This is a genomic window from Methylomonas koyamae (assembly GCF_006483455.1).
GTDB classification, from domain to species: Bacteria; Pseudomonadota; Gammaproteobacteria; order Methylococcales; family Methylomonadaceae; genus Methylomonas; species Methylomonas koyamae_B.
On the sequence record NZ_PPPU01000016.1, the window covers coordinates 171679 to 283206 of the forward strand.

General features: G+C 56.2%; 106 protein-coding genes, 2 tRNA genes and 3 pseudogenes. 52 read left to right on the forward strand and 59 right to left on the reverse strand.

What is annotated here, in order from left to right; translation table 11 throughout:
• Positions 1-72 precede the first annotated feature (72 nt).
• A complete protein-coding gene (locus tag C2U68_RS21180) occupies positions 73-228 on the reverse strand; it encodes a hypothetical protein (protein ID WP_186289564.1) in 156 nt (51 codons plus the stop codon).
• A 210-nt stretch (positions 229-438) separates the two neighbouring features.
• Between C2U68_RS21180 and C2U68_RS09850 the strand changes: the two genes are divergently transcribed.
• Both C2U68_RS09850 and C2U68_RS09855 read left to right on the forward strand, forming a co-directional pair.
• Positions 439-723, forward strand: coding sequence for a type II toxin-antitoxin system HicA family toxin (locus tag C2U68_RS09850; RefSeq protein ID WP_140912316.1), 285 nt, complete (start codon positions 439-441; stop codon positions 721-723).
• Positions 724-776: 53 nt separating this feature from the next.
• Complete coding sequence (locus C2U68_RS09855) at positions 777-2030, forward strand: hypothetical protein (protein ID WP_140912317.1); 1254 nt, start codon at positions 777-779, stop codon at positions 2028-2030.
• 92 nt (positions 2031-2122) lie between these two features.
• Here C2U68_RS09855 and leuB read toward each other — a convergent pair whose 3' ends face one another.
• Together leuB and C2U68_RS09865 are read right to left on the reverse strand one after the other, a co-directional pair.
• Entirely contained in the window at positions 2123-3229 is a 1107-nt protein-coding gene (gene leuB, locus C2U68_RS09860) for a 3-isopropylmalate dehydrogenase (RefSeq protein ID WP_140912318.1), read from the reverse strand.
• Positions 3230-3596: 367 nt separating this feature from the next.
• Positions 3597-6668, reverse strand: a complete 3072-nt coding sequence (locus C2U68_RS09865) for a cytochrome c peroxidase (RefSeq protein WP_140912319.1) — start codon at positions 6666-6668, stop codon at positions 3597-3599.
• Between the two features lie 536 nt (positions 6669-7204).
• Between C2U68_RS09865 and mscL the strand changes: the two genes are divergently transcribed.
• Positions 7205-7660 carry a large conductance mechanosensitive channel protein MscL gene (gene mscL / locus C2U68_RS09870; protein WP_222101894.1) on the forward strand — a complete coding sequence of 152 codons (456 nt, stop codon included), beginning with the start codon at positions 7205-7207 and terminating at the stop codon, positions 7658-7660.
• A gap of 283 nt (positions 7661-7943) precedes the next feature.
• Positions 7944-8540, forward strand: a complete 597-nt coding sequence (locus C2U68_RS09875; protein ID WP_140912321.1) for a Uma2 family endonuclease — start codon at positions 7944-7946, stop codon at positions 8538-8540.
• Positions 8541-8560: 20 nt separating this feature from the next.
• Here C2U68_RS09875 and C2U68_RS09880 read toward each other — a convergent pair whose 3' ends face one another.
• The 3 genes from C2U68_RS09880 to C2U68_RS09890 all read right to left on the reverse strand — a co-directional run bounded on the left by C2U68_RS09880 (position 8561) and on the right by C2U68_RS09890 (position 12502).
• Positions 8561-9283: a pseudouridine synthase gene (locus C2U68_RS09880; protein WP_140912322.1), complete on the reverse strand. Its 723-nt coding sequence runs from the start codon at positions 9281-9283 to the stop codon at positions 8561-8563.
• A gap of 32 nt (positions 9284-9315) precedes the next feature.
• The gene (locus tag C2U68_RS09885; protein WP_140912323.1) at positions 9316-10863 is read right to left on the reverse strand and encodes an alpha-isopropylmalate synthase regulatory domain-containing protein; all 1548 of its coding nucleotides are present in this window, start codon (positions 10861-10863) and stop codon (positions 9316-9318) included.
• A gap of 133 nt (positions 10864-10996) precedes the next feature.
• Positions 10997-12502, reverse strand: a complete 1506-nt coding sequence (locus C2U68_RS09890) for a phenylacetate--CoA ligase family protein (RefSeq protein ID WP_140912324.1) — start codon at positions 12500-12502, stop codon at positions 10997-10999.
• A gap of 105 nt (positions 12503-12607) precedes the next feature.
• On the opposite strand from C2U68_RS09890, the gene C2U68_RS09895 reads away from it, so the two are divergent.
• Entirely contained in the window at positions 12608-13567 is a 960-nt protein-coding gene (locus C2U68_RS09895) for an alcohol dehydrogenase catalytic domain-containing protein (RefSeq protein ID WP_140912325.1), read from the forward strand.
• On the opposite strand, the gene C2U68_RS09900 is transcribed toward C2U68_RS09895, so the two are convergent.
• The gene (locus tag C2U68_RS09900) at positions 13564-14154 is read right to left on the reverse strand and encodes a YgjV family protein (protein WP_260839287.1); all 591 of its coding nucleotides are present in this window, start codon (positions 14152-14154) and stop codon (positions 13564-13566) included. The genes C2U68_RS09895 and C2U68_RS09900 overlap by 4 nt on opposite strands.
• Positions 14155-14347: 193 nt before the next feature.
• Here C2U68_RS09900 and C2U68_RS21790 point away from each other — a divergent pair.
• The 6 genes and pseudogenes from C2U68_RS21790 to C2U68_RS09925 all read left to right on the forward strand — a co-directional run.
• Positions 14348-14626 (forward strand): annotated as a pseudogene (locus C2U68_RS21790) (transposase); the annotation flags it as partial.
• 59 nt (positions 14627-14685) lie between these two features.
• Positions 14686-14904 (forward strand): annotated as a pseudogene (locus tag C2U68_RS21795) (IS3 family transposase); the annotation flags it as partial.
• 104 nt (positions 14905-15008) lie between these two features.
• Positions 15009-15098, forward strand: a pseudogene (locus tag C2U68_RS21800) (hypothetical protein); the annotation flags it as partial.
• A gap of 38 nt (positions 15099-15136) precedes the next feature.
• Positions 15137-15508: an integrase core domain-containing protein gene (locus tag C2U68_RS21580; RefSeq protein ID WP_260839288.1), complete on the forward strand. Its 372-nt coding sequence runs from the start codon at positions 15137-15139 to the stop codon at positions 15506-15508.
• A 518-nt stretch (positions 15509-16026) separates the two neighbouring features.
• On the forward strand, positions 16027-16977 hold the full coding sequence (locus C2U68_RS09920) for a CFI-box-CTERM domain-containing protein (protein ID WP_140912328.1): 951 nt from the start codon (positions 16027-16029) through the stop codon (positions 16975-16977).
• 17 nt (positions 16978-16994) lie between these two features.
• The gene (locus C2U68_RS09925; protein WP_186289568.1) at positions 16995-19802 is read left to right on the forward strand and encodes a CHAT domain-containing protein; all 2808 of its coding nucleotides are present in this window, start codon (positions 16995-16997) and stop codon (positions 19800-19802) included.
• A 101-nt stretch (positions 19803-19903) separates the two neighbouring features.
• Here C2U68_RS09925 and C2U68_RS09930 read toward each other — a convergent pair whose 3' ends face one another.
• Complete coding sequence (locus tag C2U68_RS09930) at positions 19904-20371, reverse strand: single-stranded DNA-binding protein (protein WP_140912330.1); 468 nt, start codon at positions 20369-20371, stop codon at positions 19904-19906.
• 30 nt (positions 20372-20401) lie between these two features.
• Complete coding sequence (locus C2U68_RS09935) at positions 20402-21787, reverse strand: MFS transporter (protein WP_260839289.1); 1386 nt, start codon at positions 21785-21787, stop codon at positions 20402-20404.
• A 253-nt stretch (positions 21788-22040) separates the two neighbouring features.
• On the opposite strand from C2U68_RS09935, the gene C2U68_RS09940 reads away from it, so the two are divergent.
• The 6 genes from C2U68_RS09940 (at position 22041) to C2U68_RS09965 (ending at position 28946) form a co-directional block, all read left to right on the forward strand.
• On the forward strand, positions 22041-22481 hold the full coding sequence (locus C2U68_RS09940) for a putative lipoprotein (RefSeq protein ID WP_140912331.1): 441 nt from the start codon (positions 22041-22043) through the stop codon (positions 22479-22481).
• Between the two features lie 12 nt (positions 22482-22493).
• Positions 22494-24374, forward strand: a complete 1881-nt coding sequence (locus C2U68_RS09945; protein ID WP_140912332.1) for a hypothetical protein — start codon at positions 22494-22496, stop codon at positions 24372-24374.
• A 166-nt stretch (positions 24375-24540) separates the two neighbouring features.
• A complete protein-coding gene (gene uvrA, locus C2U68_RS09950; RefSeq protein ID WP_140912333.1) occupies positions 24541-27357 on the forward strand; it encodes an excinuclease ABC subunit UvrA in 2817 nt (938 codons plus the stop codon).
• A gap of 72 nt (positions 27358-27429) precedes the next feature.
• On the forward strand, positions 27430-28020 hold the full coding sequence (locus tag C2U68_RS09955; protein WP_140912334.1) for a Uma2 family endonuclease: 591 nt from the start codon (positions 27430-27432) through the stop codon (positions 28018-28020).
• Between the two features lie 130 nt (positions 28021-28150).
• Positions 28151-28351 (forward strand): hypothetical protein, encoded by a 201-nt coding sequence (locus C2U68_RS09960; protein ID WP_140912335.1) that lies wholly within the window; start codon positions 28151-28153, stop codon positions 28349-28351.
• Positions 28352-28457: 106 nt separating this feature from the next.
• Complete coding sequence (locus C2U68_RS09965) at positions 28458-28946, forward strand: hypothetical protein (protein WP_140912336.1); 489 nt, start codon at positions 28458-28460, stop codon at positions 28944-28946.
• A 407-nt stretch (positions 28947-29353) separates the two neighbouring features.
• Here the strand turns inward: C2U68_RS09965 and C2U68_RS21805 are convergent, their stop codons facing one another.
• Positions 29354-30043: a PEP-CTERM sorting domain-containing protein gene (locus C2U68_RS21805; RefSeq protein WP_140912337.1), complete on the reverse strand. Its 690-nt coding sequence runs from the start codon at positions 30041-30043 to the stop codon at positions 29354-29356.
• Between the two features lie 404 nt (positions 30044-30447).
• On the opposite strand from C2U68_RS21805, the gene C2U68_RS09975 reads away from it, so the two are divergent.
• Entirely contained in the window at positions 30448-30909 is a 462-nt protein-coding gene (locus tag C2U68_RS09975) for a metallophosphoesterase family protein (protein ID WP_140912338.1), read from the forward strand.
• A gap of 109 nt (positions 30910-31018) precedes the next feature.
• Positions 31019-31828: an arylamine N-acetyltransferase family protein gene (locus C2U68_RS09980; protein WP_140912339.1), complete on the forward strand. Its 810-nt coding sequence runs from the start codon at positions 31019-31021 to the stop codon at positions 31826-31828.
• Positions 31829-31969: 141 nt separating this feature from the next.
• On the opposite strand, the gene C2U68_RS09985 is transcribed toward C2U68_RS09980, so the two are convergent.
• Positions 31970-32045, reverse strand: a tRNA-Val gene (locus tag C2U68_RS09985).
• Between the two features lie 281 nt (positions 32046-32326).
• Here C2U68_RS09985 and C2U68_RS09990 point away from each other — a divergent pair.
• Positions 32327-33364, forward strand: a complete 1038-nt coding sequence (locus C2U68_RS09990; RefSeq protein WP_140912340.1) for a GGDEF domain-containing protein — start codon at positions 32327-32329, stop codon at positions 33362-33364.
• A gap of 22 nt (positions 33365-33386) precedes the next feature.
• Here the strand turns inward: C2U68_RS09990 and C2U68_RS09995 are convergent, their stop codons facing one another.
• Positions 33387-34616 (reverse strand): dicarboxylate/amino acid:cation symporter, encoded by a 1230-nt coding sequence (locus tag C2U68_RS09995; RefSeq protein ID WP_140912341.1) that lies wholly within the window; start codon positions 34614-34616, stop codon positions 33387-33389.
• 206 nt (positions 34617-34822) lie between these two features.
• Between C2U68_RS09995 and C2U68_RS10000 the strand changes: the two genes are divergently transcribed.
• Positions 34823-35152, forward strand: a complete 330-nt coding sequence (locus C2U68_RS10000) for a hypothetical protein (protein WP_140912342.1) — start codon at positions 34823-34825, stop codon at positions 35150-35152.
• A gap of 71 nt (positions 35153-35223) precedes the next feature.
• On the opposite strand, the gene C2U68_RS10005 is transcribed toward C2U68_RS10000, so the two are convergent.
• The gene (locus tag C2U68_RS10005) at positions 35224-35889 is read right to left on the reverse strand and encodes a hypothetical protein (protein WP_140912343.1); all 666 of its coding nucleotides are present in this window, start codon (positions 35887-35889) and stop codon (positions 35224-35226) included.
• A gap of 309 nt (positions 35890-36198) precedes the next feature.
• Here C2U68_RS10005 and C2U68_RS10010 point away from each other — a divergent pair, with 309 nt between their 5' ends.
• A complete protein-coding gene (locus C2U68_RS10010) occupies positions 36199-37155 on the forward strand; it encodes a matrixin family metalloprotease (RefSeq protein WP_260839290.1) in 957 nt (318 codons plus the stop codon).
• 27 nt (positions 37156-37182) lie between these two features.
• Here the strand turns inward: C2U68_RS10010 and C2U68_RS10015 are convergent, their stop codons facing one another.
• Together C2U68_RS10015 and xrtM are read right to left on the reverse strand one after the other, a co-directional pair.
• Positions 37183-37806, reverse strand: a complete 624-nt coding sequence (locus C2U68_RS10015; RefSeq protein WP_140912344.1) for a hypothetical protein — start codon at positions 37804-37806, stop codon at positions 37183-37185.
• Positions 37778-38338 (reverse strand): exosortase family protein XrtM, encoded by a 561-nt coding sequence (gene xrtM, locus C2U68_RS10020; RefSeq protein WP_140912345.1) that lies wholly within the window; start codon positions 38336-38338, stop codon positions 37778-37780. The genes C2U68_RS10015 and xrtM overlap by 29 nt, the downstream gene beginning before the upstream one ends.
• Here xrtM and C2U68_RS21810 point away from each other — a divergent pair.
• On the forward strand, positions 38337-38642 hold the full coding sequence (locus tag C2U68_RS21810) for a hypothetical protein (protein ID WP_222101899.1): 306 nt from the start codon (positions 38337-38339) through the stop codon (positions 38640-38642). The genes xrtM and C2U68_RS21810 overlap by 2 nt on opposite strands.
• A gap of 50 nt (positions 38643-38692) precedes the next feature.
• On the opposite strand, the gene C2U68_RS10030 is transcribed toward C2U68_RS21810, so the two are convergent.
• From C2U68_RS10030 to C2U68_RS10120, 19 genes are all read right to left on the reverse strand, one after another.
• Positions 38693-39367, reverse strand: a complete 675-nt coding sequence (locus tag C2U68_RS10030) for a hypothetical protein (RefSeq protein WP_140912346.1) — start codon at positions 39365-39367, stop codon at positions 38693-38695.
• 142 nt (positions 39368-39509) lie between these two features.
• Positions 39510-39911, reverse strand: coding sequence for a type II toxin-antitoxin system MqsA family antitoxin (locus tag C2U68_RS10035; protein ID WP_140912347.1), 402 nt, complete (start codon positions 39909-39911; stop codon positions 39510-39512).
• 41 nt (positions 39912-39952) lie between these two features.
• Positions 39953-40210: a type II toxin-antitoxin system RelE family toxin gene (locus C2U68_RS10040; protein WP_140912348.1), complete on the reverse strand. Its 258-nt coding sequence runs from the start codon at positions 40208-40210 to the stop codon at positions 39953-39955.
• Positions 40200-40397, reverse strand: a complete 198-nt coding sequence (locus C2U68_RS10045; RefSeq protein ID WP_140912349.1) for a hypothetical protein — start codon at positions 40395-40397, stop codon at positions 40200-40202. Before C2U68_RS10045 ends, C2U68_RS10040 begins: the two co-directional genes overlap by 11 nt.
• 236 nt (positions 40398-40633) lie before the next feature.
• Positions 40634-40709: transfer RNA gene (locus C2U68_RS10050), tRNA-Thr, on the reverse strand.
• Positions 40710-40770: 61 nt separating this feature from the next.
• Positions 40771-41616 (reverse strand): sulfite exporter TauE/SafE family protein, encoded by an 846-nt coding sequence (locus tag C2U68_RS10055; RefSeq protein ID WP_260839291.1) that lies wholly within the window; start codon positions 41614-41616, stop codon positions 40771-40773.
• Complete coding sequence (locus C2U68_RS10060) at positions 41617-44067, reverse strand: heavy metal translocating P-type ATPase (RefSeq protein WP_140912350.1); 2451 nt, start codon at positions 44065-44067, stop codon at positions 41617-41619. It lies immediately after the preceding gene.
• Between the two features lie 71 nt (positions 44068-44138).
• Entirely contained in the window at positions 44139-44750 is a 612-nt protein-coding gene (locus C2U68_RS10065; protein WP_140912351.1) for a hypothetical protein, read from the reverse strand.
• 97 nt (positions 44751-44847) lie between these two features.
• Entirely contained in the window at positions 44848-45144 is a 297-nt protein-coding gene (locus C2U68_RS21190; RefSeq protein ID WP_186289570.1) for a hypothetical protein, read from the reverse strand.
• Positions 45145-45161: 17 nt separating this feature from the next.
• Positions 45162-45383, reverse strand: a complete 222-nt coding sequence (locus tag C2U68_RS10075) for a heavy metal translocating P-type ATPase metal-binding domain-containing protein (RefSeq protein ID WP_260839292.1) — start codon at positions 45381-45383, stop codon at positions 45162-45164.
• A 153-nt stretch (positions 45384-45536) separates the two neighbouring features.
• Entirely contained in the window at positions 45537-45794 is a 258-nt protein-coding gene (locus tag C2U68_RS10080; protein ID WP_260839293.1) for a hypothetical protein, read from the reverse strand.
• Positions 45795-45978: 184 nt separating this feature from the next.
• A complete protein-coding gene (locus tag C2U68_RS10085) occupies positions 45979-47199 on the reverse strand; it encodes an aspartate kinase (protein WP_140912352.1) in 1221 nt (406 codons plus the stop codon).
• 67 nt (positions 47200-47266) lie between these two features.
• Complete coding sequence (alaS, locus tag C2U68_RS10090) at positions 47267-49867, reverse strand: alanine--tRNA ligase (protein WP_140912421.1); 2601 nt, start codon at positions 49865-49867, stop codon at positions 47267-47269.
• Positions 49868-49967: 100 nt separating this feature from the next.
• Positions 49968-50465: a regulatory protein RecX gene (locus C2U68_RS10095; protein ID WP_140912353.1), complete on the reverse strand. Its 498-nt coding sequence runs from the start codon at positions 50463-50465 to the stop codon at positions 49968-49970.
• The gene (recA, locus tag C2U68_RS10100) at positions 50428-51477 is read right to left on the reverse strand and encodes a recombinase RecA (RefSeq protein ID WP_140912354.1); all 1050 of its coding nucleotides are present in this window, start codon (positions 51475-51477) and stop codon (positions 50428-50430) included. Before recA ends, C2U68_RS10095 begins: the two co-directional genes overlap by 38 nt.
• Before the next feature lie 70 nt (positions 51478-51547).
• On the reverse strand, positions 51548-52861 hold the full coding sequence (locus tag C2U68_RS10105; protein ID WP_260839294.1) for a cobyrinate a,c-diamide synthase: 1314 nt from the start codon (positions 52859-52861) through the stop codon (positions 51548-51550).
• A 61-nt stretch (positions 52862-52922) separates the two neighbouring features.
• The gene (gene nadA / locus C2U68_RS10110) at positions 52923-54020 is read right to left on the reverse strand and encodes a quinolinate synthase NadA (RefSeq protein WP_140912355.1); all 1098 of its coding nucleotides are present in this window, start codon (positions 54018-54020) and stop codon (positions 52923-52925) included.
• 64 nt (positions 54021-54084) lie between these two features.
• Positions 54085-54483: a hypothetical protein gene (locus C2U68_RS10115; protein ID WP_140912356.1), complete on the reverse strand. Its 399-nt coding sequence runs from the start codon at positions 54481-54483 to the stop codon at positions 54085-54087.
• Between the two features lie 43 nt (positions 54484-54526).
• Positions 54527-55096, reverse strand: coding sequence for a DUF2780 domain-containing protein (locus tag C2U68_RS10120; protein WP_140912357.1), 570 nt, complete (start codon positions 55094-55096; stop codon positions 54527-54529).
• Positions 55097-55388: 292 nt separating this feature from the next.
• Between C2U68_RS10120 and C2U68_RS10125 the strand changes: the two genes are divergently transcribed.
• A complete protein-coding gene (locus C2U68_RS10125) occupies positions 55389-56318 on the forward strand; it encodes a ZIP family metal transporter (RefSeq protein WP_140912358.1) in 930 nt (309 codons plus the stop codon).
• Positions 56319-56399: 81 nt separating this feature from the next.
• Complete coding sequence (locus tag C2U68_RS10130; RefSeq protein ID WP_140912359.1) at positions 56400-57056, forward strand: TMEM165/GDT1 family protein; 657 nt, start codon at positions 56400-56402, stop codon at positions 57054-57056.
• A gap of 39 nt (positions 57057-57095) precedes the next feature.
• Here the strand turns inward: C2U68_RS10130 and rnd are convergent, their stop codons facing one another.
• Positions 57096-58244 carry a ribonuclease D gene (rnd, locus tag C2U68_RS10135; protein WP_140912360.1) on the reverse strand — a complete coding sequence of 383 codons (1149 nt, stop codon included), beginning with the start codon at positions 58242-58244 and terminating at the stop codon, positions 57096-57098.
• A gap of 195 nt (positions 58245-58439) precedes the next feature.
• On the opposite strand from rnd, the gene C2U68_RS10140 reads away from it, so the two are divergent.
• Positions 58440-60770 (forward strand): TonB-dependent receptor, encoded by a 2331-nt coding sequence (locus tag C2U68_RS10140; protein ID WP_140912361.1) that lies wholly within the window; start codon positions 58440-58442, stop codon positions 60768-60770.
• Positions 60771-60793: 23 nt separating this feature from the next.
• Here C2U68_RS10140 and C2U68_RS10145 read toward each other — a convergent pair whose 3' ends face one another.
• From C2U68_RS10145 to C2U68_RS10155, 3 genes are read right to left on the reverse strand one after another with little or no spacing between them, the layout of a single operon-like run.
• Positions 60794-61315, reverse strand: coding sequence for a DbpA RNA binding domain-containing protein (locus C2U68_RS10145; protein ID WP_140912362.1), 522 nt, complete (start codon positions 61313-61315; stop codon positions 60794-60796).
• Between the two features lie 6 nt (positions 61316-61321).
• Positions 61322-62608 carry a peptidylprolyl isomerase gene (locus C2U68_RS10150; protein WP_140912423.1) on the reverse strand — a complete coding sequence of 429 codons (1287 nt, stop codon included), beginning with the start codon at positions 62606-62608 and terminating at the stop codon, positions 61322-61324.
• A 7-nt stretch (positions 62609-62615) separates the two neighbouring features.
• Positions 62616-65309 carry an LPS-assembly protein LptD gene (locus C2U68_RS10155; protein WP_260839295.1) on the reverse strand — a complete coding sequence of 898 codons (2694 nt, stop codon included), beginning with the start codon at positions 65307-65309 and terminating at the stop codon, positions 62616-62618.
• A 287-nt stretch (positions 65310-65596) separates the two neighbouring features.
• Here C2U68_RS10155 and C2U68_RS10160 point away from each other — a divergent pair, with 287 nt between their 5' ends.
• Positions 65597-66601, forward strand: a complete 1005-nt coding sequence (locus C2U68_RS10160) for an aminoglycoside phosphotransferase family protein (RefSeq protein WP_140912364.1) — start codon at positions 65597-65599, stop codon at positions 66599-66601.
• On the forward strand, positions 66598-67284 hold the full coding sequence (murU, locus tag C2U68_RS10165) for an N-acetylmuramate alpha-1-phosphate uridylyltransferase MurU (protein WP_140912365.1): 687 nt from the start codon (positions 66598-66600) through the stop codon (positions 67282-67284). Before C2U68_RS10160 ends, murU begins: the two co-directional genes overlap by 4 nt.
• A 38-nt stretch (positions 67285-67322) precedes the next feature.
• On the opposite strand, the gene hemJ is transcribed toward murU, so the two are convergent.
• The 6 genes from hemJ to pyrC form a co-directional block, all read right to left on the reverse strand.
• Positions 67323-67748 carry a protoporphyrinogen oxidase HemJ gene (gene hemJ, locus C2U68_RS10170; RefSeq protein ID WP_140912366.1) on the reverse strand — a complete coding sequence of 142 codons (426 nt, stop codon included), beginning with the start codon at positions 67746-67748 and terminating at the stop codon, positions 67323-67325.
• Between the two features lie 15 nt (positions 67749-67763).
• Complete coding sequence (locus tag C2U68_RS10175) at positions 67764-68219, reverse strand: DUF4124 domain-containing protein (RefSeq protein WP_140912367.1); 456 nt, start codon at positions 68217-68219, stop codon at positions 67764-67766.
• Positions 68220-68325: 106 nt separating this feature from the next.
• On the reverse strand, positions 68326-68697 hold the full coding sequence (locus C2U68_RS10180) for a lipid-A-disaccharide synthase N-terminal domain-containing protein (protein ID WP_140912368.1): 372 nt from the start codon (positions 68695-68697) through the stop codon (positions 68326-68328).
• 42 nt (positions 68698-68739) lie between these two features.
• Positions 68740-69465 (reverse strand): glycosyltransferase family 2 protein, encoded by a 726-nt coding sequence (locus C2U68_RS10185; protein WP_140912369.1) that lies wholly within the window; start codon positions 69463-69465, stop codon positions 68740-68742.
• 71 nt (positions 69466-69536) lie between these two features.
• The gene (locus tag C2U68_RS10190) at positions 69537-71120 is read right to left on the reverse strand and encodes an ArnT family glycosyltransferase (protein WP_140912370.1); all 1584 of its coding nucleotides are present in this window, start codon (positions 71118-71120) and stop codon (positions 69537-69539) included.
• A gap of 186 nt (positions 71121-71306) precedes the next feature.
• Entirely contained in the window at positions 71307-72350 is a 1044-nt protein-coding gene (pyrC, locus tag C2U68_RS10195; RefSeq protein WP_140912371.1) for a dihydroorotase, read from the reverse strand.
• Positions 72351-72463: 113 nt separating this feature from the next.
• On the opposite strand from pyrC, the gene C2U68_RS10200 reads away from it, so the two are divergent.
• The 3 genes from C2U68_RS10200 (at position 72464) to C2U68_RS10210 (ending at position 75104) form a co-directional block, all read left to right on the forward strand.
• Positions 72464-72736: an FmdB family zinc ribbon protein gene (locus tag C2U68_RS10200; RefSeq protein WP_140912372.1), complete on the forward strand. Its 273-nt coding sequence runs from the start codon at positions 72464-72466 to the stop codon at positions 72734-72736.
• Between the two features lie 63 nt (positions 72737-72799).
• Positions 72800-74590, forward strand: coding sequence for an aspartate--tRNA ligase (gene aspS, locus C2U68_RS10205; protein ID WP_140912373.1), 1791 nt, complete (start codon positions 72800-72802; stop codon positions 74588-74590).
• Between the two features lie 247 nt (positions 74591-74837).
• On the forward strand, positions 74838-75104 hold the full coding sequence (locus tag C2U68_RS10210) for a hypothetical protein (protein ID WP_140912374.1): 267 nt from the start codon (positions 74838-74840) through the stop codon (positions 75102-75104).
• A 101-nt stretch (positions 75105-75205) separates the two neighbouring features.
• Here C2U68_RS10210 and epmA read toward each other — a convergent pair whose 3' ends face one another.
• Positions 75206-76186 carry an EF-P lysine aminoacylase EpmA gene (gene epmA / locus C2U68_RS10215; protein ID WP_140912375.1) on the reverse strand — a complete coding sequence of 327 codons (981 nt, stop codon included), beginning with the start codon at positions 76184-76186 and terminating at the stop codon, positions 75206-75208.
• Positions 76186-76755 (reverse strand): elongation factor P, encoded by a 570-nt coding sequence (gene efp / locus C2U68_RS10220; RefSeq protein WP_140912376.1) that lies wholly within the window; start codon positions 76753-76755, stop codon positions 76186-76188. Before efp ends, epmA begins: the two co-directional genes overlap by 1 nt.
• A gap of 73 nt (positions 76756-76828) precedes the next feature.
• Between efp and epmB the strand changes: the two genes are divergently transcribed.
• From epmB to C2U68_RS10245, 5 genes are all read left to right on the forward strand, one after another.
• On the forward strand, positions 76829-77815 hold the full coding sequence (gene epmB, locus C2U68_RS10225) for an EF-P beta-lysylation protein EpmB (protein WP_140912377.1): 987 nt from the start codon (positions 76829-76831) through the stop codon (positions 77813-77815).
• Between the two features lie 96 nt (positions 77816-77911).
• Positions 77912-81901, forward strand: a complete 3990-nt coding sequence (locus C2U68_RS10230; protein ID WP_140912378.1) for a PAS domain-containing protein — start codon at positions 77912-77914, stop codon at positions 81899-81901.
• Between the two features lie 4 nt (positions 81902-81905).
• Positions 81906-82829 carry a diguanylate cyclase domain-containing protein gene (locus tag C2U68_RS10235; protein ID WP_140912379.1) on the forward strand — a complete coding sequence of 308 codons (924 nt, stop codon included), beginning with the start codon at positions 81906-81908 and terminating at the stop codon, positions 82827-82829.
• Positions 82830-82921: 92 nt separating this feature from the next.
• Complete coding sequence (locus tag C2U68_RS10240; RefSeq protein WP_140912380.1) at positions 82922-83647, forward strand: sulfite exporter TauE/SafE family protein; 726 nt, start codon at positions 82922-82924, stop codon at positions 83645-83647.
• A 12-nt stretch (positions 83648-83659) separates the two neighbouring features.
• Positions 83660-84613 carry a sigma-54 interaction domain-containing protein gene (locus C2U68_RS10245; protein ID WP_140912381.1) on the forward strand — a complete coding sequence of 318 codons (954 nt, stop codon included), beginning with the start codon at positions 83660-83662 and terminating at the stop codon, positions 84611-84613.
• An 80-nt stretch (positions 84614-84693) separates the two neighbouring features.
• Here C2U68_RS10245 and C2U68_RS10250 read toward each other — a convergent pair whose 3' ends face one another.
• The 10 genes from C2U68_RS10250 to smc all read right to left on the reverse strand — a co-directional run bounded on the left by C2U68_RS10250 (position 84694) and on the right by smc (position 95836).
• Positions 84694-85434 carry a PP2C family protein-serine/threonine phosphatase gene (locus C2U68_RS10250; RefSeq protein WP_140912382.1) on the reverse strand — a complete coding sequence of 247 codons (741 nt, stop codon included), beginning with the start codon at positions 85432-85434 and terminating at the stop codon, positions 84694-84696.
• A gap of 4 nt (positions 85435-85438) precedes the next feature.
• Complete coding sequence (gene pdxJ, locus C2U68_RS10255; RefSeq protein ID WP_140912383.1) at positions 85439-86182, reverse strand: pyridoxine 5'-phosphate synthase; 744 nt, start codon at positions 86180-86182, stop codon at positions 85439-85441.
• A 42-nt stretch (positions 86183-86224) separates the two neighbouring features.
• Positions 86225-86926: a DNA repair protein RecO gene (gene recO, locus C2U68_RS10260; RefSeq protein ID WP_140912384.1), complete on the reverse strand. Its 702-nt coding sequence runs from the start codon at positions 86924-86926 to the stop codon at positions 86225-86227.
• Positions 86926-87816 carry a GTPase Era gene (gene era, locus C2U68_RS10265; protein WP_140912385.1) on the reverse strand — a complete coding sequence of 297 codons (891 nt, stop codon included), beginning with the start codon at positions 87814-87816 and terminating at the stop codon, positions 86926-86928. The genes recO and era overlap by 1 nt, the downstream gene beginning before the upstream one ends.
• Positions 87813-88496, reverse strand: a complete 684-nt coding sequence (gene rnc, locus C2U68_RS10270; RefSeq protein WP_140912386.1) for a ribonuclease III — start codon at positions 88494-88496, stop codon at positions 87813-87815. Before rnc ends, era begins: the two co-directional genes overlap by 4 nt.
• Positions 88493-88870: a DUF4845 domain-containing protein gene (locus C2U68_RS10275; RefSeq protein ID WP_140912387.1), complete on the reverse strand. Its 378-nt coding sequence runs from the start codon at positions 88868-88870 to the stop codon at positions 88493-88495. Before C2U68_RS10275 ends, rnc begins: the two co-directional genes overlap by 4 nt.
• A 78-nt stretch (positions 88871-88948) precedes the next feature.
• Entirely contained in the window at positions 88949-89725 is a 777-nt protein-coding gene (gene lepB, locus C2U68_RS10280; protein WP_140912388.1) for a signal peptidase I, read from the reverse strand.
• A gap of 12 nt (positions 89726-89737) precedes the next feature.
• Complete coding sequence (lepA, locus tag C2U68_RS10285) at positions 89738-91537, reverse strand: translation elongation factor 4 (protein ID WP_140912389.1); 1800 nt, start codon at positions 91535-91537, stop codon at positions 89738-89740.
• 67 nt (positions 91538-91604) lie between these two features.
• Complete coding sequence (locus tag C2U68_RS10290) at positions 91605-92336, reverse strand: cell division protein ZipA C-terminal FtsZ-binding domain-containing protein (protein ID WP_140912390.1); 732 nt, start codon at positions 92334-92336, stop codon at positions 91605-91607.
• Positions 92336-95836, reverse strand: coding sequence for a chromosome segregation protein SMC (gene smc, locus C2U68_RS10295; RefSeq protein ID WP_140912391.1), 3501 nt, complete (start codon positions 95834-95836; stop codon positions 92336-92338). The genes C2U68_RS10290 and smc overlap by 1 nt, the downstream gene beginning before the upstream one ends.
• 218 nt (positions 95837-96054) lie before the next feature.
• On the opposite strand from smc, the gene C2U68_RS10300 reads away from it, so the two are divergent.
• Complete coding sequence (locus C2U68_RS10300) at positions 96055-97239, forward strand: GGDEF domain-containing protein (protein WP_140912392.1); 1185 nt, start codon at positions 96055-96057, stop codon at positions 97237-97239.
• A gap of 95 nt (positions 97240-97334) precedes the next feature.
• On the opposite strand, the gene C2U68_RS10305 is transcribed toward C2U68_RS10300, so the two are convergent.
• A complete protein-coding gene (locus tag C2U68_RS10305; RefSeq protein ID WP_140912393.1) occupies positions 97335-97691 on the reverse strand; it encodes a hypothetical protein in 357 nt (118 codons plus the stop codon).
• A gap of 274 nt (positions 97692-97965) precedes the next feature.
• Here C2U68_RS10305 and queF point away from each other — a divergent pair, with 274 nt between their 5' ends.
• The 14 genes from queF to C2U68_RS10375 all read left to right on the forward strand — a co-directional run bounded on the left by queF (position 97966) and on the right by C2U68_RS10375 (position 110054).
• Entirely contained in the window at positions 97966-98355 is a 390-nt protein-coding gene (gene queF, locus C2U68_RS10310) for a preQ(1) synthase (RefSeq protein ID WP_140912394.1), read from the forward strand.
• A gap of 11 nt (positions 98356-98366) precedes the next feature.
• Positions 98367-98651: an EscU/YscU/HrcU family type III secretion system export apparatus switch protein gene (locus C2U68_RS10315; RefSeq protein ID WP_140912395.1), complete on the forward strand. Its 285-nt coding sequence runs from the start codon at positions 98367-98369 to the stop codon at positions 98649-98651.
• Positions 98648-99508: an archaetidylserine decarboxylase gene (asd, locus tag C2U68_RS10320; protein ID WP_140912396.1), complete on the forward strand. Its 861-nt coding sequence runs from the start codon at positions 98648-98650 to the stop codon at positions 99506-99508. Before C2U68_RS10315 ends, asd begins: the two co-directional genes overlap by 4 nt.
• Positions 99509-99623: 115 nt before the next feature.
• Entirely contained in the window at positions 99624-99968 is a 345-nt protein-coding gene (gene yajC / locus C2U68_RS10325) for a preprotein translocase subunit YajC (RefSeq protein ID WP_140912397.1), read from the forward strand.
• Between the two features lie 76 nt (positions 99969-100044).
• Positions 100045-101892, forward strand: coding sequence for a protein translocase subunit SecD (secD, locus tag C2U68_RS10330; protein ID WP_140912398.1), 1848 nt, complete (start codon positions 100045-100047; stop codon positions 101890-101892).
• A 135-nt stretch (positions 101893-102027) separates the two neighbouring features.
• Positions 102028-102459, forward strand: coding sequence for a nucleoside-diphosphate kinase (gene ndk / locus C2U68_RS10335; protein WP_140912399.1), 432 nt, complete (start codon positions 102028-102030; stop codon positions 102457-102459).
• Positions 102434-103546 (forward strand): 23S rRNA (adenine(2503)-C(2))-methyltransferase RlmN, encoded by a 1113-nt coding sequence (gene rlmN, locus C2U68_RS10340; protein ID WP_140912400.1) that lies wholly within the window; start codon positions 102434-102436, stop codon positions 103544-103546. The genes ndk and rlmN overlap by 26 nt, the downstream gene beginning before the upstream one ends.
• Positions 103536-104294, forward strand: a complete 759-nt coding sequence (gene pilW / locus C2U68_RS10345; RefSeq protein WP_140912401.1) for a type IV pilus biogenesis/stability protein PilW — start codon at positions 103536-103538, stop codon at positions 104292-104294. Before rlmN ends, pilW begins: the two co-directional genes overlap by 11 nt.
• Before the next feature lie 15 nt (positions 104295-104309).
• Entirely contained in the window at positions 104310-105605 is a 1296-nt protein-coding gene (gene hisS / locus C2U68_RS10350; protein ID WP_140912402.1) for a histidine--tRNA ligase, read from the forward strand.
• A 24-nt stretch (positions 105606-105629) separates the two neighbouring features.
• Positions 105630-106283 (forward strand): YfgM family protein, encoded by a 654-nt coding sequence (locus tag C2U68_RS10355; RefSeq protein WP_140912403.1) that lies wholly within the window; start codon positions 105630-105632, stop codon positions 106281-106283.
• 28 nt (positions 106284-106311) lie between these two features.
• Entirely contained in the window at positions 106312-107523 is a 1212-nt protein-coding gene (gene bamB, locus C2U68_RS10360) for an outer membrane protein assembly factor BamB (RefSeq protein WP_140912404.1), read from the forward strand.
• A gap of 4 nt (positions 107524-107527) precedes the next feature.
• Complete coding sequence (gene der, locus C2U68_RS10365) at positions 107528-108919, forward strand: ribosome biogenesis GTPase Der (RefSeq protein ID WP_140912405.1); 1392 nt, start codon at positions 107528-107530, stop codon at positions 108917-108919.
• 27 nt (positions 108920-108946) lie between these two features.
• On the forward strand, positions 108947-109444 hold the full coding sequence (gene tpx / locus C2U68_RS10370; protein WP_140912406.1) for a thiol peroxidase: 498 nt from the start codon (positions 108947-108949) through the stop codon (positions 109442-109444).
• 301 nt (positions 109445-109745) lie between these two features.
• Positions 109746-110054: a hypothetical protein gene (locus C2U68_RS10375; RefSeq protein ID WP_140912407.1), complete on the forward strand. Its 309-nt coding sequence runs from the start codon at positions 109746-109748 to the stop codon at positions 110052-110054.
• Between the two features lie 2 nt (positions 110055-110056).
• Here C2U68_RS10375 and C2U68_RS21590 read toward each other — a convergent pair whose 3' ends face one another.
• Together C2U68_RS21590 and C2U68_RS21595 are read right to left on the reverse strand one after the other, a co-directional pair.
• The gene (locus tag C2U68_RS21590; protein WP_260839297.1) at positions 110057-110395 is read right to left on the reverse strand and encodes a hypothetical protein; all 339 of its coding nucleotides are present in this window, start codon (positions 110393-110395) and stop codon (positions 110057-110059) included.
• Positions 110396-110439: 44 nt separating this feature from the next.
• On the reverse strand, positions 110440-110853 hold the full coding sequence (locus tag C2U68_RS21595; protein WP_260839298.1) for a thermonuclease family protein: 414 nt from the start codon (positions 110851-110853) through the stop codon (positions 110440-110442).
• A 42-nt stretch (positions 110854-110895) separates the two neighbouring features.
• Between C2U68_RS21595 and C2U68_RS10385 the strand changes: the two genes are divergently transcribed.
• Positions 110896-111456 carry a DUF1415 domain-containing protein gene (locus C2U68_RS10385; protein WP_140912408.1) on the forward strand — a complete coding sequence of 187 codons (561 nt, stop codon included), beginning with the start codon at positions 110896-110898 and terminating at the stop codon, positions 111454-111456.
• Positions 111457-111528: the final 72 nt, after the last annotated feature.

Sequence of the window (111528 nt, forward strand, 5' to 3'; positions counted from 1 at the left end):
ACCTTGCGGGAAGAGGCCACGTAAGATGCAGAGCATTTACAACGAGGAGGTACTACGAAAATCGGGAAACGCTTAAATCCGGACCGGTTTGGCAACGCTCAGGTTGCTGGCCAACGAGGCCGCGCCGAACAGCAATGTCGACAGCACGAACTCGCCCGACATGAAGCTGAAAATACCGGTGGTGAAAAACAGGCCGGTAACGATGTCTTTGAATTTTGACTGGTTCATTTTTCCGCCTTGACTGAATTAAGTCGAATCGTTGAAGTTGGGTTAACTATAAACCTTTAATTTTTATTTACAATAAGCCTGTTTATAGATGATTTGTTTCTTTATGAGAAACAAAAATCGACACCGACCCGCCCGCCACGACATCGGACGGAAAATGACTGAGCATTTTTCAGGCAATCCTTTAGCCACACTATTCAGGAGTACGCCGCCATGAGCCACCATCTAAACCTGCTCCGCGCGATATTTCAGGACCCGGTCAGCGGCAACTTGCACTGGCGCGACATCGAATCTTTGTTGCGCCACTTGGGCGCCAACGTCCAACCCAGCCACGGCGCGCGCTTTCATGTGGTGTTGAACAACGTCGAAGGTTTTCTGCACCACCCGCACCACAGCGGGGTTTGCAGTAAACAAGAGATTAAACACATCCGCGAATACCTCAGCCACGCCGGCATCAGCGTGGCGCAATACGAAGCGGACCGGCACAAATCCGGTTAAGCGTCGGTTGCCGCGTTCATTTCAAGGATGACTCCACTACCAGCGCGTAAGCGATGAGACTATTCGGAACGTTGTGCCGGCTGGCGTTCATGCTGACGCCGGTGTTAATCGCGCTGGCGATTTACGCTGGGCTGGACGCCAAACCTTTGTTGCAAACCCAGGCTGAATTGACCCCGGAGCAAATCGGCCGCGCCCGGCAATTGTTCCACCAAAACGACCCGCGCCGGCTGCGCTCCGGCACGACCGCCCGCCTCAGCCTGGAGCAAGCCGATCTGGACTTGGCTTTGAACTATTGGGCCAACCAGTTTGCCGGCGCCAGTGCCGCCTTGCAGCTGGAACAAAATCGGGCCCGGATCGACGCCACCTGGCCATTGCCGGCCAATCCGCTCGGCGGCTACTTGAATCTGCGGCTGCAACTGCGGCAGAAAATCGGCTTGCCGCAGATCGAATCGGCTCGCCTCGGCTCGCTACGGATACCCGGACCGCTCGCCGAACTGGCCGTCAAAGCCGCAGTCGCCGGCCTGCCGTTGCCGATCGACCTGAAACTCGTCGCCGGCGTCGTTCAACATGTGCAGTTCCTGCCGCAACGCGCCAGCGTGTATTACCGCTGGCAAGCCGATTTGCCGGGCAAATTGCGCCGCGCCTTGCTGGCCGACGCCGAAGCCCAAATCCTGGAGCCGTACCAACGCCGACTGGCCGAACTCAGCCGCAACACGCCGGACCGCGCCAGCCTGACAGCATTGACCCAGCCGCTGTTTCAACTGGCGCAACGTCAAAGCCGGACCGGCGACCCTATCGCCGAAAACCGCGCGGCGATTTTGGTGCTGACCCTGTATGTCAACGGCATTCCGTTAGCCAAAGCGGTACCTCAGGCAGCACTTTGGCCGCGCCCGGTCCGACACACGCTACTGCTGAACGGCCGCGACGATTTGACCAAGCATTATTTGGTGTCGGCGATGCTGGCGGCCTACTCCGGCACACCGTTGGCCGATGCGGTGGGGTTGTACAAAGAAATTCAGGACTCGCGCGGCGGCAGCGGTTTTTCGTTTCCCGACCTGGCCGCCGACCGCGCCGGCACCCGAATGGGCGAAACCGCCGTGGCCGATCGCAGCCAAGCCCTGCGCCTGCAGCAACGTCTAACCCAATCCGACGAAACCGAGCTGATGCCGGCCACCGCCGACTTGGTCGAATCGATGACCGAAGCCGAGTTCATCCAGCGCTTCGGCGGCTTCGACGGCGCCGCCTACCGGCAAACCCTGGCAACCATCGAACGCCGCATCGCCGAACTGGCGCTGTTCCGGGATTGAATCGGCGGAATTCAGGCAACAAAAAAGGCGGGCCCTTACGGCGCCCGCCTTTTGACTGAAAGCTTAAGCCGATTCGGCTTTGCCGCCCGGACTTAACCCCTAGGCATCGCCCGCAGTTTTTCGACGACTTTGTCGCCGAATTCCTGAGTGCTGATCATCGTTACGCCACTGCCCGGCTTGGACAGGTCGGCTGTCGAGTAACCGTCGCCGAACACGCCCTGCATCGCCGCCCAGACGTTTTTGGCTTCGTCTTCCATATCGAAGCTGTTTTCCAGCATCATCGCCACCGAACCGATCATCGAGTAAGGGTTGGCGATGTTCTTGCCGGCGATATCCGGCGCCGAACCGTGCGACGGCTCATAGTAAGCTTTGTCCGGACCGATACAGGCCGACGGCATCAAGCCCAATGAGCCTAAAATACCGCCGCCTTGGTCGCTCAAAATGTCGCCGAACATGTTTTCCATCACCATCACGTCGAACTGGGTCGGTTTCAGGCACAGCGCGGTGGCGGCGGCATCGACCAGGTAGTTGACGACCTGCACGTCCGGATAGTCCTTCGCCACTTCTTCCATCACCTCGTTCCACAACACGCTGGACATCAGCACGTTGCTTTTATGGATGTTGTGCAGCAATTTGCGGCGTTTTTGCGCCAGCTTGAACGCCTCGTGCATGATGCGGCGGATTTGCTCTTCGTCGTATTCCAGGGTTTCGCGGACATAGCGCTGGCCTTGCTCGTTGACTCCGCGTTCCTTGTTACCGAAATACAAGCCGCCGACCAGTTCGCGGACCATGATCAAATCGATGCCCTCGCCGATCACTTCCGGTTTCAACGGCGAGAAATGCGCCAGCGATTTGGGCAAGGACACCGGGCGGAAGTTGGCGTAAGTGTTGTAACGGCGGCGCATCGGCAGCAGCGCGCCACGTTCCGGTTGTTTTTCGACCGGGATTTTCTTGGATTCCTCGTGGCTCAAGCCGATCGGGCCTTTCAGGATGGCGTCGGCCTGATCGCAGATGTCGATGGTGGCTTGCGGGAAGGCGTCGCCGGTTGCGAAGTAAGCGCAGGCGCCGAACAAGGCCGGCAGCAATTCGAACTGGACGTCGTTGCGCTCTTCGATGACTTTCAAGACTTTGATGGCTTCCGCGGTGATTTCAGGGCCGATACCGTCGCCGGCCAGGACTGCGATTTTGTAGTTTTTCATGGGATGGTGCTGGTTGAATGGATAAATCGATAAATACGGACTGCGATCCGAGCAATAAAGCCCTCGATTTTACCAGATAGCGCAGGTCGTAACGCCCGGAAATAACGTTTGCACACACTGCCGCTGTATTGCCCTGCTTCCGCATTTGATAGGTCAAGCCAATCACCGCCACCGGGCTGCGGCGACAGGTCAATCCAGCTGCCAACCAAACGAATTGCATCCTGTCCGAACGCGACAGGGTCAAAAGCGGCAGGCCTGACTAATGCCAATGTCTAGGCGATGAGGCGGAAATAAGCGTAGGTCAAATCAGCGAATGAAGCCTCTCCACCGCGCGGCGAATGCGGGTGGAGAGAGCCGATGTAGCGGTTTATTTCAAACCGTTTTCAAAGGTGGGCAGGGGCGTTGATTTGCCATTGCGGCCAACGGCCGGCAACTGGCGAATCTCATCCACACCCAAAGCAGGGTCGAGGGCATTACCATTGGTGACCACAAAAGCGTCGCCGGCATGGCCGTTGGGAACGGCGAGCGACGGATGGTCGAAAGGTGCTCTTTCGTAACTGACACGGGCGTCGGTGAAGGTCTTCATGAACGCCACCAAATCCGCTTGCTCTTGCGGCGTCAAGCCCAACGGCTTGATGTCGGGATGCAATTCCGGATTGGCAAAGTTGCCGCCCTGGTTATAAAAGCTGACCACTTGCTCGAGGGTCGATAAACTGCCGTTGTGCATGTAAGGCCCGGTAAACTCGACGTTACGCAAGGTGGGCACCTTGAAACTGCCGTCAACCAGAGCGATGTTTTGCGCCCGCCGTGCCGGCGAGTTGTCCAGGCACAAGCCGTTATCCTGCTCGAATTTGCAAGGTTCGACGCCGAATTCGTCGACAAACCGACTTTGCACAAACTGACGAGTCAGTGAGAGCGTGTTGCCGAACGGGTCGAGTCCGCCTCCACCAATGTCGTAACGGGTTGGTACTACACCGATGTTGTAGAAGCCGGTATCGTAGATGGCGATCTGATTATTTTGCATCAGCATGCCTTCGATAACATTGTTGCTGGTTTGCAATCGCGTGGCATTCGACATGGTGGGGCCTTTATGGCAGGCGTTGCATGCGCCCTTACCGTTGAATACGGCTTCGCCGTTGCGCTCGGCAGTGGTAGGCGCAATCAGGCCACGTTTCCAGCGGTCGAAACGGCTGTCGTCGGACACCAAAGTCTCTTGATACAGTTGTAAGGCAATCCCGAAGTACATCGAGAAATTGGCTTCCATCTGGTTGTAAGGGCCGCTAGGCGTGACGCCAGGGTTAGGCGTACCGCACTGGTTGCCGCAGTCGCCGTTCCAATAGGCCGGTGCAAAAGCCTTTTGGATCAGGGTGCTGTAAGTACCGTTGGTGCCAAGCAAGGTAGGCAACGCCGACAATACGCTGTCGTCAGCAGCCACGGCTTGGAACTGTAACGGTTTTCTGTTCAACAACTTGCGTCCTACATCGGCAAACTTTCTGGCGCGGCAGGCCATTTCAAAGTCGCTACCTACCGGGCCAACCGCTTGTGACGCCATTGAGGCGTTTGTCAGTTTCAGCGGTCTCTTGACCAATTTCGCTGGCGGTGTGTAAGTCACTACCAGTTTCGGCCTTTGTGTTGTGTTCGCCGCCTGAGCGCTGGCGATGGTCCAGTTGTCGGCGTCGGAAGCCCCGGTGACAATCACCCAGCCATAGTTCGGCGAGCCGTTCGACCACGCTTGCAACGAAGAGGTCAAATTATCGAAACTCTGTGTACCGGAACCGCCGGCGGATAGCCTGAATAACGACGTGCTGCTGGCCTCCACATTGTTGGTCGACACGCCACTTACCAGCGAATTCCAGGTCGAGTTGTCATTCCAGGGAACCAACATCTGGTTAATGCTTACGTAGTCGAGAGCGTCGGTTTGCGTCACAAAGACCTTGAGCGAAGCACTTTCGATTTTCGAACCAGGCGGTATTTGACCTTCGCCGTTGCCAAACAAATTGTCGAAACGAATCAAGATGTTTTTTTGGTTGGGCGAACCGTCGTCAACCTGCAGTGAGGTGGCCGCCGCGTAGGAGGTTGATCGACTGAAGGCGTTGAGATAGGTGTCTACGGTGCCGTTGAAATTATTTTGACCTTGTTGAAAATCAGCGTTGCGGCGTTGGTTGTCGTTGATATACACCCCGGCTGCAACATCCCGTGGACCGAATGGCGATACACCGTTGAATTGGTTGTTGGCTCGGCCGTCCCAAAAATTGCGGTAGTTATAGGCCGCATTGATGACGGTTGGCGAGTTTCGCGGCTCGACATTGCGGGTACCGACGCCATTGACATGAAAGATCGGCGACACATCGCGGTCGCAATCCTCGTTATTGCTGTCGGCAATTGGTGCTCGAAACTGGCCGGAGAAAGTGCCCGACGAAGTGACAGTGTCGTCATTAGCCGGATCGAACGGGAAATCGGCTTTGGTCAGGGTGTAGTTAGGCCCGCCCAGTGCGCCGGAACGGGTCGGTTCGAATGTCGTGCCGCTCGCCGCAGCATGGTTCAGGCCGGGCGAAAGTTGGTTTTTCACCCGGTTGTCGCCGCCGGCATGGAAATGGCAACTGGCGCAGGCCATTTGATCGCTGCCGATCCCCTGTTCCCAAAACAAGGCTTTGCCCAGGGCAATTGCCGCTTGTTTGTCGACTACGACTGGCGTAACGATATCGGTTCGGATGCTGTCGCTGCTTACCAAGCCCGGTATGGCTGGCGGCAAAATGCCAGTCAAGGCTTCAGGGGCATTAGGATCGCCGACTATTGTCGTCTCCAGCGAAACATCATCTAACAGCGTACCAATGGCATTCGAAACACCGGTAGCCTCGAAACTTAAGGTGACATCACCCGTGGGGCCGCTGTAATTGAACGGGAATTCCCATGCCGTCCAGTCCAAGGTGTCGCCCACCGAAAAATAACCGCTGGTGTAGTTCGTGGATGTAATCGAGGCCCTTAAACCGCCACCAAATTGAAAGAGGTTTCTGGCTCGCGTATGAAAACGCAGTTTGTAGTTCTGGCCGTTGACCAACTTAACCTTGGTCGACATACTGGAATTGGTCCAGGTATCCAGCTCGACGAAATGCTTGCCACTGCGCGCGCTTACGCCATCAAAACCATTGGTCAAGACTTCCAGCTTATTCTCACCCGCAGTCCAAACCCGAGTTTTAGCGAAATATTGATAGGCATTGTTGGGCATTTGGTCCTGAATCAGGCCGCTGGGTGCACCGGCGCTGGGCTCCAGCGTCGTCCGCTCGAAATCATCGGAAAAGAACACCACGGCATGCGCTGCAGACATGCAGATCGTGCTCAAAGCCAAGGCGAATAGCAGCGAGGGCGCGTCTAGGGTGGCAGTTGATTTTGCCGGCCGCGGCTTGTCGGGCGGCAACTGCTTTAACGGGTTTTTGATCATCTCGTTCTCAAGTCAATTTAAACAATACAAGATGAGCAGCTCGTCGATTGTCTGCTCGACGAAAGTATCAGCAATCTATATGCCGGCTATAGATATTCGGTTATCAGTTAAAGACTTGGCAAGCCATTGGTAGACTTTATTTTTTTAGGGTTGTAAACGAAACCGACATGTCCTGTCGGCAGGATAACTTTCTAAGAATTGCCTATGGAGCCAGTTAGCACTCAATGAATACCCTGCGCCGCTTTGGACGGTTTCCGGACGGGCAAACACCGCCAACCAGTCCAAGACGGTGAAGGTTATGAAATGGGCTTTGTCGGCTTAGCTGGTAAGGTAGCGGCTTCTTCCCATGATTTACTTGTTGCATTGAATAAAGCACGCCTAGTCATCAAACCAATTTATCTGGTATGGTTGTCGGCGAAAGCCTACAAGCGCCCCAGTCAAATCGGTTAGCCGCAGCGCTTTCACATAACCATAACGTGGCGGCGACCATTGCACGCCACGAATCCAGAATCATCCGTCAAAAACCGAGGCTTATCGTGAAAACATTAGAAGAATTCAAAAAATTTATCTTGAAAGGCAACGTGGTTGATTTATCGACCGGTGTGATTATCGGTGCCGCATTTACCGGCATCGTGACGGCGTTTACCAAAGGTATCGTCGAGCCTATCCTGGCATTGGCCGGCGGCGGCCCGCAACCGAAATTGACGATTCCGATTATGGAAAAAATGGTGGAAGTGACCGAAAAAAATGCCGCCGGAGAAAGTGTCACCCATATGGTCAACAAATTGATCGAGTTGGATCTGGGCGGGATTATCGGCGCTGTTGTCAGTTTCCTGATCACCGCGGCGGTGGTATTTTTCGTGATCGTTAAACCGATGAACAAATTGGTGGAAATGTCCAATCGCAACGCACCCGCAGAACCGACTCCGGAACCGGTCATTCCCGAAGACGTTAAATTGCTGACCGAAATCCGCGATTTGCTGAAAAAATAAACCCGGCCCTACGGAAGGGGTTAACCACGCAACCCCTTCCCCTCTAAACCTTGTAGGTCGGGTTAGCCTAGCGTAATCCGACGACTCTCCGCACCCAGTCTGGTCGCGCCCGCCGACCATCAACTCAAGGCATACGGTTGCCTCGCCCCTCTGAACCGTTTCCGGGTTCAAACCGATCTTACCGACGATTTAACCGAACGAACCTTGGCGGAAAAGGATTGCGCAGTTCACATCGCGGCCGGGAGGAGTAGAATTAGGCCGCCCAGGAACGGAGGATAGAACTATGGCACTTGCCGAAAAGTTAAAGTTGAGCTGCGCCGAGTATCTGCAAGGCGAAGAGGCCGCGGCGGTAAAACACGAATATTTGGATGGCGAGGTCTGGGCCATGGTCGGCGCCAGCGATGCGCATGTTTCCATTGCTATGAACCTGGCCTTCCTATTGAAACAAGCGCTGAAACAGTCGCCTTGCCGGACTTATATTTCCGACATGAAAGTCAACGTCGCCGCGGCCAACGCCTTCTTTTACCCGGACGTACTGGTGAGTTGCAATCCCAAAGACCGGGACAACCGTTTGTTCAAACAACACCCGGTATTCATCGCCGAGGTATTGTCGCCCTCCACCGAAGCTTTCGACCGCGGCGCCAAGTTTGCCGCTTACCGCCAACTCGACAGCCTGCAGAGCTATTGGTTGATCGACAGCCGGACTCAGGCCATCGATTGCTTCAGGCGCACCGCAGACAACGCCTGGCTGTTGCACAGCCATACCGGACCTGGCGATAAACTGGCAATTCCAGAGCTGAATTTGGAACTGGATTTTGCCGAAATATACGCCGACGTCGCGCTGGATTCCGAGCCGCCGCTGACGGCAACCCTCGGTTAAGCCGCTAAGCCAAGCCCGCCCTACCCCGCAAACACCGACAACACCTGCAAAAAACTGTCCTCCAATTCCGCCTGCAAATGCAATCTCTCGCCGGTCGCCGGATGCGTAAAAACCATCTCGGTCGCGGCCAGCATCAAACGGCCCTGGCCGAAACGTTCCGCAAAATAACGGTTATGGCGGCCGCGGCCGTGATTGGCGTCGCCGATGATGGGGTGGCTGATGTGCTTCATGTGCCGGCGCAATTGATGTTTGCGGCCGGTTTCCGGGTAGAGCTCGACCAGGCTATAGCGGCTGGTGGCGTGGCCTTCGATGGCGACCGGAATTTCCGTTGTCGCCAGCCGCCGGTAACGGGTGCGGGCCTCGCGTTCCGCTTGCGGCTCGCCTTTCAGCCGGCGGTCTTCCGGTTCGTCGCGTAACGGATGGTCGATCAGGCCTTGTTCCGGCGTCCAGCCGCGGACCATGGCTTGGTAGGTTTTGCACACGTCGCCGGCCATCAGCGCTTTGCCCAGGCTACTGGCGGTTTGCGGGTCGCGGGCGAACACCAGCAGACCGGAAGTGGGTCGGTCCAGCCGGTGCACCGGGTAGACGTGTTCGCCGCCGTTCAAGGCCCGGGCGTATTGCAGGGCAAATTCGGTTTCGTGCTTGTCGATCGGGCTGCGGTGCACCAGCAAGCCGGCCGGCTTGTGCACCGCCAGCAACCACGCGTCGCGGTAAATTTCGATGAGAGGATTGTTTAACCGCACGGAACGAGCCGGCCGGATACGCGAAGCGAAGCCTACGCCTTTGGGCTGGCAGCCATCTCGTGCAATTGAATGTTGATCAATTTGATCGTCGCCAAAATGCCGGCAAACACTTGGTTGACGTGGACGCCGCGGGTCTTGCGCAACTCGCTGCCGCAATCCCAGGTGATTACGCACTCGGTCAGCGCGCTGGTATGGCCGCCTTTCGGGATGCGGATTTCGTAATCGGCCAGTGTCGGCAGCCGGTAATCGTACTTTTCCAGCACTTTGCCGATGGCATCGATAAAGGCGTCGAAGCCGCCGCTACCGGCGCCGGTAGCCTGATGTTTTTCGCCTTTGACGTCCACCCGCAAGCTGACGGTAGACGGCAAGTCCAAGCCGCTATTGATCGCGCAAGCCAGTAATTTGATGTGTTGGTAACTCTTGCTTTCCAGCACGTCGGCGATGATGAACGGTAGATCGTCAGTGGTGATGGTCTGCTTGGAATCGCCGATGCTGACGATGCGCGCCAGCACTTTTTTCTGGTCTTCTTCGGATAAATCCAGTTCGAGCTGTTCCAGATTTTTCTTCAACGAAGCCTTGCCGCTCATCTTGCCCAGCGCGTAACTGCGGATGCGGGAAAAGCGTTCCGGACCGAGTTTGGTTTTGTACAAACCGCCCTTCTGGTCGCCGTCGGCGTGGATGCCGGCGGTCTGGGTAAAAACGTCGGCGCCGACGATGGGTGCGTTCGCCGCGACCCGCTTGCCGGAAAAGTTTTCCACCATGTCGCTGATCCGCACCAGATGGCTTTCGTCGATAGCCAACTCCAGTCCCATCTTGTCGCGCAACACCACGGCCACTTCCGCCAGCGAAGCGTTACCGGCCCGTTCTCCCAGACAATTGACAGTGCAGTGCACCGCGCTGATCCCGGCCCGAACCGCCGCCATCACGTTGGCGGTCGCCAAGCCGTAATCGTTGTGCGGATGGAAATCGAATTGCACTTCCGGATAACGTTGGCACATGTCGCTGAAGCTGGCGTACACCTCGTCCGGCGCCATCACGCCCAAGGTGTCCGGCAACATGAAATGGCTGACCGGGCTTTGCCGCAGCCGATCCATCAAACCGTAGACGTAATCCGGGCTGTTCTTGTAACCGTTGGACCAATCCTCCAGATAGACGTTGACCTTCAAACCTTGCTCATGGGCATAGCCGATGGTTTGCAACACATCGGCGCTGTGCTGGTCCAGAGTCTTGCCGAGCTGCTCGCGGCAATGTTTCTCGCTGCCCTTCGCCAATAGATTGATGACTTGGCCGCCGGTGGATTTGATCCAATCCACGCTGCGGGTATGGTCGACAAAACCCAGCACTTCGACGCGCTCGGCAAAACCTTCCTGCCGCGCCCATTGGTTGATCAGCGTCACCGCTTCCTTCTCGCCTTCCGACACTCTGGCCGACGCCACCTCGATCCGGTCGACGCGCAGGTTTTGCAACAAGGCTTTGGCAATGCTGACTTTCTCCATCGGCGTGAAGGCCACGCCCTGGGTTTGCTCGCCGTCGCGCAGCGTCGTATCCATCAATTGAATGTGTCTGGCCGATGTAGACATGGTTTTCGTCGGTGTTGGTCGAGGTATTGCGCCGGGCGGCGAAACGCAATTGCGCGCCTATCGCCGCCGGGCTTGACCGGTTATTGTCCCTCAACCGGCACCCGCTTTGCAATTTGCGGCCTGCACCCGGCCGTCAACGCCGGGTATAACGATGCTTGACGCCGACCGGAAAATACTCGGCATCGCCGAAGCCGTGCAGCGTGATCTGTGGCAACTGGCGCTCGGCCGGCGTGTAATGGGCGAACTCGCTGTTCAAGCGCAGCAATTGAGCTTTGACCGATTCGGCGATGGCCGGCACCATCTCCGCCGCCGGCTCGACGCCGGGCAACAGTTCCACCGCAATCTGCAGTTCCCTGTCGCCGTCGGCGGTTTCACGGGTCTGCAACACGAACTTGCCGCTGGCCCAGGCCGCGATCTGCGGTTGCTCCAAACCAACCGTCACGTTCTCCGGATAAATATTGGCGCCGTAATACGACACCGTGAAATCGGCCCGGCCGAACACGAACACGAACGGCAACTCCCGCGGCCGAAAGTCGACCGGTAAGCCCAGATCGATATGCGATGTTACGCCGTATCGGCTTAAAAAATCCCGCATCTCCGCAAACGCGACCAAACCGCCCTTGTCGGCGATGTGGTAGCGCAGCAGCGGTACGCTGGATGCGCCGGATACCACCAGGGTACCGTCGTGCAATTCGAAAAAGCGGCTGGCCGGATCGTATTGCACCAGGGTCGGTAGGCGCGACTCGCCGAACAAGGCCCGCGCCGCATCCGGCCGGTCGGCCAGCCAACGCCGGATCGCAATGCTGTAAGGGGTTTCGTTACCCAGCACGCCGCCGTCGGCGGTGCCGTACAACGACGCACTGTCGGAGCAAATATCTGCAGAGCTGGTGCGCCGGGCCAGCAAGCTGCGCCATTCCTCGCTGAACACTTCGCCGGCGAATACCAGCTTGGGCCGGTACTTTGCCCAATCCATGCCTTCGGCAAGGCCGGCGTCGATCACGTCCTTGACGAACGGCGGATAGCCCAGCAACACGGTTTGTTCGAAGTGCGGCGCCAATTCGCGCACCACCCGCAGAATCTCAGCCTTGTTGTTGCCTGGCGTCGCCACCATCAGCGGATAGCCCTTGCGCGCCAGCTGCCAGCAGCAGGAGGTGGTAAAGATGCCGCCGACCCAATTGCCCAAGGCAAAACACACCACCGCCAAAGTGCTACGCCGATCAGCTTGAAAGCTGTCGGCAAACACTTGCTCGAAACGCAGCGCTACCTCCAATTCGTCGGCGGCGGCGCGCGGCCAGAAGGTCGGCTTGCCGGTGGAACCGGACGACACCGCCACCCGGTCCGCGCCGCGCAAGCTGCCGCCGAAGCAGCGTTGCGGCAACGGATAGGCCTGCATGTAATCGGCCTTGCCCATCAACGGCAGATTGTTGAACGCCGCATAATCGTTGATCTGTGCCGGATCGACTTGGCGTGCGGCCAGAAAATCACGGTAGGCCGGCACCTCGGCGGCGCAGCGTTTGAACAGCTGTAAATATTTGTGCCGGGCATCCAGCGCGGCGTTCTCGGCCAGCAAACGATCGAGCGGCGTATTGACGAATCGATCGAACGCTTCGGCGGCCGGCGGCAACGGAAAATCGGACATGGCAATCCCCACGGAAAAAGTCGAAGCCAGATTGTAGCGCCATCGCGACTCTCCCCGACCGGCATTTGCGCGATAATCGGCTTTTCCCCGTCCGGCGTAGCGATCATGCAAGCACTGGTTTTATCCGACACCTTAGCCTACCGTACCGACTTTGCCGAGCCGGTGCCGGCAACGGACGCCGCCTTGATCGAACTGCGTCTGGCCGGCATCTGCGCCACCGATCTGGAATTGGCGCAAGGTTATGCCGACTTCCGCGGCATTCCCGGCCACGAATTCGTCGGCCGCGTGGTGGCAGTCGGCAACCCGCAACACGACGCTTGGCTGCAACAGCGGGTGGTCGGCAGCATCAACATCGGTTGCCAGACCTGCCCGGAATGCCTGCAACACGGCCCGGAACATTGCCCGAACCGGCGCGTGCTGGGCATCCGCGGTCAACATGGCGCCTTCGCCGATTATCTGACCCTACCGATTCGCAACCTGCAACGCATTCCCGACGCGGTGCCGGATCGGGCGGCGGTATTTGTCGAACCGCTGGCGGCGGCCTTGCGCGTAGCCGAGCAGCTGGCGCAGCGGCCGGCCGGCGTAATCGCCGTGGTCGGTCCGGGCCGGCTCGGCCTGTTGATCGGCAAAGTGCTGGCCCTGGCCGGCCACGACGTCGTGATGCTGGGGCGAACGTCGACATCGCTGGCGTTAGCGGCGGATTGGGGCTTGCAGACCGGTCTGGCCGCCGAGTGCCCGGACAACCGTTTCGATTGCGTGGTCGATACCAGCGGCAACGCCGCCGGCTTTACGGCAGCGCTGCGCCTGACCCGACCGCGCGGCGCGCTGGTATTGAAAAGCACCTTCGCTGCCGGCGCGGCGCTGGATTTAAGCAAAATCGTCGTCGCCGAAATTGCGCTACTCGGCTCGCGCTGCGGACCGTTCGCTGAGGCGGTGGAATTATTAGCGAAAGGCGCCGTGCCGGTGGAGACCATGATAGACGGCGAATACCCGTTGCGCGACGGCGTCGTCGCGTTCGCCCATGCCGCCCAGCCCGGAGTCCGCAAAATCCTGCTGCGGCGCTAAACCGAGTCTTGCCGATATAAACCGATGATGGTCCTGATATTGACCAGCATCGCCACGCTCTCGGCCAGCAAGGCCGGCCAAGCCTGCCAATACAGGTCGTTACCGATCCAGGCCAGGCTGCAGGCTAGCAAGGCGATGCGCATGCGCCGGTTGTCCAGGTAAAACAACGCGACGGTGGTATTGATGGTGGCAAAGCCCGGCGCCAGCGATATCGGCCCCTGCCAGGAGAATGCAGTGAACGCGGCGAAAGCCAAGGTAAATCCGGCCGCCGTCCAATGTTTGCCGGCCCCGTGGGTGACGTAAGCGGACAACAAGGTGCGCAACGCGGTGCCGGCCATGTTCAAGCCGGCAGTCCAGGCGTTCAATAAAAAATACTGACCGGCCCAAAACAAGGCCCCAGTCGCCGACCAACGCCGAAACGCCCGGCCGCCCGGCAACCAGTAGGCGCGCCACTCCAGCACGATGCCGATACTGCCCACCGCATAGGCCAGGCTGTGCAAATCCAGGGTGTCGATCAATGCGGCCAAAGGTGGCGGATTCCTAAGTTGTAGATTAAATGCGACCGCCAGCGTGTCAACGGCCGGCACGCCCGTTGTTCGGACGGGTCCGTTACTGTCATACACGGCTACAGTCCGACAGCGATGATATACGCTAATCCGGATCGGGCATACCGTCGGCCCATGAAATGGTCTAATAACCCCGGACACTTCTAAAGGCAGAATTTATACTGTTAGTAGAGGTGATCATGAGTAACGAAAAAAACATAATCGGCCAAAATATAGCCTGGAATTCAAACAAGATGCCGCCAGACTGGTTCTTGAAAAAGGCTACAGCCAGCAGCAAGCGGCCGATCATTTGGGTATATCGCAAAGCGCCCTGGGACGCTGGGTACGAGCGGAACGCAAGCCTTCGGCCAACGAATCTACGCTAAAAAAATCTTGCCTGAATCTGGGGGATCATGACGAATTGATCCGATTGCGCCAGGAAAACGAACAACTGCGGATGGAGCGCGAGATATTAAAAAAGGCCGCCGTCTTCTTTGCGAAAGAAGCCGAATAAAATACGGATTTATTCAGGCGCAACAGAAGACGTATCCAGTGACCGTGCTCTGTCGAGTCATGCAGGTGAGTACCAGTGCCTATTATGCATGGCTCAAGGCTCCGCAAGATAACGACAACCAGCGACAAGACCAGAAACTTGCCGAAAAAGTGCGGCAGCTTTTTATCGACAACAAGCAGAGTTTTGGTTCGCGTCGTTTAGCGGATCGATTGCAGAAACAAGGTTTCGCCGTCGGCCGCTTCAAAACGCGGCGGATCATGCGAGATTTAAAATTGACGGTGCGTTACCCAAACGCTTTAAAGTCACCACGGACAGCAACCACAGCGAGGCCATATCCCCCAATCGACTGGATCGCCAATTCAAGGTCGCTCAGCCAAATCAAGTGTGGACCACAGATATTACCTATGTCTGGACGTTGCAGGGCTGGATGTATGTCGCGGTGGTGATCGATCTGTTCTCCCGCCAAGTGGTGGGATGGGCCATTGATGACCATATACCCACAGGGCACAAGTGCGGACCTCGCTCTGTGTCAACGCATTACAAATGGCCTTCTGGCGCCGCAAACCGCCGCCGGGTCTGCTGCATCATTCGGATCGTGGCAGCCAGTATGCCAGTCGGGAATATCGCCAGCATTTAGCAGTGATGAAGATGGAACAGAGCATGAGCCGAAAAGGCAATTGCTGGGATAATTCGCCGACAGAACGCTTTTTCCGTAGCTTGAAACATGAACAGCTAAACTACGAAAAATTCAAAACCCAGGAAGCGGCGAAACTGAGCGTGATCGACTATTTGGCTTTTTACAACGGTCGTCGATCGCACTCAACATTGGGCTATCAATCCCCGATCGAATTCGAGCGGGACTTTTCGAAAAACGCTGCCTAAGCAGGTGTCCGGTTTTTGTTGACCATTACACAGATTAGCCGATAGAGCCGATCCGGCTACGGCGCGGGAAGCGACCGTCTCTACCAAGTCGGTGCCGGCGAGCCAGGCGGCGGTCGGCGGTTGCTTATCCTTGCTGATGGCCTTATCAGACAAGCTCGGCTGGACCCGCGGGACGCCGATTTGATCCTGGCAAAGCGTTTACCGCTCCCCAAACAACTCTCGACGCCGAACGGTTTTAAACCCGCTGTTACCGAAAATCCCGGCTGCATTTGCAATGACGAGCAAAGCCAAATAAGCTGCAGTCGGACGAAGCCGAAACCCGCTTGGCACCGGCGTGCGGGCTCGTCACGATTCGGCCAGTTTAGCGGGCTCCGGCGATAACGCCGCAGAAAGCCCCGGTCGCACCTTTGTCGTGGCAGACCACGGCGAAGGTTTCGTAACGTTTTTCGCCCTAACCTTAACGAAAGCAGGCTACGGCATTGCGGTTTGGGTTTAACGGCATAGTGCAGGGGGTAGGTATGAACGGTCACCAACACGATCGGCGCGGGCCGATATTCTCGCTGCGGTTTAACGCAGTCATTTTTTTCCTGGTGGCTTGGCTTGGCTCGGGCTGGGCGGCGGCGGACGAGCCGACCCTGAGGCAACGGGCCTTAACCTACCCGGTATTGATTCCGCGGGTACAGCCCGCATCAAGCGAGGCTGAACAACCGGCCAGCACCCAGCCGGCCCAGCGGGTTGACGACAAGGTGACCGCGCCCGCGATTCAGCGCTTGCCGGACCGAATGACGGTCAAACCGCCACTGCTGTCGCAAGATCAGATCCGGCTAAAAAAAGAACTGCACGCGCTAAACCGGCAGAAAAAACAGTTGGAACAAGAGGCGGCGAATGCCAGGATTCAGCTGGATCAGAAACAGGCGCAGTTGAATCAAACCAGCCAACCCGTGTTAAAACAAAGACTGCAGTTGGAGATCAATCAGATCAACTCGCAACTGGGTAGTCTGCAACAGAGCCTGCAAAACGTAGACCAACAGCGGCAAACCTTGATGATGCACATCACCGATAGCAGCGATTATCAAGACGATACCGAGGAGTTGACGCCTGCCGGCCAGACCGGTTCCGAAGGCCCCGGCCGCTGGAACCCCGATGGCCGTCAGAATTATTGTTTTATCGCCACGGCTGCTTACGGCAGTCCGCTGGCGCAGGAAGTGGTGGCATTGAAACGCTTCAGGGACCGGCATTTGCTGCCATACTCGCTGGGCCGCGCCTTCGTCGATGTTTACTACCGATATTCGCCGCCGGTCGCCGACTATGTCGCCCGGCACCAAACTGCCCGGATTGCGACGCGGATGCTGCTCTGGCCGGTGGTGGCTGCACTGAAACACCCTGCCCTGTTTTGGTTAAGCCTGTTGTTCGGGCTGGGTATAGCCGTTAAGCGCCAGCGTAAACCGGTTACCGGCGTCAAATTGTAAAGGCCGAGATGGCGGCCATGAGCGGATTGCCCCCTTTGCGCCACGCCCTGTTGGCCGGCGTGCTGAGCTGGGTCGCTGCCGGCTGTAATTTGCTGCACAGCTCGGAGAATTTGGATTTTCCGGACGATGCCGAGTCTGGCGCCATCATGACCGGTAACTGGCCCAGCCAAGCGCAGCGCTTGCGGGAACTGGGTTTGAGCGAGTTTAAACAACAACGCTACGATCTGGCCTTAAGCCATTATCGGCAAGCCCTGGCATTGGCGCACAACACCGAGCCGCCTGAATTCCGCGGCGATTTATTTTACAAAATCGGCCGCAGCCATCTAAAACTCCAGCAATACGCACAGGCCACGACCGCCTTTGAAAACGGCCTGCAGCAATTCGACGCCGAGCACGAGAATGAGCTGGCGATATTGCACAACATGTTGGGCACCACCTATCGAAAATTGGGCGCGATCGACAAAGCCGGAGCGCATTTGGAGCAGGCTCTAAACTTGCGGCGTAAACTGGCCGACGGCTTGGGCGAAGCGAGGACGCTGGGCAATCTGGGATTGACTTATCTGGCGCAGGGCCGCTACGCCAAAGCGCTGGAGATCTACCATCAAGCCCAACAACGGTTCTCCGCATTGCCGGAGGCGTCAGTTCACGACAAAGGCACCATCCTCAGCAATATCAGCGCGGTTTATGCCGAAATGGGCCGATACGACACGGCCCTGGCCCAGCAACGCCAGGCGTTGGCCATTTTCGAGGCTGCCGAGGATATCGACGTCCAGGCCGATATCGCTTCGGCTTACCACAATCTCGGTTATATCTACGCCGAACAAAAAGATCACCAGGCCGCAACCAAAGCCTTCGAGCACGCCATTGCGATTCGCGAGCAGCTCAACGACCGGTTCGGCGTCGCGGAAACCCAAAATAATCTCGGGCTGACGCTAAGCGAGCAACAGCAGCACACGCCAGCGCTGGCCGTGTTATCGAGCGCACTCGACGTATTGCAACAGCTCGGCACCCGTAAGCCGACCGCGGCCACTTACGACAGCATCGGCAGCGTTTACGCCCGCCTCGGCCAACTCGAACCGGCATTTAGCGCCTATTTGCAAGCGTTGGCGATCTGGCGCGACATTGGAGACCGCGACAATGCCCGAATCACCCTGGGGAACATCGGCGCCCTGTTCGAGCGGCAAGGTCAACAGACCTTGGCTATCGCCTTCTACAAGCAGTCCGTCAACCTCAGCGAACGGATACGCAAGGACTTGAAATCCCTGCCGGAACAGGATCAAAAAGCCTATCTGGCCAGAGTGCAGGGTTTTTACCGTAGTCTTGCCGATCTATTGCTGCGCCAGGACCGGGTGATCGAGGCCCAACAAGTGCTGGATCTGTTAAAAGTGCAGGAAGCCGCCGACTTCCTCGGCCCGGTGCGCGGCAACGAAACGACCGGCCAGGGTGTCGCCGAATTGCCGGCGGAGCAAGACATCTTAAAAAACTACGCCGCTTTGGAGCGACAAGCCATCAGCACCGGCCAGGCACTGGCGGCCTTGGACAAACTGGACCGCTCCCAGCGGAGCCCGGAGCAGCAAAAACAGTGGCAGGAATTGGACCGGCAGCAACGCAGCCTGCAACGAGCCTTCGCAACCTTCATCGAAAGCCGCGAGATTCAGGCTCTGATCGGCAATCTGAGCCGGGAAGCCCGAACCGCATTGCCGGCCCTGGAACAACTGCGCTCGCTCAAGGACAATCTGGCGCGCTTGGGGACACAGACGGTGTTGCTCTATCCGTTGGTGTTGTACGACCGCTTGGAGATCGTCCTGGTCGGGACGCTGAGTCCGCCATTACATATTCCGGTGCCGGTGGACCGCGCAACATTGAATCAGGCGATTGTGGAACTGAGAACCGCCCTGACCCGGCGGCACAACGACGTCGAACAAAGGGCGCAGACACTTTACCGCTGGCTGGTACAACCGATAGAACCCCATCTACACCAGCTCGGCGCCAAAACCATTCTCTACGCCCCCGACGGCGTCCTGCGCTACATTCCGCTGGCAGCCTTGCACGACGGCCGGCAATGGCTGGCGCAACGCTTTAACACCGTCAACATAACCGCTCTATCTCTGACCGAACTCGAGACCCGGCCGCTGCGCGAGCCTAAATTGCTGGCGGCGGCCTTCGCCAGCGGCGATTACGATTTCACCCTGGGCGACCGGCATTTCGACTTCAAAGGACTGCCGTTTGCCGGCCTGGAAGTGAATGATCTGGCCGCTTTGTATCCGGGGGCGCTAAAGCTGGTCGACCGCAACTTCACTCCCGCTGCGGTGCTTCCGGAACTGAACCGGTTCAATATCATTCACTTCGCCACCCATGCGGCGCTGGTGTCCGGCAAGCCGGACGAATCGTTCATCCTGTTCGGCAACGGCGAACGGGTTACGGTCGATCAGGTCAAGTACGAGTGGTCACTGGAAAACGTCGACTTGATTGCGCTCAGCGCCTGCGAAACCGCTTTGGGGGCGTCGCTGGGCAAGGGTGAGGAGATTTTGGGGCTAGGCTTTCTGATGGAAAACGCGGGGGCCCGCGCTACGCTGGCATCGCTATGGTCGGTGGACGACGGCGGCACCCAGGCCTTGATGAACGCTTTTTATCGCGCCCTGCAACAATCCGGCACCACCAAGGGAGATGCCCTCCGCCAAGCCCAGCTATCCATGATAACCGGCGCTTCCGGCCCCGGTTCCGACGACGGCCGCGGCGTGCAGACCAGCGACGGCGACGGCGGCGTTTCTTTTAGCCACCCCTACTACTGGGCTCCCTTCATATTGATCGGTAACGGCCTTTGAGCCAATCGGCGGCGGCTATACCAGGCCCTGCGCTTTAACCGACGGGGACACCAAAAAAGCCCCTGAGCAGGGGCTTTTTATAGATACGATCGCGGCGTACTTTAGAACGGAATGTCGTCGTCGAAATCGTCATACGCGGCCGGGCCGGCAGGCGCCGGGCTGCCGCCAGCGCCTGCCGGGCGGTTGTCGTAGGCACTCGGCGGCGGCGTATTGCTGTCGGCGTAGCTGGTAGTGCCGCCGCTACGGCTGTCGAGCATGTTCATGTTTTCGGCGACGATTTCAGTGGTGTAGCGGTCCTGGCCGTCCTGGCCCTGCCATTTCTGGGTACGGATACGGCCATCGACGTAGACCTGGCTGCCCTTTTTTAAGTACTCGCCGGCGATTTTGGCCAAGCCGCTGAAAAACACCACCCGGTGCCACTCGGTTTCTTCCTTGCGCTCGTTGGTATTGCGGTCGCGCCAACGGCGGGTAGTCGCCAGCCGGATCGTGGTGATGGCGTCGCCGCTCGGCATGTAACGTACTTCCGGATCGGCGCCGAGGCGGCCGATCAGCATGACTTTGTTCAGCATGGTTGTCTCCGTGTGTTGTTCAGCAGCAGCCTAACGCCATTGCTGTAAAAATTGGTTGAGTTGGTCTTTGTCCAGGCGCTGGCTGTCGACCTTCAGATAAGCGGCGCGTTCTTCGAAATGCAGCCGGACTTCCTCGACGCCGGCAATCGCCAGCAATTGTTTGGAAAAGTCGCTACCCCGTTCGGCGGCAACGCCTTGTAACGGCAGCAGCAGATTGGCCCAATAGCGCGGCGGCGACATGAACAGCGCGATCAGCACCCAACTGGCGGCCACCCCGGCCGAGAACAGGAACACGGCAACGGCGCCGAATTCGCCGTACAGCCAACCGCCGGCCGCCCCGCCCAGAAACGCGCCGAGGAACTGGCCGCTGGAGTAAATCCCCATCGCAGTGCCTTTTAAATCGCCCGGCGCGGTCTTCGAGATCAACGACGGCAAAGTCGCTTCCAACAAATTAAAACCGCAGAAGAAAATCCACAGACAGGCGATCAGGCCGATCAGCTGGCCGTGCAACACCACGAAGCCGAGATTGGCGACGACCAGGGTCGCGATTGCGCCAAGAAACACCGGCTTCATCTTGCGTTTCTTCTCGGCAATGATGACGAACGGAATGATGCCGGCCATCGAGGTCACCAACACCGGCAAGTACACCATCCAGTGGCTACCGCCATCCAGGCCGGCATCGCGCATCAGCAAGGGCACCACGACGAAGCTGGCCATCAGGATCAAATGCAAGGCAAAAATGCCGTAATTCAGGCGCAGCAGGTCGGGGTTGGTAATGACGCTGCTCAATTCCGACGGAATATATTCGGCGTCGCGGTGAGTGCTGATTTTTTCCGGATTGGGTACGACGAACAGAATCACCAGTATCGCCAGCGCGGCCAGTAACGCGATCATCCAGAAAATACCGGCAATGCCGAACTGGTGGGCGATGATCGGCCCCAGCGTGATGGCAACGCCGAACGAAACGCCGATGCTGGCGCCTATCGTCGCCATGGCTTTGGTGCGGTGTACTTCCTGGGTCAAATCGGCCAGCAGCGCCATCACCGCCGCCGAAATCGCCCCGCAACCCTGCAAGGCCCGGCCGATCAGGACGCCGTAAATATCGGTAGCCAATGCCGCCCAAATGCTGCCGGCCACGAACAAGACCAAGCCGATCACGATCACAGTCTTGCGGCTGAAGCGGTCGGACAGCAGGCCAAACGGAATTTGCAAAATGGCTTGGGTCAAGCCGTAAATGCCCATGGTCAAACCGACCAGTTTCGGCGTGGAACCCGGCATTTGCTCGGTAAACAGCGACAACACCGGCAGCAGCATGAACAAACCCAGCATTCTGAGCGCATAGATACTGGCCAGCGACACGGTCGCCCGCTTCTCCATGGCCGTCATCGGACTGGTAATATCCTGAACCTGTGTCAAACCTGTAACTCCTCTTTGCCTCGGTACGATTTAAGCCGCTTATAGTACCAGTTTCTCGCCGGCTTCCTCCAGCGCGAACCGGCGAAATCGGCCGGGCGCCGGGCGCGGATTGCCGGCCTGCGCCGGTTGCGCGCCCACCCCAAGCCACGGCCCGCTTACCGACGATGCAGGCTCGCGATATACTCTGACTTTGCTTCGGACCCGGTCGGGTCCGTTAACCCCGAATTTCAAACTCGCCTCCCGGAGGGACGCCATGAACCGTTTCACCCTGCTGCATTTGACCGCCTTGCTACTCGGCGGCAGCCTGCTCGGCGCCTGCTCGTTTTCCACCAGTTCGGAAAGCGCGTTCGACAGCTCGAAAGCCTTGTTCAACAGTGCCTCCAGCCCGTTCAAGTCCAGTTCCGATTCCTCGGGCGACGCCAAGGAAAAATACGAGACAGACGTCGCCGATTACACGGCCGATTTCGTGGTCAGCTCCAGCGGCACGCTGGACAGCTTTCGCACCCGCTTGAGCGAACTCGCGGAAAACCACGGCATCACCGATTGGGAGAACGACCGCTACACCTACCTCGGCATCGGCCGCGGCCTGCGCAAAGCCAAGCTCGGCAAGCCGCAAATCTCGGCGTTCACGGAAAGCCTGAGCCGTAACGATCCGATGAAAAAACAAGCCATCGAAGACGGCCTGAAAAAATAACCGGACCCGGCCATGCGGCAGCGTGCTCGCTTGGTTTTCGGCTGCTGGCTGGTTAGCGCGCTACTGGCGGTCGCGGCCGGATCGGTCGCCGCCGCCAGTTTCGACTTTTTGTACATCGAAGCCAACGAGGGCAACGCCAGCGGCGGCCACGCCGCACTCCGCTTCGGCAACCGGGTCTACCATTTCCAGCACGTCGAGCCGGGCTTGCTACGGCTGTACCGCGACGACTTCGCCGCGTTCCGCTTCGCTTATGCCGACCAGCAGAACCGCACCCTGCACGGTCACCGCATCGAAGTCGCCGACGCCTACTACCAAGCCTTGCAAGAGACTTTCGATAGCCGGCTGGCGCAACAAAATCGCGAACTCAGCCTGTTGCGCGCGTTACAGGAAGACGCCGATCTGAGCCGCGATCTGCAGGATTCGGAGCAGGTTCCGCAACTGCGTCTGCGGGCGCTAGGCTATTTTCTGGAAGAGTATCTGGCCGCACCGATTCCGGCTGCGGCCGCAGGCGGCGACAGTCCGGAACTGGCGGCATTGCGCTCGATGGCGCTGCAAAGCTACGGCCCGGATTTTCTGACGCAAAAACGCCGGGACCTATGGCAGGAGTTGTCGACGCTGGCGCCCGACGATTCGGCGCAAGCAAGCGCTTCGGTCCCGCCGGCCGATCGTTTGACTTTCGCCCAGCATTACAAAAACCGCTTGCTGAACCTGGCCGCGCTCGACCTGCTGCTGGCCGGCAAATCGCCGCGGGCCGATGCGTTATTGACCCTGAGCGGCGCGCATTACCGGCTGAGCGAAGCGCAGCAAAACGCGCTCCGCCGATACCGGGACCAAACCCGCGCCGATCTGCTCCGGCTGCTGAACAGCGAGCGGCCGGATTGGGGTTATCCGCTGTTGGTGGGCATGGCCCGGCTGCACGCCCTGCATCAATCCTTGGCCGGCGGCTATCTGACGGTACTGGATCGGCGCGCTGCCGACGCCGACCCGTATGCGCCGGCCGTGGACCTGCCGGCCGCGCTGAAGTATTCCCGGCAATTATTGGGCGCCGCCAACGCCCCATTGGCTGCGGCGCAAGCGCTCGACGAACGTAGCTATGCCACGATCGAACACGGCGCGAATGCGGTATTCGCGTTGGAACGCGCCCTATCGGAACAACCAGCCGCCGCCCTACCCCGCTTCAGCAATACGCCGGACAAATCCGCGTCGGCGGACTGGCCCCGCCCACCGCTGCCGGCGGCGACAGCCGAGGCTTACCGCGCCGGTGCTGCCGCCCGCTTGGCCGATTACCGGCAGCAATTGTTTGAGCGTTACGCTTATCATCTAGTACAGCGCAATTGCGTGACCGAAGTCTTTCAATTGCTGAATGCGACCGCCGCCGCGCAAGCGTCGGCCACAGTCGATGCATCCGACCTGGCGACGCTATCCGAGCAGGCGCTGGGCGCTTATCTGGACGGCCATTTTCCGAATCCGATTCCGTTCGTCGCCTTCGACCGGGTCGGCGAACGCTACCGCACCGTTGCCAGTTACCAACTGCCGGCCTACCGTGACCGGCAAATTCAAGAGCGTTATCGGACCGCGCCGGATTGGTGGGTGGATCTACAGGAATCGAACAGCTTGACCTCGTCCTTATACCGCTGGCAAGGCAGCGACGCCGCCTTCGTGTTTTTCACCCAGGACGCGGCCTGGCCGCGGCCGCTGCAAGGCGGCGTCAATCTGGCCGCAGCGGCGCTGGAAACCGGATTCGGCCTACTGAGCTGGCCGTGGGACGCAGGCCAACACCTGGCAAAAGGCATGAAAGGCTGGGCGGTGAGTCTGCCGGAGTTGGTGTTTTTTAACATCCGCAAGGGCTCGTTTCCGCATTTGTTGCCGGACGTAACCGCACCCAACAACTGAATCGGTATCTGCTGGTTAAAACGGTACTTGTCTCATCATCGACACCCGGTTCCGGTTCGCCTTTGGGGTGACGAAAATCTTTGCCTCGTCATCAATCCCCCTTTGCCCAAGCCCCGGCATTCCCCGTATAGTATCCGGCTGTTAAAAATCCCAGGACTTTACCGCAGTGGACACCATCAGCATACGCGGCGCCCGCACCCATAACCTGAAAAACATCGACCTCGACCTGCCGCGCGACAAATTGATCGTCATCACCGGCCTGTCCGGTTCCGGCAAGTCGTCGCTGGCCTTCGATACCATTTATGCCGAGGGCCAGCGCCGTTACGTCGAGTCGTTGTCGGCCTATGCCCGCCAGTTCTTGTCGATGATGGAAAAGCCGGACGTCGACCATATCGAAGGCCTGTCGCCGGCGATTTCGATCGAGCAAAAATCCACCTCGCACAATCCGCGTTCGACGGTCGGCACCATCACCGAGATTTACGATTACCTACGGCTGCTGTACGCCCGCGTCGGCATTCCGCGCTGCCCGGAGCATGGCGTGTCGTTGCAGGCGCAGACCGTCAGCCAGATGGTCGATCAGGTGCTGGCGCAGCCGGAAGGCGAGCGCTGGATGCTGCTGGCGCCGGTGATTAACGATCGCAAGGGCGAGCACGTCTTATTGCTGGAAGACTTGAAGGCGCAAGGCTTTTTGCGGGCCCGCATCGACGGCGAAGTCTACGAACTGGACGAACCGCCAGCCCTGGATTTAAAGAAAAAACATACCATCGAAGTCATCGTCGACCGCTTCAAAATCAGAAACGACATCCAATTGCGCCTGGCCGAATCGTTCGAAACTGCCTTGCGGCTGTCGGAAGGTTTGGCGATTGCCGCGTCGATGGAAACCGATCAGCAACTGCTGTTCTCGGAACGTTACGCCTGCCCGCATTGCGGCTACAGCCTCAGCGAGCTGGAGCCGCGCATCTTCTCCTTCAACAACCCGAAAGGCGCCTGCCCCAGTTGCGACGGCCTGGGCGTGCGCCAGCATTTCGATCCGCAATTGGTGGTGCACAACCCGGACATCAGTCTGGCCGGCGGCGCGGTGCGCGGCTGGGATCGGCGCAATGCCTATTACTACCAGATCATTTGCGCGCTGGCGGCGCATTACAACTTCGATCCGGAAGCGCCGTTCGCCAAGATTCCGCGCGACGTGCAGGCCATCATTCTGTACGGCAGTGGCAGCGAAAACATCGAGTTTCAATTTCAGATGGGCAACGCCAAACCCAAAGTGTCGCGCCATCCGTTCGAAGGCATCATTCCCAACATGGAGCGCCGCTATCGGGAGAGCGACTCGCAAATGGTGCGCGACGAACTGGCGAAATATCTGGCGCAACAGACCTGCTCGGTCTGCGACGGCGCCCGTTTGAACATCGGCGCCCGTAATGTGTTCGTCGAGGACCAGCCCTTGCACCATTTGACCCGGCTGCCGATCCGCGACGCCTTGCATTTCTTCCAGGCCTTGACCATCGCTGGCCATCGCGGCGAGATCGCCGCCAAAATCAACAAAGAGATTCAGGAGCGGCTGGAATTTCTGGTCAACGTCGGCTTGGACTATCTGACGCTGGACCGCAGCGCCGACACGCTGTCCGGCGGCGAAGCCCAGCGCATCCGTCTCGCCTCGCAGATCGGCGCCGGCCTGGTCGGCGTGATGTATGTGCTGGACGAGCCGTCGATCGGTTTACACCAGCGCGATAACGAGCGCTTGCTGAATACCTTGTTCAGACTGCGCGACCTCGGCAATACCGTGATCGTGGTCGAACACGACGAAGACGCCATCCGCGCCGCCGACCACATCGTCGACATCGGCCCCGGCGCCGGCGTCCACGGCGGCCAAATCGTCGCCCAAGGCACACCGGCGCAAATTTTGGCCGACGCCAACTCGCTGACCGGCCAATACCTGTCCGGCGCGGAAACCATTGCGGTGCCGAAGCAAACCGTCGCCAACGATCCGGCCCGGCAATTGACCATCAAAGGTGCCAGCGGCAACAACCTGAAGAACGTCACGGCCAGTTTTCCGGTGGGGCTGTTGACCTGCGTCACCGGCGTCTCCGGCTCCGGCAAATCGACCTTGATCAACGATACGCTCTACAGCCATGCCGCCCGCGTCATCAACGGCGCCAGTTGCATCCCGGCGCCATGCGAGGCCATCGAAGGCCTGGAGCAGTTCGACAAGGTAGTCGACATCGACCAAAGCCCGATCGGCCGCACGCCAAGATCGAATCCGGCCACCTACACCGGCATCTTCACGCCGATCCGCGAATTGTTTGCCGCGGTGCCGGAAGCCCGCTCGCGCGGCTACAACCCCGGCCGCTTCAGCTTCAACGTCAAGGGCGGCCGCTGCGAAGCCTGCGCCGGCGACGGTGTGATCAAAGTGGAAATGCACTTTTTGCCCGACATCTTCGTACCTTGCGACATCTGCCACGGCAAGCGCTACAACCGGGAAACCCTGGAAATCCGCTACAAAGGCAAGACCATCCACGAAGTGCTGGAAATGACGGTCGAAGACGCCGCGGCGTTTTTCTCGGCCATCCCCAGCCTGGCGCGCAAACTGCAAACCCTGATCGACGTGGGCCTGAGCTACATCACGCTGGGCCAGAACGCGGTAACCCTGTCCGGCGGCGAAGCGCAGCGAGTCAAGCTGGCGAAGGAACTGTCGAAACGCGACACCGGCACCACGCTGTACATCCTCGACGAACCGACCACCGGCCTGCACTTCCACGACATCAAACAATTGCTGAGCGTACTGCACACCCTGCGCGACCACGGCAACACCCTGATCGTGATCGAACACAACCTGGACGTGATCAAGACCGCCGACTGGATCGTCGACATGGGCCCGGAAGGCGGCAGCGGCGGCGGCACGCTAGTCGCGGAAGGCACGCCCAAACAAATCGCCAAGCATAAGACTTCGCATACCGGGGCTTATTTAAAGCGGTTTTTCAGTTGATGCGACTTGCCGCCGCGCGATGGACTGCTGATTAGGATCAGTCCCATAAAGGGTAGACGAAGGAGACGAGCCATGGCCCTAGCGCTAAAAGACCGGCAACAACACACCTACGGCGAATATCGACAATGGCCGGACGACGTGCGCTACGAATTGATCGACGGCGCCGCCTATCTGATGTCGCCGACACCCGATTTGGCCCATCAAGACGTTGCCGGGGAAATTTATTGTCAAACCGCCAACGCATTGCAAGGCAGTTCCAGCCGCGCCTTCATCGCGCCGCTGGACGTACGCCTACCGAGCCACGACGAAGCAGACGAACTGATAACCAGCGTCGTACAACCCGATGTGTTAGTCGTCTGCGACGCCGATAAACTGGACAGACGCGGCGTGCGCGGTGCGCCGGACTGGGTCGTGGAAGTGTTGTCGCCGTCCACTGCCAGTCACGACCAGATCAAAAAACGCGATTTATACCAACGCCACGGCGTCCGCGAATACTGGCTGGTCCACCCTGTCGACCGCCTGCTGTTCGTCTACAAACTGCAAAACGGCGAATACGGCAAACCCGAGCTGTACCCGCTGGAAGGCGAAACCCAGGTCGGTATTTTGCCGGAGATCGTGATTCGTTGGGACGAGTTGGTCTCGCGCTTGCCCAAGGATTATTGAAGGATACAGCGGCGTCATCAAGGCCTGCACAGCCAAACCTGCCGTTTAGCCGAGGACGTTCGTCCTGATGCCACCCGCATGGCAATTTTGCGTCTCGGCGACGAACTCGTAGTGCGCCAAACGCCCGCCAATGCCTCAGCTTCGAAGCCCCAATGCCTTGGCGGTTGATTTCATCGCCGAAAGCAATCACAAAAGCCGCAGCAAAAGCCACTGTTCTATCGGGCAGATTGCCAAAAAATGTGAAATGCCTCATACCAAAAACGGCCATTTTGTAAAAAAAACTGACAGAAGCACAGTCACCCTGATGGATGTGAAAATCGGTTTTAATTGATTGAAATCAAACAAAACTATGATTTTTAACTTGACACTCCATTATTTAAAATCGACCACTGCAGTCAATTGATGTGCATAAAAAGCTGACACCCACGGATTCGACGATGTCGACACCGCAAAAACCCGCTAACGCCAGAGCTTTACCCCTCACGCCTGCGCACTTGCAGCAGGCGTTTCTGGCCGTCTGCCGGCAACGCCGGCATTTTCCGGCGGATGCCGATATCCGGCACTGGCGACGGCATTGGCCGGCGCGCAAGAGCGGGCTATTGGCGAAGATTCAGAGCGGTGACTATCGATTTTCCCCGCAGCATCGGCTGTGCAAAACCGATGGTCAGGTCGTGCATCTATGGTCGGCTGAAGACGCGGTGGTCATCAAGCTGTTGAGCGCTTGGCTGCAGGACCGGCTGACCGTGTCGCCGGCCTGCGTGCATGTCAAAGGCCATGGCGGCCTCAAACGCACCGTGACCCAGATCCAGGCCAAGCTGGGCGACTACCGCTTTGTTTGCAAAACCGATGTCAAGGGCTACTACCCAGCCAGCGCCCCAGACACGCAGCTCAATCAAAACTGCTACGCGACCCTAAAGCCGATGTAGGGTGTGGTGAGTTTACGAACCGCACCGTCCGCGAACGATGCGCTTCACCTTGTTCCGCGCATCCTTCAGACCTAGAGACTGTCGTGAAAGCCCCCTCTCCTCGCGGGAGAGGGCTGGGGTGAGGGGAATAGCCTTAAATCAAACCTGCAACCGCTTGCCCTGACAGCAACCCCCCGCCAAAACCTTCATCGGCAAGAGCGAGCACGGTTTTGATTTTCTCGGTTACCGCTTTTCCCGGCAACCCTTGCAACTGGCGACCGTCACGGTCAAAAAACAGGTTGAACTACTGCACCGGCTTTATGAGCAACAGACCCACAAAAAAGCCAGTTCCGAGAAACTGGCTTGGGTTCTGGGGCAGTACGTTCAGCGTTGGCGGCGCTGGTGTAAGGCCGGATTGAGCGACATTGTTAAACAGGAACCCTTTTGCCCCGAGTACGCAACCATCGTTGACTTAACAGACCGACCCCGAGCAGCATCAGGGTGCTAGGTTCGGGGACGGTCGCCGGTTGGCTTTTTGTCCAGATCGCATACGTGCGGCCGGACGCACGGGATGTGTCACTATTGCTTATGTTTTCTGTATACCCAATGAAAGGTTGTCTATCAGTTGGGAGTACTAGTCCATATATGTCGACGACGTTTCGTTGGAAAATGGATGGGGTGTATGGGGTTAGTAATATACAGTTGCCGAATGTAGACGCCACACAACCGGAAATCCTCGACGGGTCTTGGACGAAACGAGCATCGGATATTAAAAGCGCTAACAATGCGTCAACCGCAAGATAAGCGTCAGTAGCTATAAACGGGAAATCACTCTGCTCATCACAGCCGCTAAACAATCCCACGCACGAGCCGTCACGGATGAATACATCGTATTTGTTTACCCCGACTAATATATCGCGTGCGCCAGTCAAGATACCGTTAGCATCGGTGACGAGCGAAGCAGCGCTGCTGCTGTGCAGGGGCAGCAGCAACAGAAATAAAACAGCGGTTAGGGTGCGTAGCATGTGTCCTCCAAGGGGGATGTAGTAAAGGCAAATCGCCTGGCTATTTTTGCAAGCATGAACTGGGCCAGTCGAAACTTTTATGTCACCGATCATTAGTCGAATGAATGACCGGGCAGGCGACGTGGAAAGTTTGTCCGCAAAGCCGATGGGGGCTTAATGAGGCCACCGCCTACCTAAATCTGCCGTGGTGCCCTTGGAAGCCCTGCTGCGGCCCACCCGAGTCAACCTACTTTGGGTATTGGCTTCCGGATAGTCTTAAAAAAGGCAGCAAAACGCCCCTTAATCCTTAGTTTTGCAGCAACCCGATGGCTATCGGCATTAGGCTAGTTCTGCTAAATACACTTAACCGGACGATCAAAAATTTAAAGGGCCGCCCGCAATTGGCCGAAAACTGTCGAAAAACATTGAACATATATTTCAGCCGATAGACTTTGCATGCCGATTCGATTGCCCTTCTATTGCATAAAACTCCAAAAAACGGATTATCTGTTCCCACTGTGAACCACCGCCTCGGCATCATCTCGGACACCCACGGCCTGCTGCGCCCGGAAGCGCTGGCGGCGCTTGGCGGTTGCGAGCGGATTTTGCACGCCGGCGACGTCGGCAAGCCGGAGGTGTTGCAAGCACTAAGGGAGTTGGCGCCGGTGACGGCGGTGCGCGGCAATAACGATAAAGGCGCATGGGCCGAGGAATTACCTGAATCCGCCCGTTTGACGGTGGCGCAAATCGGCATTTACCTGATCCACGATCTGGCCGAACTTGCCCTCGATCCGGCGGCAGCCGGAATTCGGGTTGTGATTTCCGGCCATTCCCACCGGCCGGCGATTGCGGAACGGGACGGCGTGTTGTATGTAAACCCCGGCAGCGCCGGTCCGCGCCGCTTTAAATTGCCGATCAGCGTCGCCGAACTGGTCATATCCGACCAGGTGCAGGCTAGAATCATCCCGCTACAGGTTTGAGAGACTTTGTTTTAACGACCGGCGGATAAGTTCGCCGCGGCCGCAACTTAAACACGTAAGCGCAAACTGCGCCTACTCAACCCGCTTAACCGCGACAAAACCAACGACCATGAGTTTCGACTTCAACGCTTACCTTAACCGCATCGGCATAGCCCGCCCCGAACCCACCCTGGCCGGCCTGAGCGCTTTGCAACAGGCGCAACTCGGCGCGATTCCGTTCGAGAACATCAATCCGCTGTTGGGCTTGCTGCCCGACTTGGCACCGGCGGCGTTGAAGACGAAGATCGTCGCCAGCCGGCGCGGCGGGTATTGCTTCGAGCTGAACGGCTTATTCGAGCAGGCGCTAATCGAACTGGGATTTAGCTACCAGCCGATCATGGCGCGGGTGCGGATGGGCCTCAGCGAAGGCGGGCCGCGCCTGCATTTGGCCTTTATCGTCGAGGCCGACGGCGAACCCTGGCTGGTCGATGTCGGTTTCGGCGGTCCCAGCCACTATCGGCCGTTGCGGCTGGGCACCGAGCAGGAACAAACCCTGGACCATAACCGGTTTCGCTTGCGTTTGGAGGCGGAATCGGGGGAAACCGTGCTGGAACGGCAGCAAGACGGCGACTGGTTTGCGCTGTACAGTTTCGACCGCTCCAGAGTGCAGCGCTGCGACCTGGAAGCGGCCAATCTGGTCTGCACGACCTGGGATCAGTCGCTGCTGTCGCAAAATCTGTTGATTTGCCGCAATACCGCCTCGGGCTGGGTGCAGTTGTTCAACACCAACTTTTCCCAATTCCATGCCGGAGAACAGGTCAGCACGCCGGTTAACAGCCGGGCGCATTTGGGCGATTTGCTGGGCGGCCATTTCGACATCGAGCTGGCAGACGAGCAATTGGCTAGGCTGGCCGAGCGGCTGGCGTTATCAGAAGCTTGAATCGGAACAAGACAAGGTTGAGTCGTGATTAAATGCCGAGGCAGGCAACCCAAATCGAGAGATGACTCTGCGAGTCGAATGATCGAGAGCAGAATCAGGTGCAGCCCGGAACCGGCTGCAACGATATTGAAACTTCGAGTCTGGTGGGTGCTGAGGGGTTCGAACCCCCGACCCTCGCCTTGTAAGGGCGATGCTCTCCCAGCTGAGCTAAGCACCCGACTCGAGGCCGCGCATTTTATCGAAATCGCCGCGGCGCGCAAACTGTTTTTGTCGTTGGTTCCGCTCGACCCGGCTGATTTGCCGCCAAATTCTGCCGATGCCGGCAGTGCGCCGTCCCGATCGGCGCCGGTTTCCAAAGCCTCCCGGAGCAGACTGGCCGCGGCCGCGTCGGAGAGCTTGATAAATCCGTATTTTAGCCTAGGCTGATGTAAGCAATGGACTACAAAACCTGCGGTCTGATAAGCTTTCCCCCGACCCTACGTTTACCGACAAAATCGCATGAGTAAAAGCTCCCCTTTCCTGCCTATTTACGATTTTTCTCCCAACGTAAACGCCAACTATCTGAAACAGATTCTGCCGCTGCTGGTTCGGCACAATATCGCGGCCAATCCGATCAATTACGCGATCTGGTACGACTATGTCGCCGAAAACAATGCCAGCCTGAACCGGGCGGTCAATACGTTGATCTCCGAGCAGAAAAAGTTCGACTACGAAACCAGCGTCGAGCTGTATAAAACCCATATTTGCAACGCCTCGCTGGAATCGTTCGAGCAGATCAACCGCCAGTTGCACAAGGTCATCGAACAAGCCACCAGCGCGATCAACGACACTTACAACAAGGCCGAGGAAACCAACGACAGCTTCCAGAAAAAGTCGGTGATTCTGGAAAACTTTTCCGCATCCGACGGCTTGAAAACGGTACTGCAGGAAATCATCCAGGAAACCAAATCGCTGGCACTGACCAGCCAGGCCATGCAGACCAAGTTAACCGAAGCCAACCGGGAAATGGAACAACTGCGGGAAGAACTGGCCCAAGTGAAACAGATCGCCACCACCGACGGCTTGACCGGTTTATTGAACCGGCGCGCTTTCGATATGACCTTGGCGGAGATCGTCGAACGCTCGGCGCCGGAAACCGCCTGCCTGTCGATGCTGGATATCGACCATTTCAAACGCATCAACGATACCTACGGCCATACCATCGGCGATAACGTGATCAAATACGTCGCCACGCTGATGAAAAAACACGCCGAAGACCATCACCACGTCGCCCGCTACGGCGGCGAAGAGCTTGCCATCATCATGCCGAATACCAGCCCGGATCGGGCGATACAAATCTCGGAGAACATCCGTAGCGCCATGGAAGCCAGCAAGCTGCAGCGCAAGAACGACAACCAGCCCTTGGGCAAAATCACGCTGTCGATCGGCGTCGCCCGCTTGCAACAGGGCGACGATTCGGAAAGTTTTCTGGTCAGAGCCGATAAGGCACTCTATCAAGCCAAACAAAGCGGCCGCAATAAAGTCGTGCCGTCGTAATCCCGGATGCCGCGCTTGGGGTTCAGGCCTCGGCAAAGCGCTGGACGATCAAGCACCCCACCATATCGCCCTCGACATTGACCATAGTGCGGACCGTATCCAGCACCCGATCCACCGGCAATAAAATCGCGATCGCTTCGGCCGGCAAACCGACGGCTTGCAGCACCATCACCATGGTCACCATCCCGGCGCTGGGTATGCCCGGCGCGCCCATGGCAGCCACCATCGTCGTAAAACAGACGATCAGTTGCTGCGCCAAATCCAACTCGATCCCGGCCAGATTGGCGACGAACAACGCCGCGGCCGCCTCGTACAGCGCAGTGCCGTCCATATTGACGGTGGCACCAAGCGGGATTACAAAACCGGCAATACTAGGCTTGACGTGCAGATGCTGCTCGGCGCAACGCAAGGTCACCGGCAGCGTCGCCGAGCTGGAACTGGTGGCAAAGGCGGTGAGCAGCGCGGCACGCGCGCCGCGAAAAAACTTCAGCGGCGAGACGCCGGTCGCCAGGAATAATAAGCCCGGCAACACCACGAAACCGTGCAGCAAGGTGGTACCGATCACGACCGCGACGAATTGGGCCAAACTGCTCAACAAAGCCATGTTCTGCGTCGCCAGCAACTGCGCCAGCAAGGCGCAAATCCCGAACGGCGCCAGCCGCATGATCCAGCCGACCAGGCGCAACATCAATTCCAAGCCTTCCTGCAGCAATAACAGGATATTGCGGTAACGGTCGCCGCCGACCACCAGCGCAATTCCCAATAGCAGCGCAAACACCACTATCGCCAGCACGTTGGCCTGCGCCAACGCGGCAAACGGGTTGAGGAACAGGCCGTGCAGGAAACTGGCGATAAACTCGGGGAAGCTCATCTGCTTGGCGCTAAAACCTTGGCTGGCGTGCTGGAACAGCTCCAAATTCAGACCTTTGCCGGGTTCGAACCAAATCGCCGCGCCCAGCCCGAGCAGGATCGCCAACGCCATCGACAACACGAAAAAGCCCAGCGTTGCGATCCACACCCGGTGGAGCTGGCTGTGCAAGCGTAAATTGGCAACGCCGACTGCGATCGAGGTAAACACCAGCGGCACCAGTACCATTTTCAACAGATCGACAAACAAAGTGCCGACCAAACCCAGCAGATAAAGCCCCTGCCGGCTAAGCGGCGCCTCCGGCCCCAATCCGGCGAAACCGATGCCTAGCGCGATACCCAGCGCCGCCCCGAGAAAAATTTGGCCGTTCAATCCGATTTTCACCGCGTTCTCCTGATGCAAACATGTAATGCCGATTGTAACCCCGGCGTCGGCGAAGCGATCGAACGTCGCCCTTCGGCCCGTTGCCGAAACAAAATTCGTTGACCGGCGGCCGATGCCGGCAGTACTTTGCGGAAAAATGGGGACTGGTTGCGGCTGATTGGCTGGTTGCAGCCGGCAACGACAACACTAAAACGAAAGGAACAAGCATGAAGATCGGACCCAAACCCGCAGCAAGCAAAGCCTGCACGCGCCTGAAACCCAAAACCGGCTTTAGCGCCGACGCGCGCCGCTTGCGCCAGGCGTTGGAGCGAATCGCCGAGCTGGAACAACGCTTGGCGGCGCTGGAGCAAGTCGTTCAAATCGCGCCCGACGGATCGCTTCAGATCAGCGCTGCCGCGAATGTCGAAGTCAACGCGAGTCTGGTAACCATCAATGCCAACAACGTGAAGGCCGCCAACATCATCCAATGCGAAACGCTGATTGCGAACAATGTCGTGGCAGCGACTTATACCCCGGGCGCCGGGAATATTTGGTAGGCGCGGCGAGCGGGCAAAGCAGAGCGCCAAGCCGGACGGCTCGGCGCGCTGGAGTTTGCCAGCGGCTTGTCTTAGCCGCGGCGTTTAGCCCAACCGATGCCGCCGGCCAAAACCGTACCGAACAACCAAACCGCCGACGGCAGCGGCACTGCCGCCACGGTAGCCGCAGCGATGAACGGCTCGCCGGCCAAGCCTTGTTGGTTGGAATGGAAGCGGATACTGAGCAAAGTTTGGTTGGCGAACGCCGCCGGTAAATTGAAAATCTGCTGGTCCAACCGGGCCCGGCCGCTGCCGGCGGAAAATGCCGGGATCGCATCGACGCCGTTGATGGCGTTAGTGAATGCGCCGTCGTAATGGTCGCGGACGTTTTGGCCTTCGATCAGGTCGACGGTGTAGACGTCGCCCGAACTACCGCTGAAGCTGACGTAGCCGACGTTTGCGCCATCGGCGCCGAATGCGGTATTGATCAAGGTAAACGCCTGGGTGACGCCGAAGATATTGACCGGAATATCGATCTGGCTGTTATGGAAGGCGGTGTTGCCGTCGCCATCGACCGCCAGTTGAAACGGCACGCCGTTGAAGGTCTGCGTACCGGGGAACAGGCCGTTGTAACTGCTCCCGTCGGTCCAGGTTCTGATATCCGCGTTGAGGCTGGGCAAGGTCAGCGAGGTGTAGGAAGCGTTGGCAGCCGCCATGTCCGCCGTCAATAACAGCGCAGCAATAATTTGAAGTTTCATATCGATTCCCCCTCGAATTTGGCTAACAATACCCCAAAAAATACCGGAGTATTCTCGCCCATTTTATTTGAACCGCGTCACAAAGTCATGCTGCAATGCCGAGCGGCAAACGGATTTTCATCGCCCGGTAAAATCGACGCGTCAAGCTTAGGCCAACGGCTCGAGCTTGGCCAAGCCGGCTGCAGCGTCAAGCCTTTACTGTTCCGCGGAATGTCGCAGTGCCGATCCAATGGGCACGCTGCAGCCTGGCGGCCGACGTTTTTCCAGCCGGCGCCGCCTGACCTTAATGCACTATGCGAGGAGATTGTTTTGAAAAACAGGAATTCGATTTTGTTGCCGGCGATGCTGGCCGGTTTACTGGCCGGCCCGGCGGCGGCTGTCACCATCCATTTCGACTACAGCTACGACGGCGGCTTCTTTTCCGGCAGCAATCTGTCCAGACGCACCACGCTGGATGCGGCGGGCCAATATTTCTCGGCGCTGCTGCAAGACAGTCTGGCGGCTATCGATTCCAATGGCAGCAACCAGTTCACGGCGGTCTTCAGCCGGCCGGACAGCGGCGCGACCGCAAATTTGGCATCGTTCGACGTTACCGCCGACACGCTGACCGTATTCGTCGGCGGCCGCGACTTGGGCGGCAACTCGCTGGGTTTGGGCGGACCGGGCGGCTACAGCATCTCCGGCACCCAAAGCTTCTTGAACCAGGCCGCCTACCGCGGCGAAAGCGGCGCCCAAACCAATCCACCAACGGATTTTGCCACCTGGGGCGGGTCTATCAGTTTCGACGCCGATTCGGCCTGGTATTTCGATAGCGATCCCGCCAGCACCGAGTCGTTTAGCGGCTTCGATTTTTACTCGGTGGCCTTGCACGAATTGGGGCACGTGCTCGGCATCGGCACCGCCAATTCCTGGAGCCGCTGGCTGCAAGGCGGCAAATTCACCGGCCTGGAATCGAAATTGGTCAACGGCGGTCAGGACGTGCTGCTGTCGGCCGACGCCGCGCATTGGCAATCCGGGCAAACCAGTACCATCAACGGCCTGGGCAGCTACCAAGCGGCAATGACGCCGAATATCGCCGCCGGCACCCGCAAGAATTTTACCGACCTGGATCTGGCGGCGCTCTCCGACATCGGTTGGGAAGTGGCGGCCACCACACCCGCCCGCCAAGTACCGTTACCCGAGCCGGCTTATTGGCTATTCGCCATGGGGCTGGCCGCCATCGGCCAGCGCTTGCTCGGCCGCGACGCCGCCCCTCTGCCGGGTTGAGTACAAGCCCGCTTCCAGCCGGGCCGTTCAGCTGTTTACTTGCCACCGCCCGCCCAGAAGTTGACCGGCGCGGACGCTCAGCAGCCCGGCCAACACGGCCAACAGCCAACGCCCGCCGCCCTCCAGAAAAAGCATGACATCCAAGCTGAACGGCACCGGTCTGACGCGGCCGGCCTGTTCGGCCATGTTTTGAAACATCATCTCCAGGTTGCCCAGCAACAGTAGCGGCACCGTAACGGTTACCAGCAGTAACGACAGCACAATACCGCCGATGGCGGCGATGCCGCGTTGCGCCCAGGTCGTTCCCGGCCAGGCCAGTACCAGGGACAAGGTGATCACCGGCGGCACCAGGGTATGGGTCAGATGGGTGCCGGCCGTCATCTGGGCGCCGGGATTGACGGTATAGCCGGCGACTACCGGAATCGGCCGCAACACCCAAGCCGAGACCGAAATCAAATAGTCGCCATCTTTGACAGCCAAGGCCAGCCCCGGCGCAAAATCCCGGCTCCATTCGCGCATGCCGAAGTCGACGAATGGCAGTAAAAACTCGCCCAAGGGCTGGCGAAATATGAAAGCCGATACCGACAGCGCCAACCAGACCAGCAGCAGCCTGGTGCTGAATTTAACTAACGCGGCGGTTTCCATCGGCATCCGCACCTCCCGACGCCGCCCACCAGGCAAAAAACAAGCAGCCCAACACGACGATCAAGGTCGGCGCAAAATAGGTATGGGCCGGCAGAAACCAAGCCGGATAATAGGCAACGACAACATAAATCGCGGCGATGCGCAGCAGGTTCAGCAAATACATGAAAACCGCCGCAGCCAATACGCCGGCCAGTTTGCGACCAAGCTCAGCCGGATACGCCAGCATGGCCGAGACCACCAGAAACAGCGCACCGGAACCGTCGCATCCGCGCACGACCTCCAAGTTAGCCCGCGCCGAAACCAAATGGTTGCCGACGGCCGCCACCCGTTCGCCCGGCGCCAATAGATCGATCAACGCCGCATCGGGCCGCACCAGGCCCCAATGGTAAAGCGTGTCCCGCAATACCTCGTCCGGAATTTGGAAATAAGCCCGATGCATCAAACCGTAGATGCCGGCAAACAACAGCGGAAACCGCCACCGCCGAAGCTTGGCCGCCATCGATGCGGCAGGAGTGGTTAATTCGATTGGATTTGCCATGGTCTCGATACCCAGTCGGGCAAGCGGATTGAGAATTGCGGTCGATTCGATCCCGGCGCAACGCCGCAGCGAGCCGGCTGCCGCTTTGCTTTGCCAGGCTGTTGAGCTTCAGCTTTGGCCGTATCGTTCTGGCGCTACGCTTGATCGCCATTATTCGCCAAACGGCAAGGGCCAGCTAACCCACGTCTTGCGACACACTTTCGCCAGCCATTTTATGATGAACGGCGGCAATATCCTGACCTTGCAAAAAATCCTAGGCAACGGCTCGCTCAAGTTGAATCCGCTTAGCAAAATGGGCCGATAAAACCAACAAAAAAAGGCCCAATCAATGGATGGGCCTTTGTCTTGGGCCGGTTATAACCCGGCTCGTATTCTGAAAGAGTACCTCTCTCTTTTAAACAGGGCCATAACCATCGCTCCAAACATCCAAGCGAGGGAAGGTAAAGGAACTTGAGAGATTTGGTCCAGGGTCACTACGCCGCGAAAACCCGAAAAGCGGCCGTCAAGAACATTTGCACCACTGAAAACGTTTACTTGATCGCCAGCCTTCCAAAATTGAGGATGGTTTTCTCTAAACACTGACATTGAGTAGTAACCGCCAACGTGAAAGAAAGAGCCGGATGAATATAATGGATTTGTTGAGTAAATACCGCCATCGTTCTTTAAGGCGCCGTTTGGCCATTGTTTGGTTGAGGCAACCGGGTCTTTTATGAAGACACCCTCTAAGAAATCGGCATAAAACAAATCCGCGTAGATGTTACCTTGCTCTCCGGGACGAGGAAGATCTTCTAGTTCTTCAATGCTTCCGTCATAGTGCGTAATCACGGCCTGACGGTTAAAATCGACTGAAAAAGCGTAGTGAATGTCGCTGCCAACACTTAATCCAGCTGCGGCAATTAATCCCGCACTATCGGACTCGATCTGCGTTATATGCCCTGAGAATTTATAAACGAGCTCGGCTTGAGATACTGGAGCCACACCCATCCAACCAAACGCTACTAAGATCGACAAAACGAATTTAGTCTTCATCACCAACTGACCATGTAAGTTAAAAGGAAAGCAACTCTAACATGTGAAGTAATGCACAACAAATGCAATAATTCATCTCCGGTTCAGGAATTATCCGTAAGTGTCCCGCCAGTGTCCCACGGGACAGCATCCAAAAACCAACCTAAGCCGCCCTCACCTCGTCCAACAAATCCGGATGGCGGTCTAGGACTTTAAGCAATTTCACCAGGGCCAGCGGTGGCTTGGTCTTGCCGTTCTCGTAGCGGGAAAAGGCATTGATACCGCCGCCGAAAATCTCCGACGCTTCTCGCTGGTCGAGTGCCAGCTTTTTGCGGACACTGGCAATAAAACCGGGGTCTACAATCGAGGCATTGACCTGCTTGTTGAATTCCAGCATCAAAGCCATGGTGCGTTTGGATTCTTCCGCATCGTTAATCACTTCATCGCAGGCCGGGCAAAAATCGCCAGTCACCCCCGGAATTACGGTGGTTTCGCCTTTGTAGGTGTAAGGCACGTCACGGGTATCGTGTACCAGCTCGCCAACCGCACAGGATGGACATTTCATAATCACAGCTCCTTAAACGAAACAATCAGCTAGCGCTCTGGCTAACGATAGATTTCTCGACGGTGGCCGATGGCAACCACAAGGATTTTTAATTCACAATCTTCGATGGTATAGACCATCCGGTAATCGCCTACGCGGATGCGGTAAAGATCATCAACGCCGTGCAGTTTCTTGAAGCCTGGCGGCCGTGGATTTTCGGCTAAATCGCAAGCCGCCGCATAGAGGCGCTTTTGAATCTCGTTTGGAAGTTTTGAAAAGGCTTTTTCGGCGCTTGGTTTGAATACAACTCTATAGGTCATATTTCAAACGCATCTCGTCCAGGCTGATTTCGCCGGGTTCGGTCAATGACTGGGCGGCGGCCTGGATGTCGGCTTGATCATCGAGGTATTCTCGTAATAGGTTATCGAGAAACGTTAACGGCGATTGACCAGCAACAGTTGCGGCGTTGATTAACAGCGTTTCAGTAGGTTGTGGTAACTGGATCATTTTAGAGCCTCCTTTTTCGTTACATTTAACGCTGAGGATGTCGCTTGTGTTCATCATCGGATTTTATAGCGTTTATCGGCAACAGGATCAAACGCCCAGCAAAAGCCTGGACGCGCGCTACCTGATGGGTAAGCAACCAAGTCGACAGTGATTTAAAGTGCCATTATAAAATGGACACTTTATGAACAAGGCAATAAAAAAGGCCTAGGTCTTTCGACATAAGCCTTTAATATATATGGAGCTGGCGATGGGACTCGAACCCGCGACCGGCTGATTACAAATCAGCTGCTCTACCAACTGAGCTACGCCAGCAAATTGGCTGGCCATTATACAAAAAAAATCGGATTAATCCATTTCTTTTTACCGCTGCGGCTTACTTGTTGCGGATGCTGTCTATCATGCCGGACAAGTAATCCATGATTTGCGCCAGGAACAGAATCAGCCGGTCGAGCTGAGCCTGCAAGAAGAACAGGAAATGGCTGTGGTCGAAATCCTGGTCCAGATAAAAACTCAAGCCGTTATTGATGGTATTCAACCCCATCGCCAGCATGATCAGGGCTGCCGCTTTGAACATGTAGCCGCGCAGCTTGGCACTCATTTTGCCGAAGGCGACGCTGATGAACAGCATCATCGGCAGCGTTCCGGCACCGAAAGCCAGCATCAACGCGCCGCCTTCCAGCACGCTGGTTGCCGTCGTCGCCTTTACCGCCATCGCAAACGTCAACATGCAAGGCATCAGGCCATTCAGAAAGCCGGCGATCACCGACCCGATCAACGGCCCTTTTTGATTGGCGGTAGCATACCCCTTGCGCAGAACCGTCAATGGAATCAGACGCAAAGAGCCCTGCCAGGGAATCCAGCCCAGCACCCCCATCGCCAGCGCGATAACCACCAAACCCATCGCGATCTGCAAAATACTTTGGATCTTGCCGAACAAGCCGCTCGATACCAACACCACGCCCAATGCCGCAGCCAGCATGCCGATCGTCGCGTAAACCGAAATCCGCGTCAGTTGGTAGGCCAGATAAGGCAGGTAGCTTTTGCTTTTTCCGGCTTTCATGAAATAGCCGGATACCAATGCCCCGCACATACCGAGGCAATGGCCGCTGCCCAAAAACCCGGCGGCAAACGCCAAGGTGTAATCGAATCCGCTGGCCGCAGCCATTTCGGTCATGCCGTGCATGGCATGATCCATCCCTTCCATATTGTGGTGGTTCATTTACTTGTTCAATCTCAGAGAATTGACGATGACGGATACGGAGGACAACGCCATCGCCGCCGAGGCGATCATCGGATTCAGTTTGCCGAGCGCCGCGACCGGAATCGCTACAGTGTTGTAACCGAAGGCCCAGAACAGGTTTTGTTTGATGACGCGGATGGTAAAAGCGCTGAGCTCGATGGTATCGGTCACCTTGCCGATATCGCCTTGCACCAGAGTCAGATCGGCCGATTCGATGGCAATGTCGGCGCCGCCGCCGACCGCAAAGCCGACGTTGGCCGCCGCCAGTGCCGGCGCATCGTTGATACCGTCGCCGATCATGCCGACGTTGCGGCCGTCCTGTTGCAATTGGCGGATGATTTGCAATTTTTGCTCCGGCCTGGCGTTGGCGACGACGTCGGCTATGCCAACTTTATCGGCGATGAAATGCGCGGTTTTTTCGGTGTCGCCGGTCACCATCATGGTTTTGATACCGAGACGATGCAGGCGGGCGATGGCTTCTGCAGCCTCGTCGCGCGGATTGTCGGACACGGCAAATACCGCAACCTCTTTGCCGTCCACCGCCATGTACACCGGAGTCTGGCCCTGCCGGGCGAACAAATCGGCGTGTTCAGTCAGACGTTCGACCGCCACTTGCTGGCTTTCCAGCCAAGCCTGGTTGCCCAGCAGAATTTTGTGTCCGGCCACTTCGGCCCGGATGCCGCGGCCGGTCTCGCTGTAAAAATAGCCGCACTCTCCCGGCTCGACGCCCTGCTCGCGGGCGTGGGCAACCACAGCTTTGCCCAGGTAGTGCTCCGAGTTGTTCTCAGCCGATGCCGCCAATAACAGCAGTTTGGCCTCAGCCATCCGCGAGATTTTGACCAGCTTGCTAACCCTGGGCCGGCCCTCGGTAATGGTGCCGGTTTTGTCGAACACGATCGCGTTAAGTTTGCTGGCGATTTCCAGACTTTCGCCGTTGCGGATGTAGACGCCCTGCTTGGCGGCCTGGCCGGCGCCGACCATGATCGCCGCCGGCGTCGCCAATCCCAGCGCACACGGACAGGCAATTAGAAGCACCGTAATCGCATTGCCGAAGGCGAAGCCGAACGGCGCTCCGGCCAGCAGCCAACCGGCCAGAGTCGCCGCAGAAAGCCCCATTACCACCGGCACGAATACCGCCGAAATTTTGTCGACCTGTTTCTGGATCGGCAATTTGGTCGCCTGCGCCTGATCGACCATGTGCACGATGCCGGCCAGCACGGTGTCCATGCCAATCGCAGTCGCTTTGACATGCAACACGCCATTACCGTTGACGCATCCACCGATCACGGCGTGGCCCGGATTCTTCACCACCGGCATGCTCTCGCCGGTAATCATGGCTTCGTCGACGGTGGAAATGCCGTAGACGACCAGGCCGTCGGTCGGAATCTTCTCGCCGGGCCGCACCAACAGCAAATCGCCGATCCGGATATCGTCTATATCGATGCGCCGTTCGTTACCGCCCTCCAGCAGCAAGGTCGCTGTTTGCGGTTGTAAATCGACTAATTTGCGAATCGCTTCGCCGGCCTTGCCGCGGGCGCGCTCTTCCAGGTAACGGCCGAGCAAGACGAAGGTGACAATCGCTGCGGCGGCTTCGAAATATATATGGCCACGGCCGCGGAACAAGGCCGGCACGCTGTAACCGTAAGCCGAACCGACGCCCAATGCGATCAGGCTGTCCATGTTAGCCGCCCGTTGTTTGGCCAAGCGATAAGCCTTGCTGAAAAACTGGCGGCCGGAGCCGAACACCACTTGGGTGGTTAATGCGAATTGCAACCAGTGCAGCCAGCTCCGGCTAGCCATCGCCATCGCCGAGACCACTACTGGTATGCTCAACAGCCCTGCGGTTACGAATCGGCGCCGGGCCACGTCAATTCGTTGCAACTCCTTTTCGATCAGTTTCTTTCGTTGCGACAGCGTATCGACCGGCATTGCGCTATAGCCCAACCGTTCGACGATTTCCACCACATCAGCCGAACTCAAACAGCCCTGCACGTTTACGGTTTCGGTAGCGAAATTGACACCGGCTTTCTTCACCCGCTCGTCGCGGTTAAGCACCATTTCGATCAACAGCGCGCAGGATGCGCAACTCATGCCCTGCACCGCCAAATCGATATCGTGCAACGGCCCGTCGATGATTTTCCGTTTATCCTGTTTGATATCGGTCTGCTTTTGGGCGATGTTACCCAACACGGCGTCCAGCATAATCAACAGATTCTTCTTCGGCAGCCGGCTGGAATCGAATTCGATCACGACCGAACCGATCGCAAACACCGAGCGCACCCGTTTAATTTCCGGGCGCTTTTTCAGCAAAATTTCCAGGATATATCCGCGTTCCGGATCGTCGGCCAACACACGCGAAACGATGCGTACCCGGTTGCGCAATTGGTGGCGCAACTCGAAGTTTTTGGGGATTGGGATCTCGGTTTCCATGGGCGGGATAATCCTGTACTGGAAAGGCGAACCGGTGCGCCGCCGGCCAAGCGGCGACTCCGGGCTGAACGCTATTTAGGCCTGCGGGAGCGGACCAGTAAGAAAAACATATAGAACAAGGCCATCCATTCGTAACGGTGTACAAACGGCCGCACCAGCCATTCTTGGGTAATCCGCGTCCAATGGGTCTTGATCAAGTAGAGCACCAACACGTCATTTAAAAAATCGATTGTGGCTTTTTCCGGATCCTTGATTAGCGCTTTCGGACCTTTGACACCCAGTTTGCCCACGATCTTCGCCGCCTGCAACGTTTCCCGGCCGGCCTGATATTTTTCGCGAAACCAACCGCCGACCCGGGTTTGCTTGAAGCGCTGACTGATATCGAGCATCGATTTTTTAGCCTTGTCGGCTAAAGGCGTCTCGAACAGCCCCTGTTGTTCCAACTCGGCCACGACACGATATAGGCAAACTGCCAATTGATTGAAGCCGCAAACCGACTCGTTATAACGGATCGATAATTTGCGCTGGTTTCGATAGAGGCGCACCGAACGCACGCCGCCAGTTTCCGAGAGTTTTAGCGTAAGCTGTCTGGCGGCCTCGGCTTGGCAGGCCGATACCGGCAGTTGAAACCTGACGTGGCCGTCTCCGCGGTAACGCAATAGAAATTGTTTCTGGATTGCCATGGGTCGTAATACACACTAAAACGGGCGGTTCGGGATTGCCGAAACCGCCCGTTGTCAACTCAGCAAAGTTCGGGTTGGAGGTGTAAACCAAGCCTGCTCATTCGCTTTCTTTGGCCTCGGCAACGATATCTTCCAGGTTTTCCTTTTGGTGCAGCACGAAGTCTTTGCCTGCCTCCAGGGTCTTGCTGGCACTGGCAATGATATCTTTCCGGTATTTGTAGACAAAATAACCGGCTACCATCCCGGCACCAAACACCAGCAGTGGATGTTTCGCTAGTTTACTCATTAATTTTCCTCCAGTATTAACCGTTGCGGTCGCCAAAGTACCCGCCACCACCTGCTTAGTCATCGATTGACCGTTTGCATCGGATTTGGGTTCGTGCTTGTGCGCCATAGTGTCCTCTATGCTGTTTATGAATTGGGCTGACGGGCGTCGTCTTGATCCGCTAATACTTGCGCTTCATGCAACATTTGGTAAATACCTTTACACCCTTCGCAACAAAATCTTTTGTCTCCGTCGACGGTTTTAAGTTCAAAACCCGTCACTTCAACCGGCAATCCGCAAAGGTCGCAATCTTTTTTGATTTCATCCGCCATGACACAAACCCGTTTTTGTTCGGCAAATACCGCCATTCCGTAGTGGAATTATACCTGAACCTGACAACCGGCTTGACGAAAACCAACGGCGTGATGCGAGTGACGGCAACTTGGACATAGGTTCCCGAAAGGAAAATTTTGAAGTTTGAGGCGCTGACCCGCCGGTTTACGGCAGGGGCGCAGGAACCACTATCGGCGACCCCGTGCCGCTTGGCTGGAAGCCTTCATCAACGCAATTCTCAGGGCTCCGGTCAGGCTCGCACTCAAGCCAAGCCGCATCGCCAAAGCCGGCACTAAAATCATCGAAGCCACCGCCAAACCGGCACCCAAAACCAATCCGGCGGTATTCAGTTGCTGAGCAACCACTTCTTGATTCACAACTACCAATTCTTGAGCCATCTGTTTACCTCGCGCAGAAAAAATTAATGCAACGCCGATAAACAGCACAAAAAATGCCACAAATATAACTTATTGATTATGCCGAACAAAGTCCGTATGAAGCGCGATTTCTCGGCAAAAACAAGGCATATGCCTTATTTCTAACGCGTTATATAACACAGTTTTTTTAATTATTGGACTCCTACCCAGCTTTCTCTTGCGCCATCCGCAACGGCCGGCCTTGCCTAACAGACTAATGCTGATCCAGACCGAATGCGGTATGCAATGCGCGAACAGCCAACTCCAGGTATTTTTCATCGACCACTACCGAAATTTTAATTTCGGATGTCGAAATCATTTGAATATTGATGCCTTCGTCGGCCAACACCCTGAACATCGAGCTGGCAATACCGGCGTGCGAGCGCATGCCAACGCCGACGATAGACACCTTAACGATGGTGTTGTCGCCAATCACCGTCGTACTGCCGCCCAAGTCAGCTTTTAAACCTTCCAACACATTCTTGGCGCGGGCAAAGTCATTGCGATTCACGGTGAAGGTGAAATCGGTGGTGCCATGAGCGGAAATGTTCTGCACGATCATGTCCACTTCGATGTTTTCGGCAGCGATCGGCCCCAAAATTTTCGACGCCACCCCCGGCAAATCAGGCACACCGGTCAAGGTCAGTTTGGCCTCGTCCCGATTGAACGCGATGCCCGAAATTAACGCTTTTTCCATTTCTGATTCCTCGTAGGTAATTAGAGTGCCATTGCCTTCCATAAACGAAGACAACACGCGCAATTTGACGTTGTATTTGCCGGCGAACTCGACCGAGCGGATCTGCAGGACTTTCGAACCCAAGCTGGCCATTTCCAGCATTTCCTCGAAGGTAATCTGTTCCAAGCGCCGCGCTTTGGGTACTACGCGCGGATCGGTGGTGTAGACGCCATCGACGTCGGTGTAGATATGGCATTCGTCGGCTTTAAGCGCCGCCGCCAGCGCCACGCCGGTGGTATCGGAACCGCCGCGGCCTAAAGTGGTGATGTTGCCGTGCTCGTCGACCCCCTGAAAACCGGCCACAACCACGACTCGACCAGCCTCCAGATCGGCGCGGATGTTGGCTTCGTCGATTTCGCGGATGCGGGCTTTGGTAAAGGCGCTATCGGTCAGAATCCGCACCTGCGGACCGGTATAGGACTTGGCTTCCACGCCGATGTGATGCAACGCCATCGACAGCAGCGCGATGGTCACCTGTTCGCCGGTCGACAGCAGCACGTCCAACTCGCGGTCGGTCGGTTGCGGCTGCATTTGTTTGGCCAATGCCACCAAGCGGTTGGTTTCGCCGCTCATCGCCGAGACGACGACCACGATTTGATCGCCCTTGTCGTGGGCTATTTTCACTTTTTCGGCCACCGCCTTGATCCGCTCCACCGAGCCGACCGAAGTGCCGCCGAATTTATAAACGTACAATGCCATTCTTTATTGACCTTATTGGCTTTCTTACACTGAAATTGGTGGCGGACGCTCTCGCCCGCCGTCGCGATTAACCCAGCTTGGCTTTAACCCATTCCGGTACCGCCGCCAGCGCCGCCGGCAATGCCGCCGGATCGTTACCGCCCGCTTGCGCCATATCCGGCCGGCCGCCGCCTTTGCCGCCGACCTGGGTGGCGACGAAGTTGACCAAATCGCCAGCCTTGACCTTGTCCATCGCGTCTTTCGAGACGCTGGCTATCAGGCTGACCTTGTCGCCGCTGACGGTGGCCAACACCAATGCGGCGCTGCCGAGCTTGTTTTTGAGTTGATCGGCCAAGTCGCGCAAGGCTTTCGGATCAACATCTTCAAGCTGCACCGCCAATACTTTCACTCCGTTGACCTCGACGGCCTGACTGGTCATCTCGTCACCGGCCGAACTGGCCAGTTTGCCCTTGAGTTTTTCCAGCTCCTTTTCCAGATGGCGGGTTTTCTCCAACAACTGTTGCACCTTGTCGGCGGTCTTGTCCGGCGCGGCTTTCAACAAGCCGGCGATACTCAACAAAGCCTGTTCGCGCTGGGCAATCCATTCCAACGCACCTTCGCCGGTTACCGCTTCGACGCGACGCACGCCGGCGGCGACGCCGGTTTCGGTCACAATTTTCAGCAAACCGATGTCGCCGGTACGTTGCACATGAGTCCCACCGCAAAGCTCGGTGGAAAAATCGCCCATGGTGAGAACGCGAACTTCGTCACCGTATTTTTCGCCGAACAAGGCCATCGCGCCGGCTTTGACCGCGTCATCCTTGGCCATGATTTGCGCGCAGACGGCGTTATTGGCGCGAATTTGTTCGTTGACCAAACGCTCGACCGCAGCAATTTGCTCGGCGGTCATCGGCTCGAAATGCGAGAAGTCGAAACGTAAACGCTCATTGTTGACCTGCGAGCCTTTTTGCTGCACGTGCTCGCCCAACACGTTGCGCAAGGCGGCGTGCAACAAGTGAGTCGCCGAGTGATTGCGCTCGGTGGCTTTACGGATCTCGGCGTTGACGCTGACTTCGCAAGCCATGCCTTCGGCAATCACGCCTTTGACGACTTTGCCCTTGTGCAAAAACAACTGGCCGCCCTGCTTTTGGGTGTCCGTGACTTCGAACGTGCCACCGGTGCATTCGATCAAGCCGCTGTCGCCGACCTGGCCGCCGGATTCGGCGTAGAATGGAGTTTGGTCCAGAATCACCACGCCTTCGTCGCCGGCTTCCAAGCTCTCGACCGGTTGGCCTTTTTTGAACAGGCCGATGACTTGCACCGAGCCGTCAAGATGCGAATAGCCGGTAAATTCGGTAACGCTGTCGTGGCGTATGTCCTGGTCATAATCGGCCGCGAATTGGCCGCCGGCCCGAGCCCGGTCGCGCTGGGCGCTCATTTCCACTTCGAAGCCGGCGTGGTCCACGCTCAAGTTGTGCTCGCGCGCGAAGTCGGCGGTCAAATCCACCGGGAATCCGTAGGTGTCGTACAGCAAAAACACCACGTCGCCGGGTATGACATGGCCGTCCATCTTGGCGACGCAGTTCTCCAGGATTTTCATACCTTGGCCCAAGGTTTCGGCGAAGCGTTCTTCTTCCTTCTTCAAAACCCGCTCGACCTGATCCTGAGCCTTGGCTAGTTCAGGATAGGCTGCGCCCATCTCGGCAACTAGAGGTGCGACCAGTTTGTAGAAGAAGGTGTCCTGAATGCCCAAGCGGTAGCCGTGGCGGATCGCCCGACGCACGATGCGGCGCAACACGTAGCCGCGGCCTTCGTTGGACGGCAGCACACCGTCCGCCACCAAAAACGCGCAGGAGCGGATATGGTCGGCGATGACGCGCAAAGAGCTGTTGCTCAAATCACTGGTACCGGCCAACGCGGCGGCAGTTCTGACCAGATTTTGGAAGATGTCGATTTCGTAGTTGCTGTGCACGCCTTGCATCACGGCGGCGATGCGCTCCAGGCCCATGCCAGTGTCGACCGACGGCGCCGGTAATGGCGTCAGGTTGCCGTCCTTGTCGCGCTCGTATTGCATGAACACCAGATTCCAGATCTCGATGTAACGGTCGCCGTCATCGTCCGGGCTGCCGGGCGGGCCACCGGCCACATGCTCACCGTGGTCGTAGAAAATCTCGGTACAAGGACCGCACGGACCGACATCGCCCATCGACCAGAAATTGTCCTTGGCGCCGATGCGCGAGAAGCGGGTCGGATCGATTTTGACCTCTTCCAGCCAGATCGCCTCGGCTTCGGAATCCTCGTCGAACACCGTCACCCAGAGTTTGGACGGCGGAATGCCCATTTCTTTGGTCAAAAAGTCCCAGGCGAAATTGATCGCGTCGCGCTTGAAATAGTCGCCGAAGCTGAAGTTGCCCAGCATCTCGAAGAAGGTATGGTGGCGGGCGGTGTAACCGACGTTCTCCAAATCGTTATGCTTGCCGCCGGCCCGCACGCAACGCTGGCTGGTCGCGGCGCGGTTAAAATCGACTTTCTCCCGGCCGAGGAACACGTCCTTGAACTGCACCATGCCGGCGTTGGTGAACAGCAAGGTCGGATCGTTGCCCGGCACCAAGCTGCTGGACGGACGCACGGCGTGGCCGCGCTGGCGGAAAAATTCCAAAAAGGCGGCGCGAATTTCGGCGCTGGTCATATGTTTCATGGGTTTACTTCAGTTGTTTTCTAATCCATAACAAACTCGGCCTTGGCCACGCCAGAGCCACCAAACCGGATACAGCGCTGAACCGAAAGGATCAGCCCGACCGAGATAACTTGATTTTTAATGCGGCAAACACCTGCTTGATCGTCTCGCCGCTAAAGCCGCGCTGCTGCATAAACCGGCTGCGCTTGGCCCATTCGTTTGGCGGCAAGGCCTTTTCGTCGCCGTATTTACCCGCATAAACGTCTAAGGCCAAATTCAGCCAGCCGCCCTGCTCTTCGGCTTGCGCGTCCAAATCGACGCCGCTGATGCCGCGCTGCTGCAATTCGTAGGCGATGCGGATCGGGCCGTAGCCTTTACCGATGCGGTCGCGGACGTAACATTCGGCGTAGCGGTCGTCGTTTTGCCAATTCTGCTCGGTCAGCGCATCGATAACCGGATTAACTTCTTCGCGCTCGAAGCCGCGCAAGGCCAACTTATCCAGCAACTCGCGGCGGCTATGCTCGCGCCGCGCCAACAATCTCAGACAAATCTCTTCGATTTGCCGGCCGCGCTCATTCGCCGTCGTTGAACTCGGGGTCTTCGTCTTCATGGGCCGGAGCGGTCGTCACTCTGCTGGCGAAGGCTTTCTCGCGAATGGCTTTTTCCAGCTCGGCGGCGATTTCCGGGTGCTCGCGCAAATACTGCTTGGCGTTATCCTTGCCCTGGCCGATTTTGTCGTTGTTGTAGCTGTACCAGGAACCGGACTTTTGCACGAAGCCGAATTCGACGCCCAAGTCGACCAATTCGCCAAGGAATGACACGCCCTCACCGTACAGAATTTCGAAGTCGGCCTGCTTGAACGGCGGTGCGACTTTGTTCTTGACGATCTTGACCCGGGTTTCGTTGCCGATCACCTCGTCGCCTTTCTTGATCGCGCCGATGCGGCGAATGTCCATCCTGACCGAGGCATAGAATTTCAACGCGTTACCGCCGGTGGTAGTTTCCGGATTGCCGAACATCACGCCGATTTTCATCCGCAACTGGTTGATGAAGATCACCAGCGTGTTGGAACGTTTGATGTTGGCGGTCAGTTTACGCAAGGCCTGCGACATCAAACGGGCTTGCAGGCCCATGTGCGAGTCACCCATGTCGCCTTCGATTTCGGCTTTCGGTGTCAGCGCCGCCACCGAGTCGATGACGACGATGTCGACCGCGCCGGAACGGACCAGCATGTCGGTGATTTCCAGGGCCTGCTCGCCGGTATCCGGTTGCGACACCAGCAGGTCGTCGATATTGACGCCGATCTTTTGCGCATATACCGGGTCCAGCGCGTGCTCGGCGTCAACGAAGGCCGCGGTGCCGCCCAATTTCTGCATCTGGGCGATGGTTTGCAGCGTCAACGTGGTTTTACCGGACGATTCGGGACCGTAGATTTCGATGATCCGGCCACGCGGCAAACCGCCGCAACCCAGAGCGATGTCGACGGACAAGGAGCCGGTAGACACCACTTCGATGTCGCGGGTCGCGGCGACGTCGCCCATGCGCATGACCGAGCCCTTGCCGAATTGTTTTTCGATTTGCATCAACGCGGCGCCGAGAGCCTTTTTCTTGTTTTCGTCCATATCCTACCTACTGTTGTCTGCCCGGTGAAAACGCGGCATTATCCCATAGAGGCCGGCCGTGAAACAGTTTTTATCGGCCGGATTGCCGGAAAAAACCGGCCGCCGCGCGCGGGTTGAACGGGAAATACAGGTGGAGATAAGACGCCTGCAAAGCGCCGTCGCGAAAAAACCCTTCACCATGGCCGAAACTGCGTAGCGGCTGCGAAATCTGCAGCGGCTGCAGTTCGGTTTCCAGGGTCGAAAAATGAAAACTGTGACCACGGATCTCGCCTTCCGGCAAGGTCAGACTGTGCATGCCCAGGTTTGCCAGCCGGCTCTGCATCGTCGCCCGGCCGGGCAACAAACCGGCCATCTCGGCGGCCTGGCCCTGCTTGTCGGCCAGACTTTCCAGCAAATACAGAAAGCCGCCGCATTCGGCGTAAATCGCTTTGCCCAGACCATGGTGCTCGCGCAAGGCACGCTTCATCGGCAAATTCCCGGCCAGCGCCGACAAATGCAGCTCCGGATAGCCGCCCGGCAAATACAGACTATCGACCTCCGGCAACGCCGAGTCGGCCAACGGCGAGAAGAACGCCAACTCGGCGCCCATCGCCAACAGACAATCCAGATTGGCTTGATAAATAAACGAAAACGCCGCATCCCGCGCGACGCCAATCCGCAACCCGGCCAGCAGTTGCGGCAGCGGCTCGCCGCGGACCGCCTCGAATCGCACCGGTTGCGGCAACCGGCACGGGCCGAAGCCGTTCAGCAATTCGGCGGCTCGCGCCAAGCGGGCGGAAAGGTCGCCGATTTCGTCGGCTTGCAGCAAGCCCAGATGGCGCGAAGGCAGTCCGATGGCATCGTCGCGGGCGACCGCGGCCAGCATCGGCATGTCCGGAGGCAAGGCTTCCTGTAACAGCTTGGCATGGCCGGCACTGCCGACTTTGTTGGCGATGACGCCGGCAAACGGCAATTCCGGCCGGTAGCTGGCCAACCCATGGGCGACCGCGGCGAAGGTTTGCGCCATGCCTTGAGCATCGATTACCGCCGCCACCGGCACGCCCAGCGTCTGGGCCAAATCGGCGCTGCTGCTGTCGCCGTCGAACAGGCCCATCACACCCTCGATCAAGATCAAATCGGCTGCCCCGGCGGCACGGTAGAGCAACTCGCGGCAATGGCTCTCGCCCATCATCCACAAATCCAGTTGGTAAACCGGATGACCGGAGGCGAACGCCAATATCTGCGGATCGATGAAATCGGGGCCGGTTTTGCACACCCGCACCCGCAGACCCTGGCTGCGGAAATGGTAAGCCAGCGCGGCGGCGATGGTGGTTTTACCTTGGCCCGAAGCCGGCGCAGCGATCAGCATTGCCGGGCAGGCCAAGGAGTTTTGCAAGGATGTCATGATGAAAACGAGAGTAGCCGACCGGCGGATTGACGCCGGCCGGGCGCTTAAAAGCGCGGGATCAGGAAGCCGCCAGCATATTGTCCAGCGCCTGCTTGGCCAGCGCGGCCTGTTCGGCAGCTACGGCGACTTGGTTGACGACATGGCCGGCGGCCAAATTCTCCAGGACCCAGCACAAATGCTGCGGATCGGTGCGGAACATGGTCGAGCACATGCTCAAGGTCGGCGCCATGAAATGCACGCTTTTGCCTTGGGCCTTGCACTCCTGGGCCAGACGGTTGACCAGATTCAGTTCGGTGGCCACCAGCCAGCGGGTATTGGCTTCGGCTTCGCGGACAATCTTCAGAATCATCTCGGTTGAACCGATGTGATCCGATTTTTCGCAGACTTCGAAACAAGCCTCCGGATGGGAAATGACGATAGTTTCCGGATGTTTAGCCTTGAAATTGTCGATTTGCTCCGGCTGAAATGCCTGATGCACCGAGCAATGGCCTTTCCAGAGGATAATCTTGGCGTCGCGGATTTGCTGCTCGGTCAAACCGCCTTGGGGTTTGTTGAAGTCCCAGGTCACCATCTGTGCCAACGGGATACCCATCCGAAAACCGGTATTGCGGCCCAAATGCTGGTCCGGGAAGAACAACACTTTCTCGCGGCGGGCAAAACTCCAGTTCAGGATTTTCTGAGCATTGGACGAGGTACAGACGATACCGCCGTGTTGGCCGCAAAACGCTTTCAAATCGGCGGCGGAGTTAATATAGGTGACGGGCGTGACCGAATTTTCGACGTCGATGATCTTGGCCAACTCATCCCAGCATTGTTGGACTTTGACTTTGTTGGCCATATCGGCCATCGAGCAACCGGCCGCCATGTCCGGCAGAATTGCGATTTGTTCCGGCCGCGACAGAATGTCGGCGACCTCGGCCATGAAATGGACGCCGCAAAATACGATGTATTCAGCCTCGGATTGGGCGGCTTCGCGCGACAGTTTCAAAGAATCGCCGTAAATATCGGCGTGCTTGAACACCTCATCGCGCTGGTAATGGTGGCCCAGAATAATGCAGCGTTTGCCGAGTTTGGCTTTGGCGGCGGCTATCCGCTCATCACACTCGGCGTCGTCCAGTAAGGCATAATCGTGGATCGGTAAAGCAGCGGCTGTCATGTAATCGTTACCTGGCAATGAAAGACGCGCCATTGTAGCGCCAAGCCGCTGTTTTCGATACCGCTTAGCCGGTCTGCAAAGCGAAGCGCAATAAAGTCCAGGCGATCCAGCCGAATCCCAAGGTCGTTGCGATAAAACTGAGCAGCGAATAAATCCGCCACACCGGCTTGGCCCAGAAATCGGGATCGAAAGCCGCAACCACAAATACGCCGGGATTGGTCATGCCGCCGATCACGACCAGCCAACATGCCGCCACCGGTAACTGCACTTTGGTTGCGTAAAAGCCGAGACAGAACAGCGCCATCAACGCAAAATCGACGTGAGCGCGAATCATGGTTTTGTAGTCCTTCAGGAACACGCCGTCGATGCCGGGAACCGGGAACCATTTGGCAAAAGTCATCAGCCAAGCCGACATTAAAATTGCGGCAATCATAAGTGCCGCACCGACCAGTAATATTTCCATGTTGTTATTTTTTTGTCTGAATCAAAGGCCGCCTAGCGGGGTCTCAATGCAAAGCCTGTTGCAACAGGTTCATGGTGCCGGATCCGCCCTGGTTTTGCACATACTGTAATACGACGGGCAAAAACTGGCTGACCATGGATGGGTTCATGCCCAAGGACTGAAACGAGCCGGCCAAAGCCGCCAAACTGCCCAAGGCATTGTTTTGACCACCCAACAGACTGCCGGCGGCACCCAATAAACCGCTATTGCTGCCGGCTGGCGGCAGTTGCGGCGCCGACGACAGGTAGCCGTCCATGCCGGGAACGCTACCGCTCAACTGAGAAAAATCGGCGGGATTCATGCGTTGTTGCGCCACCGAAAAGATCGAGCCGACGCCACCCAAAGCCTGCTGCGGACTGATGCCCAATTTTCCGACCAGCAAATTGATCAAACTCGCTTCGTTGCCTGTACCGGTAACGGCAGAGCCCAGTGCGCCGACCGCAGCCGGCGCTTGTTGCGCAACCGCATTTTGCGCCCCACCCAAGCCGAAAATCTGACCGGCCTCCTGTGCCGGCACACTCGCGCTTAAGCAGCACAGCGCGATCGTCGTGACATACCCGTGTAAGTTTTTCATAGTAGAGATACCCTGTTTTGCCTCAGTTTGCGAATAGACGTCCCGATCCGGCGTACTCAGCCGCTACCCAACGTGCCGGTTGGAACTTTAAATCGAAACCTTAGCCCCTGGCAACCGACAGCGTTCTGGGGTACTAAACTTGTTCGGCTATGGCACCACCGTATCGACCAGGTAGTACCTGTCCAAACCGCATGCGCGATGGTCTCCGAACGGATTCCCGGCAAACGGTACTTAAGCTTACACTTAATAAGTATAATCGCCGGCTTGGCCTAACCATCGATCGGGTAACGATATGCAGAATATTCAAAAAACACTGGAAGACTACTATCTCCGCTTGCAAGCCCACCCCAAATACCTGCAGGTCATGACTTTGCCGACCTTGCAACGTTGGGGGGTATTGGTCGGCCTGTTCCTGGCATCGCAAATTCTGGTATTCGGCAGCCTCTACCTCATTTTCGGCAAAATCGTCGTGATCGGCTTTCTCGCCAGCGTACTGGCCGGCTGCGCCACCGGCGTCGGCGCCCTGCCGGCCCTGTTTTTTAAAGACATTTCCGACCGCTTATTCAATAGTCTGCTCGGTGCCGCCGCCGGCGTCATGTTGGCCGCGACCGCATTTTCGCTGCTGGTGCCCGGCATGGAATACGGCGAACAAGTCTGGCCCGGCAAAGGTTTGTGGGTCGTCTCGGCCGGTATGCTGATCGGCGCCCTGTTCTTGCATTTCGCCGACAGCCGCCTGCCGCATCTGCATTTCGATTCGGTCAGCGACCATTCCTTGGATTCGCTTCAAAAAATCTCGCTGTTCATCATCGCCATCACCATCCATAACTTCCCGGAAGGCATGTCGGTCGGGGTCAGCTTTGGTTCCGGCGATTTGAACAACGGCTTGGTGCTGTCCATCGCGATCGCCTTGCAAAACCTGCCGGAAGGTTTGGCGGTGGCTCTGCCGCTGGTGGGCCTGGGCTACGATAAATGGAAAGCGGTCGGAATTGCCACCTTGACCGGCCTGGTCGAGCCGGTCGGCGGTTTGCTGGGAATCACGATGGTCACACTGTTTTCGTCGATCCTGCCGATCGCCATGGGTTTCGCCGCCGGCGCCATGCTGTTCGTGATCAGCGAAGAAATCATCCCGGAAACCCACTCCAAGGGCCGTTCCCGCATCGCCACCTTCTCGCTGATGTTCGGTTTCATCGTGATGATGGTATTGGACAGGCTGCTGGTCTAGCCGACACTTTCGACCCAACCGCCCGCCTTACAGATCAAAACCGGCGGGCCTGCCTTTGTCTTTCTCGAAAACACCGGATCCATGGACTATATCTCCCAGCTACTTGGTCAACTTCAAGCCATCAGCCCAGCCGAACTTCTGACCACCGGCGGCACCAGCTTTGCACTGATCGCCGCCGCCGAAATCGGCGATAAAAGCCAACTGGTTTGCATGACGCTGGCGTCGCGCCACCGGCCGGCACCGGTACTGTGGGGCGCGATCGCGGCATTCATGCTGTTGAATACGTTGGCCGTGGTATTCGGCACAGCGATCGCGAACTGGCTGCCGGACTATGCCGTCGCGGCCAGTGTCGCGCTGTTATTCGCGGTGTTCGGCATTCACGCCCTGTGCAATGGCGACGATGACGAAGACGCACAGGATGTTGCCGAAAAAAGCGGTCACGGCATTTTCTTCACCACCTTCTTGTTGATCACGGTCGCCGAATTCGGCGACAAGACGCAATTGGCTGTGGTCGCCTTCAGCAGTACCGCACAACCCGCTGCCGTTTGGTTAGGGTCCACCTTGGCATTGAGTTTTACATCCGCGCTCGGCGTATTGGCCGGCCGTACCGTACTGCAACGTATCCCGCTTAGCCTGTTGCATAAAGTCAGCGGCCTGCTTTTTCTGGGATTGGCCGCCGCCGCCGGCTACAAAACCTATCTTAGCCTGGCTGCAGCCGGACTGATTCCAACCCTCTGAACCGGTTTGTCGAATATATCCGCCTCAACGGCTTTGGTATTACGCAGCGCTGATTACCACCCCTTCGGGTTTTAAGCTCAACGAATAATCGCCATTCAGCAGGCCCTGCAATTCGCGGCCGGCCATGTTGTAGCGCCAGCCTTGCAGCAGCAGGCAATCCTCGTCGCCGAACAGCAATTGCTCCAAATCCTTGCGGCTTGCCAGTATCACCGGATTCAGCGAATTTTCCTCGGCCCGAATCCTGACCACCGCGCTCAACACATCCAGAATCGCCTCGTGTTGCTGATTCTTTTTAAAGGCGTGGTCTTTATCGGCAATCGGCTTCGGCGGCCGTTGCCTGGCCTCATCGATCAGGCTGCATAGGGTCTTGCCGTAACGGTTTACCGTGCGTTCGTTGATGTTGCGGATCTTCCCGAGCTCGGCGAGCGTTACCGGCTGCAATTTGGCCAGCTCCAGCAGCAAATCGTCCTGCATCAACCAGTTGCGCGGTTTGTTTTCCTGCTGCGCGCTGCGTTCGCGCCATTCGCTCAGGCTTTGCATGATCGACAACTGCTTGCCGGTCAATTTGTTCTTACCGCGGATTTTGAGCCAGGCGTTCTCCGGCGACAGTTGGTAGAGTTCGGGATTGTTCAACAAGGCAAAATCGCTCTCCAGCCAATTCAATCGTCCCAATTTGGCCAATTGTTCGCACATCATCGTGTAAATCTTGCACAGATAAATCACGTCGTCGGCAGCGTATTGGATCTGGTCGGCGCTCAACGGCCGCTCCGACCAATCGGTGCGGGTATGCGCCTTGCTCAAATTGACGTTCAAAAAGCTGGATACCAACATCGCATAGCCCGGATTTTCCTGAAAACCCAACAAAGGCGCGGCAATCTGGGTATCGAAGATCGGCCCAGGGATTTTGCCGGTGATCTGATAAAAAATTTCCAGATCCTGGCGGCACGAATGCAGCACCTTGACGATATTCGGCGCGTAGATGGCGTCGAACAACTCGCTCAAATCGCCGACGGCCAGCGGATCGACACAGGCAACCCAGCCCGGCGCCGCGATTTGCAACAGACAGAACTTGGGGTAATAGGTTTTTTCGCGGAGAAACTCGGTATCCAGTGCAATCCAAGGTTCGTTGGCTATTTGCCGGCAAAGGTCTGCAATTTGGTCGGGTTTATCGATGTATTGGATGGACATGATCTCATTCTGTTTGACAAGGGGGCCGATAAAGGGCTCGGCTGGCTATTTTACTCCGCCGGCCGCGGCCCGGCTGAATAATTCGCCAATGACGGGGAGCGGGAAAATTTCCTTTTTTCAACCGAAACCATAGCGCTTTACAACGCGCAAGTTACCATGCGGCACTTTTTTGGTTAGTCAGTTTAGGTAAAAGTCATGAATAAATTTGCCGTGGGTATGTTGCCCTGGTTTAGCCTGCTGCCGTTGGCCGAAGCCATCGCGGCCGAAACATCCGATAAACTGGATGCGGTAGAGGTGGTTGCGGTAACGCCATTACAGTTCAGCGGCATTGACATCAGGAAAATCCCGGCCAACGTACAAACCGTTTCCGCCGACCAGCTGCAGGAGGCACAGGCGCTTTCGCTGGCCGAGTACATGAACCGTTATTTGGGCAGCGTCAACATTAACGACGCCCAAAACAACCCGCTACAGCCGGACGTGCAATACCGCGGGTTCAGCGCGTCGCCGTTGATGGGATTGCCGCAGGGCTTGGCGGTTTACGTCAACGGCATCCGCTTCAATGAACCGTTCGGCGACATGGTGAACTGGGATTTGATACCGAACGGCGCGATCGAAAGCATGGCGCTGCAGCCGGCGTCGAATCCGGCCTTTGGTCTGAATGCATTGGGCGGTTCGATCAGCGTCAATACCAAGACCGGCTTTTCCGCGCCCGGTCACAGCTTCGAGGCCCAAGGTGGCTCCTGGGACCGGCATTCCGAAGAAGTCAGCAGCGGCTGGAACAACGGCACCTGGGGTTATTTCCTGGATTTCAAATACTTCAACGAGAAAGGTTGGCGCGCCCATTCTCCCAGCGAGGCCAAACAAGGCTTTGGTACCCTGAGCTGGCGCGGCGTTAAATCCAGTCTGGACCTAAGCATTGCCGGGACCGAGAACACTTTGCGCGGCAACGGCACGCTACCGCAACAAATGCTGGCTTTCGGTCGCGATCAAGTGTTCACCCACCCCGACATTACTCGCAACCGAATGATGCTGGTCTCACTGGACGGCGACACTTGGTTGAACGACCACAACCAGTTATCCGGCACCATGTACTACCGACGCAATAAAATCGGCACTTATAACGGCGACGGTAGCGAATTCGGCCCCTGCGTCGACGAAGGCGGCGGCGAGGACAATTTCTTGTGCTCCGAATCCGGCGGAGAACTGGACGACGAGGGCCTATTGGATCTTAACGGAAACAACATCGGCGCGCTCTCCAGCTTGGAAGGCGGCACGATCAATACCTCCAGCACGCTGCAACAATCCTTCGGTTTTGCACTGCAGGATGCCTTCGACCACAAGATTTTCGGTCGCAACAACCGTCTGGTCGGCGGCGCCAGCTTTGACTACGGTAACGCGCGTTACCACGCCGACACCCAACTGGGTTCATTGACCGCCGACCGCGGTGTGGCCGGCGGCGGCGTATTGATTCAAGACGCTCACGTCCGTTTGACCACCGAGACCGACAACTACGGCGTTTTCCTGACCGATACTTTTTCTGTGACCGACCAATTGGACGTCACGGTTTCCGGACGCTACAACCAATCCCACATCAAACTGCGCGATCACGTCGGCGAAGATTTGAACGGCTCGCATTCTTTCGACCGCTTCAATCCGGCCGCCGGCTTTACCTACACCGTAATGCCGGAATTGACCTTCTTCGGCAACTACAGCGAATCGTCGCGAGTGCCGACACCGATGGAGTTGAGCTGTGCCAATCCCGACGATCCGTGCCGACTGCCGAACGCATTCGTCTCCGATCCGCCGTTGAAGCAAGTGGTCGCAAACACCTTCGAAACCGGTCTGCGCGGCCGCTTGAAAAACCTGTTGCCGGGCTATCTGGACTGGAATCTGGCGCTGTTCCGCACCATCAACAATGACGACATCATCTTCAAAAGTACCGGCGGCGTCGGCAGCAACCTGGGTTACTTCGACAATGTCGGCTCGACCCTGCGCCAAGGCGTCGAACTCGGCCTGAACGGAAACTTTTACGAACGTTGGCGCTGGTCGACCCATTACACCTATATCGACGCCAGCTTCGAAACCGGCTTTCTGTCCAGCAGCCCCAACAACCCAATGGCGGACGGTAACGGCGACATCGTCGTGCGACCCGGCGATAAATTGCCCGGCATCCCGGCCCACCAATTCAAATTCAGTACCGACTTCGACATCGTCTCGGCCTGGACCTTGGGCATGGACATGAACTACAACAGCTCGCAATACCTACGTGGCGACGAGGCCAATCTGACGGCCAAACTGCCGGCTTTCGTCGTGTTCAACCTGCGTAGCGAGTACCGCTTTAATCCAAACGTCACCTTGTTCGGTAGAGTGACCAATTTGTTCGACCGCGAATACGCCAACTTCGGCACCTGGGGTAATACCGGGGATGTATTGGACGGCCTGGGTTTGCCGGGCGATCAACAAAGCCGCTTCGTCGGCGTCGGCGCGCCCCGAGCGGCCTGGATCGGCATTCGCCTGACGATGTAATCTTCACCAATGAAAACGGCGGTTCAACCGCCGTTTTCGTCTCCGCCAACATTGCGCTGTTGTCTGAATTTATTGGGCTTGATGCGTTTGATGTTCAGCTTTTGCGAGCCGATTTCGGTTTCTGCCAATAACTGAAAGACATCTGCCGGCATGCCGTCGGGCAACTCCACCAGCGTATAGGTGTCTCGAATGTCAATCCGGCCGATGCGTTTTCTGTCGACGCCGGACTCCGATACCAATACCGCCTGAATCTGGTCGCGACTGACTTGGTGTTGATTGCCGACCGCGAGGCGGTAACGAACCATTTTATAGTTGGGCTGAATCGAGCGGCTCGGCTCCGCCGGCTGGCGTTTCAGGGGTGGATACAGATTCGGCTGGTTCATGAATACCAACGCCGCGGCGCAAGTTAGCAGGTCGATATTCAAATCGGCCGCTATCCGTTGTACCAAGTCGCGCTGCCGAGTCAAATCCTCTTCTCTGGCAACCCGTTGCAGGCGGCGTTTGAATTTATCTTCTTTTCTCGGCTCAACCGGAATCGCGCTCATAACTTATTACAGTCGGTCCAAATCGATTTCCACGTAAGCTTCGTCGCGTAAGCGCCGCAACCATAACTCGGTTTCTTCCTCGATTTTGCGCTTCCGAATCTCGTCGCGGATTTTATCTTTTCTAAACTGCTCGCTATTATCCTGGCTTTCCCGACCTAACACCTGAATCATGTGCCAGCCGAACTGAGTCTGTACCGGGGCACTAATTTCGTTGATACCCAATTTGTTCATCGCTTCCTCGAACGGCGGCACCAAGGCACCCGGCCCAACCCAATCCAGCGAACCGCCGTTGATGGCCGAACCTTTGTCGTCGGAATGGGCCCGAGCCAGCGCGGCAAAATCGTCGCCATCGTTGATCCTGTCACGCAGCGCCAATAAGCGTTTCTGTGCCTCGGCATCGTCGACCAGTTCATTGGTTTTGATCAGGATATGTCTGACCTTGGTCTTGGTAACGATATGTTGGCTACCGCCTTCGGTTTCCAGCATCTTGATGATATGAAAGCCACTGGGGCTCCGAATGGCCTCGGATACGTCGCCCTGGTTCATCGTACCGACAATATCGGTAAACAGCGAAGGAATCTGGCCTATGCTGCGCCAGCCCAGATCGCCGCCCTTCAACGCGTTGTCGTCGTCGGAAACGCCAACCGCGACTTGTTTGAAATCTTTGCCGCCGCGCAAATCGGCAATGACTTGGTCGGCTTTGTCTTTGGCTTTTTGAATCGCCGAAGCTGAGGCGCCTTCCGGGACCGCGATCAGAATATGGCCCAGATGATATTGCCCGCCACTCTGCCCCGCCTTACTCTGGGTTTCCATGTAGTGCTGGACTTCGGCATCGGTCACTTTAACCCGCGCCCCGATTTCGCGGCCACGCAACTGGTTGATGATGATTTCGTTGCGCAGGTTGTCTTCGAAACCCTTGTAATCCATCCCTTGCCGGGCCAATTCGCTGCGGAAAGCATCGACGGACATGCCGTTGCGGGCGGCGATGTCCGCCACCGAGGCGTTCAGCATTTCGTCGCTGACCTGAATCCCGGACTTTGCCGCCATTTGCCGCTGTAATTTATCGACCACCATCCGTTCAAGCACTTGTTTGCGTAGCACGAATTCCGGCGGCACCATCACGTTGCTACTACTCAGCTTATTGCTGATCGCCGCAACTTCGGTGTTCAGCTCCCGTTTCAGGATAACGTCTTCTTCGACCACCGCAACGATCCGATCCAATAGCTGGGCCTGGGCCAAGCCGACGTAAAAACTAAGCGAAAACAGCAAAGTGGCTAGCGATTGTTTCAACATGTATTGCTTATTCAAAGAAATTATCCTTGCGGTAACCGTCCAGGTTGGTTTGCAGGAAGGTATCGACATGGTCGCCGAAACTACTCAGGCCTTTGAGTTCCAACTGTACGAAGAAAGCGGTTTCCGGCTTGGTGCTCGGATCGATGAAGGCGATGGTGTTGGCGCCGTTGATGAAACGCCGGCCGAGGACGCGGAACCGCCAGCAGCAGTTTTCCTTCTCGATCCCGATGAAGCTCTCGGTGGTTTTGTCGAAATTCAACGAATATTGCCAACGGCCTAAGCCGAACCACTCGCCGAACAACGGCCAGCGGAACGAGACGTCAGTTTGCGAGATGGTTTGCGAGAACACTTGAGTCGTGTTGTTTTGGTTTACGGTCTGCACCACGTCCTGCGGATTGGCGCGACGGTAACGGTAACCGATATTCAAGATTTGGTTTGGCTGCATCCGGTATTTCAACGCAAACTGGCCGCGAGACAAGCTGTTCAACTCCGGATCCCATTGGGCGCCGGTGATGTAGCGCAGATTCCGACTCAACTGGCCGCTCAACTCGCCGATGAAGTTGGAAGTGCTACTGGTTTGAGGTTGGGCGAACGGCCGCAAGGTCGGATTATTTCGATCGAACAGATCGACCGTGCGATCCTCGAAATACAAAATCTGGCCGAGCGTCAGTTTGAGCGGTTCAAGCCCGGTAGTTGAATCAATAAAGCGCGAGGAGGCCGCCAGCGTGATTTGGTTAGCATCTTGAATCCGGTCGTAACCGGAGAAACGGTTTTCCCGGAATAAACTGTAGAAATTGGTATCGAACAGCGCGGTATCGAAGATCGGAATATTGCTCTGGTCTTTGCGCGGGATGTACAGATAAAACAGGCGCGGCTCCAAAGTATTGACATACGGAGTCCCCGAAATCTGCATATCCTTTTCGAACACAATGCCGCTGTCCACCGAAAACACCGGCAAGGTCCGGGAAATGCTGCTCGGCAGCCCGGCGACGGTCTGGTTGCTGAGCTGGTATTGGGAATACAAGGCCGAAATCTTCGGGATGAAGAAGCCCTCACTGCTTTCCAACGGGAAGCTGACCGACGGCGCCACATTAAAGCGCTGGCCGTTGACCAGGGTCTTGTGGGTGAAATAGCTATATTGGTTGTCCAACGCCAAAGTCAGCGGAAAATCGTCGAAGGCGTGGGAAAAATTCATGCCGATGCGCGGCAGTACGTCGTAAGGCAACAAATCGTCGGTGATGGTCTTGTCCACCGACTGGTAGTGGTAGCCGGCGGCCGACAGATACACGCCGGCGCGAGCGTAGGTCAGCATGCCGGTACTGGGCAGGTAACTGGTATTTTGAAATCCCAGAGCGTTGTTCAAGTCGTTGAAATAAGTCTTGTCGGAGACGTAGTTCAAATCCAGCAAGGAACTTAGGCCCGGAAGCCATAAGGTCTGGTCTTTCAAACTCGCCGAGTAGCGGGCTTTATCCGCCAACTGGTCGTGCGGCATGTATTCTGCGGCAAACGTACCGCGGGACATCTCCGTCAAATAGCGGAATTTATTGCGTAATTGTTCGCCGCGTCGGCTCATGTACCGGGGAGTGACGATGTCGTCGAAGTTAGGCGCGATATTCCAGTAAAACGGTAAAGTAGCGTCGAAACCGTTACGCTGGGTACTACCCCAGGTCGGCGCCAGGAAACCGGATAAGCGCCGGTTGTCGGTAGGAAACGAGATGTACGGCGTATACAACACCGGAACGCCTTTGAACTCCAGCCAGGCGTTCTTCGCCGAGCCTTGCCCGCTGTCCCGGTTAATCTTCAAACGCGAAGCATGCACGACCCAATCCTGGTTACCGGGGGCGCAACTGGTAAAGGCTGCATCGTTATAGCGCGACAAACTTTTACTGTCCCGGTAAACCACGTCGGCGCTACCGCGGAAAGGCGCCTGCGGCACGATGAATTGAGCATTGCGCAGACGGGCTTCGTCTTTGCCCAGATTCAGCGACAACGTGTCGCTGGACATCGCGAGTTGATCTTCGCTGTATAACACGCCGCCTTGCGCGTCTAAGGTTTCGGCCACTGTGTCGTAACTGGCTTTATCGGCCACCAAATGCTGATCGGCACGATTCATATCGACATTGCCGGCAAAATTCAACACTTCGCCGTCGAAGACTTCGGAAAAATCGGCATTGATTTCGGTGGTTGCCGCATCCCTGGCTTCTTTGGAAGTCGCCTTGATTTTAGGCCTCCTCTTTCCCCACACCTCGCAGCTTTGCCACGGATCGCGATCGAATTCGGCCCGCAAAGTCTGAAAGTCGCGTTCCTGCTGATGACTGAACGCCGGGGCAAACCAGAGCGAACCGGCCGCATCGGCGACGCCGTTATCGTCGACTATATGGGCTTCGCCTTTGGGATCGGCACCGACCAGATTGCAGTTCCAACCGTTTTTGGCATCCCCAGCCTTACAGGTCCAGCCTTGGGTTCGGCTGCCACCCGCCGCAACCTGAGTTTTGGCTTCTGCTTTTTCGACTTCCGGTTTCTGGTTCTCGCCAACTTTCACCCGCAACTTCTGCGGCTCGGCGACCGATTTTTCCACGACTTTAACCGTTTCTTTCGGCGCATCCTTCGGAGACGCCGCCGGTTGTTGCGCCTGCTGCACCGGCACAGGCGCTACGGCGGCGGGCGGTTGGGCCACCGTTTCCGCTTTGGCCGGCGCCACCGGCTCTGCCGGAACAGTTTTTACGGTTTGCGGTTGTTGCTGGGCCTCAGGCGTGTTACTTGGGCCTTGGTTAAGACAGGTCCATTCGCCATTTTTGGTTTGTTCACAATTCCATGCCGAGTTGTTGGCGGCGGACGCGAGCCCGGTTACGAACATCAAAGCCGAAGAAATTGTATAGAACCGATAATTCATGTTTTGGCGAATGCGGCTAAATTGGCTTAGCGGGATGGAAATCGAATAAAATGCATCGAATCATTTTACCTTAGGTTGCTCGGCAAATATCAAAAATGTACGACTCCCGCTTGGAAGACCGTCGCCTGGCGGCACTCGTCGATTGGTTGCAGCGCGATCTTTCGCTGGACATCCATCGTTTCTCCCCCGCTTCCAGTGACGCCAGTTTCCGGCGCTACTTTCGGATCGAACACGCCTCAGGCGTGCACATCGCGATGGACGCCCCGCCCGAGAAAGAGAACTGCGCCGCGTTTATCCGGGTCGCGGGTTTAATGCGAAAGGCCGGCATTCACGTACCTGAGATTCATAGCAGCAACACTGAGCTGGGATTTTTGCTGTTGGAAGATTTAGGCTGCGAAAACCTGTTGGACCGGCTAAACCCTGAAACTGCGGAGAGCCTCTATGCCAAGGCCTTGGACAGCCTGTTCGCATTGCAACGCAACGTCGACCCCGCCAGCTGCGGATTGCCGGAATACGACGCGGGATTCATCGAACGCGAACTCGGCATCTTCTACGAGTGGTTCCTGCAAAAATTGGTCGGACTGGAATTGCCGCAATCATTGGCAGAGCGACTGAATCGGATTCTAATCGAATCGGCATTGGCGCAGCCGCGGGTCTGCGTCCACCGCGACTACCATTCCCGTAATCTGATGTTGCCGCGCAGTGGTACTCTAGGTGTAATCGACTTTCAAGACGCCGTGGTTGGCCCGATCAGCTACGACCTGGTATCGCTGTTGCGTGACTGCTACATCACTTGGCCGGCCCGGCAAGTCGACGCCTGGACTCAAGCCTACCATACCCGTCTAGACGCCGCAGACTTGATCGCGGTGGACTACCGGCAATTTCAACGCTGGTTCGATCTGATGGGCATGCAACGTCACCTGAAAGCAATCGGTATTTTTGCCAGGCTCCACCTGCGCGACGCCAAATCCAGTTATCTGGCGGATATTCCGCGCACGTTTGCCTACGTGGAACACGTTTGTACTCGCTATCCGGAGCTGGACCAGTTTCACCAATTTTTACAGCAGCAGCTTAAACCCGCTTACCCGCCCATCCAATGAAAGCCATGATCCTCGCCGCCGGACGCGGCGAACGAATGCGTCCGCTGACCGATCACACCCCGAAACCGCTACTGCGAGCCGCCGGCAAACCTTTGATCGAATACACGCTGGAAAATCTGGCCGCCGCCGGTTTCACCGATATCGTGATCAATATCGCCCACCTCGGCGCGCTCATTAAAAACCATTGCGGCAACGGCGCACGCTGGGGCCTATCGATCGCTTACTCCGACGAAGGCGAAACGGCACTGGAAACGGCCGGCGGCATCGCCAAAGCCTTGCCGCTACTTGGTGATACTCCGTTTCTGGCTATCAACGCCGACATTGTCTGCGATTGTTCATTGCGGCCGTTGCGCGACGTCAAGTTAGACTTGGCACATCTGGTCATGATCGACAATCCGCCGCACCACCCCGAAGGCGACTTCGCCCTGACGGACTCCGGCTTGCTGGCAGAGCAAGGGGAAACCAAACTGACTTTCAGCGGAATTGGCCTCTATCACCCCGAATTATTCAAGGGCGTTCCGGCAGCACCGCTAAAATTGCGCCCGGTGCTCAATCGGGCAATACAACAGCAACGGATAAGCGGACAAAAACATTCCGGTATCTGGCTCGATATCGGCACCCCAGACCGACTGGAACATTTCAGTAACATGGTCGGCAGCGAACGAGCCCCGATAAAGACTTAGACCGCCCAGCGGCCCCCGGACAATCGATCGGCAGGCCGTCAAAAAGGCTTAACCACTGCCAAGATGACGATCGCAAACAGGAACAGAACCGGTATCTCGTTGACCCACCGAAAATAAACGTGGGAATGGCGATTACGGTCGTGCTTGAAATCCAGCAGCCATTTGCCGCAAACGCCGTGGTACACCACCAACAAGCCCAACAGTGCCAATTTCAAGTGCAACCAGCCGCTAGCCGAATACAACATCCAGGCATAGTCGGCCAACATCCAGATGCCGAACGCAAGGGTGCACAGCATTCCCGGAGTCATGATGCCGTAGTACAACTTGCGTTCCATGACTTTAAAGCGCTCGTTGCTGATACTGTCCTCGCTCATCGCATGGTAGACGAATAGGCGCGGCAAATAAAACAGCCCGGCAAACCAGGTGACCATGAATATCAGGTGTAAGGCTTTTAACCACAACATCGGTGCACCCGCCGGTTAGCGCAGCGTCTGGTCTTTGGTGACCGTCGAGCCTGGAGACACAGGCACCGCCGGCGGCGCAACGATCATGACCGGATTGGCATTGTGCTGGGCCTGCCGCTCCAGCGCTGCGGCCTGTCTTTGCGCAGCCTCGACTTGTTGCTGCTGGGCGATAGCACTTTGCTTCAATGCATTGGTCGATTCGGTTTGATTTCTCAACACGGCATCGCGCCGCTCCGCTTCCCGTTTCGCGGCTTTCTTACTGTCATATTCGCTTTCCAAAGCTTCGCGTTTGGCTTTTGCTGCCGCCTCCAGCTCCGGATCGGCCTGAATATCCAACTGCTCGACTTTCGCCGCGGTTTGGCAGGGTTTCGATTGATAGACGGTCTTACCATCCTTGCCGACGCATTTGAAAACCTCGGCTTCCGCTTGCTGCCAGGCAATAATCATCGCGATCAGAACAAAATACCTCATCAGGAACCTCACCGATATGTCGTTATACGAATTGATTAAGTTTAGGGCAAAGCGGCTGTCTTTTCCGGACCATGGCGAAAATCTCTCGCCGAGTAAATAGCCGGCACTAGCTACCTATCTCGTCATCAGTCAATTCGGCCAGCGCGTCTCGGTGCTCGCGCCTGATCAACATCAGATTCCTGGCATAAACAAAAGTGCCCGGCAATTGCCCCAGAATAATCACCGGATCAACCCGGTGAATACCGTACAGCAAGACGATCACCCCGCCCGACAGACTGAAATACCAAAAACTGACCGGAATAATGCTTTTTTGGTGGCGTTCGCTATGAATCCACTGCACGATGAAGCGCATCATGAACAGCGACTGCCCCACCAACCCGATGGTGAGCCAGATAATATCGTTCGAGTCCATGCTGGACAGATGGTGCTGCCATTTGTCCATCAAATGACTGAAAAAACCGAAAACACCCTGTTCCATCAAGTCCTCGCTTCCAACTGAGCCGATGCGGGATATGCAGAATTAACCACGCGCCACCTCGCTGACTTGCGCCAAACTGTGCCGCCGTTTCAGCCAGACCACACCCAAGATATCGACGATACCCACCAAAGCCCGATCCAGCGTCCCGTATTTGGACTGCCCGAAATTGCGCGGCCGGTGGTTGACTTTAACCGAAATCACCCGGCCGCCGGCCATTTGGATCAAGGCCGGCAAGAAGCGGTGGATATGATCGAAATACGGTAATCCCAAGAATTTGTCGCGCAAAAACAATTTCAAGCCGCAGCCGGTATCCGGGGTTGCATCGTGCAAAATCGCCTGGCGCACCGCATTGGCGAATTTGGACGAGAATTTGCGCCAACCCGTGTCGTTTCGTTGATGACGAAACCCGGCCAGCATCCATAATTGCGGATCGTTCTGGGCTTGCCAGGCGGCGACCAGATTTGGAATGTCGGCCGGATCGTTCTGGCCGTCGCCGTCCAGCGTCGCGATCCACGGGTAACGCGCAGCAAGCACTCCACTGTGCACCGCCCGGCTTTGGCCGCAACTGCGCCGATGCTGCAATACGCGCAATGCCGAATATTTTTGCATGGCCCGCTGCAACTTGGCCGCGGTATCGTCGGTGCTGCCGTCGTCGACGAATATCATTTCGTAAGCATCCTGACCGCTCAAAGCTTGGTCAATTTCGGCGATCAACGCGTCTACGTTGTCGGTTTCGTTATGAACGGGAACTACGACGGAAATTTGCATAAACTCGGAAAAAGTAAAAAGTTGCTAATTGTATCAAACGCTTAATGCGAAGCCGGATTATTGTCGGCCGGTCATAGGGGTTTTAACCGACCAAACTGGTCGGCACGGCGGAAAACCAGCCAATATTCGCGATGCCCCTGCAGATAAAAGGTATCCTCCGGTTTGTCTTTTTCCAACGAAACCAGATAACCGGCCGGATGGCTGGCCGCCCAGCGCTCGGCGTCGGCAACCGTCGCCAATACCGGCAGCGGCGTGGTCAGTCTGCCCAGAAAATTCAGCTGCCCCTGGTAATTGCCGACGTAAACGTAAGGCACGCCCTGTTCGTTAAACGTGCGGATCTGCAGCGCAGCCGGACGCAAGTCATAGGCCAGACCGACATACTGAAAGAAGAAGATAAAACCGGCGAAAACCGCCACCACCACAGCGGCGGACAAGGGTGCCACCGACAAAGTTCGCGAGCGCCAGACTGCGACGACCAAGCCTACCGCAACTGCCAACACCCAGAGCCCCCAGTCGATTTCGACAGTTTGCACCCAATGCAACTTGGCCAAACCCGGCACCTGCGGCAGTATCATCAGAAAAATGCCGATCAACGCAAACAAAACCGGGAGCACCGATTCCGCGGCAATAGAACAGGCCAAACGCTTCCGCGACAACACCCTGGCCGTAACCAAAGCAAAAGCCGGCAGCATCGGAATCAGATAATGCAGTTGCTTGCTGGGCAATGCCGAAAACAACACAAAAACCGAAACCAACCAAATCGCACTGAACTTTAAACCGTTGTCGCCATTAAGCCCCTGACGCAAGCCGGCCCATAAGCGCGGCCAGAACAACCAGGGAAACAATAACAAAGGCAGAAACTGTAAATACCAGAAAAAAGGCCGAGTATGGATTTTGGTACCCACGGTACGGTCCGCGGTTTGATGCCACAAAATCGCGTCGGCGTACTCCTGCCCGCCCGCCTGTGCTGCGGGCAAGGCCCAAGCCAAAGCCAACGACGCACCCAACAACACTGCCGCCAGCAATCCCGCCCACCAGGCGGCTCCCAGCGCTTTGGCGTCGGTGTGCCAGAATCTGACAAACAAGGCCGTGGGCAACAGATGCAGAAAAATCACCGGCCCCTTGGTCAGCAGACCCAACCCGATCGCCAGGCCGAAATAGAGCCAGCCCTTGCGCACCCGACCGTTCGCTACGATTAACAGGCCCAGCATGCCCAGCATCACGCAATCGGTCAGCAAGATATCGAACATGGTCGACGTGGCAAACAAAGTCCACAGCAATGTACCGGCCAGCACCCAGGGCGCCAGTGCCGCTGCCTCACGTTGCTCAGGCCAAAGAGTTGCGGCCAAGCACCTGACCAATAACAAATTACCGAGCGCCGCCAGCGGTCCCACTAAACGCGGCCACCAGTCGTTGACGCCAAACAGCCCCCAACCGAGCTGAATCAGCCAGAACAACAGGGGCGGCTTGTGGCTGTAGGTATGCCCGTTCAGATAAGGCACTAAAAAATCGCTGCGTAGCCACATTTCCCAAGCCACACTCAGATAGCGGGTTTCGTCGATCGGAATCGGCGCGCGAAAAAACACGCTGATGCTCAGCAGAAGCCAGAGCAAAAATATTCCCCAACGGTAAATCGGATCGCTAGATAAATTCATTTCGAAAATTTGCGGCCGCCGCAACTAACGGCCATGGGAGCCGAAGACCGGACTAAATCCGATGGAAAAGCCAGATTCATGCCAATACTTCGTTAGAGGGATTTCGACGCCAGGCGCCCCAATCGAAAACGTACACGACTGCCACTGCGGGTTGATATAAACCACAATGACGGTTCAATTGCACCGTTACTGACTCAGCAATCGCCAAGAAACCGATTCTCCGGCCCGCAACGGTGTGATCGCCGTTCCTAAATCGGGATCGGCATATACATCCGGCACCTGCCACGCCTGCTTGACCAAGGTAACCTCACCGCTATTGCGCGGCAATCCGTAGAAATCCGCACCGAAATCGCTGGCAAAGCCCTCCAACTTTTCCAGAGCGCCGGCCGATTCGAAGGCTTCCGCATACAATTCCAACGCCGCATGCGCACTGAAACAGCCGGCGCAACCGCAGTGGCTTTCTTTCAATGCGGTAAGATGAGGCGCGCTGTCGGTACCGAGAAAAAACTTGGGGTTGCCGCTGGTTGCCGCCTGCAATAAAGCCTGCCGATGATGCTCGCGTTTCAGAATCGGCAAACAGTAAAAATGCGGCCGAATTCCGCCCGCCAACAAGGCATTACGGTTGTAAAGCAAATGCTGCGGCGTGATGGTTGCACCGACATTGGCCGGCGCCGATTGGACAAATTCCACCGCCTCCTGCGTAGTCACGTGTTCGACAACAATCCGTAGCCGCGGAAAACGACGGATAATTGGACTGAGCTTGGTTTCGAGAAAGATTTTTTCGCGATCGAAAATGTCGTATTCGGCGTCGGTAACCTCGCCGTGAACCAGCAATGGCACCCCATATTTTTCCATCGCTTCAAACAAGGGGTAAGCCGCAACGATATCGGCGACGCCGGCGTCGGAATTGGTCGTCGCACCGGCCGGATACAGCTTGAAGGCATAAACGTGTTCGCAGTCGGCGACGTTTTTTATTTGTTCCGGCGTTGTGTTCCCGGTCAGATACAGCGTCATCAATGGCTGAAACTCAGAGCCTTCAGGCAGCGCATTCAAAATCTCCTGCCGATAAGCCAACGCCTGCTCCACCTTAGTAACCGGCGGCTTCAGATTGGGCATGATGATCGCCCTGGCAAATTGCCTGGCGCTATGACCAATGACCGAGCGCAACATACTTCCGTTTCTGACGTGCAAATGCCAGTCGTCGGGCTGGCGGATGGTCAATTTGTCCATATTCTCCGGGCGTTTTCATTTAAAATGGCGCGATATTCTAGCATTAAGGGCCTTGAAAATTTAAAACCTGGCCTTAGTAAGCGGTTTTTAGAGACTTTTAACTGGAGAAGCAGATGCCTATTTACGAATACCAATGTAACGCTTGCGGGTACGAACACGAGGCCCTGCAAAAACTGGGCGCCGAACCCCTGGTGATTTGCCCCGCCTGTAATGAACCCGAATTGAAAAAGAAAATCTCCGCGGCCGGCTTCAGACTGAAAGGCGGCGGCTGGTACGAAACCGATTTCAAAAGCGGCAACAAGAAAAACGTCGCCGGCGAAAGCAAGACTCCGGAAAAATCCGGCGGTAACAGCGGCGGTTGCGGCGGCAGTTGCGCTTGCCATTAAACTTGCCTGAAACCCTATAAATTCGTACCATCGCCAGCTTTTTGAAATATTCCGAGAGACATTATGCGTAGCCACAAGTGTGGAGAACTGAACACCCAGCATCTGGGACAAACCGTGGCCCTGTGCGGCTGGGTGCACCGCCGCCGCGACCATGGCGGCGTGATTTTTATCGACTTGCGCGACCGCGCCGGCCTGGTACAAGTGGTGTTCGATCCCGACGCGGCCGAGAGTTTCGCCATTGCCGAGCATGTGCGCAGCGAATACGTGCTGCGCATCGAGGGCATCGTCCGCGACCGGCCTGAAGGCACGCATAATCCGAACATGTCCACCGGCCAGATCGAAGTGCTGGGCAAACACATCGAAGTCTTAAACGAAGCCGAGACCCCGCCGTTCCCGTTGGAAAGCGAGATCGAAGTCAACGAAGAAACCCGCTTGCGCTTCCGTTACATCGACTTACGCCGCACAGCGATGCAGCAAAAAATGAAGGTGCGCCGCGACGTCACCCGCAACCTGCGCCAGTATCTGGACGATCACGAGTTTTTCGAAATCGAAACACCGTATTTAACTAAAGCCACGCCGGAAGGCGCCCGCGACTACATCGTCCCCAGCCGCACCCACCAAAATTCGTTCTTTGCCTTGCCGCAATCGCCCCAGCTCTACAAACAGTTGCTGATGATCGCCGGCATGGACCGTTACTACCAAGTAGTGCGTTGCTTCCGCGACGAAGACTTGCGCGCCGACCGCCAGCCGGAATTTACCCAGCTCGATATCGAAACCTCGTTCATGAACGAGCAGGAAATCATGGCGGTGATGGAAGAAATGATCCGCCGCCTGTTCAAGGACATCATCGACGTCGATTTGGGCGACCAATTCCCAGTCATGAGCTATGCAGAAGCGATGCGCCGTTTCGGTTCCGACCGCCCCGACCTGCGGATTCCGCTGGAGCTGGTGGACATCGCCGAAGAAATGAAAGACGTGGATTTCAAAGTCTTTTCCGGCCCGGCCAACGATCCGAACGGCCGCGTTGTAGCGATGAAACTGCCGGAAGGCGGCGACTTGAGCCGTAGCGTGATCGACGAGCTGACCAAATTCGTCGGCATCTATGGTGCCAAAGGCCTGGCGTACATCAAGGTCAACGATTTGGCCGCCGGCGTGGACGGCTTGCAATCGCCGATCGTCAAATTTGCGCCGGCCGAAGTTTGGGCCAAGGTCATGGCAAAAGTCGGCGCCCAAAACGGCGATTTGATTTTCTTCGGTGCCGACAAAGCCGGTATCGTTAACGAAGCCATGGGTGCCCTGCGCGTGAAACTGGGCCTGGACCGCAACCTGCTGACCGGGCCGTGGAAACCATTGTGGGTCGTCGATTTCCCGATGTTCGCCTGGGACGAAAAAGCCCAGCGCTACACTGCGATTCACCATCCGTTTACCGCGCCAAGCTGTTCGATCGAGGAACTGGTCGCTAATCCGGGAACCGCGTTGTCACGGGCTTACGATTTGGTATTGAATGGCACCGAAGTCGGCGGCGGTTCGATCCGGATCAACCGCACCGCGATGCAGCAAACCGTGTTCGATATTCTCGGTATTGGTCACGAAGAGGCCCGCGAGAAATTCGGCTTCCTACTGGATGCCCTGAAATACGGTGCGCCGCCGCACGGCGGTATTGCTTTCGGCTTGGACCGTCTGGTGATGCTGATGACCGGCGCCGGCTCTATCCGCGACGTGATTGCGTTCCCGAAAACCCAAACCGCGGCCTGCCCGTTATTCAATGCCCCGGCAGTGGTCAGTGAAGAACAGCTCAAGGAGCTGGGCATCCGCCTGCGCAAACCGGCCGGCAAAGAAGAGAAACCAGACTAATCTGCGGCCAAACAGCAGCAGGCGAACCGCTAGGACGGTCCGCCTGCTCTCCGCATCGCAGCAAACCCACAAGCAGTCAAAAATTGCCTTGACATAAATCAAAAAATACGGCAACACAATTATTGACTTTTTCCACAGGATTGATAAGTTAATCACGTTATTTTTGTTAAATAACAGATCCGAGTCGCGGATCTTTAACTGACACAGGGATTCGCGTCCCCGGCTCCCGATTGCGGAGGAGGTTGGTATGAACAAAATAACCCCCCATCTTATTCGCGATTTAAACGCCACACTTCCGGAAGGCACCGAATGCTATTTGTGCTCGGCCGTCAGACAAGCGCTCAGCAAATACCGTAGAGGGCGCGAACCGGCGACTTATCTGGCTAAAGAACAGGCGGTTCCGATGCTTTCGACCCGACTGGGCCGCGGCTTGAAACGCTTTTTCGTTAAGGACGTACAAGCGGCGCTCGACAGCATGGACAACCCCAAAAACCGTCTGAGCTGGCCTTTCTAAACAGCCGCATGGCTATGCCTATCTTATACTGATCCCGGAACCCATGCAGAATCCCCCCTTCAGCCGAAGGGGGCGTTTTTTCCGGCGACAATCGCCCAACGTCAGGCATTCGCCAACGGAAAAGCCAACACCTCGGCAATCGATTCGCTACCGGTGACTAACATCAACAACCGATCCAAACCGATCGCCACCCCGCTACAGTCCGGCAAGCCGGAGACTAACGCGTCCAGCAGATAACGGTCTTTGGTAACCGCAGGCAGGCCGTTTTGCTCGCGGTAAGCGATTTCGCGGTTGAACCGCTGTTCCTGCTCGTCTGGATCGGCCAACTCGAAAAATCCGTTACCCAATTCGACACCATTGACAAAAATCTCAAAACGCTCGCAAACCCGCGGATCGTCGACACTGTGCCTGGCCAGCGAAGACTGTATCGCCGGATAGCCGTAAACCAAATACAGAGTGCTGGCTACCATCGCCGCCTGCACCCGGTGGCTGAAAATAAAATCCAACCACAATGCGTGGTCGTCGCCACACAAGCTAATGGCGTCTTGTAGGCCGTGCTCCGCAGCATAGGCAGCGTAAGTCTCGCGCTGGAACACCAACGGGTCCAGGCCCACGCTGCCAAGGAACAGTTGCCGGTAGGAGATTTGCACCACAGGCATCGGCAAGCCGTCCACTAAGACTAAAGACCGCACCAACTCGGCCGCCTCGGCCATGAGTCGTTGCAGATCGAAACCGACTCTGTACCACTCCAGAATCGTGAACTCCGGATTGTGAAAGCGTCCGGCCTCACCGTTGCGGAAGGCCTTGCAAATCTGGTAGATGCTGCCGCTGCCGGCCGCCAACAGCCGCTTCATCGCAAATTCCGGCGAGGTTTGCAAAAACAGGGTTTGCCGCGTCGGCGGCGCTAGGTAATCGCTGCTGAAAAAATCCAACTGCGGATCGGTACCGGTGGTCCGGCATAACAACGGGGTTTCGACTTCCAGAACCTGACGCTGATCGAAAAAGCGCCTGATTGCGGCGAGCATTTGCGCGCGGCGGCGCAAATGCCCGATAGTGCAAACAGGCCGCCAGGCAGCAGCCACTATTCTTTGACGCGGGAGACGTACTCGCCGGTACGGGTATCGACTTTGATCACTTCTCCGGTTTGTACGAACAGCGGCACCCGCACCACAGCGCCGGTTTCCAATGTTGCCGGCTTGCCGCCGCCGCCGGAAGTATCGCCCTTCAAACCGGGATCGGTTTCGGTGATCGCCAATTCGACGAAATTGGGCGGCGTCACCGATAGCGGCGAATCGTTCCACAAAGTCATCGTGCAGATATCCTGTTCTTTCAGCCATTTAATGGCTTCAGACACGGCGTTTTTATCGGCTTGGTATTGCTCGAAGGTGTCCGGCACCATGAAATGCCAGAATTCGCCGTCGCTATACAGATATTGCATTTCCTTATCGACGACGTCGGCACCTTCCACGGTATCGCCGGATTTGAAAGTGCGCTCGATTACCCGGCCGGTTTTCAGATTGCGGATCCTGACCCGGTTGAAGGCTTGGCCTTTGCCGGGCTTAACGAACTCGTTCTCGATAATCGCGCAAGGGTCGTTATCCAGCATGATCTTCAAACCGCCCTTGAACTCGTTGGTGCTAAAAGTCGCCATTTTTTCCTCGTGAAACAAACAATAAGCGGACGATTATAATGGATAAGATTTTTATTCGGAAACCGGAGCAACTTTGAACACCCCATCCGCCACGTGGCAACAGGCGCTTGCCGATGCATTCGACAGCGTTGCCGACTTGTGCGCCTATCTGCAACTTTCACCCGCCGATTTGAATTTACCCGAGCAAGCCAGCGCATTTCCGTTACGGGTGCCGCGCGATTTTGCGGCGCGAATGCAAGCCGGCAACCCGGATGACCCACTGCTACGCCAAGTATTGCCGGATCTGGCCGAATTAACCGATTACCGCGGCTACACTGACGACCCGGTCGGCGACTTAAAGGCCGTGGCGGAGACCGGCGTGATTCACAAATACCGGGGTCGAGTGCTATTCATCATGACCGGCGCCTGTGCGGTGCACTGCCGCTACTGTTTTCGCAGAAATTTTCCGTACGGCGAATTGCAATTGTCCGGCCGACAATTCGAAAGCGCCCTGACCTATGTCGAGCGACATCCGGAAATTAGCGAAGTAATTCTGAGCGGTGGCGATCCTTTGCTACTCAGCGACGCTAAACTCGAACAGCTCATGTTTCGTTTCGCTGAAATCGGCCACATCAAGCGCATCCGCATCCACACCCGCACCCCGGTAGTGCTGCCGGAACGCGTGACCAAAGCATTGCTGCGGACTTTCGCCGCGTTGCCAAAACCAGTCGTGATGGTGTTGCACGTCAACCATGCTCAAGAACTCAGCAATTCGGTCAACCAAATCTGTACCGAACTCAAACTTAGCGGCGTGACCCTATTAAATCAAAGTGTGTTATTGAAAGGAATCAACGATGACGGCGAACAACTCCGTGAGCTGAGCGAAAAATTATTCAGCTTTAACATCCTGCCCTACTACTTACATTTGCTGGACCGAGCTCGCGGCGTCGGCCATTTCGAAGTGAGCGAAGCGGAAGCCAAAATACTGCACCAGCACTTGCAAAGGCATTTGCCCGGCTATTTGGTACCGCGACTGGTCAAAGAACAGGCAGGAGCAGCCTTTAAAATCCCGATTTGCTAAACACACCAGCAAATTCGGCTTCAGCTAAATTCACATTTACATGGCCGCAGGCTAAGATTTTCGCTTCGAGAACGGTTTTACCCGGGCCAATCCGCCATGACCGACACTTCCACCGAATCATCCGAGCAGATACCGCGGCTGGTGTTGATCGCCGCTTGCTTGCTTTTGCTCTGCGATGTAGCGGTGACACTCTACCAGCAGACCAGCGGCCGCGGCTCTTTATCCGATCTAATCAGTTTGCTATTGCCGGGAACTGCCGCGCTATTGCTATTCGGCAACCTACTGCTACACCCGACCCGCGACAAATCGCTGGCGGCCCAGGTGCGGCGCAACTACGATGCGCTGAACCATCCGGTCGTGTTAGTCGACAGTGCCGGCCTGATACGCGCTATCAACCGCGCCGCCACATTGGCGACAGGCAAAAACGCCGGGGATTTGCTGAATCAGCCGGTACACGTTTGGTTTCACCCGTGCCAGCTTGCGGAAAGCGAATGCCCTCTGTGCCAACACATCAAAGCCGGTAAAGCCATGCTCGCCGCCGATTTCGCTTTCCCCGGCGACACTTGGCGGGAAATCTCGCTGCAGCGTTTGAGTTCGCGCAACAATAGCGAATTGATCGAATTTCACATCGATATCACACCGCGTAAGCGCGTCGAAGAACAATTGACGCTGGCCATCGACGGCGCCCAACTGGGCTATTGGGATTGGGAGTATCCCACCGGCAAGCATTTGGTCAATCAACGTTGGCTCGACATGCTCGGCCTGAAGCAGGACGAACTCGACAACTACGTCAGCGATTGGGCGAGGCGTTTGCACCCTGACGATAGGGAGCGGGTAAGGACTGTCGTCGCAAAACACATCGAGTCCCGCCGCCCTTATGTCGTCGAATTTCGCATGCGCCACAAACTGGGCCACTGGGTTTGGATTCAAGGGTCCGGAGCCGTAGTCGCACACGATCCGGTAAGCGGCGGCCCCACCCGTTTATGCGGCACCCATCAGGATATCAGCCAACGCAAACAGTCCGAGACCAATTTACAGGCCGCTTACCACATTATCAGTCGTAGCGGTGCAGTGGTATTGAAATGGAACAATTCCGAGGGCTTGCCAGTCGAGTTCGCCACTGAGAACGCTCGCCAGCTATTCGGCTACAGCGCAGAGCAACTGGTTAACGGCGGCGTGTTTTACACAAACCTGGTACATCCGGACGACTTGGCCGCATTCCAAAGGGAGATTGAAATCGGCGGTGAATCCTTAGAATGCCAGGAAATCGTCCATCAACCTTATCGTATCGTTACCCACGGCGGCGGCATTAAATGGGTGCAAGACCGAAAGATGATCGTCCGCAACGAGCAGGGCCGGATTACCGATTACCAGGGACTGGTCAGTGACGTCACCCAGCAACGCCAGCAAAACAGCGCCATCAGAAACATCATTTCCAGCACGGCGCCGCAGAATGCCGAGTCACTATTGGATAACTTGACCATACTGACCCTGGAAACTCTGGGAGCCGATTACGCATTGGTAGCAGAAGTATTGGATAGCGGCCGCGCCCATAGCCTTTCGCTATGCGCTCACGGCAAAATCGTGCCCAACCAGGAAATTAGCTTATTGAATTCGCCCTGCCGGGAGGTTGCTGCCGGCCGCATCTGCTGCTTCGGCAGCGGCGTCGGCCAAACCTTTCCTAACGCGGGATGGTTGCAAGCGCGACATATCGAGGGCTATCTCGGCATTCCGCTACAGGACAAACAGCAGAACAGTTTCGGCTTCATCGCCGTGTCGTATTGCAAACCGATCCCCGACGCCACATTCGCCACAGACATACTGAAGCTGCTCGCGCTGCAAATCAGCGCAGAATTGGCACGGAGCCGGGCAATCGATGCGTTGCAGGATCAAAAACAACGCTTACTGGATGCGCAAAGTATTTCCCATATCGGCGATTGGCGCTGGCGTTTGTCCGACAATCATTTCAGTTGGTCGGACGAAATGTACCGCATCACCGGGACCGCAAAACCGGATTTTTCCCCGGATTTTTCGGCGATTTTGACCCGACTGGTGCACCCGGAAGACCAAGCTTTTTTCAAATCGGCGATGCAAAATGCCGTCCACGGCCACGTTATCGACTTTCGCCACCGGATCGTATTGAGTAATAAGGAAATCCGTCACGTGCACCAGCGCGGCAAAGCCTTGCGCGATGCCGATAACAAAATCGTCGGCGTGCAAGGCACCATGCAAGACATTACCGACCGCCTGCAGGCCGAACAACGTTTGTTGGAGGCGAAACAGCAGGCGGAACAAGCTACCCGGGTCAAATCGGAATTTTTGGCCAATATGAGCCACGAAATCCGCACGCCGATGAATGCCATCATCGGTCTGGTGGAGCTATGCCTGAACACCGGTATCACCGACAAACAACGCGATTATCTGGAACGGGTCGAAACCGCGTCCCGATCGCTGATGACCATCATCGACGATATTCTGGATTTCTCGAAAATGGAAGCCGGGAAGATGCACTTGGAATCCACACCCTTCGTACTCGAGGAAATGCTGGATAACGTCTTTTCCACAATGTCAGAACTTAGCGCCCGCAAAGGCTTGGCGCTAATTCGGCCGCCGGCGGACCAAACGCATCTGGCAGTCGTCGGCGATCCACAACGTTTACGGCAAATACTTATCAACTTGATCGGTAACGCTATCAAGTTCACCGAACACGGCGAGATCCGAGTCACGCTAAACGAATTAAGCCGCTCGGCCCAACAGACCTGCATGCAATTCAGCATCAGCGATACCGGCATCGGTATGAACGCCGAAATGCAAGCCAAATTGTTTCAAGCTTTCAGCCAGGGCGATAGCAGCATCACCCGCAACTATGGCGGCACCGGGCTTGGTCTGATCATATCGAAGCAGTTGGTCGAGCAAATGGGCGGAACGATCAGCGTTTCGAGTCGGGAAAACGTTGGTTCCACCTTTACGTTCAGTGTCAAATTGGGTATCAGCAATATGGCTTCGATTCGTCAGGCACAATACCTGCGGAAAAATACCCTGGACACCGACAAGCTGCATACCATCGCCGGAGCCCGGGTATTGTTAGTCGAGGACAACGAAGTGAATCGAATCGTCGCGATCGAATTGCTCAAGCAAGCCGGTATCGAGGCGGAGGTCGCCGAAAACGGCGAAATAGCCTTGCAGAAATTGCAACAGATGCCGTTCGACTGCGTATTGATGGACGTACAGATGCCGGTCATGGACGGCTATCAGACCACGAAACACTTGCGATCCCTGCCAAGTTGCCAGACATTGCCGGTCATCGCGATGACCGCGAACGCGATGAGCAATGACCGCAATAAGTGCCTGCAAGCGGATATGGACGATTTCGTCAGCAAACCGATATTGCCGGAAACCCTCTACGCGGCCCTGGTGAAATGGATTGCCCCGCGCACCAACACCACGCTCCACATCGCGCCGAAAGACACAATCAACAGCCATATCCCTTACCTTTACGGCATCGATAGCGTCGTCGGTTTACAGCATACGGCCGGAAACCGGGTGGTCTACCGCAAAATCCTACAAAAATTCGCCGAAAACCACGCCGACACGATGGCCGAAATCAATCAGGCGGTTGCCGACAACAATCACGATAAAGTTTACCAATTGGTCCATACTTTAAAAGGCTTGGTCGGCTCACTTGGCGCGCTACAGTTACAAAGCCATTTGGTGCGACTGGAAGAATGCTTGTCGGCCACTCAGTCCAACCCCGGAATCTGGTCGACGATAGAAAGCAACATCGCCGCCACTGCGTTGGAAATGGCCAAAGTGATCCGCGGCATCAACAGCGCGCTACCGGCCGCCGCCGAACCTGAGGCGAAAATTAGCCTGTCGCCGCTGGAACTCCGTCAACAATTGGCGTTACTGATCAACAAATTACAAGTCTTCGACTCGGATGCAGATCGGCAAATGGAACAGATCGCCGCCGCGGTCGAAGACGCAAATCTGGCGGAAGCGTTGGCACCGGTGAAAAAGCAAATCGCCAATTACCAGTTTGTGGAAGCCGCTCAGGCACTGAACCGTTTATTGGATTCTGGAATGTAACATCATGGAAAACCCAAAGGCCCACACCATCCTAGCGGTGGACGACAGTCCGGAAAACCTGGATTTGATCAAAAACATCCTGGAGCCTTACTATCACGTCAAGGTCGCCGTGAACAGCGAACTGGCGATAAAAATCGCGTCCAGCCAACTTCCTGACTTGATTCTGCTGGATATCGTGATGGACGGTACCGATGGCTACCAGACCTGCCTGCAACTCAAATCGCAAGATAAAACCCGTAACATTCCCATCATTTTTTTGACCGCCAAACATACCGAAGAAGACGAGGTCCACGGCTTCCGCATCGGTGGTAACGATTACATCACCAAGCCCTTTTCCCCTTCCATCGTCCTGGCCAGAGTCAAAACCCAAATCCAACTAAAAACCAAATCCGATCTGTTGGAAAAATTGGCGTCGCTGGACGGATTGACGGAACTTCCCAACCGCCGCGCGTTCGATGCAGCGCTGGAACGGCAGTGGAACCAATCCAAGCGTACCGGCATGCCGCTTTCCCTGATGATCGTCGACATTGATTCGTTCAAACAATATAACGACTTTTACGGCCACCCGATGGGGGACGAATGTTTGAAACGGGTAGCCGAAGCATTGCAAGCGATGACCCACCGCCCGGAAGACTTGGTCGCTCGACTCGGCGGCGAGGAATTCGCAATCCTGCTACCCAACACCGACAGTATCGGCGCAATGCTGAGGGCAGAACAGTATCGGGAAACCGTAGAAACCCTGAAAATCCGTCACGTCAAGAACAATCCCTTGGCTTTTGTCACCATCTCCGTCGGCGTTGCCAGCTTACAGGCCCATGCTCACGACCACTCGGCAATTCTACTAAAAGCCGCCGACGACGCGCTCTATCAAGCCAAAAACCAGGGGCGCAACCGGGTTTGCGCCAACAACATTACCGACATTGGTTAAAGGCCCCAGCGGAATCTCGCATCGAGAACAGCGGAAACCCGCTATAATCCGCGCCTATCGCCACCACCGATCGCCGCCGACTCGTTCCGAATATGCACGTTTATCTCGATTTCAACGCTTCGTATTTTGCAGCGTTCCTAATGGGTTTGTTCAGTAGCCTGCATTGTATCGGCATGTGCGGCTCGATCATCGGCACGCTGACATATAGCCTTAAACCCGAGCTGCGTAACGACAAACGGCGTTTGTTCGCAATCGTACTGAATTACAACCTGGGGCGGATTTTCAGCTACGCCCTGGCCGGCGCGTTGGCCGGGGCGATACAGGTGTTTCTAAGCTTGCCGTTCAGCCATGGCCAAGCACATCGGTTGCTGCAACTTTTTTCAGCCGCCGTGATGGCCGGCGCCGGTCTGTACTTGGCCGGCTGGTTCCCACGCTTTGCTTATATCGAAAAAGTGGGCGCGCGCTTTTGGAAATGCATCGAACCTTTGGGCCGACGCCTGATTCCGGTACAGAACCGCACCCAGGCCTTATTGTTCGGTATGGTTTGGGGATGGCTGCCGTGCGGCCTGATCTACACCGCGCTGGCGTTAGCGGCAACGGCCGAAGGGATAGTACACAGTGCAATGACCATGCTAGCTTTCGGGTTAGGTACTTTACCAGCCGTCATGGGAATCGGTATAATGACTTCGTTTATGACTCGGCTTTCCAGACTGCGCCAATTCAAGCATGCGGTCGGAGCCTTGTTTATCATTTTCGCATTATTGGCAGCCTTTCCTTGGCTAAACCCGATGCGCGTTGAACACATTATGACGTATTGAGAGGTTTTACAGGTGGATAACTTCAATTCGATTATTGGACAGTCTCCAGCCATAGAAGCGCTAATCCGTAGCGCCCGAATTGTCGCCGCGACCGACGTTACCGTCTTGATCAAAGGCGAAACCGGTACCGGCAAAGAGGTACTCGCCACGGCAATACAGAAAGACAGCCCGCGCGCCAACAAACCTTTTATCACGTTGAACTGTGCCGCCCTACCCGAGGGCTTGGTCGAATCGGAGATTTTCGGCCATAAAAAAGGCGCGTTTACCGGCGCAATTTCCGACAAACAGGGATTGTTCCAGGCCGCTGACGGCGGCACGCTCTTCCTGGACGAAATCAACTCATTACCGATCAGCATTCAATCGAAACTGTTACGTTTTCTGGAATCCGGCGAATGCCTGCCGGTCGGCGGTACCAAACCCTATACTGTCAACGTGCGCGTCATTGCGGCCTCCAACGCCGACTTGACCAGATTGATCGAAAACGGCGAGTTTCGCCAAGACTTGTATTTCCGCCTGAATGTCGTCCCTCTGGAAATCCCGTCCTTACATCAGCGTAGCGAAGACATCGAAGAGTTAGCGAAACACTTCTTCGCCCATTTTTCGGCGACGCATTCGCTAGAACCACCAACCTTCAGCAGGCAAGCGTTAAAAACCCTGCGCAACTACAAATGGCCGGGCAACGTGCGCGAACTGCGCAACCTCTGCGAACGACTCAGCATCCTGCTATCCGGCAAAGTCATCGAGCCGGAAAACCTGCCGCACGAATTCAGCCGTGGAACGGTAGCCTCCGGCCCGGAATTCACGCTGCCGGAACTGGGTCTGCAATTGGATGCATTGGAAGCGGACATGATTTTACAGGCGCTGACCAGAACCAAAGGCAACCGCAGCAAATCCGCCAGATTGCTGGGCATATCGCGCGATACGCTACTGTATCGGATTCAGAAACACGGTTTAGCCACCCACTGACAAACCGAGGCCGCAAATTCAGCGGCCTTTTTTATGCCCCGCAAAAAAGGACTACGGCTAACAATTTCCAATCCGCCGTATTATCGTTTGCGCACCCATTGCACCGTTACATTGTCGCTTTTGCCCTGAGCCCGCAGCACGGCCATTTTCGCCATCTTCTGCAACTCGGGTTTAGCGCTGGCCGGTTGCGACAATTGCAACAATTCGGGCTCTTTGACAAATTCCCAAAAGCCGTCGCTGCATAAAATGAAGGTCTCGCCACTTTTTACCGGCGGACAACTGACAATATCGACAACCGGAGGATATAAGGCGTTAATACTCCGCGTCAATTTATGCTGATCTGGATGCACACCCATTTCCCATTCGCTGATCTTACCTTCGTCAAACAATTGCTGCGGCAGCGAATGGTCCTTGGTCCGCCACAGCACCCGTTCGGCGTTGAGCCGGTAAATGCGCGAATCTCCGCAGTGTGCGGTGATGGCCTGCTCAGCGTCCAGATACAATATCGCACAAGTCGTATGCGCATTTAGCGCGACCGGGTCGCCGGCAAACAGCTCGCGCATACCAGCCACGGCCTCGGCAATCCAATCCTGCACCGCCGGCGCGCCGCGACTTTGAATAGGTGAGCGATATTTATCCACCAACGCAATCAAACAACGGCAAAAATATTGCGACGCTTTTTCCCCGCCATGGTGACCGCCCAAACCGTCAGCCACCACAAACAGCGCATATTCGTTACATACCCGATGCGCCATACAATCTTGATTGACCTCGCGGTTACCGATCGAGGTCAATTGGTAAAACTCGAGTTCTGCCAGCATAGCTCTAACCGTGCAAACGCGCCTCTCGCATCACCCGCTTCATATCCCTTACCGCTTGCTCCAACCCGCAAAACAAAGCCTGGGCGATCAAGGCGTGGCCGATATTCAATTCGACGATAGAATCGATCCGGCAAATCGCTTCGACGTTGTGCAGATTTAAACCATGTCCGGCATTGACCTGCAGGCCGGCGGCATGGGCGTATGCCGCTGCGTCGCGAATCCGCTGCAGCTCCCTTTCACGCTCCTCGCAGGTTTCGGCATCGGCATAGCGGCCGGTATGCAATTCGACTACCGGAGCACCGGCAGCCAACGCCGCGTCGATTTGGCGAAAATCAGGATCGATGAACAACGAGACTTCGATGCCGGCCTCGGCCAACTGCAGACAGGCTTGTTTCATTCTGTCGGCAGCGCCGGCCACGTCCAAGCCACCCTCGGTCGTCAATTCCTCGCGACGCTCTGGCACCAAACAGCAAGCCTGCGGCCGCAGTTCACAGGCGATCGCCAGCATCGGCTCGGTCACCGCCATTTCCAGATTCAAGCGGGTATGTAACATCTCCTGCAACAGCCGGATATCCCGGTCCTGAATATGCCGTCTATCCTCCCGCAAATGTGCGGTGATGCCGTCGGCACCGGCTTGCTCCGCCAACAACGCTGCCTGCACCGGTTCAGGGTAACGGGTACCTCTGGCTTGCCGCAGTGTCGCGACATGATCGATGTTGACGCCCAGCAATATAGTTTGTTTTGTCATGTACTCTTAAATCCGAGGAAAAAATCCGCGAAAACCATTCGGTTATAAATGTTTGATTATTTTGGCCAGCACTGCGCGACTACTCAGCTGCCGCCCTTGCAAGTGGACATCCAACATTTTCCTGAGCAGGGCTTTGGCTTCGACCAACGCCTCAGCCGGCAATGCCGCCCTGCCGGCTAACATCGCCAGCGTGCCGCCGCCGACCGCGCCGCCGCCGGCCTGTTCCATGCCGTAATCGGCAATAAAATTGTAGCGCCGACCGGCGACAATCGGTTCGCCGCTGACATCGTAAGCCAAATCGGCGGCATAGCCGGCCTCTCGCAACAAATCCAGCTCGAAATAGCGCAAAGTTTGCTCGATATTCCGAGCATCAGACAATTCGCGCAGGCATCGCCGGTAAAGCGCGAAAATTCCCGGTTGGGGATCGGCTTTCTGCACGAAGATACCGACCAATTCGTTGACATAAAATCCGCAGTACAAAGCCAAGCTCTGTAACGGATAACTGTCGACATATTCGGCGTCGGCCAGGACTTTGAGTTCATGTTTGCCGACATAAGACAGCTTCAATGCCGAAAACGGCAGCAGCAGGCCGGCCGTCTTCGACTTCGGTTTTCTGACCCCCTTGGCCAAAATCGCAACCATCCCGAAATCGCGGGTGAATACGTCTAACAACAGACTAGTTTCCCGATACGGCCGATGTTGCAACACGAACGCCGGCTGCAAATGAACCGCACTACCATCCATCACTCACCGAAGTCGGTAAAACCCAAACTCTGTAAGGCCCGCTCGTTATCCGACCAGCCTTTTTTCACCTTGACCCATAACTGCAGATAGACTTTTTGGCCGATCAATTTTTCGATATCGACTCGAGCCTCGCTACCGACCTTTTTCAGCATCTCGCCCTGTTTACCGATGACGATGCTTTTCTGGCTGTCGCGCTCAACTAAAATCGCCGCGTAAATTTTGCATAATTCCGGGTATTCTTCGTAGCGCTCGATTTCGACAGTCAATGCGTAAGGTAGCTCGTCACCCAGACGCCGGGTCAATTTCTCGCGAATGATTTCCGCGGCAAAAAACCGCTCCGGCCGGTCGGTGATTTGGTCCTCCGGGTAAATCGGCTCGGCCTCGGGCAATAAGGCCATGATTTGCTGCTCCAGCACATCCAGATTGGTATTCCGTAAGGCCGACACCGGCAGAATGTGTTGGAACGGATACTTAGCCTGAGCCTCGGCGAAAAACCGCAGCACGGCGTCCTTGTCCTTGAGCTTATCGACTTTGTTGACCACCAGAATCACCGGCAAACCGGCTCGTTCCAGCTTCTTGAAAATTTTCTCGTCGTATTCGTGCCAATACAAGCCGTCCAATAACCAGACCACGACATCGACTCCCAGCAGGGTGCTGTCGGCGGTTTTGTTCAGGTAACGGTTCAAGACTTTTTTTTCGTCCTGATGCATGCCCGGCGTATCCATGAAAATCGCCTGACCGGCCTCGGTGGTTTTGATGCCGAGAATCCGATGCCGGGTGGTTTGCGGCTTGCGGGACGTGATGCTGAGCTTTTGCCCCAGCAAGTGGTTCATCAACGTCGACTTGCCGACGTTGGGCCTACCGATCAGAGCGACATATCCGCAGTTCATTTAGCCTTGGTTTGCAAAAGGTTCAACATATTTTCCGCCGCGGCCTGCTCGGCCTTTTTGCGGGAGATTCCGACACCGTTGCAGGTCTCGGAAGTGACCACGACGCTACATTTCACTTCGAAAGTCTGGGCATGGTCGGCTCCGGACATGCCGATCAATTCGTAAACCGGCAAGGGCTTGCGGCCGGCCTGCATCAACTCTTGCAACCGGGTTTTCGGATCCTTGTTCCAATCGTCGACTTTCAAATCTGCGAACTTATCGGCAAACAGGCGCAGTATCCATTGCCGGCAAGTGTCGATGCCCTGATCTCGAAGCAACGCGCCCATGATAGCTTCCAGCGCATCCGACAAAATCGAATCGCGACGAAATCCGCCGCTCTTCAACTCGCCTGACCCCAGGATCAGATAGTCGCCGAGATTATGCTGTCTGGCCAATTCGGCCAGCGAACTTTGATTGACCAGACTAGCCCGCAAACGGCTCAGCACGCCTTCGCCGGCATCGGGAAACAACTCGTACAATTGCTCGGCAATGACGAAGCCGAGTACCGAATCACCCAGATATTCCAACCGTTCGTTATTGCGGGCACCGACGCTACGGTGGGTCAGCGCCATGCTGAACAACTGCGGATCGTTGAAGGTCAATCCGAGTTTTGCCGAGAGAAGTTCGGGTTTCTTAATCACTTGTTGCCGGCTTCGAATCCTTCGTGGAATTCGACCAGTACACTCAGATTGCCCATGATGTGCTCCACCCGCTCGTAGTCGATTTCGACCCGGACGTAACCCGGTTGCGCCACGATCGTCACGTCTTCGGGCTTGACATGTTCGACATAGTTCATATCGAACCGTTTATCCAGACTGGTCTTGATCTCGGATTTAGACTTGGTGACGATATCGGTCGTGTTTTCGATCGCCTTGATCGCATTGACCACACGGCTGTGATTGATATAAATCGGCGCAATCTTCAGTATCAACAGCGTAAAGAAACCGATCAATGCCAAAATGAAGGCTATCGACAAAAAGGTCAGGCCTTGCTGTTTTCGGGGTAAAGAGCGCATCGCGTCCTCCTAAAAGCTTAAACAACGGGCGCATATCTGGTATCAATGCACACCGCTAAACCGTCCGGTAAGCCCGGATTACTGCAGTACTGTCCCCAGACGGCCGAAATCGATGCCGTTATTTTGCCAATCCCAATTCATCCAGATAAAGAACGCTTTACCGACCAGATTGGCTTCGGGTACATAGCCCCAGTAACGGCTGTCGTTACTATTGTCGCGGTTGTCGCCCATCATGAAGTACTGCCCGGGTGGTACCACAAAGACGTCTTCAACCGTGGAAGCTCCAGGCGCCACCAGGATGGAATGTTGCACGCCGTTCAAATCTTCTTCCAAGCGCTCGGCACCGGTCATATTGGCGCCTTGACCGACACCCTGGTAGCGTCCTAACGAAACTTGTTTAATCGGAGTACCGTTTACGTAAAGTTTCTTGTCGAAATAGGCGATTCTATCGCCGGGCAAACCGATCACCCGTTTGATGTAATCGACTTCCGGTTGCTTCGGGTAACGGAATACGACGATGTCGCCGCGTTTCGGCTCACCCATTTCAACGACTTTGGTATTCAATACCGGCAAGCGGATACCGTAACTGAATTTGTTGACCAGGATGAAATCGCCGACCAGCAGCGTCGGCATCATCGACCCGGACGGAATCCGGAACGGCTCGACCAAAAACGAACGCAGCAATAGCACGATCAAGACCACCGGAAAAAACGAACGGGCGTATTCGACCAACACCGGTTCCTTTTCGGTTGGATACGGCAAACCGGCGCGCTTCAAATACAGGCTGTAGCCACCCCAGACGATACCGGTGACAAACGTGGCGGCGACCAAAAAAAATGAAAAATCGTAATCCATAAACTATTGCCGTTACTCTTTATTGACTTGCAACACCGCCAGAAACGCCTCCTGCGGAATCTCGATACTACCGACCTGCTTCATCCGTTTCTTACCGGCTTTCTGCTTTTCCAGCAGTTTTTTCTTCCGCGTGATATCGCCGCCGTAACATTTGGCCGTCACGTTCTTACGCATGGCCTTGACCGTGGAACGGGCGATGATTTTGGAACCGATCGCGGCTTGGATCGCGACTTCGTACATTTGGCGCGGAATCAAATCCTTCATTTTTTCGACCAAATCGCGGCCGCGGTTTTGCGCCTGGTCGCGGTGGACGATAATCGACAACGCGTCGACCTTGTCGCTGTTGATCAAAACATCCAGTTTCACCAACGGCGCCGGCTCGAAACGGAGAAATTCGTAATCGAACGAAGCGTAACCGCGGCTGACCGACTTCAAGCGATCGAAGAAATCCAATACCACTTCGCTCATCGGCAACTCGTAATTCAACGAAACCTGACCGCCGACATACTGCATGTTCTTTTGGTTGCCGCGCTTTTCGACGCATAGATTGATCACGCTGCCCAAGTAGGTCTGCGGTACCAAAATGTTAGCCAAAATGATGGGCTCGCGAACCTCTTCGATGGTGCCGGGATCCGGCAACTTCGCCGGGTTATCGACCATCATCACTTCGCCGTTGTGGGTCTCGACTTCATAGACCACGGTCGGCGCGGTCGTAATCAGATCGATGTTGTATTCGCGCTCCAGCCTCTCCTGCACGATCTCCATGTGCAACATGCCGAGAAAACCGCAACGAAAGCCGAATCCCAGCGCCTGCGACGTTTCGGCTTCGTAATTCAATGCCGAATCGTTCAGCCGTAATTTGTCCAAAGCCTCGCGCATGGCGCCGAAATCGTCGGAACTGACCGGATACAGGCCGGCAAATACCCGCGGCTGCACCTTTTCGAAACCGGGCAAGACTTCGCCGGCCGGATTGTCGGTCGCGGTAATGGTATCGCCGACCGGGGCACCGAAAATGTCCTTGATACCGGCGACGATAAAACCCACCTCACCCGTTGCCAGCTCTGGCTTTTCCAACTGCTTGGGCGTGAACACGCCCAGTTTGTCGACGGGATAAGACTTGCCGGTCGACATCACGGTGATCTTTTGTTTACGCCTCAACGAACCGTTGACAATGCGTACCAACGACACCACGCCAAGGTAGTTGTCAAACCAGGAATCGATGATTAAGGCCTGCAGCGGCCCGGCTTCGTTACCGCTTGGCGGTGGAATTTTTTGGATCAGTTGTTCCAGCACCGACTCTACATTCAGGCCGGTCTTGGCGCTGATCTGACAGGCGTCGTCGGCCGGAATGCCGATGACGTCTTCTATCTCGGCCATCACCCGCTCCGGCTCGGCCGAGGGCAGATCGATCTTGTTCAATACCGGCACCACTTCGAGTCCCTGCTCGATCGCGGTGTAGCAATTGGCGACACTCTGCGCCTCTACACCTTGAGCGGCATCGACGACCAGCAAGGCACCTTCGCAGGCAGCCAAGGAACGCGACACTTCGTAGGAAAAATCGACGTGGCCCGGAGTGTCGATGAAATTCAGTTGGTAGGTTTCGCCGTCGCCGGTCTTGTAATCCAGCGTAACGCTCTGCGCTTTGATGGTAATGCCGCGTTCCCGCTCCAGATCCATAGAATCCAGTACTTGAGCCTCCATCTCCCGGTCGCTGAGTCCGCCGCAAATTTGAATGAACCGGTCCGCCAATGTCGATTTCCCGTGGTCGATATGGGCGATGATAGAGAAATTTCTGATATGTTTTTGATCCACTTAGCTTCTTGATAATACGTTGGGTTGCAATAACTTACGGCGGCTGCCCTGCCGCCGGATGGCGGGTTCAGGCAGTAGCCAATATTTCCCGGAATTGGGCAACGGTTTCGGCGGTCAGCGGTTGCCGTTGATTATCCCAAACCACGCCGTCGAGGGCGTCGGCCAGGGTATCGATGGTTTCCATGAAATCGTCGAATACGGCCAACGGATTGTCGACTTCGCGCGGCTGCATAAAAAAGACAATGCCGGGACAATAGAAATCGTCCAACCCTGTGTCGGGAAAGGTACCGGGATCGACCATGCTGGCCACCGCAAAATCCACCATCCGATTCGCGTCCACTCGCTCGAACACTCTGACGCTACCGTAACGCAAACCGACCCGTTCGAAGGCGTCGAACAAGTCTTCACCGTTGAACCCCTGATCGGCGCGAGCGACGATGCTGAATTCGATCAGAATCGGCAAATGGGTGCGGCTGGTAGCGGGCGCGGGAACAGCAACCGCTTTTTCCGGTTCCCGCCGCGCGGCAACCGCGGCTTTCGGCGACGGCTTGATAGCTTTGTCATCTAACAACGCATCTCCATCAACCAGGTCGTCTCCCAAAGCAAACACGCCGAGGCCGTCTTCCTCGCCCTCAACGGCAAATTCGTCCACAGTTCTGTCGTCGTAAGAGTCTTCGTCGTAGTAATCGTCGGCGGCGCGTTTATAACGCAACGATTTGACGAAATGCCACAACACCATGCCGATCATCACCAGCACGCCGATCAAAATAATCACGACTCTTAATAATTCTTTATCCATCAGTTTTCCGCCATGCTTACCGCTTCATCAATATCCACCGCCACCATTCGGGATACCCCGGGCTCCTTCATGGTAACACCTGCCAGATGTTTTGCAATTTCCATTGTGACTTTGTTGTGTGAAATGTACAAAAATTGGACGGTTGCCGACATGTCTTCCACCATCTTCGAAAACCGCACGACATTGGCATCGTCGAGCGGCGCGTCGACTTCGTCCAGCAAGCAGAACGGCGCCGGATTCAACTCGAAAATGGAGAAAACCAAAGCCACCGCGGTCAGCGCTTTTTCGCCGCCGGACAACAAATGGATGGAACTGTTCCGCTTTCCGGGCGGCCTGGCAATAATGTTGACGCCGGCTTCCAGCAAATCGTCTTCGGTCAATTCCAGATAGGCCTGACCGCCGCCGAACAAGCGCGGAAATTTTTCTTTGAGACCGTTGTTGATCTTGTCGAAGGTTTCCTTGAAACGCTGCCGGCTCTCGCGGTCGATCTTGCTGATCGCCTGGTCCAAGGTATTCAGGGCGTCGACCAGATCGTCGTGCTGCTCGTTCAGGAACTTCATCCGCTCAGACTGGGTTTTGTATTCCTCAATCGCCGTCAAATTGATCGAACCCAAACGTTCGATTTGATCGACCAGATCGTCGACCTCGCGCTTCCATTGACTCTCGCTGGCGCCCTCGTGCAAGTTGGCCAGTATCACTTCCGGATCGGCATCGACTTCAGCCAATTGTTCAGCCACGGTTTGCTGCCTGACCTTACTGTCCTGCTGCTCGAAACGAATTTGATCCAGCGCTTCCTTTTGCTTCTCCAACGCACGCTGGGTTTGCGAATATTGTTCGGCCAACTGGCTGACGGATTGTTCGCTAGCCTGTTGCGCTTGGCGTTCGGCGCGCAGGCCATCCTCGAATTGTTGTTTTTTTTCCAACAACTCTTCCAACTGCATACGCTCCTCGTCCAACGGCGCCAGCGCATAGTGCAATTTGTTTTCCAACTCGACGATCCGGTCGGCCGCTTGCTGATGCTGCACTTGCAGGCGCTCGATCTGTTTGGCAGTCAGGATTTCCGAGGATTTCAAGGATTCGATCTGGGCATGCAAACGATGCAAATGCCGGCGAGCTTCATCGACCGAAGCGTCGGTGTTCTGCTGCCGAGCCTGCAATTCCTGACTGAGTCGCTCCAACTCGGTCTTACGGTCGCCCAAATCGCCCAAAGCTTGTTCAGCGTCCTGTTTGGCCAATTCCGCTTCCGAGATGCTCTCGACCACCTCGGCTAAATGCTGGCCGATCTCCTCGACTTCATGGTCCAACTGTTCCAGACGACGCTTTTGTTGTTCGAAACGCGCGGCCTGGGCGCTGTATTCGGCGCTTTTTGCCGAAAACTCGGCACTCAACAATTTTTCTTTCTGCTGATATTGCTCGCGATGGCCTTCCGCGGCCTTCAAGTCGTGTTCGCAATGTTCCAATTGCTGTTCTTGTTCGGCAATCGCCATTTGCAATTCGGCTTGCCGCAATTTCAACTCGCGCAATTCTTTTTCCCGGTGCAACACGCCGGCCTTGCTATCGCTGCCGCGGCTGACCTTGATCCAGTCGCGGCCCAGCCAAGTGCCGTCCGGCAGCACCACCGACTCGTGCGCCTGTAGCGGCAGTTGCCGCGCCTGCCGCATCGAGTCCGCGCAATAGATTCCGCTCAAAAAACTGTCCAGCCGCCAACGGCTGCGGACCTTGCCGGCCAAGGTGTCAGCCACCACCGATGCGGGCGCGGCAGCCGGGTGAGTTTCGAACACGATCAGCGACTGCTTGTTCAGCTCTTGCAGCTCGGCCAAAATCGCGTCGGCGCTGTCGATACAGATTGCTTCCAGATAACTGCCTAACACGGTTTCGGCCGCCGTTTCCCAGCCTTCGTCGGCTTCGACGAATTCCGCCAGCCGCGGCTGCTGTTCCAAGCCCATTTGCTCCAGCCAGACGCCGAGTTCTTTCTTATCCTTACCCATCGCATGTTGCTGCAACAATTCCAGCGAACTGATCTTGCCGTTGACCTTTTGCAATTCGGCGCGGTCGGCGTGCAACTGTTCCTGAATCTGCTTGATTTCCGGCCGCAGCTCGCCGATACGTTGCAGCACAGCATCCAAATCCTGCTGTAGCTGCTGGCGCTCAGTCTCGATCAGCTCGATGCTGCTATCCAGCGTTTCCAATTCCAACTGCAACCGGGTATCGGTCAAACCGTGGCGTTCGCTGTGCAATTTATCGAGCCTTGCCTGCAATTGCCGACTCTGGTTTTCCAACTGAACCAGCTTGGTCCGCTGCACTTCGACTTGCTCCCGGTAACCGGCGTTTTCGGCCAGAAAAGTCTCCCACTGCTGTTGCCATTGCTGTTTTTGCAGATGTGCGTTCTGTTGGATACCCAGCAAATCCTCTTCACGTTCCTTGGCAACTACCATGGTTTCTTCGGCTTCCAATAGTGTCTGCCGGATCTCCTCGAGTTGTTGCCTATCCTGCTCGCATTCGACCTGCGCTTGCTCCGCCTGCTGCTTCAAGCGCTCGATCTCGACCAAGGTTTCTTCGTGGCTCTTCTGATTGTGTTTGATGGTTTGCTCGAGACGGCTGACTTCGGCCACCAGCGTGGTGTATTCAGCTTGGGTCGAGTCCAGATGCTGCTGCTGAGCTTTTTGTTCGCTCCGCTTCAGCTCCATCGCCTTCTCGGTATCACGCAACAACACAAACAGGCGATTGTGTTCTTCAGCCACGCTTTGCAACTTGGCTTCGAGTTGTTGCGCGGAACGTTGAAAATTGCGCCAGCGCATCGCCAGCAATTCCTGTTTAAACTGGCGTTCCTGTTTTTTCAATTCGGTGTATTTCTCGGCCTTTTCCGCTTGCCGAGCCAAGTTTTTGATCTGCTTTTCCACCTCGTCGCGCAGATCGTTCAAACGCTCCAGATTTTCCCGGGTGTGACGCATGCGGGTTTCGGTTTCCGAGCGGCGTTCCTTATATTTGGAGACACCGGCAGCCTCTTCGATGTGCACGCGCAAATCTTCCGGCTTGGCTTCCACCATCCGCGAGATCGTGCCCTGCTCGATGATCGCGTAACTGCGCGAGCCCAGACCGGTGCCCAAAAACAAATCGGTGATGTCTTTGCGCCGGCATTTGGAGCCGTTGAGCATGAACAGCGACTGGCCGTCGCGGCTGACTTGGCGCTTGATCGAAATCGTCGCATATTTGGCATATTCGCCGCCGGCCTTGCCTTCGCTATTGTCGAATACCAGTTCCACCGCAGCCACGCTGACCGGCTTGCGGCCGGATGAACCGTTGAAAATAACGTCGGCCATATTGCCGCCGCGCAAGTGCTTGGCCGAACTCTCGCCCATGACCCAGCGCACCGCGTCGATGATATTGGACTTGCCGCAACCGTTAGGCCCGACGATCGCGGTCAGATTGCCGTTGATCGGAATCGTGGTGGGATCGACGAAGGATTTGAATCCAGAAAGTTTGATTTTCTCCAGTTTCATGACTGGTTGGCGCGTGCAAGACCGGCTACAAAACCCCGCATTATCCCCGAAATGGGGCGACGATTGGAATGGATTTTACCGCCCGAAGTGTTGCATCAGCATTGCAATCGAATCGCGCTATGGGTTTTATCGCTTCACGTGCGAAAATTTTAGCCGTCCTCCGGCCGCCTAGTTTCACGGCCGAAGCATTGTTAACCGGCCACTAACGGATTGCTTTGATGAACCTCGACCTGCGCACGATGATGGTGATGATTGCCGTGCTCAGCTTTTTACTCTCCATCCTGCTATTGGTCGCCAGTCTGCATGCTCGCGGCATAAGGGGCTTGAGGCACTGGTCAATGGCCAGCCTGTTCATCAGTTTCGGCGCCGGCCTTGCTTATCCGGCACTGACTCCGCAACCGGGCTGGAACATCGTTGCCGGCGCATCGTTTCTGGTCATCGGCTCGGCCTTGCAATTTCTCGGAATTCAAGCCTTCAAAAACCGGTCCTGCCGATGCGGTTTGCTATTCGCGGCAGTAGCATCGGTGGTCGGCGTCAGCGCTTGGTTTACCTTGTTCGCACCCAATACCCAATTACGCGCCAGCGCCAATTCCCTGATTTTCGCCGGGATCAATTTCGCCTGTGCTCGCTCGTTGCTGATTCCGCTCGCTTCCTATCAGAGAACCGCGCATTGGTTGACGGGTGCCTCTTTCGCGGCGCTGGGTTTGGTTTATGTCGCCAGGGCGGTGTCGATATTTTCCTCCCCGGCAACAGATTACGACCTGTTCAATTCAATGCCGCTTAATCCTGTCATGTTTTTTGCCGGCAGCGTCATCCAGTTGTTTCTCAGCTTCGGCTTTGTCCTGATGGTGAACTACCGGATGGCGGCCGAACTGGAAAACCTAGCCGCGATTGACGCCCTGACCGGCGCTTGGAACCGGCGCAGCCTGGATCTGGAATGCCAACGCCTGCTAGCGCGAAGCGCGCGGCGCAAAGAAGCCTTGGCCGTTTTGATGCTGGATGTCGACTATTTTAAAAACATTAACGATGCTCACGGCCACCAAGCCGGCGATCAAGTCTTGAGACAATTGATAGAAAACGCCAAGCGCCAGATTCGTGGCGAGGATTATCTGGCGCGCTACGGCGGCGAGGAGTTCTGCCTGATCCTGCCCTGCACCAACGAAAAGGAAGCCCACTGTCTAGCGGAAAGACTGCGGCAAAGCCACGCCACCCAACCGACGCAGTGGCAAGGACAAACCATAACCAGCACCATCAGCATCGGGATTGCCGGTTCGGACAACATCGGCTTGAATTTTTCCGCGTTGTTGCAGGCTGCCGACACAGCCTTGTATCGCGCCAAGCAAGCCGGACGCAACAGGGTGGCCAATTTCTCGGATATTTCGTTGTTGGACTTGGGCGAGTAGCCCGGCCAATATTGGCCCGGACCGGCGATTGATGCCAGCGCGGCAAGGACGAAGCAACCGGCTTTTCGCTAGCCGGTTGCTTCCGGATAAGAAGATCAATTCAACAGTGTGCGCACGCGGTCGGCGGAGGTATTACCGTGGGCGGCTACGACTTGCCCAGGTTCGCGGCTGATCCCCGAAATCAAGTCACCTAGCGCTTGCTGGGCCTGATCTCGACTGGCGATTTGCGGACGTTCAATCTCAGGAATCTGGGCAAATGAGGCCTGCGACCGTTTTAAAGACTCCTCCGACAGCACCAGCGTATCGCCGGATACCGCTTGATTTTTTTGCGGCGGCACGTTCTGTTCGCTTGTTTTGCGCCGCTCGGCGAGTTCATCGGCTACCGTTCTGCGCGAAGCCGCCACCTGGTTCAATGCAACGTTTTGCTGGGAATGACTGGGATTAATTTCCATAATCGCCTCCACGTAACTGAATAAATATCGACCAAAACAGAGCTTCTGGCTGCCAGACTTTAGATTCTAACTCAAGCCCGGGACTTTGCTGACTATTTTGTTTCGGAGTTTTCAAGAAACAACAGCGATTACTGCGGCATACATAAAACGGTGTCCAGCGCCCCTGGGTTACCTACTGACGAAAAGGTTATTAGTCCGCCTCCTTAACTGGTAAAATTTCGCCTTTGCGGCAGATTGTTCGCGGCAAATTTTCATTACCCGAGTAAAAGACACGATGACCACCCGACCCAGCTCAGATTTGACCACTTTCGAAAACCCGCGTCCGGCCCGAGATTTCACGATCCGGATCGACATTCCGGAATTCACCTGCCTGTGCCCGATGACCGGCCAGCCGGATTTCGCCAAACTGACGATAGAATACGTGCCGGATCGACTCTGTGTGGAGTTGAAATCCCTGAAACTTTACATGTGGACCTTTCGCGAACGCGGTGCGTTTCATGAGGCCGTCACCAACGAAATTCTCGACCACATCGTCGCAGCGATTTCGCCCAACTTCATGCGCCTGCGCGCCGAGTTCAACGTGCGCGGCGGCATTTACACCACGGTAGTCGCCGAACATCGCAACCCGAATTGGCAAGCACCGGCGCCGGTAGCATTGCCTTAGCCTGAGGCCTCGTGAGCGGCAGAACCTTTTACAACGCCGACATTGCCGTCGCCCTCAAGTACGACGGCAAAAACGCGCCCAGAGTCACCGCCAAAGGCGAAGGCATTACCGCTCAGCAAATCTTGGCCATCGCCGAAAAGCACGGCGTCCCGTTGCAAAACCAACCGGAATTGGCGCGGATATTGGCGCAGATTCCGCTGGGCGAAGAAATCCCCCAACAACTTTACGTCGCCGTTGCCGAAGTCATTGCTTTCGCTTACTTTCTCAGCGGCAAATTACCCGATCCCGAACCATGAGCTTAAAACAGATTTGCACCGTCCTGCCTCAATACGCCCTCCCCCATCACTTGCTTTCAAGCTGGATGGCCAAATTGACCCACTGCCGCAACAAAACCTGGAAAAATCTGTTCATTCAAGCCATCAGCCGGGCATACGGCGTCAATCTGGAAGAGGCCAAATATCCCAATCTTGACCACTACGCCAACTTCAACGAATTTTTCACCCGGGAATTGAAAGACGGCATCCGGCCGATCGCGGCCGCGGCAGATGCAATCGCCTGCCCGGCCGACGGCGTAATCAGCCAAGTCGGCACAATTCAGGATGGCCGTATTTTCCAGGCCAAAGGTCACGAATATTCTGCCTTGGAATTGCTCGGCGGCGACGCGGAGCGCGCAGCCGCTTTCGAACACGGCAGCTTCGCGACGATTTATTTGTCGCCCAAGGACTACCATCGACTGCACATGCCTTTGAGCGGAACGCTAACGGAAATGGTACACATACCGGGCCGCCTGTTCAGCGTCAACAACGCCACGGTGGAGACCGTACCCAATTTGTTCGCCCGCAACGAACGCGTAGCCTGCTTGTTCGAAACCGAGGCCGGTCCGATGGCGTTGGTACTGGTCGGAGCAATTTTCGTATCCAGCGTCGAGACGGTCTGGCATGGCGTGGTAACGCCGCCGTCGATCAGCGCGCCGCGGACTTGGCAATATCCGGACAAGCCGCCGATGCTGGACAAAGGCGCCGAAATGGGCCGCTTCAATATGGGATCGACCATCATCGTCTTATTCGGCAAAGACGTTACCGCTTGGAACGGCGAGTTACAGGCCGGCCGCGCCGTTAAGCTCGGTGAAGCTATCGGCCGCGTTTTGAAATAAGCCGCAAGGTTCGCAATTGCCTGCCGGCATGGGTTTAGCCGGCCTAATGTGGCATAATGGCCGCTTGTCCGCCGAGCCGGACCATTAAAACAACGACAACAACACGAGGATAAATATGAGTTTTTTGATTTCCGACGCAATGGCTCAGACTGCACCTGCCATGCAACAACCGGGTTTCGAGGGCATGCTGTTTCCGCTGGGCATTTTGATATTTTTCTATTTTCTGTTCATACGCCCCCAAGCCAAACGCAATAAAGAGCAGAAACAAATGCTGGCGGCACTGACCAAAGGCGCCGAGGTGGTCACCAGCGGCGGTATTCTTGGCAAAGTTGCGGAATTGGACGATAACTTCGTCAAACTGGAAGTCTCCGACAATAGTTTCATCCAAGTGCAACGCCACGCCATTGCCAGCATGATGCCCAAAGGCACTTACAAAACCTTGAACAACAAAAAATCCTAACCCCGACCGCCGCAACCCGTTTACTTCCCGCTCTTACCCGCAACAGTCCGGCTGTTACTGCTTTAACGGAATAACCATGCAAAATCATTTCCCTGTCTGGAAAAACACTCTGGTGCTGATCATCTTGCTGATCGGTACGATTTACGCGTTACCCAATATCTACGGTAACGACCCGGCAGTGCAACTGGCGTCCTCCACATCGGCACCGTTGCAGCAGAACCAGGCCGACGATGTTGCCGCGACGATTAAAAACGCAGGTTTCACGCTGAAAGCGTTCGAATTCGAGAACGGCAAAATCCTGGCCCGGTTTAACAACACCGACGAGCAAATGAAAGCCGCCGATCTGTTGCGCGAGCAATTGGCGGACAAAGCCACCGTGGCGCTGAATCTGGCCCCCGCTACGCCGGACTGGCTGCGTACTATGGGCGCGAATCCGATGCATCTGGGCCTGGACTTGCGCGGTGGCGTGCATTTCCTGTTGGAAGTGGACATGGACAGCGCCTTGAAGCAGGCGGAAGAACGTTACACCAACGACATCCGTACCGCGTTCCGCGACGCCAAAGTTCGTTACCAGTCGGTGACCAAAGAAGATCAAGGCATCAAAGTCGCGCTTCCGAACGAAGAATCGCGGGTTGCAGCGGCTGCAGTGTTGAACAAGGATTTCCGCAATCTGGCATTGGTGGAAAGCGGGCCGAACGAATTCACTCTGTCCATTCCGGAACGCGACCTGCGCGAGATCAAAAAATCCGCCCTGGGCCAAAACATCACCACGCTGCGTAACCGGGTTAACGAATTGGGCGTAGCCGAACCGATCATTCAGCAACAGGGCGACAGCCGTATCGTCGTTCAATTGCCGGGCGTACAAGACACCACCCGCGCCAAAGAGTTGCTGGGCACTACGGCGACCCTGGAATACCGTTTAGTCGACGTCGAACACGACGTGCAATCGGCTTTGAGCGGACACGAACCGGCCGGCAGCCGCTTATATAAAGATAAAAACGGCAATCCGGTGTTGTTGAAACGAGCCGTCATCGTCACCGGCGACCAGATCACCGACGCTTCGTCGGGTCTGGATCAGGACGGCCAGGCCGCAGTGTTCATTACCTTGGACGGCGCCGGCGCCAAGAAAATGGGCAAGATGACCCAGGAAAATATCGGCAAGCCGATGGCCGTGGTGTTTATCGAGTACAAATCCGAAACCCGAGTGGTTAACGGCGAAAAAGTCCAGCACAAGGAAAAAGTCGAGAAAGTCATCAGCGTCGCCACCATCCGCGACAGCTTCAGCAAGCGTTTCCAGACCACCGGCCTGGACAGCCCGGAAGAAGCCCGCACGCTGGCACTGTTGCTTAGAGCCGGCGCACTGGCGGCTCCGGTCGAAATCGTCGAAGAACGCACGGTCGGTCCGAGTCTGGGTCAGGAAAACATCGACCAGGGCATGATGTCGATCACCGCCGGCTTCCTCCTGGTGGTATTTTTCATGATCGGTTACTACCGCGCATTCGGTTTGATCGCCAATTTCGCACTGCTTTTCAACGTGGTGTTGCTGATCGCGATCATGTCGGTGCTGCAAGCGACGCTGACCTTGCCCGGCATGGCCGGCATCGTGTTGACAGTCGGTATGGCGGTCGACGCCAACGTCTTGATCAACGAACGGATTCGGGAAGAACTGCGTAACGGTTTGAGCCTGCAAGCCAGTATCTTTACCGGTTACGAAAAAGCTTTCGCCACAATTCTCGACTCCAACGTTACCCATTTTATTGTTGCGGTGCTGCTGTTCGGTTTCGGCACCGGTCCGGTGAAAGGTTTTGCGCTGGTGCTGATGATAGGCATCGCCACTTCGGTATTCACCGCTGTGACCGGCACCCGCATGTTGGTCAACTGGTTTTATGGCGGCGACCGCCGCGACGGCAGAGTATCCATCTAAGCGATCCACAGATATAGAGCTCGGACTGCCGAGAGCAGTCCTGGCCGCATTATTCGGCAGGGCGTTATTCAACCCCTGCCGGACGCGATATAATACGAAAATCTTTTCTTAACATTAGCCTACGGGAGTTAAACAATGGCAATCGAACGTACTTTCTCAATCATCAAGCCTGATGCGGTCGCTAAAAACGTGATTGGGGAAATTGTCAGCCGTTTCGAAAAAAACGGTCTGCGCATCGTTGCATCCAAAATGCTGCAACTGAGCCAAGAGCAAGCCGAAGGCTTCTACGCCGAACATAAGGAACGCGGCTTCTTCAAAGACCTGGTCAGCTTTATGACCTCCGGTCCGGTAATCGTGCAAGTGCTGGAAGGCGAAAACGCCGTGTTGAAAAACCGCGAGCTGATGGGCGCCACCAACCCGAAAGAAGCCGCGCCAGGCACCATCCGCGCCGACTTCGCGGTCAGCATCGACGAAAACGCAGTACACGGCTCCGATGCGCCGGAATCAGCAGCAAGAGAAATCGCTTACTTCTTCTCCGCCAATGAACTCTGCGACCGTATCCGCTAAACCGGATCCGATCAATTTGCTCGATTTCGACAGAAAGGGCCTGCAGGCCTTTTTTGTCGGACTCGGCGAAAAGCCGTTTCGCGCCACCCAGGTGTTGAAATGGATTTATCAGGAAGGCATCTCCAATTTCGATGAAATGACCAACCTGAGCAAGCCCTTGCGCGCTTACCTCAGCGAGCACTGCCAAATCAAAGCGCCGCAGATCGTCGCCGAACAATTGGCTAGCGACGGCACCTGCAAATGGGCGATGCAAATGCAGTGCGGCAACCGGGTCGAAACCGTGTACATTCCGGAAGAACGCCGAGCCACGTTGTGCATCTCGTCGCAAGTCGGTTGCGCACTGGCGTGCACCTTCTGCTCCACCGCCAAACAAGGTTTCAATCGCAATCTGTCGACCGCCGAAATCATCGGTCAGCTTTATTTGGCACAACAACGCCTCGGACCGGAACGCCGTATCACCAACGTGGTAATGATGGGCATGGGCGAGCCACTATTGAATTTCGACAACGTCGTGGCAGCGATGAATCTGATGATGGACGATTTCTGCTACGGACTGTCCAAACGCCGGGTAACGATCAGCACCTCCGGTATCGTGCCGGCAATGCAACGTTTGAATGCGGTGTGCGACGTCAGCATGGCGGTTTCCCTGCACGCGCCGAATGACGCATTGCGCGACCAGTTGGTGCCGATCAACGTCAAATACCCGCTGAAAGAACTGATGGAAGCCTGCCGAGCCTACGCCAAGACCGGGCCGCGCAAACACATCACGTTCGAATACGTCATGCTGGACGGCATCAACGACAGCGAAGCCGATGCGCATACACTGGTCAAATTGCTGAAAGACGTACCGTCCAAATTAAACCTGATTCCGTTCAATCCGTTTCCGCAATCCCATTATCGCTGCTCGGCGCAAAGCACAATTTTGAAGTTTCGCGATATTCTGCACAACGCCGGCATCGTCACCACGATCCGCAAAACCCGGGGCGAGGATATCGATGCGGCCTGCGGCCAGCTGGTGGGACAAGTGCAAGACAAGAGCCGCCGCCATCTTAAACTGCAAGCCCAGGAAGCCGCGCATGTCAGTTAAGTCTCTGGCGGGTGCAGTCCTCTGGCTGATGGTGGCCGGCGGTTGCGGCCTGCTGCCGACCAGCCGCGAAACCATGAGCTCCGCCGACAAGGCCAGGCTGAATTTACAGATGGGTGCCCGTTATCTCGACATGGGCATGCTCGATGTAGCCAGAGAAAAGCTGGAAACCGCAGTCCGCCTCGACTCCAGCAATGCTGAAATCCATAACACGCTGGCAGTATTTTACGAACGCATCAAGGACTACGACGCAGCCGACGACAGTTACCGTAACGCAATGCGCAAGGATCCGGAAAGTTTCAGCATCAAAAGCAATTACGGACGCTTTTTGTGTGACCGGGGCAAATACGACCAGGGATTCGAGTTACTGAACAACTCTTTGGAATCGCCGATGAACAACCGGCCCTGGTTTGCATTAACCAATTTGGGTTTATGTCATGTCAAACAGAACGACTTTCGCCAAGCCGAAACCTGTTTCCGTCAAGCGTTACAAACCCAGCCGGACTATGCGCCGGCATTGTTGGAAATGCAGCGTATCAGCTACCAGAACCAGCAGTTCATGTCGGCTAGAGCCTTCATGGAACGCTATTTGGGCGTCGCCAAGCACACACCGGAAAGCCTCTGGCTAGCATTCCAAACCGAACGCGCGCTCGGCAACGGCAAGCTGGCCGAAGAATACCGCGAGCAACTACTCGGCTCGTTCCCCGCTTCCAAAGAAGCACAACAAGTTAAAACCGCGATCAGCAAATAGTCCCGCAGTAAACCCATGGCAAAACAACAACAGGCCATTCAGGCCATCCGCGGCATGCACGACATTCTTCCCGAGCAATCGCCTTACTGGCAATGGCTCGAAGGCCAGGCTCGCCAGGTATTGGCCGGATACGGCTACCAGGAAATTCGTCTGCCCATCGTCGAAAAAACCGAATTATTCAAACGCTCGATCGGCGAAGTCACCGACATCGTCGAAAAGGAAATGTATACCTTCGAAGACCGTAACGGCGATTCGTTGACATTACGCCCGGAAGGCACCGCTGGCTGCCTGCGCGCCTGCCTCGAACACGGCCTGTTGCACAACCAAAGCCACCGCTTGTGGTATTACGGCCCGATGTTCCGCCACGAGCGCCCGCAAAAAGGCCGCTACCGCCAGTTTTACCAATTGGGTGTCGAGACTTACGGCATGCCGGGCCCGGATATCGATGCCGAAATGGTATTGTTGACCGACCGTTTGTGGAAACGCCTGGGTATTCGCGACATGGTGGAGTTGCAAATCAACTCGTTGGGCACCAGCGAGGAGCGATTGGCTTACCGCGGCACACTAGTCGAATATTTCAAACAACATTTAAGCCTGCTGGACGAAGACAGCCTGCGCCGGCTGGAGACCAACCCACTACGCATCCTGGACAGCAAGAATCCGGAAATGCAGGCAATGCTGCAACAAGCGCCGGTACTACTGGAACATTTGGGTGCGGAAAGCCTGGCCCATTTCGACAGCCTGAAAGCAACGCTGGACGATTTGGGTATCGTCTACACCATCAATACCCGACTGGTGCGCGGCCTGGATTATTATGGCAAAACCGTTTTCGAATGGGTCACCGAACGACTCGGCTCGCAAGGCACCATCTGCGCCGGCGGCCGCTACGACGGATTGATCGAGCAATTGGGCGGCAAAGCCAACCACGCGATCGGTTTTGCGATGGGTATGGAACGCATACTGGCGTTGTTGGAGTTGCTGGAAACGGTTCCGGTGGAAGCCAGCGTCGACGTATACATGATCCGGGTCGGCGGTGAGGCCGAAGCCGCCGGCATGCGCCTGGCGGAATCCATCCGCGATCAATTGCCGCATTTGAAGTTACAAGTCAATTGCGGCGGCGGCAGCTTTAAAAGTCAATTCAAAAAAGCCGACAAATCCGGAGCGGAGTACGCCATCGTCATTGGCGACGACGAGGCCGCCCGCGGCGAAGTGGCGTTGAAGCCCTTGCGCGCCGATCAGGAACAACGCACGCTCGACCATAACCAACTCCTGCAAGCTCTGCGGGACTGGCATCAACCCAAATCCCTGTAACCTGGAAAGATAAGAGAAAGCACCGTGGCAATTTACGATACTGAAGAAGAACAACTGGAACAGTTGAAAAAATGGTGGGAGGCCAACCAAACATCGCTGATCGTCGGCGTGGCCACGGCGCTGGTATTGGTCGCCAGCTGGAATATGTGGCAAAACCACCAGACCAGCCAGCGTAGTCAGGCGTCGCAAATGTACCAGCAGATGCTGGAAAGCGCCGCCAAGGACAATAGCGAATCGACTGAAAAGCTGGCCGAACGCCTTCCGACCGAGTTTGCTTCCACTGCCTACGCCAATTACGCCCACCTGCAACTGGCCAAAGTCAAAGTGCAGAAAGGCGATCTGGAAGGCGCTAAAGCCGTTCTGAAACAGGCAATCCAGACCGCGGACAGCGAACCACTGAAACACGTAGCCCGCCTGCGTTTGATCCAGCTGATGCTGGCCACCGGCCAATACGAGCAAGGACTGCAACTGATCGCCGAAGTCGACCCGGCCAAAGCCGAAGGCTTCTCGGCCAGCTACGACGAATTGCAGGGCGATCTGTACGTCGCATTGGACCGTATCGACGAAGCGCGCAGCGCTTACCAAAGTGCGATCAGAACCGGTCAAGCCACGCCGCTGACTCAATTCAAATTGGACGACGTCGCCGCGCCTGCGGTTGCGCCGACTGCCGCCAATTAACGCTGTTGAACACGATTTCGTTTAGGCCATGCAAATAAGGAAAGCCAGATACCTGACCATCGCCACCCTGCTCGCCGGCCCGCTGGTATTGGGCGGATGCGCCGGCCTGGATGCCGGTCGGGATTTCATCTCCGGGATAACGGACTATGTAATGGGCGACGACGATAATGCGGATCCGCCGGCCGCACTGCAGGAATACACCCCGGAACTGCAACTGGAAACGGTCTGGAAGGAATCGGTGGGTACCGGCGCCGACGAAAAGTATCTGAAGTTGATCCCTGCTGTGGCCGACGGTACGGTTTACGCCGCCGATTATAAAGGCCATCTGCAGGCGCGCAACGCCGCCAGCGGCAATCTGGCCTGGGAAACCGATACCGAATACAGTTTCTCCGCCGGGCCCGGCTTGGGCGTGAATACTGTGGTGATGGGCACCAACACCGGCGAAGTCATCGGCTTCGATCGAGCCAGCGGCGAACAGCGCTGGAAAACCGACGTGCCCAGCGAAGTCCAGGCCACTCCGGTAGTCAGCCGCGGCACGGTGATTATCCGTACCACCGACGGTAAAATCATGGCTTTGCGCGAAAGCGACGGCGGATTGCTTTGGACTTCCGAACACAGCGTTCCCGCTTTGAGTATCCGCGGAGCCGGTACGCCGCTTATCATTGACGGCAACGTCATTGCCGGCGCCGCTAACGGCAAACTACAAGCCTTACAACTCACAGACGGCAAAGCGGTTTGGGAAGCCACCATTGCGATTCCCAGCGGCCGCTCCGAAGTCGAACGATTGGTCGATCTCGACGCCGATCCGGCCGCCAGCCGCGGTGCAATCTATGTCGCCAGTTTTACCGGCGGCGCTTCCTCGGTTTCCGAAATCGACGGCGACGTGTTGTGGCGCAATGAAGCCGTGTCGTCCTATACCGGACTCAGCCTGGATTACCGATACATTTATGTCAGCGATACCCAAGGCGACGTTTGGCAGCTAGACCAACGCAGCGGCGCTTCGTTGTGGAAACAAAAGGATCTGCATAACCGTCACCTTACCGCACCGGCGGCTTACCAAAGTTATGTCGTGGTCGGCGATTTCGAAGGCTACGTCCATTGGCTGTCGGTGACAGACGGCCGCCAATTGGCGCGAACCCAAGTCAGCAAAGCGGCGATTGAGGCCAAACCGGTAGTCGTGGACGACACTGTTTATATATATGCCAAAGACGGCACCCTCGCTGCGTTAAAGGCCCGATAATTCGATGTTACCCGTTATTGCTCTAGTAGGCCGACCCAACGTCGGCAAATCCACCCTGTTCAATTACCTGACCCGTAGCCGCGAGGCGCTGGTGGCCGATTATCCGGGCTTGACCCGGGACCGCCAATACGGCCGGGTCAAACGCGGCGAGCGCGATTGCCTGGTGGTCGACACCGGCGGTATCACCGACGACCAGGAAGGTATCGACGCCTTCGCCAAGAAGCAGGTCGAAATTGCATTGCAGGAAGCCGACGTCGTGTTCTTCATGGTCGACGCCCGCGACGGCATCAATGCCTCCGACGAAGCGATCGCCGATATGCTGCGCAAGCTCGGCAAACCGGTGGTATTGGTCGTCAACAAAATCGACGGTATCGACAGCAATACGGTCACCCACGATTTTTACAGCCTGGCGCTCGGCGAACCGGTGCCGATTGCCGCCAGCCACGGCCGCAACGTGCACGAATTGTTGGGTCGGATCGACGAGTTGTTGCCGCCCCAAGCTGAGGAGATTCAGGAAGAAGATCCCGGCATCGCCATCGCCATCGTCGGCCGCCCCAACGTCGGCAAATCGACGCTGGTCAACCGTTTACTCGGCGAAGAACGCGTCGTGGTGTTCGACGAAGCCGGCACCACTCGCGATAGCATTTACATCCCATTCGAACGCGACGGCAAGAAATTCACGCTGATCGACACCGCCGGCATGCGCCGCCGCTCCCGAGTGGCATTGACCGTGGAAAAGTTCAGCATCATTAAATCACTGCAAGCGATCGAAAAAGCCCATGTCGTGATCTATTTGATCGACGCCCGCGAAGGCGTTACCGACCAGGATGCGCATATTCTGGGGTTGGTATTGGAAGCCGGCCGCGCATTGATTATCGGACTGAATAAATGGGATGGCCTTAACGCCGAGCACCGCGAGTTCGTCAAAAAGCAAATCGAAATGAAGCTGTCGTTTCTGGACTTTGCCGAAAAACATCCGATTTCGGCCTTGCACGGCAGCGGCGTCGGCAAATTGTTCGATGTCGTGCACAGCCTTTACGACTCGGCGATGGTCGATATGTCGACGCCGTTATTGACCCGAATCCTGACCGACGCGCTGGCGGCGCATCAACCGCCGCTGGTCGGCGGCCGTCGGATCAAATTGAAATACGCCCACCAGGGCGGGCGCAATCCGCCGGTGGTAGTGATTCACGGCGTACAGACCGATGCCCTGCCCGGCGCCTACAAACGCTATTTGATGAACTATTTCCGCGACCAACTGCAATTGAAAGGAACGCCGGTGCGCTTGGTATTCAAATCGCCGGAAAATCCGTTTCAAGGCCGAAAAAACCCGCTCAGCGACCGGCAGATCAAAAAACGTAAGCGTTTGATCGACTTCAGCAAGCGAAAGAAATAAAAATAGTAACCGCTACAGGAGCCCAGAATGGCAACCATCACCTTCCAAGGCAAACCCATCAACACCGTCGGCGATTTACCGGCCGTCGGCAGTCCCGCCCCGGACTTTCTGCTTACCAACCGGAAAATGCAGGATGTCGGCTTGGCCGAATTTGCCGGCAAACGCAAGGTATTCAATATCGTACCGAGCCTGGACACCCCGACTTGCGCGGCGTCTACCCGCAAGTTCAACGAAAAAGCGGCTCATTTACCGAATACCGTGGTGCTGGCCGTATCGGCAGACCTGCCGTTCGCTCAAGTCCGATTCTGCGAAATTGAAGGCATCAAACATGTGGTGCCGCTGTCCACGTTTCGCTCCAGTTTCGCCCACGACTACGGCGTCGAGTTGTTGGATAGCATTTTGGCCGGACTAACGGCACGCGCAATTGTCATTATCGACGAACATAACACGGTCATTTACACCCAGCTGGTCAACGAAATTGCCGACGAACCCGATTACTCCGCGGCGCTGGCAACCCTAAATTAGAAGCTTTAAAAAGCGGCCCATGGGAAATTTCAAAGAACTATCGCAATTCATTAAAATTCGGTAGCCTAAGCCCAATATTGTTAACTTAAGGTTTAGAACGGAACTTTATCTTTCTCAGATTTATCTCAAGCCAAGATATCCGTGCGGCTTTGTTTCGGATATTTGAAGACACACTGTACCAATCGTTGCCATCAAACTAAGGACGAAATAACTCAACGGGCTTATCGATTACTGTTTTTCCCTATGGAGCGCACTGCCAAAAAAGTAGTTGCGGCTCGAGGAACCCAAGGTAGTGCTAGCAATGAATAGCGAATTCTCGGCTCGGCGTCGAACAGTACGCCGCCAACAGGAACGACGAACCAACCCGTACCCATTCAATTCGGAAGAATGGATTGCCTTCATTCAGCAACAATATTTACTGTGGCCCAAGTACGAACGCCGTATGGGCGAACGCCGGGTTGCCGAAAGACGCGAGACCGACCGCCGAGCAGGATTGCGAAAGGAATCTGAAGACGTCATTTTCCAGCGTACCCGCTGGTTTTCCGCGGAAACCATCCTGAACGACGATGAGAAACAAATGATCCAGGAATTGTTTGCGGAGGAAGAATAGTGCTACGGCTCGGCTCGAATGTCGGCGGGATGCCTGACAATCACGTAGAAGCGGTCTCTGGAACGCTTTACCCAGCCACGCACCTCGACGTTTTTTCCAATATAACTTTCCAAGGCTATAAATAACGGCAAGGAACTTGGCTCGATGGAGACCGAGACCTTATCGCTGAATAACAAATAACTATGCTTTACCGTTTGTTTGAACGAAATTATCTTGCCGGTCACCCGTTTCCATCCTTGGTAATTTGACTGATCCAACCGCTCAACGGGAGTTGGGCTATAGGCCGCATCGGACCATACACCAATATTGCCGCGTTCCGCTTCCTCCTGCGCGGCCAGCAATTCGTTAACATATCTCAGGTTTGGCGGGTGAATATTGACAGTCGCTAATCCCGCTTCACCAACTCGACGTTGATCAATTGTTTATTTTCGTTAAATACATAAGCCAGAGTACGTTGATATTTATCCTGTTTTTCCACATCGCCCTGCAGGAATACCTTTCGTTGTTCCAGCTTAAGCCGCAACCATTGTTTGGCCTGTTCACCTCCAGCTTCCGCGGATTTGATGCGGCCAGCGATTTCCGGCGTATTTATACCTAACAACCTAACTTTGCGGCCGTCATCTAATAGAATAGTATCGCCATCAAACACCTTCTCAACCCGGTAGTAGCTTATCCCCGGATCAATATGCATTACTTGGGCATCTTCATGATGCCGATCCGAGAAATGGCTACGGCCGTGAACGTCTGTCCAACGATAGACTTCGGCGCCAGCAATTACTGGCACCAGTAACGCGAGCACGGACCAACACCCAATTTTTATTGTTTTACGCATACTATGGATATGTCTACTAACCAACAGATAATCGCTGCGACTGAAGCGTGGATTAAATCATTCGTAATAGCCTACAACATTTGTCCCTTTGCAAATCGAGAGCAGCAGCGTAACAGCATTCGTTATCGAGTAGAAAATGGCAATAACGTCGAATCTTGCCTGAACGCGGTTATACAAGAATGCATGCATCTCGATACTCACTCAGAGACAGAAACAACCTTGCTAATTATCACCAGACAGCTCGACAACTTTTACGACTATCTGGACGTATTGGCAATTGCCGAGCAATTATTGATTGATCAAGGATACGAGGGAATTTATCAAATAGCCAGTTTTCACCCGCATTATCGGTTTGCCGATAGTGGCGAAAACGATCCCGATAACTATACGAATCGATCACCGTACCCAATGTTGCATCTAATTCGAGAAAGCAGCATCGAAAGCGCCTTAGCTTCATATCCTGATCCGGCAAGAATACCGGAACGGAATGTGAAGTTGACTAGACAATTAGGCCTAAAGAAACTGCAAAACATTCTTCGCGACTGCCTTGAATCAACTACTTCGGAATGAGCCGCAGAAAGTGCCAAGTGTTACAGTAGAATTGTGTGAGAAGAGTCTAGGCAAAAAAAAAGCCCGTCTGAG

What these genes read in the sequence shown, in the direction of transcription:
- C2U68_RS21180 (WP_186289564.1), bottom strand. Translation starts at nt 228, where the DNA reads ATGAACCAGTCAAAATTCAAAGACATCGTTACCGGCCTGTTTTTCACC.
- C2U68_RS09965 (WP_140912336.1), top strand. Translation starts at nt 28,458, where the DNA reads ATGTCGACACCGCAAAAACCCGCTAACGCCAGAGCTTTACCCCTCACG.
- hisS (WP_140912402.1), top strand. Translation starts at nt 104,310, where the DNA reads ATGGCAAAACAACAACAGGCCATTCAGGCCATCCGCGGCATGCACGAC.
- C2U68_RS21190 (WP_186289570.1), bottom strand. Translation starts at nt 45,144, where the DNA reads ATGGCGCACAAGCACGAACCCAAATCCGATGCAAACGGTCAATCGATG.
- C2U68_RS10055 (WP_260839291.1), bottom strand. Translation starts at nt 41,616, where the DNA reads ATGAACCACCACAATATGGAAGGGATGGATCATGCCATGCACGGCATG.
- C2U68_RS09945 (WP_140912332.1), top strand. Translation starts at nt 22,494, where the DNA reads ATGCGGCAGCGTGCTCGCTTGGTTTTCGGCTGCTGGCTGGTTAGCGCG.
- C2U68_RS10015 (WP_140912344.1), bottom strand. Translation starts at nt 37,806, where the DNA reads ATGCCGATGGAAACCGCCGCGTTAGTTAAATTCAGCACCAGGCTGCTG.
- C2U68_RS10175 (WP_140912367.1), bottom strand. Translation starts at nt 68,219, where the DNA reads ATGAGGTATTTTGTTCTGATCGCGATGATTATTGCCTGGCAGCAAGCG.
- C2U68_RS09925 (WP_186289568.1), top strand. Translation starts at nt 16,995, where the DNA reads ATGAGCGGATTGCCCCCTTTGCGCCACGCCCTGTTGGCCGGCGTGCTG.
- queF (WP_140912394.1), top strand. Translation starts at nt 97,966, where the DNA reads ATGACCACCCGACCCAGCTCAGATTTGACCACTTTCGAAAACCCGCGT.
- C2U68_RS10140 (WP_140912361.1), top strand. Translation starts at nt 58,440, where the DNA reads ATGAATAAATTTGCCGTGGGTATGTTGCCCTGGTTTAGCCTGCTGCCG.
- C2U68_RS10065 (WP_140912351.1), bottom strand. Translation starts at nt 44,750, where the DNA reads ATGGCAATCCAGAAACAATTTCTATTGCGTTACCGCGGAGACGGCCAC.
- hemJ (WP_140912366.1), bottom strand. Translation starts at nt 67,748, where the DNA reads ATGTTGTGGTTAAAAGCCTTACACCTGATATTCATGGTCACCTGGTTT.
- C2U68_RS10030 (WP_140912346.1), bottom strand. Translation starts at nt 39,367, where the DNA reads ATGAAGACTAAATTCGTTTTGTCGATCTTAGTAGCGTTTGGTTGGATG.
- secD (WP_140912398.1), top strand. Translation starts at nt 100,045, where the DNA reads ATGCAAAATCATTTCCCTGTCTGGAAAAACACTCTGGTGCTGATCATC.
- tpx (WP_140912406.1), top strand. Translation starts at nt 108,947, where the DNA reads ATGGCAACCATCACCTTCCAAGGCAAACCCATCAACACCGTCGGCGAT.
- murU (WP_140912365.1), top strand. Translation starts at nt 66,598, where the DNA reads ATGAAAGCCATGATCCTCGCCGCCGGACGCGGCGAACGAATGCGTCCG.
- C2U68_RS10000 (WP_140912342.1), top strand. Translation starts at nt 34,823, where the DNA reads ATGAAGATCGGACCCAAACCCGCAGCAAGCAAAGCCTGCACGCGCCTG.
- yajC (WP_140912397.1), top strand. Translation starts at nt 99,624, where the DNA reads ATGAGTTTTTTGATTTCCGACGCAATGGCTCAGACTGCACCTGCCATG.
- pdxJ (WP_140912383.1), bottom strand. Translation starts at nt 86,182, where the DNA reads ATGACAAAACAAACTATATTGCTGGGCGTCAACATCGATCATGTCGCG.
- C2U68_RS09885 (WP_140912323.1), bottom strand. Translation starts at nt 10,863, where the DNA reads ATGTCTACATCGGCCAGACACATTCAATTGATGGATACGACGCTGCGC.
- C2U68_RS10230 (WP_140912378.1), top strand. Translation starts at nt 77,912, where the DNA reads ATGACCGACACTTCCACCGAATCATCCGAGCAGATACCGCGGCTGGTG.
- C2U68_RS10385 (WP_140912408.1), top strand. Translation starts at nt 110,896, where the DNA reads ATGTCTACTAACCAACAGATAATCGCTGCGACTGAAGCGTGGATTAAA.
- C2U68_RS09865 (WP_140912319.1), bottom strand. Translation starts at nt 6,668, where the DNA reads ATGATCAAAAACCCGTTAAAGCAGTTGCCGCCCGACAAGCCGCGGCCG.
- C2U68_RS09855 (WP_140912317.1), top strand. Translation starts at nt 777, where the DNA reads ATGAGACTATTCGGAACGTTGTGCCGGCTGGCGTTCATGCTGACGCCG.
- era (WP_140912385.1), bottom strand. Translation starts at nt 87,816, where the DNA reads ATGAACTGCGGATATGTCGCTCTGATCGGTAGGCCCAACGTCGGCAAG.
- C2U68_RS09980 (WP_140912339.1), top strand. Translation starts at nt 31,019, where the DNA reads ATGAGTTTCGACTTCAACGCTTACCTTAACCGCATCGGCATAGCCCGC.
- leuB (WP_140912318.1), bottom strand. Translation starts at nt 3,229, where the DNA reads ATGAAAAACTACAAAATCGCAGTCCTGGCCGGCGACGGTATCGGCCCT.
- C2U68_RS10190 (WP_140912370.1), bottom strand. Translation starts at nt 71,120, where the DNA reads ATGAATTTATCTAGCGATCCGATTTACCGTTGGGGAATATTTTTGCTC.
- C2U68_RS09960 (WP_140912335.1), top strand. Translation starts at nt 28,151, where the DNA reads ATGCCTCAGCTTCGAAGCCCCAATGCCTTGGCGGTTGATTTCATCGCC.
- C2U68_RS10240 (WP_140912380.1), top strand. Translation starts at nt 82,922, where the DNA reads ATGCACGTTTATCTCGATTTCAACGCTTCGTATTTTGCAGCGTTCCTA.
- recA (WP_140912354.1), bottom strand. Translation starts at nt 51,477, where the DNA reads ATGGACGAAAACAAGAAAAAGGCTCTCGGCGCCGCGTTGATGCAAATC.
- smc (WP_140912391.1), bottom strand. Translation starts at nt 95,836, where the DNA reads ATGAAACTGGAGAAAATCAAACTTTCTGGATTCAAATCCTTCGTCGAT.
- C2U68_RS09940 (WP_140912331.1), top strand. Translation starts at nt 22,041, where the DNA reads ATGAACCGTTTCACCCTGCTGCATTTGACCGCCTTGCTACTCGGCGGC.
- lepB (WP_140912388.1), bottom strand. Translation starts at nt 89,725, where the DNA reads ATGGATTACGATTTTTCATTTTTTTTGGTCGCCGCCACGTTTGTCACC.
- xrtM (WP_140912345.1), bottom strand. Translation starts at nt 38,338, where the DNA reads ATGGCAAATCCAATCGAATTAACCACTCCTGCCGCATCGATGGCGGCC.
- asd (WP_140912396.1), top strand. Translation starts at nt 98,648, where the DNA reads ATGAGCTTAAAACAGATTTGCACCGTCCTGCCTCAATACGCCCTCCCC.
- C2U68_RS10160 (WP_140912364.1), top strand. Translation starts at nt 65,597, where the DNA reads ATGTACGACTCCCGCTTGGAAGACCGTCGCCTGGCGGCACTCGTCGAT.
- C2U68_RS10105 (WP_260839294.1), bottom strand. Translation starts at nt 52,861, where the DNA reads ATGACATCCTTGCAAAACTCCTTGGCCTGCCCGGCAATGCTGATCGCT.
- rnd (WP_140912360.1), bottom strand. Translation starts at nt 58,244, where the DNA reads ATGTCCATCCAATACATCGATAAACCCGACCAAATTGCAGACCTTTGC.
- C2U68_RS10200 (WP_140912372.1), top strand. Translation starts at nt 72,464, where the DNA reads ATGCCTATTTACGAATACCAATGTAACGCTTGCGGGTACGAACACGAG.
- C2U68_RS09875 (WP_140912321.1), top strand. Translation starts at nt 7,944, where the DNA reads ATGGCACTTGCCGAAAAGTTAAAGTTGAGCTGCGCCGAGTATCTGCAA.
- pilW (WP_140912401.1), top strand. Translation starts at nt 103,536, where the DNA reads ATGTCAGTTAAGTCTCTGGCGGGTGCAGTCCTCTGGCTGATGGTGGCC.
- alaS (WP_140912421.1), bottom strand. Translation starts at nt 49,867, where the DNA reads ATGACCAGCGCCGAAATTCGCGCCGCCTTTTTGGAATTTTTCCGCCAG.
- C2U68_RS09850 (WP_140912316.1), top strand. Translation starts at nt 439, where the DNA reads ATGAGCCACCATCTAAACCTGCTCCGCGCGATATTTCAGGACCCGGTC.
- C2U68_RS10045 (WP_140912349.1), bottom strand. Translation starts at nt 40,397, where the DNA reads ATGATCCAGTTACCACAACCTACTGAAACGCTGTTAATCAACGCCGCA.
- C2U68_RS10180 (WP_140912368.1), bottom strand. Translation starts at nt 68,697, where the DNA reads ATGGAACAGGGTGTTTTCGGTTTTTTCAGTCATTTGATGGACAAATGG.
- rlmN (WP_140912400.1), top strand. Translation starts at nt 102,434, where the DNA reads ATGAACTCTGCGACCGTATCCGCTAAACCGGATCCGATCAATTTGCTC.
- C2U68_RS10115 (WP_140912356.1), bottom strand. Translation starts at nt 54,483, where the DNA reads ATGGAAATATTACTGGTCGGTGCGGCACTTATGATTGCCGCAATTTTA.
- bamB (WP_140912404.1), top strand. Translation starts at nt 106,312, where the DNA reads ATGCAAATAAGGAAAGCCAGATACCTGACCATCGCCACCCTGCTCGCC.
- C2U68_RS10075 (WP_260839292.1), bottom strand. Translation starts at nt 45,383, where the DNA reads ATGGCGGTATTTGCCGAACAAAAACGGGTTTGTGTCATGGCGGATGAA.
- C2U68_RS09895 (WP_140912325.1), top strand. Translation starts at nt 12,608, where the DNA reads ATGCAAGCACTGGTTTTATCCGACACCTTAGCCTACCGTACCGACTTT.
- recO (WP_140912384.1), bottom strand. Translation starts at nt 86,926, where the DNA reads ATGGATGGTAGTGCGGTTCATTTGCAGCCGGCGTTCGTGTTGCAACAT.
- C2U68_RS10150 (WP_140912423.1), bottom strand. Translation starts at nt 62,608, where the DNA reads ATGTTGAAACAATCGCTAGCCACTTTGCTGTTTTCGCTTAGTTTTTAC.
- C2U68_RS10275 (WP_140912387.1), bottom strand. Translation starts at nt 88,870, where the DNA reads ATGCGCTCTTTACCCCGAAAACAGCAAGGCCTGACCTTTTTGTCGATA.
- aspS (WP_140912373.1), top strand. Translation starts at nt 72,800, where the DNA reads ATGCGTAGCCACAAGTGTGGAGAACTGAACACCCAGCATCTGGGACAA.
- C2U68_RS10210 (WP_140912374.1), top strand. Translation starts at nt 74,838, where the DNA reads ATGAACAAAATAACCCCCCATCTTATTCGCGATTTAAACGCCACACTT.
- C2U68_RS09920 (WP_140912328.1), top strand. Translation starts at nt 16,027, where the DNA reads ATGAACGGTCACCAACACGATCGGCGCGGGCCGATATTCTCGCTGCGG.
- C2U68_RS09890 (WP_140912324.1), bottom strand. Translation starts at nt 12,502, where the DNA reads ATGTCCGATTTTCCGTTGCCGCCGGCCGCCGAAGCGTTCGATCGATTC.
- C2U68_RS10005 (WP_140912343.1), bottom strand. Translation starts at nt 35,889, where the DNA reads ATGAAACTTCAAATTATTGCTGCGCTGTTATTGACGGCGGACATGGCG.
- C2U68_RS10085 (WP_140912352.1), bottom strand. Translation starts at nt 47,199, where the DNA reads ATGGCATTGTACGTTTATAAATTCGGCGGCACTTCGGTCGGCTCGGTG.
- C2U68_RS09955 (WP_140912334.1), top strand. Translation starts at nt 27,430, where the DNA reads ATGGCCCTAGCGCTAAAAGACCGGCAACAACACACCTACGGCGAATAT.
- C2U68_RS10035 (WP_140912347.1), bottom strand. Translation starts at nt 39,911, where the DNA reads ATGAAATGTCCATCCTGTGCGGTTGGCGAGCTGGTACACGATACCCGT.
- C2U68_RS10145 (WP_140912362.1), bottom strand. Translation starts at nt 61,315, where the DNA reads ATGAGCGCGATTCCGGTTGAGCCGAGAAAAGAAGATAAATTCAAACGC.
- C2U68_RS09930 (WP_140912330.1), bottom strand. Translation starts at nt 20,371, where the DNA reads ATGCTGAACAAAGTCATGCTGATCGGCCGCCTCGGCGCCGATCCGGAA.
- C2U68_RS10125 (WP_140912358.1), top strand. Translation starts at nt 55,389, where the DNA reads ATGCAGAATATTCAAAAAACACTGGAAGACTACTATCTCCGCTTGCAA.
- pyrC (WP_140912371.1), bottom strand. Translation starts at nt 72,350, where the DNA reads ATGGACAAATTGACCATCCGCCAGCCCGACGACTGGCATTTGCACGTC.
- nadA (WP_140912355.1), bottom strand. Translation starts at nt 54,020, where the DNA reads ATGACAGCCGCTGCTTTACCGATCCACGATTATGCCTTACTGGACGAC.
- C2U68_RS10130 (WP_140912359.1), top strand. Translation starts at nt 56,400, where the DNA reads ATGGACTATATCTCCCAGCTACTTGGTCAACTTCAAGCCATCAGCCCA.
- C2U68_RS10060 (WP_140912350.1), bottom strand. Translation starts at nt 44,067, where the DNA reads ATGGAAACCGAGATCCCAATCCCCAAAAACTTCGAGTTGCGCCACCAA.
- der (WP_140912405.1), top strand. Translation starts at nt 107,528, where the DNA reads ATGTTACCCGTTATTGCTCTAGTAGGCCGACCCAACGTCGGCAAATCC.
- C2U68_RS10095 (WP_140912353.1), bottom strand. Translation starts at nt 50,465, where the DNA reads ATGAAGACGAAGACCCCGAGTTCAACGACGGCGAATGAGCGCGGCCGG.
- C2U68_RS10305 (WP_140912393.1), bottom strand. Translation starts at nt 97,691, where the DNA reads ATGGAAATTAATCCCAGTCATTCCCAGCAAAACGTTGCATTGAACCAG.
- C2U68_RS10235 (WP_140912379.1), top strand. Translation starts at nt 81,906, where the DNA reads ATGGAAAACCCAAAGGCCCACACCATCCTAGCGGTGGACGACAGTCCG.
- C2U68_RS21805 (WP_140912337.1), bottom strand. Translation starts at nt 30,043, where the DNA reads ATGATCGGTGACATAAAAGTTTCGACTGGCCCAGTTCATGCTTGCAAA.
- C2U68_RS10120 (WP_140912357.1), bottom strand. Translation starts at nt 55,096, where the DNA reads ATGAAAAACTTACACGGGTATGTCACGACGATCGCGCTGTGCTGCTTA.
- C2U68_RS10040 (WP_140912348.1), bottom strand. Translation starts at nt 40,210, where the DNA reads ATGACCTATAGAGTTGTATTCAAACCAAGCGCCGAAAAAGCCTTTTCA.
- C2U68_RS10185 (WP_140912369.1), bottom strand. Translation starts at nt 69,465, where the DNA reads ATGCAAATTTCCGTCGTAGTTCCCGTTCATAACGAAACCGACAACGTA.
- efp (WP_140912376.1), bottom strand. Translation starts at nt 76,755, where the DNA reads ATGGCGACTTTTAGCACCAACGAGTTCAAGGGCGGTTTGAAGATCATG.
- ndk (WP_140912399.1), top strand. Translation starts at nt 102,028, where the DNA reads ATGGCAATCGAACGTACTTTCTCAATCATCAAGCCTGATGCGGTCGCT.
- C2U68_RS10375 (WP_140912407.1), top strand. Translation starts at nt 109,746, where the DNA reads ATGAATAGCGAATTCTCGGCTCGGCGTCGAACAGTACGCCGCCAACAG.
- C2U68_RS10250 (WP_140912382.1), bottom strand. Translation starts at nt 85,434, where the DNA reads ATGCTGGCAGAACTCGAGTTTTACCAATTGACCTCGATCGGTAACCGC.
- C2U68_RS10290 (WP_140912390.1), bottom strand. Translation starts at nt 92,336, where the DNA reads ATGGATAAAGAATTATTAAGAGTCGTGATTATTTTGATCGGCGTGCTG.
- C2U68_RS09990 (WP_140912340.1), top strand. Translation starts at nt 32,327, where the DNA reads ATGAGTAAAAGCTCCCCTTTCCTGCCTATTTACGATTTTTCTCCCAAC.
- C2U68_RS21810 (WP_222101899.1), top strand. Translation starts at nt 38,337, where the DNA reads ATGGTCTCGATACCCAGTCGGGCAAGCGGATTGAGAATTGCGGTCGAT.
- C2U68_RS10300 (WP_140912392.1), top strand. Translation starts at nt 96,055, where the DNA reads ATGAACCTCGACCTGCGCACGATGATGGTGATGATTGCCGTGCTCAGC.